The following is an 83355-nucleotide window of genomic DNA, read 5'->3' as shown; positions in this document are numbered from 1 at the left end:
CGCACGACGGCTTCACGCTCCGCGACCTCGTCTCGTACAACGAGAAGCACAACGAGGCCAACGGCGAGGACAACAACGACGGCGAATCGCACAACCGCTCCAGCAACCTGGGTGTGGAGGGGCCGACCGACGACCCCGAGGTGCTGAAGCGCCGCGCGCAGCAGCAGCGCAACTTCATCGCGACGCTGCTGCTCAGCCAGGGCGTGCCGATGCTGCTGCACGGCGACGAGCTGGGCCGCACGCAGGGCGGCAACAACAACGGCTACGCCCAGGACAACGAGATCACCTGGGTGGACTGGTCCAGCGTCGACCACCCGCTCGTGGAGTTCACCGCGGCTCTCGCACGCCTCCGCAAGGAGCACCCCACCTTCCGCCGCAGCCGGTTCTTCGACGGCCGCCCGGTGAAGATGGAAGAGGGGGACAACATCCCCGACGTGGTGTGGCTGCGTCCCGACGGTACGCTCATGCAGCCCGAGGACTGGGACTCCGGCTTCGGCCGCGCGGTCGGCGTGTTCCTCAACGGCCAGGGCATCCGCGAGCGCGACCGTCGCGGCGAGACGATCAGCGACGACCACTTCCTGGTGCTGTTCAACGCCGGCGACGAGCCCGTGGACTTCCACGTGCCCGCAATCCAGTACTCGCCCGAGTGGGACGTGTACGTCGACACCGCGGGCGAGCGCGCCAACACCGAGCCGATCGCGCCGGGTGAGGCGCTCCAGCTCGAGCCGAAGTCGCTCATCGTGCTGCGCGAGCACCACCTGCCCGAGCCCGAGATCGACCACACGGTCGCCGCCTCGCTCACCGCGCAGATCGCCATCACCGCCACCGACGACCTGCCCGGGCAGGCACCCAAACCGGAGCTCTGAATCAGAATGCGGCATCCGCTTTCGACCTACCGCCTGCAGATCCGCGAATCCTTCCCCCTCGACACCGCTGCCGAGGTCACGGGCTATCTCCGTGACCTCGGGGTGTCGTGGGCGTACCTGTCGCCCCTGCTCGAGGCGACGCCCGGGTCGGACCACGGGTACGACGTCGTCGACGTCACGCGGGTCGACCCGGCACGCGGCGGCGCTTCCGGCTTGAAGCGATTCGCGGAGGCCGCGCGGGCCGCGGATCTCGGCATTCTGATCGACATCGTCCCCAACCACATGGGCGTATCCGAACCGCGGACGAACGCCTGGTGGTGGGACGTGCTCCGCCAGGGCCGCGCCTCCGCGCACGCGGACGCCTTCGACATCGACTGGGAGTTCGGTGGCGGCAAGGTCCGCGTGCCCGTGCTCGGCGCCGATCTCGCCGACGTGATCGAAGAGATCTCGTACGACCCGACGCCCGCGACCGATGCACCCGACGGCCTGATCCGCTACTACGACCACGTCTTCCCGGTCGCGCCGGGAACGGGGACGGCGGACGTCCCGATCCTTCTCGCCGCGCAGAACTTCGAGCTGCGGTTCTGGCAGGACGAGGCCGCCGACCTGAACTACCGACGCTTCTTCGCCGTCACGACCCTCGCGGGCGTGCGGGTCGAGCGGCCCGACGTGTTCGACGCGACGCACGCCGAGATCCTGCGCTGGGTGCGCGAGGGCCTCGCCGACGGCCTGCGCGTCGACCATCCGGACGGGCTCGTCGACCCGGGCGGGTACCTCGACCGGCTCGCGGCTGCTCTCGTCGATGCGGGTGGTCCCGAGGCGGGTTACGTCCTCGTGGAGAAGATCCTCGAGCACGGTGAGGCTCTGCCGTCGTGGTGGAAGACCGCTGGCACGACCGGCTACGACGCGCTCGCCGAGGTCGACCGCGTGCTCACCGACCCCGCGGGGGAGGCGGCGCTCGACGCCCTCGACGCGCGGCTGCGTACCGACAGCGGCCTGCCGGCCTCGACCGGCTGGCACGACCTCATCCACGACACGAAGCGACGCATCGCGGACACGATCCAGGTGTCCGAGATCCGCCGCATCGTTCGCGGACTCCCCGCTGCCCTCCGCGAGGAGTTCACCGCCGAAGACCTGCAGGACGCCCTCGCCGAGATCCTCGCGTGCTTCCCCGTCTACCGCTCGTACCTCCCCGCCGGACGCTCCCGCCTGGATGCCGCCGTCGGCGAGGCCGAGGAGCGTCGGCCCGAACTCGGCGACGTCATCGAGGCGCTCGTGCCGGCCCTCACCGACACCGATCTCGAGATCGCGTGGCGCTTCCAGCAGACCACAGGTCCCGTCATGGCCAAGGGCGTCGAGGACACGGCGTTCTACCGCTTCACGCGCCTCGGCTCCCTCACGGAGGTCGGTGGCGACCCGTCGCAGTTCTCGCTCGACGTCGACGGCTTCCACACCGCACAGGTCCAGCGCCAGGCGTCGTGGCCGACGGCCATGACGACGCTGTCGACCCACGACACCAAGCGCGGCGAGGACACCCGCGCCCGCATTGCGGTGCTCGCTGAGATCCCCGCACGGTGGGCCGAGGTGCTGGAGGAGTTCCGGAGCATCGCCTCGACCGGGCACGGGCCCTTCGATGCGCTGCTGTGGCAGGCGATCGTGGGCGCGTGGCCCGCCTCCGCCGAGACCCCCGCGGGCCTCGCGGAGTACCGCGAACGGCTGCACGCGTACGCCGAGAAGGCGGCGCGCGAAGCGTCCGAGGTCACCGGCTGGTGGGAGCAGGACGAGGCGTTCGAGGAGCGCATGCACGCCGTCGTCGACGCCGCGACCGGGCCCGTGGCATCCCGTGTCCGGGCGTTCGTCGACGAGATCGCAGCCGACGGGTGGTCGAACGGCCTGTCCTCGAAGCTGCTGCAGATCACCGGACCCGGTGTGCCCGACGTGTACCAGGGCTCGGAACTGTGGGAGCAGTCGCTCGTCGACCCCGACAACCGCCGACCCGTCGACTTCGCGGAGCGGGCACGCCTGCTGGCCTCGCTGGACGCCGAGGATGCGACGCCTCCGGCGGTGGATGCCACCGGCGCCGCGAAGCTTCTCGTGACCTCGCGCGCCCTGCGCGTGCGGCGCGATTGCCCCGAGCGGTACTCGCTGTACCGTCCGCTGGAGGCCGCCGGTGCGGCATCCGGTCATGTCGTCGCGTTCGACCGCGGCGGGGTGTCGGCCGTGGCGACCCGCCTGCCGCACGGTCTGCGCGAGGCCGGCGGTTGGCGCGACACGGTGCTGCTGCGGCCCCACGTCCCCGCGGTCGACGTGCTGACGGGTCGGCGTTTCCCCGGCGGCCCGGTGCTCCTGTCTGAGCTGCTGCAGGATCTGCCGGTGGCGCTGCTGGTCGACGAACCGGCCTGCTCCTGATTTCCCGGCGCGTGAGGGGTCAAGAACTGTCGCCTCACGGCCTCGCAAGCGACAAATATTGACCCTTCACGCGTGAGACGGAGGGGCGGAAGAGAGGATGCCATGAGCGTGGGACTGTGGGCACCGAAGGCCGACCGCGTGCGGCTGCGGCGGCTCGACGAGAGCGGCTCGAACGTCGTCGAGGACGTCGAACTCGCCGCGGGAGCGGGCGGCTGGTGGGGCGCCGATGTCGCCCTCGCCGACGGGGAGCGCTACGGTTTCGTCCTCGGCGACGGCGACGACCTTCGCCCCGACCCGCGGTCGCGGCGGCAGCCCGCCGGTGTGCACGAGGCATCCGCGTGGTTCGACCCGACGGCCTTCTCCTGGACGGATGCCGCGTGGACCGGGCGCCAGCTCGCGGGCGGCCTCATCTACGAACTGCACCTCGGCACCTTCACGCCGGAAGGCACCCTGGATGCCGCGATCGGACGGTTCGACCACCTCGTCGACCTCGGGGTGACCCACGTCGAGCTGCTGCCCGTCAATGAGTTCAACGGCGTCTGGAACTGGGGCTACGACGGTGTGCTCTGGTACACCGTGCACGAGGCCTACGGTGGGCCCGCCGCCTACCAGCGCTTCGTCGACGCCGCGCACGCGGCCGGGCTCGCGATCGTGCAGGACGTGGTCTACAACCACCTCGGACCGTCGGGCAACTACCTGCCCGAGTTCGGTCCGTACCTGCGCGAGGGCAGCCGGAACACGTGGGGCGACTCGATCAACCTCGACGAGGATGCCGTGCGCTCCTACATCGTCGAGAACGCGCTCATGTGGATGCGCGATTACCACGTCGACGGTCTGCGCCTGGACGCCGTGCACGCTCTGCTCGACGAGCGGCCGGTGCACGTGCTGCAGGAGATCGCCGAGCGCACCGACGCACTGTCGGCACACCGTGGCATCCCGCTCACCACCATCGCCGAGTCGGACATGAACGACCCGAAGCTGATCCTGCCCCGAGAGGCGGGCGGCTACGGCCTCACGGCACAGTGGTCCGACGACTGGCACCACACCGCGCACGTCGCCCTGACCGGCGAGACGATCGGGTACTACGAGGACTTCGCCGCGATCGAGGCGTTCGAGAAGGTGTCGGAGGGCGGGTTCTTCCACGACGGCACGTATTCGTCGTTCCGCGGGAGCGCGCACGGCCACCCGATTCCGGCCCAGGTGCCGAACTGGCGCCTGGTCACGTTCGCGCAGGATCACGACCAGATCGGCAACCGCGCTGCCGGAGACCGCATCTCGCAGAGCCTGCCGTTCGACCGCCTCGCGGCCGCCGCCGTGCTGACGCTCACCGCCCCGGGCACCCCGATGCTCTTCATGGGCGAGGAGTGGGGTGCGAAGACCCCCTGGCAGTTCTTCACGTCGCACCCCGAGCCCGAGCTCGGCGAGGCCACGGCGAAGGGGCGCGTCGCCGAGTTCGAGAAGATGGGCTGGGACGAGTCCGTCGTCCCCGACCCGCAGGACCCCGCGACCTTCCAGCGGTCGAAGCTCGACTGGGCCGAGCCCGCGGCCGACGGTCACGCCGAACTGCTCGCGCTCTACCGCGAGCTGGCGAAGCTCCGCCGGGAGCGCCCCGAACTCACCGACCCGTCACGCCACGGCCTGTCCGCGCGAGCGCTCGAGGCCGCCGGGGGCCGCGTGTACGAGCTGCACCGGGGCGACCTCGTGGTTCTCGTGAACCTGTCGGATGCCGAGGCGGCGGTGCCCGTGGCATCCGGTGCGGGTGTGCTGCTCGCGACCGTCGACGGGACGGTCCTCGAAGACGGACTGCTCACCGTGCCCGCCGGGGGCGCCGCCATCGCGGCTCCCGCCCTCTGAGTCGCCGCGAGCGTCAGTCGATCGACGGGCGGATCAGGCGCAGGCCCGAGACGACGGCCGGCGGAAGCAGCACGACGACGGCGACGATGATCGCCGTGACCGCGATGGGAGTGCTCGCCGGGGATCCGGTGAGGCGTTCCACGGCGAGCCACGACAGCCCCCACGCCAGCGCGAGGGCCGGGGCGATCCGCCACTCGCTGCGCCACGCGATCGCGAGGCCGAGCAGCGCGACGACGACGAGCACGGTCACCCCGATGGCGTCGGCGGCGTTCTCCCACGACGGCGGCACGACGGTGGTCAGCCACGCCGCGGTGTTGGCGACGGTCGCGAGGGTGACCCAGCCGAGGTGGAGTCCCGTGACCCCGTCGATGAGGATCGAGTCCACGACCCCGCCCCGCGGATCGCGCGTGACGACGGCCGTCCGGAACGCCCAGCCCAGCGCCGCGAGCAGCAGCACGATCACGACGACCGTGAGGAACAGCGTGCCGAAGCGCGCCGCGACGAGCCACAGACCGTTCAGCACCATGGTCAGCGCGATCGGCCACCCCAACGCTCGCTGGCGTTCGGAGGACCGCTGGCGGGGGAGCGCCTGCCAGATCGCGTACGCGATGAGGCCGAGATAGATGACGGACCAGATCGAGAAGGCCGGGCCGGCGGGGGCCAGGTAGGAGCCGTCGGTGTCGAGGGCGCCGCCCTGCTGGTCCTCGACGGCGGTGTTGCCGAACGCTCCCGCGCCGATCACCGCCGCGATCAGCATGAACGACACGGCGGACAGGACGACGATCTGCCGGACGAGGTCCGAGCCTCGCGCGGGGGTACGGGCGTGGTCATTCGCGTTCATGTCTAGAACACTAGATAAGCTAGCCACTTCCGCGCCCCGGCTTGACAGGAGCCGACGGTGCCGCGAGCGCGTCTCACGCCGCGAGGGTGGCGAATGTTCGCAGCAGCAGGGTCGGCTGCTCGACCGACGCGGTGCGGACGTGCGCGGCGACCTCGTCGAACGCCTCGGCGTCGAAGTAGCCCGCTGCGCGATAGACCGCCATGCGGGCGACGAACGCGTCCGCCGTGGGCTCGGGGTGGAACTGTGTCGCCCACAGCGCAGCGCCGGCGCGGTACGCCTGTACGGGGCACGCGTCGTTGCGCGCGAGCAGTACCGCCCCGGGGGGCACCCTGACGGCGCCCTCCTTGTGCGCCGTCAAGGCCACGAAGCGGGGGTCCAGGACGCCGAACAGCTCGTCCCGCGTGCCATCGTCGGTCAGCATGATCTCGGCGGGGCCGGTGTCCTCTGGGTGGTCGAGCGAGACGACGCCGCCGAGCAGACGAGTCACGATACCGATCCCGAAGCACGTGAACAGCGTCCGCGTCCGTCCGTCCAGACCCGCGGATGCCAGGGACTCGAGGTCGCGTTCCAGGCGGAGCTGCGACTCGGTCTTGTCCGGGTCGGTGACGTTGAAGGGGCTCCCGCCCACCACGACGCCGGCGTAGCGCTCGAGGTCGCCGGGCAGGGGTTCGCGGACGAGATCGTGGTGCACGAGATCGTCGTCGTCGACGCCGAGCCCGTCGCGGAAGGACGCCCATTCGGCGGCCGCCGCCTCGCGCTGCGGACGCGCGCAGACGTAGAGGAGTCGACCGGTCACCCAGGGATTCTATGCGCGTCGCCCGCCCGACCCGCCGGGGTGTGACCTCCCGCGACAATGGGGGTATGACCACCGCCACCCTGCTCGTCACCGACGTCGAGAACCTCGGCGACATCATCGCCCACTTGCGCGCTGCCGCCGCCGACGTCGGCTGCGGGCTCACCGTCCGCTCGCTGGCCGGCGACGAGGTCGACGAAGCCCGGGCGGCGGAGTCCGCGCGCCGCGATCGCGAGCGCAAGCGGCTGCCCATTCCCGTGCGGGTCGACCTGCACACGCTGGCCGAGGGCGCGACGGTCGACGCCGAGGCGGTGTTGCGCGGAGCGCGTGCACGAGGTCTGCGAGGCGGCGCGACCGTCGACGAGGTGCGGCGCACGACGAAGCGCTGAGGTCGGAGCCGGGGGCGTCCCGTCGCGTCAGCGCGAGGATCGCGCGGTGCGGCCGCGCACGATCCCGACGAACGTCTCCACATCGTCCGTCGTCGCGTCGCGGCGCCACGCCAGCGCGACCGTCGAGACGGGCCCGTCGGCGAGGACGCGGTACTCGACGTCGCGGCGGTGGTGGGCGCGGGCGAGGGACATCGGCACGACCACCACGCCGACACCGGCGGCGACCGTCGCGATCGCCTCCGCCGTGTCCGCCGGAGGCGAGAAGGCGGGGGCGATGGCATCCGGAATCCGCGCTCCGAGCACATCGTCCGCCGGGACGATCACGACTTCCCCGGCGAGATCGCCGATCGAGATCTCGTCCTCGGCGGCGATGAGAGCCGAATCGGTGGACATGACGACGACCGGGAGCTCGTCGTAGAGAGGGATGACGTGCAGGTCATCGGCCTGATCGAGGGGAAGTCGCACCAGCGCGGCATCCACGTCGTGAAGGGCGGCGCGCTGCGTCGCCACCGGGATCTCGCGCAGGTCGAGCGCGACGTGCGGCATGCGATCGCGCCAGAGGCCGATCCACTTGCCCGGGGTCGCGCCGGGGACGGCGCCGAGGGTGAAGATGCGCGGCTCCTCCCGGGGCGTCGGCGCGGGGGTCGGTTTGCGCTGCGGGCGAGCGGGGGCCGGCTTGCGGGCGGGCGCCCCGGCGCGCGGACGTCCCGCGCCGCCACGCGAACCCCGTGACCCGCTCCCGTTCTTCGCCATACCCCCAGGCTAACGTGGGCTCATGGTCGGCATCCTGGCGCTCGTCTTCGCGGGGCTCGCGGCCCTGCTGCACGTCTACATCTTCGTCCTCGAGAGCGTGCGGTGGTCGCATCCCACCGTGTGGCGCATCTTCGGCCTGACCTCTCAGGAGGCCGCCGACACCACGAAGCCCCTCGCGTACAACCAGGGGTTCTACAACCTGTTCCTCGCGATCGGCGCGGCCATCGGTGTCGTGCTCTGGACCGTCAACGGTGTCAGTGACGTCGCCGGCCGAACACTGCTGCTGTTCTCGCTCGGGTCGATGCTCGGCGCCGCGCTCGTGCTCATCACGTCGGGCCGGAAGTACCTCCGGCCCGCCGCGGTACAGGGAACTCTGCCGCTCATCGGCTTCGTGCTGACCCTGCTCGCTTGAGTTCTTCGACGTCGAGAGATCCACGGCGACAATCTCGACATCGAACGAATATCGGTGGTAATTCCGTTCGATATCGAGATATCCCCACGTTCATTTCTTTCGACGTTGAACGAATAAACACGCCCAGAATGCGCGGCCAAAAGAAAACCCGCACGCTCCGTAGAAGCGTGCGGGCAATGGATGCCGAAAGCGTGAGGTTCACGCCGCTAGGCGAAGACCTCGCCGGTCGGTGGCGACGGCCTCGCCGTCGTTGATGACCTCGTCGTCGCCGATGAGCGAGCCGACCGCCACGCGGGCGTTCGACCCCACCTGCGTGCGGACGCCGATGTGCGCGCCCGCGCCGATCACGGCACCCGCGCAGATGTGAGCGTGCGGCTCGATCCGCGCCTCGGGGCCGATGACGGCATCCGACTCGATCCACGCCCCTCTACCGACACGGACACCCGCCGCGATCTGCACTCCGGGTTCGACGTACGCGCCGTTCTCCACCAGTGCCGACGGGTGGACCTTCGCGCCGTGCGCGACGAGTCCACGACCGTTGACGTGCTTGCGGTAGCGCAGCGTCTCGCCGTGGTCGTTCTCGATGTCGATGTAGTTCTTTCCCACGATCCCCTCCGATCGGCTCTCGGGTGAGCCGACTTGTGTGACAACCGATGCGGGCTCGATCTCATTCCCGTGCATGGTTGTTCGGCGCGGACGCCCGGACGGATTCCCGCCGGACCACGGCATTTTCCCGCTGCGCCGGTTTGTCTCTGACCGTTGTCGCACGGACGGCTTCAGAGCGACGGCGGGTTGACAGCGGGCTCGGAAAGGCTTTCATTCCGGCTGACAGGTGGGGCACCAGAACACGTTGCGCTCGCTCGTCGCGGAAGCGCCGAGCGTCGTCGCCTGGATCGGGGTGCCGCACCGACGGCACGGCGCTCCGTCGCGGCCGTAGACCCACATCCGGCGTCCGGGGCGGTTGTCGCCGGTGAAGGTGCGTTCGGCGCGCGGGAGGTTGGCGTGGATCATGCGGTGACCGAGGGCGATCGCGGCGGCGACGTCGATCTCGTTCGCCGGGGCGGTCGGGGCGATGCCGCGGACGAAGAGCAACTCGTTCGCGTAGACGTTGCCGAAGCCGGCGACGTTGCGCTGGTCGAGCAGTGCGACGTGGACGGCGCGAGTGTCGGCGGACACTCGGCGGACGGCCTCGGCGGCGTTCCAGTCGGGACCCAGGAGGTCGGGGCCGAGGTGTCCTACGACCCGATCCTCGTCGGCGGTCGGCAGCACTTCGACCATCGCCAGGTCGAATCCCACCGTGTCGGCACCGGTGACGCCGACGATCGCTCGAGCCTTGAAAACCGGGCGGCGCCACCGTTCCCCCGGGCGGTACACGTCCCACCGGCCCTCCATCTTGAGGTGGGAGTGGAGCGTGTACCCGCCGATGCGTTCGAGGAGGTGCTTGCCCCGGGCGACCACCTCGTGCACGGTTTCGCCCCGCAGGTCGGCGGTGGCGCTGCCGGGGACGCGGATGTCGAACTTCGTCACGGTGCGACCGGCGAGCGCGGCCGACAGCTTCGCGGCGGCACGGTGGACGGTATCGCCCTCAGGCACGGGCGGCCTCGCGCAGCGTGTCGCCCGCGGTGAGGCGACGCAGGGTCAGGCCGCGTGGCGATTCGACGAAGCCGGCCTCGCGCAGGGCCCGGCCCACCGCGGTGCCGAAGACGAACTCGCCGTTGACCTGCTCGACCGTGAGTGTGTCGAGGCGACGGCGCCGCGATGTGTCGGCCAGATCGCGGGCGGCCGCCTGCAGTCGCGCCTCGTCGTCGGTGAAGGCCAGGGCGCTGCGCCCCCCGCGTTCGAGGTAGAGCGTCAGGTCGCCGTCCACGAGGACGATCAGCCCTCCGGCCTTGCGTCCCGGGCGGTGGGTGACGCCCTCGAGCGCGGGCCAGCCGAGCGCGGCTCCGTAGGGGTTGGCCGGGTCGGTCGCGGCCAGGGTCACGGCCCGAAGCGGTGGCGGGTCGGCGACGGCGGCGAACTCCCGGAGACGGTCCACCGTGGCCGAGGCGGCGAACTGGGCGGCCCCGAGCTTCTCGATCACGTAGCCGCGACGGCAGTGCCCGGCCTCTTCGAACCCCGCCAGGATGCGGTACACCTGGGCGAACCCGCCCGGAACGCCCTCGGACTGCACCGCGCCACGCGTCACCACCCCGTACCGGTCGAGGAGCAGGCTCGCGGTCGCGGTCGCCCGGGCGGCGGCATCCGGTTCGCGCTCGGGCAAGAGCGACCAGCGGCCGCCGAGCGACGGTGGACGCGGTGCCGACGTGGGGCGCGGCAGGGTGGCGCCGCGATACATGCGGGCGCGCGGGGCGCGGCGGGCCACACGGTGGGCCTGACCGCCGCCGCCGAGCAGCGCCCGCACCGGCGCGAACGTGTCGTTCGTTACCCGACCGGCCCAGGTCAGCGCCCACAGGGCGTCGTTGACGGACTGCTCGTTCTCGGCGCCGACCAGCTGCTTCAGCTGCGCCGCGAAGTACGCCCCGCCGCCCTCGAGCGCCGACAGCAGCCGGGCTTCGAGCGAGTCCGGTGCCGGATCTTCGGGGTCGTCCGGATCTTGCAGCGTGAACGGAGCAGCCTCGGCGGGGTGCAGCGCGATCCACCCGTCCCGACCCGGGAGCGTTCCGTGTCCGGACCACACCACCTCGCCGGTCGCGGTCAGTTCGTCCAGCAGCCCGGGGGTGTAGTCGGCGACCCGCGAGGGCAGCACGAGAGACTCCCACGCACTCGCCGGGATGGGGACACCGGCGAGCTGCTCGACGACGGCGAGCACGCCATCGACGCCCTCGAGCGGTCGGGTGAGGTGCTGCCACACGGGGAGGAACCGCGCGTACGCGGACGGGGGGACGGGCTCGACGCTGCCGCGGATGGCAGCCAGCGAGCGCATGCGCAACCGGCGCAGGACCTCGGCGTCGCACCACTCGGTGTCGTCGCCGCGTCCGCCCACCGCTTCGGGCAGGAAGAAGCCGCTCGCCAGCCGACCTTGCGACTCGAGCCGCTGCAGGGTCAGCCGCGCCACCGCGACGCCGACACCGAAACGCTCGGCGACGGCATCCGTGGTGAACGGGCCGTGGGTGCGCGAATAGCGGGCGACGAGATCGCCGAGCGGATCGGCGAGGGGTTCGAGGAACGCGTTCGGGATGCCGACCGGCAACGCCGCACCGAGCGCATCGCGCAACCGCCCCGCGTCTTCGATCCCGGCGACGCGGGGGACTCCGGCGATCGTGACCGCGATGGCGCGCCGGTCGTCGACGAGGGTCGCGAGGTGCGAGGCGGCCTCGTCGACCGATTCGCCTTCGAGGCGTGCGGCCACCTCCGTGGCATCCAGGGGTCCGAGGAGTCGGAGAAGGTCGGCCACCCCCTCGACCCCGCGGACACGACGCTCCGGATCGAGGCGCTGCGCTTCGCGCTCGAACTGCGCGATGACGTCGGGGTCGAGCAGCTCGCGCATCTCGACCTTGCCGAGCAGCTCGCTCAGGAGTGCGGGGTCGACGGAGAGCGCGGCGGCGCGACGTTCGGCGAGGGGCGAGTCGCCTTCGTACATGAAGGCCCCGACGTACCCGAAGAGCAGGTCGCGCGCGTACGGGGAGGGCTGGCTGGTGGTGGTCTCGACGAGACGGATGCGACGTTCGCCGATCTGCTGCGCCACGCGGAGGAGGGCGGGGAGGTCGTAGACGTCCTGCAGCACCTCGCGGAGCGTTTCGAGGATGATCGGGAACGACGGATGCCGTCGGGCCACTTCGAGCAGCTGGGCCGAGCGCTGACGCTGCTGCCACAGGGGGGAACGGCGGTTCGGGTTCAGCCGTGGGAGCAGCAGCGCCCGGGCGGCGCACTCGCGGAACCGCGAGGCGAAGAGCGCGGAGCCCCCGACCTCGTCGGTCACGATCTGCTCGAGTTCGTCGGGCTCGAAGACGAAGAGGTCGGCCCCGGGCGGCTCGGCCGCGGCATCCGGGACCCGCGCGATGATGCCGTCGTCGCTCGCGACCGCGGCTCCTTCGACGCCCAGCCGCTCGCGGATCCGCGCATTCACCGCCAGCGCCCACGGCGCGTGCACCTGCATGCCGTAGGGGGAGTGGAGGATGATGCGCCAGTCGCCGACCTCGTCACGGCTGCGCTCGACGGTCAGTGTGCGGTCGGTGGGGAGGCTGCCGGTCGCCTCGCGCTGTTCGGCGAGGTACGCGAGGAGGTTGGTGATGGCGTTGTCGTCGAGACCCGATTCGCGCAGGCGCTCCTCGGCCTTCGCGCGGTCGGCACCGGCGACGTCGCGCGAGAACTTCCCGAGCGCCTCGCCGAGCTCGGCGGGGCGTCCGAGCCCGTCGCCGTGCCAGAACGGGAGCTTCCCGGGCTGCCCGAACGCCGGGAGGACATTGACACGGTCGTGGGTGATCTCGACGATGCGCCAGCTCGTCGTGCCGAGGGTGAAGACGTCGTTGACCCGCGACTCGTAGACCATCTCTTCGTCGAGCTCGCCGACGCGGGCGTTCTGCGACTCACCGGCGACGAAGACACCGAACAGGCCGCGATCCGGAATCGTGCCGCCGCTCGTCACCGCGACGCGCTGTGCGCCGGGGCGTCCGGTGAGGGTGCCCGCGTCGCGGTCCCAGACGAGCCGCGGACGCAGCTCGGCGAACTCGTCGGACGGGTAGCGCCCCGCCAGCAGGTCGAGGGTGGCCTCGTACGCCGAGCGCGGGAGGGAACGGAACGGCGCGCTGCGCTTGACCGTCTCGAACCACTCCTCGACCTCGATCGCCCCGAGGGCGGAGGCCGCGACGGTCTGCTGCGCGAGGATGTCGAGCGGGTTCTGGGGGACGGCGATCGCCTCGATCTTTCCCGACAGCATGCGCTCGGTCACGACCGCGGTGTGCAGCACGTCGCTGCGGTGCTTGGGGAAGAGCGCCGCACGGCTGACCTCGCCGACCTGGTGACCGGCGCGGCCCACGCGCTGGAGACCGGACGCCGCGCTGGGCGGTGCCTCGACCTGTATCACGAGGTCGACGGCGCCCATGTCGATGCCGAGTTCGAGGCTGCTGGTCGCGACGACGCACCGCAGGACACCGGACTTCAGCTCGTCTTCGACCTGGGCGCGCTGTTCCTTCGAAACCGAACCGTGGTGCGCCTTCGCGAGGATCGCCGAGACGCCCGCAGAGGATCCCGCCTGCGCCATCGTGGCGGCGGGCACGGTCGGTTCCGGCACGTCGATCCCGACGCGCTCGGCGTAGATCTCGTTCAGGCGACCGGTCAATCGCTCCGCGAGGCGCCGGGAGTTGGAGAAGACGATCGTCGAGCGCCGTTCCAGGATGCGGTCGACGATGGCCTCCTCGACGTGCGGCCACACCGACCCCGACATCTCGGTGCTCTCGGGTCGCTCGGAGAACCACTCGCCGTCCGTCGGGTCGTCCGGCGCCGGGCTGCCGGGCGGGGGCGGCGGGTTGAGCATGTCGTCGACCGGCACCACGACCGACAGGTCGAAGGCCTTGGTCGCTTTCGGGGCCACGATATCGACCGGCTGCGCGCCCCCGAGGAACCGGGCCACTTCGTCGATCGGCCGTACCGTCGCCGAGAGACCGATGCGCTGCGCGGGGGCGTCGAGGAGGGCGTCGAGACGTTCGAGGCTCACCGCGAGGTGGGCGCCGCGCTTGGTCGCCGCGACCGCGTGGACCTCGTCGATGATGACGGTGTGCACCCCCCGCAGGGTCTCTGCGGCCTGGCTCGTCAACATGAGGTACAGCGACTCGGGCGTGGTGATGAGGATGTCGGGCGGGTCGGTGACGAGCTTGCGGCGGTCGCTCGAACTCGTGTCGCCCGAGCGCACGCCGACTGTCACGGCAGGCACCTCGATGCCCAGCCGCCGCGCGGACTGACCGATGCCGACGAGAGGGGAGCGGAGGTTGCGCTCGACGTCGACGCCGAGCGCCTTCAGGGGCGAGATGTAGAGGATGCGGGTGCGCGCGGGGTTCGCGGCCTTCTTCGCGCCGCGGCGTGGGGGCGTGGCATCCACGATCTCGGGCGACTTCTCGCGGAACACGCGGTCGATCGCGAAGAGGAAGGCCGAGAGCGTCTTACCCGATCCGGTGGGCGCCACCACGAGAGCATGGCGACCGGATGCCACGGACTCCCACGCGCCCTTCTGCGCCGTGGTGGGCGCCGCGAACGCACCGCGGAACCAGTCCTGCGTGGCAGGACAGAATCTGTCGAGGACGTCGGCCATGCCGACATCTTCTCCCGGACCTCCGACATCGGGCCGGGGTTGACGTTCGCTGGCCGCGGAACGGTCAGCTGCGCGCGGCCAGCCGCGCGTCGAGGAACGCGCGCACGTCGGCGAGCTCCTCCTCGGACACCGAGTGCGTCAGTCCCGGGTACACCCGGCCCGTCAGGTCGCTGTGGGCGGGCAGCCACTGCGCCGTCATGTCGACGAGGTGCGGCGGGATCACGTCATCGCGGGACCCGCGGCCCCAGAACACCGGGGGCCGTCGTTCGGCCAGTGCGGCATCGCCGGGGAGCTCGCCACCCGCCGCGTACCCGGCCAGGACGACGGCGAACTCGACGGCGTCGGGGGCGACGCGAAGCGTCTGAATCGCGACGGCCCCGCCCTGCGAGAAGCCGAGGAGTCCGACCGGACGCCCACCGAGATGCTCGGCGATCCAGGCGATGAGTGCCTCCGCCGCGACGGTGACGTCGGCGGGATCACGCCCGTTCAGCCCCTCGATCGGGTACCACGACGCCCCGGGAGTCGGCCACGGCGGCGTGAGCGGAGCGCGCACGCTCGCGACCGCGAGCTCGTCGGGCAGATAGGGCACGAGACCGAACAGATCGTGCTCGTCGGCCGCATATCCGTGCAACAGCACCAGCACGGGGCGGTCGCCGACCGCGGCCGGCGACACCGACCAGCGGACGACGGACGGGTCGAGGATCGGACTCTCGCTCATGCGCCCATTGTGGCAAAGGCCTCCGACACGGCGTCGGGGCGTGGCATCCCGGCACTTCCTCCCCAGCCCCCGTATCGCGGAGACCGTCCCCACCTCGTAGGCATCGGCGCGGACGGTTGATATACAGGGAGCATGCCCGTGCGCACCCCCGACCCCGAACCCGGCGACAACGGCGACGAGCGCGAACCGCTCGCGGCCTCGTTCTCGGGCACGCCCACCGGCTCCGGCCCGAACACGAACCCCGCGTGGCTGAGCGAGGTCGAGCTCGCCGAGGCGCGCCGGCGGCTTCCGATGCTGTACGTCGAGGCGCTGCCCGTGCGCACAGACGGGATGGGCGCCGTGACGCAGGTCGGCATCCTGCTGCGGGCCACTCCGCTGGGCGAAATGACGCGCACCCTCGTGTCGGGCCGCGTGCGTTACGGCGAGACCGTGCGCGATGCGCTGTTCCGTCACGTCGAGAACGATCTCGGGCCCATGGCCTTCCCGCTCCTCCCGCCGCAGCCCGCGCCGTTCACGGTCGCCGAGTACTTCCCCCTGCCGGGGATGAGCGCCTTCCACGACGACCGCCAGCACGCGGTCTCCTTGGCATTCGTGGTACCGGTCACCGGCACGTGCGAACCACGTCAGGACGCGCTGGAGGTCACCTGGCTCTCGCCCGAGGAAGCGGCATCCGACGCCCTCTCCGCGGAGATGGAGGGCGGGCGCGGAACGCTGATCCGGCTGGGTCTCGCCTCGGTGGGCGCGCTGCGCTGACCCCCGCGGAAACCGGATGCCGATGGACACCTCGCTCGTCGATCTCGCGATCGCGCTCCCGGTGGTCCTGGCGCTGGCCGGTCTCATCGCGCTGCTGCTGCGGCGTGTGTTCGGACCCGCGCGGTCGCTGAGCATGCCGACCATGACGGTCATCGGCGTGCTCGGGGTGAGCGTCGGGCTGCTGCTGTCGGCATGGGTCGGCGGTGCGGCGCGGCTGTGGGTGCCGACGACGATCCTGTTCTCGGTCGGCGCGAGCCTCGGGCTGTCGGCCGTCATCGCCGCCGCGGTCGCGGCCGCGCGGCGGGACGGCGGCGACATCGATGTGGCGGCACTGCTGCGGGCGGGGGAGTCCGACCGCGTCGAGTTCAAGGAGACCGCGCGGTGGAACGTGCGGGAGAGCCGCAAGGACACGCGCATGGAGATCGCGGTCGCGAAATCGGTCGCGGCATTCCTCAACTCCCGCGGCGGCACGCTGGTGATCGGCGCGGACGACACCGGCGCGGCCGTCGGGCTCGAGCGCGACATGGCGACCATGCGCACGCCCGACCACGACCGGTTCGAGCTGTGGCTGCGCGACATGCTCTCGAAGGCGATCGGCCGCAACGCCGCCGCCCAGCCGCGCATCGTGTTCGCCTCGCCCGGGGACGGGACTCCGATCGTGTGCGTCGTGGTGTGTCGTCCGGCTCCGCGCCCGGTGTACCTGACGCAGCCCAAGGACGGCGGATCGATCACCGACCTGTGGGTGCGCGTCGGCAACTCCAGTCGCGCGCTCGGCGTCGACGAAGCCGTCGAATACGTGGCGCGGCACTGGCGTCCATCGCCCTCGACGCTCGTGCTCGGGCGTCCGTCCGCGCGCTGACCGCGGCCGGGTGGCGCGCCGCGCGTTGCATCCGGTCACGGCTCGACGTTCGCTTCCCTCACGCCGGGCGACGTGCGGCGAGAACAGGGGATCTCCCGGGAACAGGCGTATTCGGCGCGAATCGACCTGTTCTCGGTGCAACGCCTGTTCTGGCGGCACCGAAAGTTCGTGGCATCCATCGGCGAGCTCGAGTCCGGCTCGTCGTCTCGACCCAGAACAGGGGATACCACGAGAACAGGTCTCCTCCGCGCGGAACGGCCTGTTCTCGATGCCGCGGCCTGTTCTGGCGACCCGGCGTCCGCGCGTGAGATGCCGGACGGGCCTCGTCAGCGGGTGGTCTCGCGGGAGATCGCGGCGACGAACGCGTCGATGTCGGCCTCGGTCGTGTCGAACGAACACATCCAGCGCACCTCGCGGCGCAGCTCGTCCCAGTCGTAGAACCGGAAGCTGGTCCGCAGCCGGTCGGCGACGCCCGCGGGCAGCGTCGCGAACACGCCGTTCGCCTGCGTCGGCTGGGTGAACTCCACGCCCTGGATCGAGCCGTCGGCGAGTCCCGCTTCCACCCCGGCGCGCAGACGCTGCGCCATGGCGTTGGAGTGGCGGGCGTTGCGCAACCATAGGTCGTTCTCGAGAAGGGCGACCAGCTGCGCCGAGACGAAGCGCATCTTGCTCGAGAGCTGCATGTCGAGCTTGCGCAGGTACGTGAGTCCGGTGGATGCCGCCGGGTCGAGGACGACGATCGCCTCGCCGATCATCGCGCCGTTCTTCGTGCCGCCGAAGCTGAGCACGTCGACACCGGCGTCACGGGTGAAGTCCCGCAGCGGCACGTCGAGGGCCGCCGCGGCGTTGGAGATGCGCGCGCCGTCCATGTGCAGGCGCATCCCGCGGGCGTGCGCGTGGTCGGCGAGGGCGCGGACCTCGTCGACCGTGTACAGCGTGCCGAGCTCGGTCGATTGCGTGATCGAGACGACGAGCGGCTGAGCGCGGTGCTCGTCGCCCCAGCCCCACGCCTCGCGGTCGACGAGCTCGGGCGTGAGCTTGCCGTCGTCGGTGGGGACCGTCAGCAGTTTGATGCCGCCGACGCGCTCGGGGGCTCCGCCCTCGTCGACATTGATGTGAGCGGTGGATGCCGAGATCACGGCGCCCCAGCGGGGGAGCATGGACTGCAGGCCGACGACGTTCGCGCCCGTGCCGTTGAAGACGGGGTACGCCTCGACGCCCTCGCCGAGCAGACCCGTGAAGAGCTCCTGCAGACGGGCCGTGTAGACGTCTTCCCCGTAGGCGACCTGGTGGCCCTCGTTGGCCGCGGCGATGGCCGCCAGGACGTCGGGGTGGATGCCGGAATAGTTGTCGGACGCGAAGCCGCGGACGGCGGTGTCATGCAGGGGGGTCACCCCTCCAGCGTAGTCATCGGGGATGCCGCAGACGCCGGCCCTCTGGCCCATGTCGGAGGGGGTGGCTAACGTGAGCGGCATGTCCGAGACGCCTCAGCCCGCTGACTCCGCCGTGGCACCGATCGTGGATCCCGCCACCGGTCGTCGGGCGTTCCTCGGCGTTCTGGTCAACACCGCCGCCGCCAACGTCACAACGAGCTACCTGTGGTTCGCGCTGACGTTCTGGGTGTACCTCGAGACACGGTCGGTGCTCGCGACAGGCATCATCGGCGGCGCGTACATGCTGCTGCTGGCGGTGTTCGCGATGCTCTTCGGCACGATCGTGGATCGCCACCGCAAGCACCGGGTGATGGTGGTGTCGGGGGTCGTCACGCTCGCGGCGTTCCTCATCGCCGGTGCGCTCTGGCTCCTGTTCCCCGAGCGTGTGTTGCTCGACCTCGGCGGGCCGTGGTTCTGGGTCTTCTCCGGCGTCGTCCTGGGCGGCGCTGTCATCGAGAACATGCGCAACATCGCGCTGTCGACGACGGTCACTCTGCTGGTCCCCGAAGAACGCCGGGCCAACGCGAACGGTCTGGTCGGTACGGTGCAGGGCCTGTCGTTCGTCGTGACGAGCGTGTTCAGTGGGCTCTCGGTCGGGCAGTTGGGCATGGGGTGGACGCTGGCTATCGCCATCGTCCTGACGCTCGCCGCCCTCCTTCACCTCCTGACCATCCGCATCCCCGAGAAGCGCCCCGAGCCCACCGGTGAACGCGCGCCGGCGGTCGACGTCCGGGGCGCCGTCCGGGCCGTTCGGGCGTCGCCGGGCCTGTTCGCGCTCCTCATCTTCTCGACGTTCAACAACCTCATCGGCGGCGTGTACCTCGCGCTCATGGACCCCTACGGGCTTCAGCTCTTCAGCGTCGAGGCCTGGGGCCTCGTGCTCGGGATCACCGCGACCGGCTTCATCATCGGCGGCGGCCTTGTGGCGAAGTTCGGACTCGGGCGCAATCCGATCCGGACCATGTTGCTGATCGTCATCGGCATGGGCGTCCTCGGGGCCACGTTCACTCTGCGCGACTGGTGGTGGCTGTACATCGCCGGTATCTGGGTCTACATGGCACTCATCCCGGCGGTCGAGGCGGCCGAGCAGACCGTGATCCAGAAGGTCGTGCCCTTCGAGACGCAGGGACGCGTCTTCGGTTTCGCTGCGGCCTTCGAGTCCGCGTCGGCGCCGGTCACCGCGTTCCTCATCGCACCGATCGCCGAGTTCGCGATCATCCCGTACATGGACGGCGCCGACGGTCGGGCGACCTGGGGGTGGCTGCTCGGCGACGGGATCGGGCGCGGCATCGCGCTCGTGTTCCTCTTCGGCGGCCTCGTCATGGTGGTGGCGGGGGCGGCCGCTTTCCTCACGCGCTCCTACCGTGTGCTGTCCCGGCAGTACCAGACCGCGTCCCCCGCGAGCGAGCCCGACGAGGCGGGCGATCCGGCCCCGTCCGCCGATCCGCCCCGACCCGCCGATGAGGCATCCGCGCTCGCCGCGCGCGCTGGAGGAAGCCCGGATGCCGAGGCACCCCCACCCCGCGAGCGCACGGGCCCGCCGCCGACCGGTGACTGAACCGGGGTGCGTCAGGCGCCGAGCTCGATCGTCACGTCGTTGATGTCGGCCGCGGGGTCCTCCCACAGTCCGAGGAACGCGAGCGCGAGGGCGTCTTCGAGTCCCGCGAGGCTCTTCACCCGGAACACCACCGCGGCGGCCGACTGCTCCCGTCCGGCATCGCGCGCCGCCTTGGCGAAGCCCTGGGCCACCGCCCGCGTCCACGCCTCGCTGGCGGCCTTGACCGCGGCGTAGTTCGCGCCGCCCGCCAGGGGTCGTGCGACGACGGTCGACGACACGATCGCGAGGCGACCGGCATCCGAGGCTCGAAGGTCGGCGTCGAAGGTCCTCGTCACGTTGCGCAGTGCGGTGAATGACCGAAGCAGGAAGGCGAAGTCGTCGTCGCTCTGCCCCGCGAGCCCACCGCCTCCGCGCCATCCCCCGACGAGGTGCAGGACGCCGTCGATCCCGCCGTGCGCGGTGCGCACTCGGTCGCGGAGCGCGTCCACGGCATCCGGGTCGGTGAGATCGCACTGCGCGGTGACGACACCGTCGATCTCTTCGGCGACGGATGCCAGGCGACCGGCGTCGGAGCCCACGACGACCGGCGTGGCCCCCGCTGCCCGGAGCGCGCGGGCGACGCTGCGCCCGGCCGCGCTCGTTCCGCCGGCGAGCAGGACCGCCCGCCCCTCGATCCCCGTGCCCATGCGGCCTCCTCCGTGGTTCGGTTCGGCGGTCGCCCAGCGACGTACCGTCGTGCGGACATCGTGTCCGACACACCGCCGCGCCCGCCACCCCCTGTGGAGTGTCGGCCACGGACTCCGCGCGACGGCCCGGATTCGGGCCGCAGCCCGACGGTCCGGGCCCGGCCGCGGCTCGGACCCTCAGTCGCGGCCCGTGATCCCCTCGGTCGAGGCGATCACGGGACGCATCTTCTTCTCCAGCGCCTCGAAGAACATCGACAGGGGGAACTCGTCGTCCAGCACCGCGTCGGTGTACCCCTTGGGAAGCCCGGCGAGTACGTCGTCCGACAGTCCGCGCGCCCACGCCGAGGCGGGGTGCGGCGTCACGACGGAGCGCACGAGATCGTACGCGGCGAGCCAGTGCGCGGTCTTCGGGCGGTCGATCGAGCGCCAGTACAGCTCGTCGATCGCGTCCGCGAGCGCGACCACCGCGGCGGGGACCTCGTCCCAGTCGAACGCGAGCGACGTGTCGGTCCAGTGCAGCACGCGGCGCTGGTGCAGCCAGGCGAAGAGCAGCTGCCCGCCGAGTCCGTCGTAGTTGCGTACGCGCGAGCCTGTGATGGCGAAGCGGAAGATGCGGTCGAAGATCACCGCGTACTGCACGAGCTCGGCGTGCTCGAGCATCGCCTGCTCCGCGGCATCCAGGTCGTCCCGCACGGACAGTCGCGCCTGCAGCGACACGCATTCCCGGAACGCGGTCAGGTCGCAGCGCAGCTCCTCAAGCGAGTAGAGGAAGAACGGCATCCGCTGCTTGATCATGAACGGGTCGAAGGGCAGGTCGCCGCGCATGTGCGTGCGGTCGTGGATGAGGTCCCACATGACGAAGGTCTGCTCGGTGAGCGCCTGGTCGTCGAGCATTTGCGCGGCGGCGGCCGGCAGCTCGAGCTTGGTGATCTCGGCGGCGGCGCGGGTCACGCGGCGGTACCGGGCGGCCTCGCGGTCCTGGAAGATCGCGCCCCACGTGAACGTCGGCACCGCGCGCATCGCGACGGTCTCGGGGAAGAGCACCGCCGAGTTCGTGTCGTACCCGGGCGTGAAGTCGACCAGGCGCAGCGAGACGAACAGGCCGTTGGTGTATTCGGTCTCCAGGCGCGCGATGAACTCGGGCCAGATGACCTCGACGAGGACGGCCTCGACGTGCCGGTCGCGCGACCCGTTCTGCGTGTACATCGGGAACACGACGAGATGACGGATGCCATCGACGCGGTGCTCCTGCGGCTGGAAGGCGACGAGCGAGTCGAGGAAGTCGGGCACGCCGAAGCCGCCGTCCCGCCAGCGCGCGAAGTCGACGACGGACGCGCGGAGATAGGCGTCGTCGTGGGGGAAGAGGGGAATGAGGGCCGAGATCGCATCGACGATGTCGGCGATGAGCGCGGCGGCTCGGGGGTGGTCGGTGCCCTCGGGGACCGAGCCGTCAGCGGCCTGCAGCGACTGCAGTTCGACAGCGGCATCCTTCAGCAGGTTCCACGCGGGCGTGTCCTCCGCGGTGGCCGCGGTGTGCCCGTCGAGCAGGTCGTGCGCGGAACGCGCGGGCGTTGCGAGGGTCATCGAAGCCTCCGATCGGTTAGGGCGGGAAATATTCCTGTTGAAGCGTCATGCTAACGGAAAATGCACGCACCCCGCCACGGCGGGCGCGCGGCATCCTGCTACTCTCGGCCCATGTCCGACGGTTCCGTTCGCCCCGCGCGGCTCGACGACACCGTCGACGCGGCCATCGTGCGCGAGATCTCCCTCGACGCGCGCGCCACCCTCGCCCACCTGTCCGAGAGGGTCGGCCTATCGGTGTCGGCCGTGCAGTCGCGCCTGCGGCGACTGGAGGCCCGTGGGATCGTCCGCGGCTACCGCCCCGTGCTCGACGCCGAGGCCCTCGGCCGTCCGCTCGCCGCCTTCGTCGAGATCACGCCGCTCGATCCCGCGCAACCCGACAACGCTCCCGAGCTCCTCGCCCACCTCGCCGCGATCGAGGCGTGCCACTCCATCGCGGGCGATGCCGCGTACATGCTCTTCGTGCGCGTGCCCACGCCGCGCGACCTCGAGACGCTGATCCGCGACATCCGCGCGGCCGCGCAGGTCAACACGCGGACGACGATCGTGCTGCAGACCTTTTTCGAGGCTCGCCCCATCGAACCGGCCGATTTCCCGGCCTGAGGCGCCGCACCGTCGTTCGGTGTCCAAGACACGCCGATGCGGCTTGTGGCCGTCCGCGTGTCTTGGACACTCAACGGGGTGGGGGCTCCGCAACGGCGCGAGGGGAGCCCCGGCCCCAGGGCGGCTCGGGGGCCGCTCGCGAATACATCCACCGACGGATGCCACGACCCCCACGCCCGCGTAGCGTGGCGGGAATGCGCATCGCCCTGCGTCCCCTGCTCCGGTACCAGCTGATCGTCGACCTCGTCGCGGCCGGTCTCTTCGGGTTGCTCGCGTTCGTCATCGAGATCACGCCCGGTGATGTCACGGGCAATCTCGGCGCGGCGGTCGTCACCGTCCTGTTCGCTGCCGCGTTCGCCTTCCGGCGTCTGCAGCCGGGGGTGGCCCTGGTTCTGGCGTGGGTCGCCGCGATCGTGCAGATGTCGCTCCTGCGCTCGCCGAGTCCGACCGACGTGGCGGTGTTCGTGGTGCTGTATGCCGCGGCCGCCTACGGCAGCCGCCGCGTGTACTGGGCGGGCTTCGTGTCGACGTTCCTCGGCGCGGCCACGGCAACGGGCTATCTGATCCTGCGCGGCGGGCTGCAGCTGTTCTCGACCGAGAGCGCCTTCGCCGTCCTCGCGGTGCTCCTGACCTCTGGCTTCGCCTTTCTGCTGTCGTGGGGGGCCGGTGCGCTGGTACGCACAACCCGTCGTGCCGCCGAGAACGCGGCCGCGCAGCGTGCGGCCGAGGAGGCCACGATCGCCGAGCAGGAGCGGGTGCGCATCGCCCGTGACATGCACGACGTCGTCGCCCATTCGCTCGCCGTGGTGATCGCGCAGGCGGACGGTGCCCGGTACGCCGCCGCGCAGAACCCGGCAGCCGCGACGGCGGCGCTCACGACGATCTCGTCGACGGCACGCGCGGCGCTCGCCGACGTGCGTCTCCTTCTCCAGCAGTTGCGCCACAGTCAGGCGGAAGGACCGCAGCCCACCCTCGCCGACCTCGAGTCGCTCTACGCGCAGGTGCGCGCCGCGGGCGTCGACCTCGACGCCGCCGTCGACCCCCATCCCGACGCGGACCCGCCCGCCGCGGTTCAGCTCGCGCTGTACCGCATCCTGCAGGAGGCGCTCACGAACGCCCTTCGCCACGGATCCGACGCTCGCGTGACGGTGCGCTTCGCGTGGCATCCGGATCGGGTCGACCTCACCGTGCGCAACCGACGGGTCGTCGGCACCCCACCGGCCGTCGGAGGGCACGGCGTCATCGGGATGCGCGAGCGCGCGCAACTCGCCGGTGGGACGCTCTCGGCTCAGCCCGAGTCCGACGAGTTCGTCGTCCGCGCGATCCTGCCGATCGGCGCCGCCGCGTGACCGGGTCGGAGAGCACCCGGCAGAGTGGATGCCGACCCGCCCCCGCCCCTCGAAAGGACCTGTGCCGATGACCTCGCCGATCCGCGTCGTGCTCGTCGACGACCAGGCGCTGTTCCGCGCCGGCATCCGGATGGTGCTGGATTCGCAGCCCGACCTGGAGGTCGTCGGCGAGGCGTCCGACGGTCGAGAGGGCGTCGAGGTGGTGCGGGCGACGCGTCCCGACATCGTGCTGATGGACGTGCGGATGCCGGTGATGGACGGGCTCACCGCGACCGCCGAGATCCTCCGGGATACCGGCGCCCCGCGGGTGGTCGTGCTCACGACGTTCGATCTCGACGAGGCGGCGGCGCGGGCGATCCAGCACGGCGCGAGCGGGTTCCTCCTGAAGGACTCGGATCCGGAGTTCCTCCTCTCCGCCGTGCGGACGGTGCACGCCGGGTCGGCCGTGATCGCGGCGCAGGCGACGCGCGACCTGTTCGCGCATATCGCGCAGGGGGGCGCGACCGACCCGCTGCCGCCGAGCTACGCCGCTCTCACGGACCGGGAGCGCGAGATCTTCGCCCTGGCCGCGGCGGGTCTGAGCAACGCCGAGATCGCCGCGCGCGAGTTCCTCTCGGAGGCCACGGTGAAGACGCACGTCAGCCGCATCCTCGCCAAGCTCGCGCTGCGCGACCGGGTGCAGCTCGTGGTGTTCGCCTACCGCCACGGGCTGGTCTGAGCTCCGACTACCCTCCCGCGGACTCCGGCGCGGGCTCGGGGTCGTGCGCCCAGGTGGGTGCGAGGGCGCGGATGCGTGTCGCGCGCCACTGCCACATCGCCCAGAGGCCGGGCCATAGGGCGGGCGCGGCGGCGCCGCCGATCGTCAGCCTCTCGCGCCACAGCGTGCGGTTCGGATCTCCGGGGACCGCCGAGACCGCCATCTGGTGATCCCAGACGTCCAGCACGGCGAGGGCGCCGGTCAGGGGGACGCCCCAGTCGCGGAACACCCGCACGGGGCCGTTGCCGTCGCTCGTCTCGCGGTCGGCGACGGAGATCAGCTGTCTGCCGACGGGGAGGATCCCCGCGACCCGCATCTGCACCGGCACATCGTCGCCCGACGCGAACGACGTCGGGGCCTCCTCGAGAGGCTCCACGTTCAGCAGGGGCCCGTAGAGCTCCGCGACCGCACGCGGCGAGTGCAGGGCTCGCCAGGCGGCATCCGGATCGCAGTCGATCTCGAACTTCAGCAGTATGCGCATGCTCGCATCGTGCCATCTCCGCGAGGCATCGCGCGCGGGTTGACGGGCCGCGGATCCTCCGGTGCCCGTCGTAGGCTCGAAGGATGCCGAACACCCCCGACGCGTTCTCGCAGTCCGAGTACCAGGTGCGCATTGAGTGGGGCGAGGCGGGGCTCCATCGGGTAGCCCCGGCTCACGTCGTGGTCGTGGTGCAGACGCTCGGATCGACCGCCCGGGTGCTGGCGGCTGTCGAGCGCGGGGAGGTCTCTCCCGTGCAGGCCGACGCCGCCGACCGCATCGCGCTCGCCGCGGAACGGGCCGGTGCGCACGTCGTCGTCGGCGGGATCCGCAACGCGGCCGCCGTGGCCGCCCATGCACTCGAGGTGCAGCGCTCACGCGGCGACCGCACGAGCATCGCCGTCATCGCCGTGGGCGACTCCGACGCGGGAGACACGCGATTCGCCGTGGAAGACCTCCTCGGCGCGGGCGCCGTCGTCGCCGCGCTGGGCGACCTCGGCATCGACCACGCCTCGCCCGACGCCGCGGTCGCGGGCGAAGGCTTCCGCGCGCTGCGCGGGGCCGTGCGGCACCTGCTCACCGCGAGCGGCACGGGGCGGCTGCGCGCGGACGCGGGCGCAGCCGACCTCGTCCTCGCCGCGGCCGCGCGCGATGCGGCATCCGTGGTCCCCGTGCTGCGCGACGGGGTCTTCACCGCCGCCTGAGGTCGGCTCAGCGCGGCGTCGCTGCGGCGAGCCGCGTCGCGGGTGTGATCTCGCGGCGCACCCACGTCAGCGCGAACCGCGGGTCGAAGGACGGCGCGCACCTCGCGCACGACGTGGGACGGGTCGCCCGGCGGTGGCGATAGGCGATGTGTCCGGCCGGGCAGGTGCCGACCCACGGCGCCAGTTCGACCGCGGTCTCACCGGCGTGGGTCGTGCCGCCGACGTAACCGAGCTCGCGGGCCGCGCGCTTCCACGACGGCCCGTGACCCGCCGCGGCACCGGCCACCGCGTGGGCGACCTCGTGCAGGAGGGTCTGATGGTTCGTGTCGTCGTCGTAGCGGGCGGCGAGGTAGCGCGAGACGCTGATGCGGCGTCGGCCGTAGTCGCACAGCCCGGCGCGGCGCTTGGCGTTGTCGAAGGCGAACGACCATGACTCATCGAGGTGCAGGGCGATCAGTGCCTCTGCCCACACGCGCACACGCTGCAGATCGGACATGACGGAAAGCGTAGAGAGGGGCTCCGACGTCAGCTCGCGACGACCGCGCGGGTTCGCCGGCGATCGGCGGCGTCGATCGCCAGGAGCGTCGACTCGAGTTCGGCGTCGCTGGCACCGGCGTTCTGGCGGAGGAAGAGCGCGCGCTTGAAGTCGCGGCGGGCGGATTCGTAATCGCCCTCGTCGTAGTGCACCTTGCCGCGGTGCTGCAGGGCGAACGCGGCGATACCGGCCCAGCCCTGGCCCTCGGCCTCCTCGGCGCACGCGGTGAGCTCGTGCTCGGCGGCGGCGAACGCCCCCCGGCATTGCTGGATCGTGGCGTGCAGGATGCGGGCCCGCAGCAGATCGCGGCGCGTTCCGGCCATGCGGGCGACGCGCACGGACTGTTCCGACACCGTCAGTGCCTCGTCGAACCGGTCGAGCACCTTCAGCAGCCAGGTGCGCTCGAGCAGGGCGGGGAGGCTGCGCTGCGAACCGATCTCCTCGAGCCGTTCCGCGCACTCGCGAGAGTCGGTGATCTCGCGCAACGTGTCGGGGTCGTACCCGTGGATGTAGCTCACCGTCGCTCCTCTCGAATGGCCGATGTCTCCCAGTCTGCGGTGCCGGTGGCGGATGGTCCGCCGCGCCACACCGACGGGTCGCGAACCCGCGTGGGCGCGCGTCGGGACGCCGCGCGTCAGCGGTCGAAGATGGATGCCGACGGCTTCGGCGACGGCGTCGCATCGGCGTCCGTGGCCGGGCGCGCATCGCGGATGAACTCGTTGATCTCGGCGCCCTGGGCGACTTTCGCGGGGTGGGGGCCGGCGGCCATGAGACGCGGCAACCACTCCACGGGCAGGGGAGCGGACGATGCGGCGACGACGAGGTTGCCGAACCGGCGTCCTTTCAGCACCTGGACCTCGGCGAGCACGATGACCTCGGGCAGCACCGCGCGCACGGTCGCGACCTGGCGCCGTGCGAAGGCCAGCCCCGGGCCGTCCGAGACGTTGACGAGCAGGACGCCGTCGGGGGCGAGGAGCGTGGCCGCTTCGCGGTAGAACTCCACGGTGGTCAGGTGCGCCGGCGTCTGGGCGCCGGAGTAGACGTCGCTCACGAGCAGATCGACCGCGCCGTGGAGTCCGGTGGGCAGGCGCCCCAGGCCCGCGCGGGCGTCGCCGATGCGCACGCGGATCGCGGCGCCGCGGGGGAGGGGGAGGTTCTCCCGCACGAGGTCCCAGAGCGCCGGCTCGAGCTCGATGACCTGCTGCCGCGATCCGGGTCGCGTGGCCTCGACGTAGCGGGGGAGCGTCAAGGCACCCGCGCCCAGGTGCACCGCGGTGAGGGGTTGTCCCGGCATCCGGAGCCTGTCGATGACCGCGCCCATGCGCGCGACGTACTCGAAGTGCAGGTGCGTCGGATCATCGAGGTCGACGTGCGACTGGGGCGTGCCGTCGACGACGAGTTCCGACCCCGAGACGAAGGTCGAGGCCGTCACCCGCGCGGTCGACCCGTCCGACAATCGGGCCGTCGGCGCGTCGTCCGGTTCCACCCGCATCCGTGCCATACGTCCACGCTAGTCCGCGCGGCACCTCACACGTTCGCGCGGAGGGGGATCGGGGAGGATGCCACGGACTCGGGGGTCAGGAGGGAGACCGTGTCGTCGGGGAGCGGGGTCCAGCCGGCGAGGGGGATGCCGGTCGTCGCGACGACGCGCGCGCCGCTGGCGGTGCGGCGGGTGACGAGGACGTTGTAGTCGTCGCCGTGGCCGGGCGGCAGGTCGGCGAGGTCGAGTCCGCGCGCCGCGAAGGCGGCGAGGGGGGCGGGACGTCGGGCGGACGAGTGCACGACCGCCAGGGCGGTCGGGGTCAGGAGGAACGCGTTCAGGCAGGCGTCGGGATACGACGCGCGCACCGAGGCCACGGCATCCGCGATCCGGGCCGGGTCGACCGCGGCGCCGGGGTCGATGGCGCGTCGAAGGCGGGCGAAGTACAGCTCGCTGTCGTTGCTCCCGCCCAGCGACGCGCGCTCCTCGCCGGTGAGTTCGGCGCGCAGTCGATCGGCGGGGGCGAGGGCGCCGTTGTGCTGGAACGCGCCGTCGCCGAACAGGAACGGCTGCGCCTCGGCCTCACCGGTGCCCGTCCCCGCGCTGCCGAAGCGCAGGTAGAGCACGGCGGCGGTCGAGGGAACGGGGACCGCTCGCCTCAGATCGCCCCGGGTGGCGGGTCGGCCTGCCGCGACACGGGCCGCGACGCCGGCGCGGGTGCGCCATCCCGCTCCCCACCCGTCGGAGTGGACGCGGGAAAGGGCGGCGAAGGATGCCAGGACGTCCTCGCCGAGGGCCGCGGAGGCGGCCAGCGGCTCGGGGCCGACATAGGCGAGCATGCGGGACACGGCACCTCCCAGATCGTCCAACACAGATTGGATCCACATGTAGTATGTTTGGATCCTACTCGGAGGTATCCCGTCGCCCATGAACCCGCTCCCCCTCGCAGACGCCGCACCGGCCTCGGCGTCCGCGTCGCCCGCGGACGGGCCCACCATCGACGTCGCCGCCGAGCGTGACCGCACGACGGGTTCGACGCTCGCGAGTCACTTCAACGCAGCCGGCGCGGCCCTGCCGTCGCGGGGTGTGGTGGCCGCGGTCGTCGACCACCTCCGTCTGGAAGAGGCGAAGGGCGGGTACGAGGCGGCGGCCGAGCAGCGCGGCCGCCTCGACGCGGTCTACTCCTCCGCGGCCGGACTGATCGGCGCCGAGCCGGGCGAGATCGCGCTGTTCGACAGCGCCTCGAGCGGGCTCCGCGTCATGCTCGACGCTCTGCGGCCGACGCGCGGGCAGCGCATCGTCGCCTCGAGCAGCACGTACGTCAGCCACGCGCTGCACCTCATGAGCGTGGCCCGCGAGCACGGCATCGACCTTGTGATCGCCCCGTACGACGAGCGCCGCCGCGTCGACGTCGCAGCCCTCGAGGCGATCCTCTCGGACGGGGTACCGTCGATCGTGACGGTCGCCCACGTGCCCACGTCGTCCGGACTCGTCGAGCCGGCCGCGCAGATCGGAGAGGTCGTGCAGCGCTACGGCGGGACCTACATCCTCGACGCCACCCAGTCGGTGGGCCATCTCTCGGTCGATGTCCGCGAGATCGGGTGCGACGTCCTGGTCACTACCGGTCGGAAGTTCCTCCGCGCCCCGCGCGGTACCGGGTTCGCCTACGTGCGCGACGGCCTGCGCGAGCGCCTTCTGCCGGCCGCGCCGGACGTGCGCGGTGCCCGGTGGGTGTCCAGCGCGTCCTGGGAACTGGATGCCACGGCCCGCCGCTACGAGACGTGGGAAGGCGCGATCGCCGCGCGTCTCGGTCTCGGGGCCGCACTGGACGAGGCCGCCGCGCGCGGCCTGGCCGCGACCGAGCGGTGGCTCGTGTCCGCGGGGGATCGGCTGCGCACCGCGCTCGCCGGAATCGACGGCGTCACCGTCGCCGACCCGGCGGGGACCCGCTCGGCGATCGTGACCTTCGTCGTCGAGGGGGTGGCATCCCCGGACGCCGTCGTCGAGCTGGCGCGCCGCGGCGTGCGGGTCGTGTCGGTTCCGGCGACCCACGGACAGTGGGACCTCGGCGACCGGGGCGTCCCCGGCGTCGTGCGTGCCTCGCCCCACGTGTACAACGACGACACGGACGTGTCGGCCCTCGTCGACGGGGTCGCGGCGATCGCCACGGGGATCATGCGATGACCGCGGTCGCCTCGGCGGACGTCGTCGTGCTCGGACTTGGCATCCACGGGATGTCCACCGTCGCCAGCCTCGCCCGACGCGGCGCGCGGGTGATCGGAATCGATCGCTTCGTCGCGGGGCACTCCCGCGGATCCTCGCACGGGCGTACCCGCATGATCCGTCGCGCCTACCCGAACCCGGTCTGGAACCCGCTCGTCGAGAAGGCCGTCGACGCGTGGGGCGAGCTCGAGCGTGCATCGGGCGAGACGCTCCTCCACCGCACGGGCGGCCTGTACGCGCACGAGGGGTCGTCGCAGCTCCAGGGTCCCGACTGCGTCCTCGTCGAGGACCGGGCCGAGATGGCGGCCCTCATGCCGTCGTTCGCGGTGCCCGACGGCTACCGCGCCGTGTACGACCCGTCGGCGGGCGTGCTCGAGGCCGAACGGTCGCTGGCGGCGCTCCGCCGCCTCGCGGAAGGCGCCGGAGCCGAGCTGCGCGACGGCGAGCGGGTGCTCGGCTGGGACTCGATCGCCGACGGCGTCGAAGTCCGCACCGATCGCGGGATCGTGCGCGCGCGTCGTCTCGTCGTCGCGGGCGGTGCGTTCGCCGCCCGCCTCCTGCCCTCGGTGGCCGACCTGCTCGAGGTCTGGCGCATCCTCACCGTCACCGTCCGTGCCGGCCAGCCCGCGGGCCTGCCGCCCGCCCTCGGGGCCTTCTCCGTCGATCGTCCCGAGGGGCTCGTGTTCGGCATCCCTGATGCCGATGGGAACGGCGTGAAACTGGGAGTGGATGCCGGCGAGGTCTGGGACCCCGAGACGCCCGTCGCCCCGCCGACCCCCGCCGAGGCGGAGGCGCTGCGCGACCTGCTGCACGCGTACGTTCCCGCGCTCGACACGGCGCCCGTCGAACTCGCCGCGTGCCTGTACACGATGACCGAGGACAAGCGCTTCGTCATCGGGCCGCTCGCCGACGCCCCCGAGGTCATCGCGGTGTCGGCCTGCTCGGGGCACGGGTTCAAGTTCGGGCCGGCGATCGGCGACGCGGTCGCCGACCTCGCCACCGGGATCGAGCGCCCCGACCTCGCCTTCGTCTCGACCGCGCGACGGGGGATCTGACGTGACCATCGCCCTCGCCGCCCCCCACGCCGCCGCCGTCGACGCGGGACGTTCCGCGATCGCCGCGGGAGGAAATGCGCTGGATGCCGCGCTCGCCGCGGCCGCGATGCTGACCGTGGTCTATCCGCACCAGTGCGCGCTCGGCGGGGACGTCATCGCGCTGGTCCGTCGCCCGGACGGCTCGACGACCGCGGTCGTCGCCGCGGGCACCGCGCCGGCCGCCGTCGCCGACGCCGCGGCGGCCTGGAGGGAGGTGCCGCGCGCCGGTGCGGGCTCGGTGACCGTGCCGGGCATGGTCGCCGGGTGGACCGCGATCGCCGAACTCGGCGCGGTTCTGCCGGTGTCGCGGGCACTGGCGTCGGCGGCGGAGGTCGCCGACGGCGGAACGCCGGTGAGCGCGGGGCTCGCGCGGGCCCTGGTCGCGCGCGCCGACGCGATCCAGGCGGACACGGGGCTGCGCGAGGTCTTCACCCGTGACGGTGAGCTGCTCGCCGAGGGCGATGCGCTCCTCCAGCCGGCGCTGGCGGCGTCGCTTCGCCGCCTCGCGGTCGACCCGCGCGACTTCTACGACGGCGAGATCTCCGGCTCTCTCGTGCGGACGCTGCGCGCCCACGGCGGCACGCACACGGACGCCGACTTCGCCGACTACCGCCCCGAGGTCACCGCGGCACTGACCCGCACCATCGGCGACGCCGCGTACAGCGTCGCCCCGCCGCCGTCGGTCGGCGCGATCCTCGTCGGCGTCGCGGCCGCCGGAGGGCGGCATCCCGGCGCGGGCGACCTGCTCGAGGCGAGCGTCCGCGGTGCGCAGGCGCGCGGCGCCCACCTCGGCGACCCCGCCGCGGGCCCGGTCGACCTCGAGGCGCTGCTCGCGCTGGACGCCCCGGCGCTCACCGGCCCGGGCGAGCCGCGTCCGCAGGGCGACACCGCCGCCGTGGTGGCGATCGACGACGAAGGCTACGCCGTGACGATCGTGCAGAGCGTCTACCAGACGTTCGGTTCCGGACTGCTCGACCCCGCGACCGGCATCCTGCTCCACAACCGCGGCGGCGCGTTCTCGATCGACCCCGCCTCACCCGCGGCGATCCGCCCCGGCGCCCGCCCGCCGCACACGCTCGCGCCCGCGATCGTCGACCGCGGTGACCTGACGGTGGTCGCCGGATGCCAGGGCGGCCGGGCGCAGCCGTGGATCCTCGCGCAAGTGCTGCCCGACGCCACCGTCCCGGACATCGACCTGGCCGAGCTTCTCGGCCGCCCGCGCTGGGTGATCGGGGATCGCGACCTCGGTCACGACCGGCTGACGCTCGTGACCGAACCCGGTGTCGCGCCGGAGGTCGTCGCGCGGGCCGAGTACCTGGGGCTCGGGATCGCCGCCTTCCCCGGACCCGCCGACGAAGCCGGCCACGTGCAACTCGTCCGCCGGTCGCGCACCGCCGGCGTGCGCGACGCCGCGAGCGATCCCCGCGCCGACGGGGTCGCCGTCCTCGTCCCGGCATCCTGACCCCACCCGTTCCCTCGCACCGCCCGCCCCACCGCACCGCCCGCCCCACCGCACCAAGGAGACCCGATGACCGCCGACCGGCACTGGAGCGACCCCCTCACCCCGAGCGAGATCGTCGAGGTCGCCGCGCTCGTGCGCGCGGACGAGCGCATCGGCTCCGAGCCGCGCTTCTGGGGCATCGCCGTCGAGGAGGGCCTGGCCCGCAGCCTCGCGCCCGGTCAGGGGCGCCCCGTGCGTCTGGTGGTCATGAACCCGGCGGCGCACGCCGCGTGGGAGGTCACCGGCTGGACCTCGGGCACCGACCGCGCCGAGGCCTCGCTGGCATCCTGGAGCCCCGTGGATGCCAAGCGCCCCGGCGTCTCGAGCGACGAGGCGCGGGCGATCGCCCGCGCCGCCCGCGAGCACCCGCTCCTGAAGGAAGCCCTCGCCAAGCGCGGGATCACCGACACCACGCACGTGTGGGTCGACCCCGAGTCGATCACCGGCTTCGAGCCCGAGGACCTCGCCGACCGTCGCTTGTCGTGGGGCACCGTCTGGTACCGCGAGAGCGCGGACGACAACGGCTACGCGCGTCCGGTCGCCGGGCTCGTGCCGATCCTCGACCTCGAGACGCTCGACATCATCCGCATCGAGGACCACGGCGTCATCCCGATGGCGAGCGAGGGCGGCAACTACCGCTCGGGCACCTGGGGTCCCGACCGGCACGTCGCGCCGCTGGAGATCACGCAGCCCGAGGGCCCCGGCTTCACCGTCGAGGGCCACAAGGTCTCGTGGCAGAACTGGTCGTTCCGCATCGGCTTCACGCACCGCGAAGGGCTCGTGCTGCACGACATCGCGTACCGCGACGGCGACGTCGAGCGTCCCATCCTCCGCCGCGCGGCGGTCAACGAGATGTACGTGCCGTACCTCGACGCCGACCCGACGGCGTACCGCAAGAACTTCTTCGACTGGGGCGAGTACGGGGCCGGGCCCCTGACGGCATCCCTCGAACTCGGATGCGACTGCCTCGGCGAGATCCACTACTTCGACGCCCACGTGCTCGACGGGCTCGGCGAGGCGCAGACGATCACCAACGGCGTGTGCCTGCACGAGGAGGACTCCTCCATCCTCTGGAAGCACGTCAACACCCGCACCGGTGAGGCCGACGTCCGCCGCTCGCGCCGCCTCGTCATCTCGTTCTTCGCCACCGTCGCGAACTACGACTACGGCTTCTACTGGTCGCTGTACCAGGACGGCTCGATCGAGCTGGAGATCAAGCTCACCGGCATCCTGTCGGTCTCGGGAATCGACGACGGCAAGATGCCCGCCTTCGGGCGGATGGTGAGCCCGAACGTCCAGGCGCCCACGCACCAGCACTACTTCGCCGTGCGCATGGACACCGCGATCGACGGCCCGAAGAACCGCCTGGTCGAGGTGCACGCCGAGGTCGAGGAGGACGAAGACCTCAACCCCTGGGGCAACGCGGTCAAGATGGTGTCGGAGGTCATCGCGTCCGAGAAGGATGCCGGGCGCATGGCGGATGCCTCCCGCGCGGTGCACTGGCGAGTGGAGAACACCGAGCGCACGAACCGCTTCGGTGAGAACACCGCCTACCGCCTGTCGGCGATGCACACGACGCGTTTGTTCGCCAAATCCGGCAGCGTCGTCGCCCGCAAGGCCCCGTTCGTCTCGAAGCACCTCTGGGCCACCGCGTACGACCCGAACGAGCGCTTCATCACCGGCGACTATCCGAACCAGGCCCCGCTCGAGGCCGAGGGCATCACGGCGTGGCAGCAGGCGGACCGTCCGCTCGACGGGGCCGAGCTCGTGCTGTGGCCGATCGTCGGGGTGCACCACTACCCGAAGCCCGAGGAGTGGCCGATCATGCCGGTGCACCGCATCGGTCTGCGCTTCGAGCCGGACGGGTTCTTCACGCGGAACCCCTCGCTCGACCTGCCGCCGTCGTCGGGCGGCGACCACTGCCACGCGCCTTCGCCGGGCGCCGGTGGGGCCGTGGCCGAGGGACACGCGCTCCACGGCCACGACGCGGGCGGTCACGACCACCACGACCACTCCGCGCACGGGCACCACGGGCACGACCACCACGGTCACTGATGGGGGAGGTCCTCCACGCCGGAGCGCTCGTGACGACGGCGGCGGGCGCGTGCTGCGTCGCCGCCGATCGCCCCGCCGTGCGCGTGCGTGAACTCCTGATCGCCGCGCTCATGCTCCTCGCGATGGGCGACATGGTGCTCGGCGGTGGGAGCGTGCCGGCGGTGTTCTGGGCGGCGGCGCTGCTTCTCGCGGCGCTGGTGGCCGTGGCGCCGGGGCCGGCGCGGCGGATCGCTGACCGGCGGATGCGGGCGTTCGACGCGCTCGGCGCCGTGCTCATGGCGGCGCTCCTGCTCGCGGCTCACGTCCCGGCATCCGCGGGCTCGTCCCATCACGGGGCGGGGGCTGTGCCGCTCGTGGTCCTCACCCTCGTCGGGGTGGCCGCGTACGCCGTCGGGGGCGTGGCGCTGTTCGTGACGGCGCACCGCGACCGGCCGCTCGTCACGCGGCTGCCGCCGCTGGCAATGGGCGCGTCGGCGGTGCTGATGGCGGCGCCGCTGGTGGTCGGCTGACGGCGCACCGAGTGCGTCGCAGGCCCCTGGCCCCGCTGTCTCCCTCGTGCGACGATGGAGAACATGGACATCCTCGTCGTCGCCATCGTTTGCGCCTTGGGGATCCTTGTTCCCATCGGCCTCGGGTTCCTTCCGAGCCAGCGCCGGCGCCACGTCTCCCGCCGCTGAGGCAGAGAGCGAGAGGCTCCACGTAGCTGCGTCAGCCGGTGAACACGGTCGCGGAGCGCCGCTCGTGCCAGCGGGCGAGCTGCTCTCCGGCCTTCAGCACGTGCTCGCGCATCCGCGGGCGATGGGCGCGTCGGCCGTTTTGATGGCGGCGCCCCTGGTGGTCGGTTGAGGTGCACCGCGCGAGGGTCGGGCGCGGGCTTAGGCGCGCTCGTTGCGGCTGCGGAACAGACTCACTGAGACTGACGTGACGCCAGCTGTCACGCTAGTCTCAGTAAGAGAGGTGAATCCGATGGTCAGCGACGTGGACGCGCTGCGTGCGATCGAGCGTGCGCCGCTCCGGACGGTGCGCCCCCAAGACCTGGAACCGGATCTCTCCCATGCGCGGCGTACGATCGCTCGACTCGTCGACCGCGGGGCGCTGGTCCGTCTCGCAAAAGGCGTCTACGCGGCACCTCCTGAGGGTCGCGATGGTCGGCAATGGCGCCCCACCCTGGAAGCGGCGGGGCTGGCCGTGGCCACTGCACGGTTCGGCAACCGCAATGCCATCCTCATGGGGCTCGGTGCCGCGCGCCATTGGGCAGCGATTCCTCGCGCTATCGGTGTAACGACCGTTGCCATCCCGGAGGCGGGACGACCTCCCGTGACCCTGGACACCGGGGGCATTGTCCACCTCGTCCCGCGCGATGTCGATCGTCTCGACGCCGTACTCGAACAGAACGAGCTCGGACGTGCTCTGGTGACCACGCGGGCGCAGACGCTGTACGACCTCTTGATGAAGCCGGGACAGGGAGGCCTGCCCGATGAGGTCATGGACGCGGCGCGTCACCTGCGCGGGCAGGTCGGGCCCGCGGATCTGCGGCGTGTCGTCGACACGTTCGGTCGCGCGAACGCTGCTGTGCGTGGGGCTCTCGACGAGATGGAAGCGGGCAGGCAGTGATGGCGGAAAGGCAGGACGGCCGCAAGCCGAGAAGCCGCGCGAGTCGTGTCACGCCGGGCGTCCTCGACGAGCACGAGCGCGCGGTGGTCGAGGCGCAATTCGGTGTTGCTGCGGAGCAGGTCGTCCGCGATCACGTCATCTCCCACGCCCTCGCCGCGATCGCTACGGTGTCCACGGATGATGTGGTGTTCTTCGGGGGTACCGCGCTCGCGCGTACACATCTGACGAATCTCCGTCTCTCGGAGGACATCGACCTCATCGCCTCCGGGTCGCGCGCCGAGATCGGCGACCGAATAGAGGCGGCCATTGTGCGCGGGCTCGGGCGTGCGTTCGGAACGCCGACGTTTACTCCACGCCTCCGCGACACCGTTGACTCCGAGTCGTCAGTGGTGGAGGCCGGCGGGGTCCGTATTCGTCTCCAACTCCTCTCAGCGCAGGGGTATCCCGCGTGGCCGGCGGAAGTCGTACAGATCGAGCAGCGTTACAGTGACGCACCACCCGCACGCTTACGTGTGCTGACGGCAGCGGCGTTCGCCGCCGCGAAGCTGGCGGCCTGGAGCGACCGTCGGGCGCCACGCGACCTCTACGACCTGTGGGCGCTGGCGGATGCCGGCAAGATCGACCGCGAAGCCGTCGAGATGTTTGGAAAGCTCGGGCCGTACACGAGCGCGGCAAGGGTGTCCTTCGCCCGGCTGCCCACGAAGGAGGAGTGGACTGCCGCGCTCGGTCATCAATGTGTGCCGCAGGTGGAGCCGGAAGAAGCGGCCCGCGTTGTGCGCGCGGCCCTCACCCCGTTCCTCTGACGGAAGGCCCCCGCGTCAGCCGGTGAACACCGTCGCGGAGCGCCGCTCGTACCACCGCGCCAGCTGCTCGCCGGCCTTCAGGACGTGTTCGCGCATCTCGCGGCGGGCGGCTTCGGCGTCGCCGCGCTCGATCGCTTCGATGATGCGGACGTGCTCCTGAAAGTTCTCCTCGCGGTGGCGGTCGTCGCCGACCAGCAGCTGAGCCGACACGTTGCGGGGGAAGGTCTCGTTGATCTCCTCGATCGCGCGGGCGAGACGCGCGTTGGCGGAGACCTCCGCGATCGTGTTGTGGAAGACGTCGTTCTCGCGACGGCTCGCGAGCGCCGGGTCGCCCTGCCCCCGCTCGCGTTCGACCGAGCGGTCGTACATGTCCTGGTTCGCTGCGCGCAAGCGCGTCACGTCGCTCCGCGAGATGCGTTCGACCGCGCGGGCCGCGGCGAGGGCCTCGAGCTCGGCGCGGACCTCGTACGCCTCGCGCACCTCCCACGGCGCGGGCACGCGCACGACGGCGCCGCGGTTGGGGAGGACCTCGATGAGGCCGCCCGTCTGCAGCTGCCGGAGGGCCTCGCGAACGGGCGTCCGGCTGACGCCGAAGTCGTTCGCGAGCTCCGCCTGCCGCAGCTGCGAACCGATGGGGATGTCGCCCGACATGATCCGTTCCCGGATCTTGGCAGCGATCTCATCGACGAGGGCGTGCCCCCCGGCCGCCGAGATCTCGGTGTCGCCCCCTGCGGCCATGATGCCCCTCTCGGTCGGTCGTGGTCGCGATCCCACGAGGTGTGAACCTAGCAGACCGCATTCGCGATGCCACGCAATTCACGAGTATGTGGCTCCCAGACCAAGCATTCGGGATCCAATCTGTATCTGTTAGGATCCAAACATGACGAGTCGAGAGGATGCCACCGAGCGCCGCGCCCGAGTGCGCTCCTTGACGCTCGAGACCGCCGACGTGATTTCGGTGGAACTCGAGGGCGTCGATGGTCCGCTTCCCGAGTGGACGCCCGGTGCCCACATCGACCTGGCGCTCGCCGGTGCTCCGGTCCGCCAGTACTCGCTGTGCGGCGAGCCGGGCTCGGCGCGGTACCGCATCGCGGTCCTCCGCGAGGAGCAGAGCCGCGGCGGTTCCCGCGCCGTGCACGAGCGGCTGCGCCCGGGCGACGTCGTGACGCTCCGCGGACCGCGCAACCACTTCGGTCTCGACCCCGCCGACGAGTACCTGTTCCTCGCGGGCGGCATCGGCATCACGCCGGTTCTGCCCATGGTGCGCGCCGCCGCCGCGGCGGGCGTGCCGTGGCGGGTGCTGTACCTCGGTGCCTCCCGCACCCGCATGGCATTCCTCGACGACCTCGCCGCGATCCCCGGGGGAGCCGTCGACGTCGTCGCCCGCGACGAGGGCGTGCGTGCCGACCTCGAGGCCGAGTTCGCGGCGCACCCGAGTGCCGCGGTGTACGCGTGCGGTCCCGCGCGGATGCTCGAAGAGGTCACGCGCCTGGTGCCCGAGGCATCCGGTCGTCTGCACCTGGAGTACTTCACCGCGCCCGTCGTGGAGTACGAGCCGGGCGGGCCGTTCTCGGTGCGCCTCGCGCTCACGGGCGTCGAGCTGACCGTCGAACCCGAGCAGAGCGTGCTCGAGGTCATCCGCGAAGCGGGTGTCGACGTGCTCTCCGACTGCGAAGAGGGCATCTGCGGCAGCTGCGAGACGGGCGTGCTCGAGGGCGAGGTCGAGCACCGCGACTTCGTCTTGACGGCCCAGGAGCGTGCCGCGAACGACTGCATGATGGTGTGCGTCTCGCGCTCGGCGTGCCCCGTCCTGGTTCTTCAGGCCTGAGGGCCTCACACACCCACCGACGACGAGAGGCAACGGCGATGCTGAAGCAGGAAGACAACGAGAAGATCACCCGGTCCGGTCCCGGCACTCCGCTCGGGAACCTCCTGCGCTCGTACTGGCAGCCCGCCGCGCTCGTGTCGGAGATGCCGGGGGAGCGGCCGGTGAAGGCCGTCCGCATCATGAGCGAAGACCTCGTGCTGTTCAAGAAGCGCGAGGGGTGGGGTCTCATCAGCCGGTACTGCGCCCACCGCGGCGTCGACCTGTCGTACGGCCGCCTCGAGGAGGACGGCATCCGGTGCCTCTATCACGGGTGGCTCTACAACGGCGAGGGCAAGTGCGTCGAGCAGCCGGCCGAGCCCGAGCACAGCCAGTTCCTCGGCAAGATCCGTATCGCCAACTACCCGTGCGTGGAGAAGAACGGCATCATCTTCACCTACATGGGCGCGGGCGACCCGCCGCCGTTCCCCGACTACGACTGCTTCGTCGCACCCGAGGAGTACACGTTCGCCTTCAAGGGCCTGTGGGACTGCAACTGGCTGCAGGGCCTGGAGGGCGGCATCGACCCGAGCCACGTGTCGTTCCTTCACCGCTTCATCCAGGAAGACCCCCGCGAGATGTACGGGCAGCAGTTCGCCGAGGAGGTCGAGGGCACCGGCAAGAAGCTCTCGATGCTCGTGGGCGAGAGCTACCGCCCCGACATCGAGGTCGAGAGCGCCGAGCACGGTCTCCGCGTCTTCGCGCTGCGCCAGCTCACCGACGACATCAAGCACGTGCGCGTCACGAACCTCATGTTCCCCAACGCCTTCGTCGTGCCCTTCGGCAACACCAAGGTGTTCACGCAGTGGCACGTGCCGATCGATGACGAGCATCACTACTGGTACATGATCTGGTACGACTTCGCCGAGGTCACCGACAAAGACACCCTGCTGCAGCAGCGGCTCGAGGGCGTCACGCTGCCCGACTATCGGCCGATCCGCAACCGCGACAACAACTGGGGGTTCGACCCGCAGGAGCAGAAAGACCTCACCTACACGGGCATGGGGCTCGACATCAACGTCCACGACCAGTGGGCCGTCGAGAGCATGGGCCCGATCCAGGATCGGACGGTCGAGCGCCTCGGCGTCTCGGATCGCGCCGTCACGGCCAACCGGCGCCTGCTGCTCCGCGCGATCGACTCCTTCGCGGCGGGCGGGCAGACGCCCTCGCACCCCGTGAGTGCCGAGGAGGCCGCGAAGCTGACCGGCCCCCTCGCGATGGACACGATCTCGGCCAACGACGCGTGGCAGGAGCGCTGGGTGCAGCGCGAGCAGGAGCGTCGCTCCGCTTCGCCGTGGGCCGCCCCGAAGGCGACCGCCGAGGAGACCGTCGATGCGTGAGCGCAACGTCGACGAGCGCCCCGTCTCGGAGAGCGGTGGCGGCATCTCCGCCCGCCCGATGCTCGCGGCCGACCGCGAGGGTTTCGTTCACCGCCACGGGCTGTGGAGCGAGGCGAAGTACGCCGCGGCCGGTCAGATGCGCCGCGTCGTGGACGAGCTCGGCATCGACATGGTGCGCTTCTCGTTCGTCGACCAGCACGGCATCCTGCGCGGGAAGACCATCGCGCGCGGGGGTCTCGCGGCGGCGCTGCGGTCGGGCGTCACCGCGCCGAGTTCGCTGCTGCTGAAGGACACGTCGGGCCAGTCGGTCTTCTCGGTGTTCAGCGCCGAGACGGGCGTCGGAATCACCGGGTTCAGCGGCGCGGGCGACATCGTGCTCGTGCCCGACCCCACCACGTTCCGCGTGCTGCCGTGGGCGCCGGGGACCGCCTGGCTCCTGTGCGACCTGCACTTCCCCGACGGCAGCCCCGTGCCGTTCTGCACCCGGACGATTCTCCGCAACGAGCTGACCACGCTCGCCTCGCGCGGCTACGACATGACCGTCGGCGCCGAGCTGGAGTTCCACGTCTTCCGTGCCGAGGATGCCGCCCTCGGCACCGAGCATGTCGGTGCGCCCGGTCGTCCGGGCGCCGCATCTCTCACCGCCCCGACCACGCGCGGATCGCAGCTGCTCCTCGAGGAGGGGCTCGACCGCATGCAGCCCCTCGTCGACGCGCTGTACCGCGGGCTCACGCTCCTCGACCTGCCGCTGCGCTCGATCGAGCTGGAGTTCGGCCCCAGCCAGTTCGAGATCACGATGGAGGCAGGTTCCGCCGCCGAGATCGCGGATGCCATCGTCCTGTGCCGCACAGCGGTCCGACGCATCGCCGCGGGCCTCGGCTACCACGCGACCTTCATGTCGCGCCCCCAGGGGGCCGAGGGCGCGTCCACCGGGTGGCACCTGCACCAATCGCTCACCGAGCGGGCGACCGGACGCGGCGCGTTCATGCCTGACGCTCCCGGCACGACGCTGTCGCTGCTCGGCTCGGCGTACCTCGGCGGCCTGCTCGCGCACGCCGGTGCCGCGGCGGTCTTCACGACCCCGACGGTCAACGGATACAAGCGCTACCAGCCGAACTCCCTCGCGCCCGACCGCATCGCGTGGGGCATCGACAACAAGGGGGCGATGGTGCGCGCGGTCGGTGGCGTCGGCGACCCGGCGACGCGCCTCGAGAACCGCTCGGGCGAGCCCGCGGCCAACCCGTACCTCTACATCGCGTCGCAGCTGATCAGCGGCGTCGACGGCATCGACCAGGGTCTCATCCCGCCCGCGCCGACCACCGACCCGTACCGCACGGACGCGCCGTCGCTGCCGGCATCCCTCGGCGCCGCCGTCGACGCGTTCGAGGCCGACGCCGTCTTCCGGGCCGCGCTCGGCGACGTCGTGGTCGACTGGTACGCGACCATCAAGAGGGCGGAGTTCGCCCGCTACCTTCGCCACGTCTCCGATTGGGAGCAGCGCGAGTACTTCGAGATCTTCTGAGGACCCCATGAGCCTTCGCACCACCGTCACCGCCCTGCCGGAGTACGAACCGTTCCTCCTCGGGGGAGAGCGGATGCCACGCGGCGAGCGCCCCGCGCGCGCGGTGATCGACCCCGCCACCGGTGAGGTGCTCACCACCGTGGCCGACGCCACGGCCGCGGATGTCGACGCCGCGGTCGCGCTCGCCGTCGAAGCCCACGCCGACCGGCGCTGGCGCGGCCTCGCCCCGCTCGAGCGCGCGCGCATCCTCAACCGCGTCGCCGACCTCATCGAGGAGCGTCTCGAAGAGCTCGCGGTGCTCGAGACGCGCGACAACGGTAAGCCGATCGAGCGGTCGCGGGCTGACACGGCGATGGCCGCGCGGACATTCCGGCACTTCGCCGGCGCGCCCTCGCGCCTCGGCGGCACGGTCGTCGCGGTCGACGGCGGCGGGCACCACGTCTACACGGTGCAGGAACCGGTCGGCCCGGTGGCGATCATCCTGCCGTGGAACTTCCCGATCATGACCGCGGCGTTCAAGCTCGCCCCGGCGCTCGCCGCGGGCTGCCCCGTGGTCGCCAAGCCCGCGGAGGACACCCCTCTCACGCTGCTGCGGCTCGGTGGCATCCTGGCGGAGGCGGGCGTTCCCGCCGGCACGGTGAGCATCCTCACCGGCGACGGCTCGGTCGGGGCGGCCCTGACTGCGCACCCCGGCATCGCGAAGATCACCTTCACCGGTTCGACCGAGGTCGGTCGGCTCGTCGCGCACGCGGCCGCCGACGACTTCACGCGCGTGACGCTGGAGCTCGGCGGCAAGAGCCCGAACATCGTGTTCGAGGACGCCGACCTGGATGCCGCGGTCCTCACCGCGATGCGCGCCTCCTTCGGCCACTCGGGGCAGATGTGCACCGCGGGGAGCCGCCTCCTCGTGCAGCGGTCGATCCTCGCCGAGATGACGGAGCGGATGACGGCGGCCGTGGGTCGCGTGCCGGTCGGCGACGGCCTGGACGGAGGGATCACGGTCGGGCCGCTCGTCTCCGAAGAGCAACGCGAGCGTGTTCTCGGGTACATCCGCGCGGGCGTCGACGAGGGCGCGACGCTGCTCGCCGGTGGCGGGGTGCGCGAGCCGGGGTACTACGTCGAGCCGACCCTGTTCGCCGGCGTCACCAATGACATGCGCATCGCCCGCGAGGAGATCTTCGGTCCGGTCGTCGGCATCATCCCCTTCGACGACGAGGCGGATGCCATCCGCATCGCGAACGACACCGCGTACGGCCTCGCGGCGGGCGTGTGGACGCGCGACCTCGGCCGGGCGCACCGGATGGCGGCCGCACTGGACGCCGGGACGGTGTGGATCAACACGTACAACCTCTTCGACCCGGCGCTGTCGTTCGGCGGCACGGGGGAGTCGGGACTCGGAAGAGATCTCGGCGAGGAGGGCCTGCGCGGGTTCCTCGAGACCAAGAGCGTCGTCATCGCGATCCCGGAGGCGTGACGATGGATGCCGTGCTCTACCGCGCCGATCGGGTGGTCACCATGACCCCCGACGAGCCGGAAGCCGACGCGTTCGTCGTCGCCGGTGGGCGGGTTCGAGACGTCGGGGTCGCGGCGGAACTGCGTTCCCGGTGGGGCGGTTGCGTGCGCGAGGAAGACCTGCGCGGCGTCGTCACGCCCGGGCTCATCGACGCCCACATGCATATGCAGCGCGCCGGGCTCAAGGCTCTCGACTACCTGCAGCCGGAAGACGACGTCGACCGCTTCATCGTCGCGATGCGGGAGAGCTTCGACGACGACGGCCCCGAGCATCCCCCGTTCGGCGACCGTATCCGGGCGCTGGAGCGGGTGCAGCCGCTCCTGCACGCGCTCGGCATGACGACCGTCGTGGACCCCGCGGTGACGCCCGACGAGATGCGCGGCTATCGGGAGGCGCGGCGGCGCGGGCTGCTGACCATGCGCACGGTCGCGATGCCCTATCTCGAACTCGCGACCGGGGATACCGCCGAGATCGACGACGTGATCTCCCGTCTCGCCGGCATCGGCGTCGCGACCGGATTCGGCGACGACGTCCTGTCGCTCGGGGGCATCAAGGTGTACCTCGACGGGGAGGCGCTGAAGGGTCAGGCGTGGCTGGACCGTCCGTGGGACGCCTCGGGGTACACGGGCCTGCGTCGGATCCCCGAGGCCGAGTACCGCCGACTCGTCGCCTGGTGCGCCGCGCACGGGTGGGGCGTCGGCACCCACGCGGTGGGCTCGGCGGCGGTCGCCCTGGCGGTGGATGCCGCCGTCACCGCGGGCACACCCGTGGCGGATCTGCGGTTCCAGATCATCCACGGCTATCTCGAAACCCCGGCGGTGGCGATGGCTCAGGCCGCGGGCGCCGGCGTGATCGCGTCGCTCCAGCCCTCGATCATCTGGCACAACGGGGCGGGCCTGCGCGCCGCCCTCGGCGACCGCGCGGAACGGGCGAATCCCGTCCGCAGCTGGCTGGACCACGGCGCGACCGTCGCGTTCGGGTCCGACGGGCCGTTCTTCGCCTTTGACCCCCGGCACCTCATCTGGCAGGCCGTCACCCGGCGGATCGCGGGAGAAGAACGCCCCCTCGACGCCGCGGAGGCCATCACCCTTCCCGAGGCGTTCGCCGCCTACACGACCGGCGCGGCCCGGGCGGCGTACGCCGAAGCCGATCGCGGTGTGCTCGCCCCGGGCTCGTGCGCCGATTGGGTGCTGTGGTCCGACGATCCGACCGCCGTGGCGATCGACGACCTGCGCAGCCTCCCGGTCCTCCGCACGGAGGTCTCCGGTCGAACCGTTTACCGAAAGGACCCCGCATGAGCGAGATTCCGCTCTATCGATGGAGCGCGACGGCGCTGGCCGAAGGCATCGCCGGGGGCGAGATCTCTGCGGAGGAGGTCATGCGGGTGCACCTCGACCGCATCGCCGAGGTGGAGGGCGACGTGGCCGCCTTCGTCTCTCTCGTCTCCGAGCGCGACGCGCTGGAGATGGCCCGTGAGGCCGATCGGGCCGTCGCTCGCGGCGACCGGCTCGGTCCGCTGCACGGCCTTCCGACCGGGGTGAAGGATCTCATCGACGTCGCGGGGCTCCCCACCTCGCACGGGTCGGAAGCGTACCGCGACGCGGGTCCCGCATCGCAGGACAGTCTGCTGGCGGCGAATCTGCGCCGCGCGGGCGCCCTCATCATCGGCAAGACCAACACCCCTGAGGCGGGGCTCGGGACCTTGACGTTCAACCCCGTCCGCGGCGTGTGTCGCAACCCGTGGGACCTCAGCCGCCACGCCGGCGGATCCAGCGGAGGTGCGGGCGCGGCTCTCGCCGCCGGCATGCTGCCGATCGCCGACGGGTCGGACAGCGGCGGGAGCATCCGCTACCCGGCTTCGCTCTGCAACATCGTGGGCCTGCGCCCCACCCCCGGAACCGTGCCCAGTGCGCGAACCGGGAACGGATGGGACCCGCACGGGGTGCTCGGTCCGATGGCGCGCGACTCGCGCGACGCGGCGCGTCTGCTCAGCGGGATCACCGGCCGCGACGACCGAGCCCCGCTGTCGTGGGTCGACGACCCCGCGGTGTTCCTGGAGCTGCCCGAGCGCGACCCGAGCTCGCTCCGCCTCGGGTGGAGCGACGACGTCGGGGGACTCCCGATCGATCCGGAGGTCCGCGCCGTTCTCCGCGAGGCGCGGCGGGTGCTCGAGTCCGCCGGTGTCGAATTCGTCGATATCGAACCCGACTTCGAGGGTGCCGACGAGTGCTGGCAGGCCATCGAGATGTTCAACTTCGGGGCGGACGGCAAGGCTCGCTTCGACGAGGGACGGGCCGGATTCCGCGACGACTACCTCCGCAACGTGGCCGAGGGGCGCGCCCTGACCGCCGACGTCTACGCGGCGGCACTGGCGCACCGCACCGTGATCTTCCGCCGCACCGCCGCGGCGTTGCAGGGACTGGACGGCATCGTCTTCCCCGCGGCCCCGGTCGCCGCGCCACCCGCCGAGGTGGAGTGGGTCGCCGAGGTCGATGGCACGGTCTTCGAGCGCTACTTCCTCTGGCAGCGGGCCGCGTGCCGCCTGACGGTGACGGGGCACCCCGTCCTGGCCACCCCGGCCGGCTTCACCGGCGCCGGCCTCCCCGTGGGAATGCAGATCGTCGGGCCTTCACGCGGCGACGCGGGGCTGCTCGCCCTGGGGGCGGCGCTCGAAGACGTGCTGGGACACGTCGGCGCGGTCCCCACGTCTCTCCCCGCCTGACAGGCTCCGGGCGTTCTCCCGCCGGGAGGACGCCCGGAGGAGCGCAGATCGAAACAGTCCCGCAACACAGGCGGGCGAGCATGGGCACGTGCTCCAGCTCCACCCCGTTCCGCCGCCGTGTCCGCGGATGCCGGGAAGCCGGGGCGGTGCCTCAGCCGCGGTCGAGCAGCTCGGCGGGTTCGGTCACGAGCATGCGCTCGAGACGGGACGAGGGCACACCGGCTCGCTCGAGAACGGGCACGACGCGTCGCACGACGTGGCCGTAGCCCATCCCGCCGTGACGGGCGAGCTGTCCCTTGGTCCACACCGAGGACGACAGGGTGATGCGCGCCTCCGGCCGCGCCTCGCACAGCGCGAGGAGGAATGCGATGCGCTCGCCGTCGGTGGCATCCCGCGCCCCGTCGGCGAAGTAGTTCTCGCTCCCGAAGGCGAACTCGACGACCGCGCCGGTGTCGACGATGTCGTGCACGTAGGCGGCATCCATCACCTTGTCGATGTTGCAGAACAGGATGCGGCGCGGGTCCAGCCCCTCGGATGCCAACAACGCCGCCACCTCCGGCCCGCGGCGGGCTGCCGCGTCGAGGCGGATCGAGACGGCGCACCCGGCTTCGGCGGCGGCGGATCCGGCGGCCCGCAGCGCGCGTTCCTCCGCGAGCGTGATGTCGGCGCTCGTTCCCATCAGTCCCAGAAGACCCGCACGCACCGTGCTGCCCGGGATCGACTCCGACAGCGCGCGCGAGAAGACCGCCCGCATGTCGTCGTCGCTCTGCTGTTTCCAGCTCTCGGGCAGCGTCTTGTCGATGTAGCTGCCGAAGGCCGCGACGACGTGCATTCCGGCCCGCCGCGCGATGTCGGGCAGCCGCGAGGGGTCGGGTCCCATCCCGACCGACGTGGCTTCGACGACCGCCCGGAGCCCGTCGGCGTGAGCCCGGGCGAGTTCGTCGACGGCGACGTCGGCGGAATCCAGGTGGAGGTTGTCGGCCGAGGCCAGCCAGTTCCAGCGCAGGTCGCCGAGGTTCTCGGGTCGGACGTCGCCGTCCCACCACTCGCCGCCGCGCAGCGGTCGCCGCAGGTGCCGCGAGTCGGCGAGCAGATGCTCGTTCGTCGATGTGCGCCCGAGCTGGGCCGGCTCGACGGGGCCGAGAACGGTCTGAATCATGACGGGGTCCCCGGGTTTCGGTTTGGATCCAGTTTGGTGTCAAATGGATCCTATCAATGGTACGTCCATCAAGGAGGCGCGCGATGAAGATCCTCGACGCATACAACACCACCCAGAACGTCCGCGGGCGTTCCGACTATCTGACGGGTGCGCGCCCCGGCGAGGAGCCGCCCGCGCACGTCCCGTTCGATCCGAAGCGCATCCTCGACCGGATGGATGCCGCCGGGGTCGACATGGCCATGGTCTGCTCGCTGGCCCAGCGCATCGAGAACGACTTCATCATCGGTCTGCAGGATGCCCACCCCGACCGTTTCATCGGATTCGGCCAGGTCATGCCGCAGGCCGACGACGCGATCGAGGAGATCACCCGGCTGGCGGAAGCCGGCATCCGGGGTCTCAAGCTCCACCCGAGCATGCACGGCTACCACGTCGCCGATCACGGACTGCTCGACCCGGTCTTCCGCGAGTGCGCTCGGCACGGGATGACGGTGATCATCAACGCGCTCGACGACGCGTTCTGTGCTCCGTTCGCGATCGAGGAGATCGTGAAGGACCACCCCGACGTGCCGACGGTCATCGCCCACATGGGAGCGGTGTGGAACGTGCCCGAGGCGATCATCGTCGCGGAGCGACGCGAGAACGTCTACCTCGAGACGTCGGCGACGCTGATGGCCGACGTCAAGCGCGCCTACGCTCGCCTCGGCGCGGAGAAGATCCTCATGGGCACCGAGTGGCCCGGCTCCGATTTCGATATAGAGCGGCTGAAGATCTCCAAGGTCGTGACCGACCCCGCCGACCGTGCCCTGGTCGAGGGTGGGAACCTCGCCCGTCTGCTCGGCATCGACGCGTCATGACGGTCTCGCCCTCCCGTCCCGTCCTGGGCGGCACCCCCGACGGCATGGACGAGGCGGATGCCGAGCTCCTCGCTCTCGCGCGGGATCTGCTGCACACCCGCTATGCCGTCGGCCGGCACGAGGTCGCCAGCGCCTTCCGTCTCGCTGACGGCTCGGTCGTCACCGGGCTCCACGTCGAGTCGAGTTCGGGGCGGGCGTCGGTGTGCGCCGAAACCGCTGCGATCAGCGCCGCGGCGATCGCGGGAGAGTCGGTGTGCTCCGTCGTGTCGGTGTTGCGCCGGCCGGTGGGCACCGAGCACCTCATCGAACCGTGCGGGGTGTGTGCCGAACTGCTGCTCGAGCACGCGTCCGAGGCCCGGGTGTGGGTCGCCGCGGGGGAGGGGCATCGGGCCATCGCGGTCACCGAGCTGCTGCCGTTCGCGCACGTGCGCACCGGGCGCCGCGGAGCCGTGGCATGACGGCGGTGTGGGAGGGGGTCGAACGCCCCGTCCTCGTCGTGGTGGACATCCAGGGGGGAGCCGGAACCGAACCGACCGCCGGAATCCCGGTCATGGATGGTCGGGCCGAGCGTGCTCCACGTGTGCGCGATCTCATCGCCACGTGCCGCGAGAACGGCGTTCCGGTCGTGTTCATCCAGGAGGTGCACAAGGCGAGCCTCGTCGACATCGGACGTGAGCTGGACGGCGCCGAGGGAGTCCATTGCATCGAGGGGGACCCCGGAACCGAACTCGCCTCGTGGCTGCAGCCGCGTCCCGAGGAGTTCGTCATCCGCAAGCGCCGCTACTCCGCGTTCTTCGCGACAGAGCTCGAGCTCGTCCTGAAGTCGTATCGTGCGGACACGGTGCTGCTCGTGGGCGGCCTCACCGACGTCTGCATCCACTACACGGCCATCGATGCGCATCAGCACGACTATCGCGTACGGGTGCTGACGGATTGCGTGGCCGGGTCGAGCCGACCGGCGCACGACGCCGCGCTGACGGCGATCCAATACGTGCAGCGCGACGCGCTCGTGCTCGCCTCCGACGTCACGGAGTGGCTGCGACGTCGATCGTAACGACTTGTAACCGGCGCGAAACAAAATTGGATGCGTAATTAAACATTTTGGATCCAAACTTGACCTGCGCGCCGAAGTGGCGATGCGACCCCACGCTTTACCCGAACCCATGGGAGAACCCCTCATGACGAGAACACGGATGCTCGCCGGCGTCGCCCTCGCGGCCGCAGCGGCTCTGACCGTCACCGGCTGCGCCGCCTCCACCGCCCCCGAAGCGAGCGGCGCACCGGCGACCGACACCATCAACACCGAGATCTGGTACGCCCCGGCGACGTTCGATCCCGCTAAGGCTTCAGCGACCTCCGACGCCTACATCGCGCGTCTGGGGTTCGACACCCTCCTGCGGCAAGGTGACTCGGAGCCCCTGACCGGCGGTCTCGCCACCGAGTGGGACGTCGCATCGGCGTCGGACTACACCTTCACCATCCGCGACGGCGCGACGTGTGCCGACGGGACCGCCATCACCCCCAGCGTGGTCGCGGCATCGTTCGAGTACCTCGTCGGCCTCGAGGACAGCGGCGCCAAGACGTGGAAGGCTCAGGCGTTCGGCCAGGGCGCCCCGACCTTCGTCGCGGACGACGCCGCCGGAACGGTGCAGATCACCCTGAGCCAGCCCTACTCGCAGATGCTCAGCGGCCTCACCCGCCCCGGAACCGGGATCATCTGCCCCGCCGGCATCGCCGACCCCGAGGGCCTCGCAGCCGGAACCGTCGCCGGGGCCTTCTCCGGCCCCTACACCCTCGCGGAATCCGTGGCCGGCAAGAGCGCCACCTACACCCTCCGGGACGACTACGACGCGTGGCCCGCCTGGACGACGGTGGAGGGCGAACCCGCCAAGACCATCAACCTCACCGTGCAGTCCGACCTCAACACCAGCGCCAACCTGCTCGAGGCCGGTGGCGTCGACATCGCGCGCTTCTACGACTCGAACTACACGCGCTTCGAGGGTGTGGACGGCTTCAGCGACGTCACCTTCTCGAGCTCGGCCTACAACCTCGTCTTCAACCAGGACCCGGCTTCGGGCTCCGTCTTCGCGGGCGACAAGGCCCTGCGCACCGCGGTGACGCAGGCGATCGACCCGGAGGCGTTCAACCAGGCGTCCCTCGACGGGCTGGGCGAGGCGCAGTACACGGTGAACAGCGCGAACTACTCTTGCGCGCTCGAGGAGCCGTCGCTCCTGGGCAGCTACGACCCCGCCGCAGCGGCCCCCGTGCTCGCGGGCAAGACCATTCGCCTCCTGATCATGTCGAACTGGGACCCCGCCGCCGACTACCTGGCCGAGTCGCTCCGCGCCGCCGGTGCGACGGTCGAGGTCAGCGCTCCGGACCCGGCCGACTGGTCGAAGCAGATGCGCACCCAGCCCGAGACGTGGGACCTCGCGGTCGCCGCCGAGAACGCCGAGGCGGGCCTCATCCACCTGTCCATCGCGCGCTACCTGGGCCCGACCTACGCCGAGGGCGGAACCAACGTGGCCTACACCGACAACCCGGAGGGGCTGGCCGCCTACGAGGCCGGCATGACCGCGACGGACCAGGCGACGCAGTGCGCGGAGTTCGAAGAGGCGCAGCGCACGATCCTCGAACGCGTCGACATGATGCCGCTCATCACCGACACCCACCGCTATGTCTCGCGTGCCGGCTTCGCCAGCTACGTGCTGTCGGGCTACTGGGACCCGTCGGCGATGCGCATCACCGGCTGACGCCCGCCCCGTTCCACCACCCCCATCCCGCCCGGACCGGACCTTCGAGAAGAGGACGCGATGACCCACGCGATCGCCGACACTGCCGAGACCTCCGGTCCGGGCACCCCCACGACGGATGATCCGCCACGCGCGGCCGGCCTCGGCCGCGCGTGGCGGGCATTCCTCCTCCGCCGCGGCGTCGGTCTCGTCGTCAACCTCGTGCTCCTCGTGGTCGTCACCTTCCTCATCGTGCAGCTCATCCCGGGCGACCCGGCCACGGCGATCGCGGGGGAGAGCGCGTCGCTCGCCCAGGTCGAACTGGTCCGGACACAGCTCGGGCTCGATCAATCGCTCCCGGTGCAGCTGTGGACGTACGTCACCGCCGTCGCCCAGTTCGACTTCGGCGACTCCTTCAAATACCGCATCCCGGCCATGGACGTCGTCATGGCGGCGGCGCCGAACACGCTCGCTCTGACGATCCCCGCCGTCGTTCTGCTGCTCGTGCTGGGCCTCGCGCTGGGCATGACCGTAGGGGTCCTCACCCGTAACGGCCGGCACCGCGTTCTGGATCACGCCTTCAACGGCGTCACCGGGCTCGTGTCATCCATCCCCACCTATGTGCAGGCGACGGCGTTCGTCGTCGTCTTCGCGGTGTGGTTGCGCGTCCTGCCGCCGGCGTATTCGCCCGCGTACACGCTCGGGACCGCCGCGATCCTTCCCATCGCCTCCCTGACCCTCGGCGGACTGTGCTCCGTTGCGCGCATCGTCCGGCGAGAGACCGCCGTGATCCTCGAACAGGACTACATGAGGTCGGCCCGCGGCTGGCGTCTCCCGTCGCTCACCATCTACGGGCGGCACATGCTCCCCAACCTCCTGACCACGGCCCTCACGCTCTCGGGCATCATCCTCACCGCCCTTCTCGGTTCCGCGCTGATCACGGAGGCGGTGTTCGCCTGGCCGGGGCTCGGGAGCGTCATCGTGCAGGCGATCGCCATCGACAAGGACTACCCCGTCATCCGCGCCGCCGTCTTCGTCATCGGAGTCATCTCGCTCCTGACGACGCTCGTCATCGACATCGTGCTCGGCGTCATCGACCCCCGAACCCTGGGAGAGCAGCGTGGCTGACACCCTTCCCGCCGCCCTGCTCGCCGACGTTCCGTCGCGCCCGCGCACGTTCCGGTGGAACCTGCCGCTGGTCACGGGCCTCGTGCTCCTCGGTGCCGTCGCCGTTGTCGCCGTCTTCGCGCCCGTCGTGTTCGGGACTGCGGCGACGCAGCTCGGCGGGCCCCCGAACCTGTCCTCGACGCCGGAGCACCCGCTCGGTACCGACACGCTCGGCCGGGACATGCTCGCCCGCACCCTCGTGGCGACCCAGCCGACCGTCCTCATGGCGGCGGCGGCCACCGCCCTCTCCGCGCTCGTCGGCATCGCGCTCGGTGTGGCGACGTGGCTCGCGCCGCGGCGTCTGCGCGAACTGAGCCTGCGCGGCATCGAGTTCGCGATCAGCTACCCCACCATGCTGGTCGCCATCATCATCGCGGCCATCCTCGGCCAAGGCGTGGTGCAGCTGGTGGTCGCCATCGCGATCGCCAACATCGCCGGTTTCGCGCGTCTGACGGCGAACCTCGCGGCGAAGGTCGCGTCGAGCGAGTACGTGCAGACCGCGCGCCTGCTGGGGGTCTCGCCCTTCCGTCTCGCGGTGCGGCACATTCTGCCGAACATGGCCGAGCCGACTCTCATCCTCATCGCCGGAGCCTTCTCGGGCGCGCTCGTCGAGATCTCCGGCCTGTCCTTCCTGGGTCTCGGCGCCCCGTCGCCGGCATTCGACTGGGGACGTCTGCTCAGCGAGGGACTCAGCAAGATCGTCGTCAACCCGATCGTCATCGTGGGTCCGGCCGTCGCCCTGACGATCACCTCTCTCGCGGCCCTGCTTGTGGGAGACGGCCTCGCGGCGGCCGCCAACCCGCGATCGAACACCGGCCGGGCGCGTCTGGTCTCGGCGGCCGGCGGGCGGTCCGTCGTGGGCGATGCGGAGGACCTCGTCGTGGTCGACGGCCTCGACGTCCAGCACGCGGACTCCGGCCGCGCCCTGGTCTCCGACGTGTCGTTCACGATCCGCCGCGGCGAGATCCTGGGCATCGTGGGCGAAAGCGGGTCGGGCAAGTCCGTCACCGCCTCCGTCGTCGGCCGCCTCCTGGGCGAGGGGCTGCACGCGCGTGCGCGCACGCTGACGCTCGACGGAACGGATCTCACCGGCCGCGTGAGCGACCGCTACCTGGCCGAGCGCATCGCCTTCGTCTATCAGGACCCCGGCACCGCCCTCAATCCTGCTCTCATCCTCGGCATCCAGCTCACGGACGTCCTCCGCGTGCGGCTGCGGCACACGAGACGTGCGGCGCTGTCCATGCTGGTCGGCGGCTTCAGATCGGTCATGCTCACCGATCCCGAGGGGCGGCTGCGGCAGTATCCGCATCAGCTGTCCGGTGGGATGAAGCAGCGGGCCATGATCGCCTCGGCGATGAGCACCCGACCTGCGCTCCTCATCGCGGACGAACCGACGACCGCCCTGGACGTCACGGTGCAGCGCGAGGTCCTGACCCTCCTCAAGCGTCTGAACACGGAATCGAGGACGTCGATGCTGTTCATCTCCCACGACCTCAGCGTCGTCCGGGCGCTGTGCGATCGCGTGCTCGTGATGAAGGACGGGGAGATCGTGGAGCGCATCGACGACGTCCGCGGCATGTCCGAGGAGTCGGTCCACCACCCGTACACGCGGAGGCTCTTGGCCTCGTCGCCGGTCGTACAGACGCGCGTCGGCGCTACCGGAGAGGAAGGACCCCGATGAGTTCATCGATGGTGTCCATCGACGACCTGCGGGTCGCGTACGGCACCGTGACGGTGCTCGACGGTGTTTCCTTCGCCGTCCCCCGCGGTCGGACGCTCGGCGTGGTGGGGGAATCGGGCTCCGGGAAGTCGACGTTGGCGAAGGTGCTCGTGGGTGTCGCGGCTCCCACGAGCGGCCGGGTCGAGGTCGACGGGACCGACCTGTCGCGCGTGCACCGCGGCCGGGCGCTCTATGCGCATCGCCGGCGCGTGCAGATGATCCCGCAGGACCCCTACTCGTCGTTGTCGCCGCGGCGCACGATCGGGCAGACGCTCGCGGAGGCCCTCGACCCGCGGCGCGGAAGCGTGGCGCGGTTCGAGGAGCGGATCGCGTCGGAGCTGCGGCGGGTGGGTCTGACCGCCGACATGATGCACCGGTATCCGCACGAGTTCTCGGGTGGTCAGCGTCAGCGCGTCGCCATCGCCCGCAGCCTCGTCATCGACCCCGCGTTCGTCATCGCCGACGAGATCACCTCGGCCCTGGACGTATCGGTCCAGGCGCAGATCCTCGAGTTGCTCGCCGCGATCAAGGCCGAGCAGAACCTCACGATGATGTTCATCTCGCACAACCTCGCCGTCGTCCAGCGGGTCAGCGACGACGTCGCGGTGATGCATCGCGGTCGCATCGTCGAGAGCGGGCCGGTCGAGCAGGTGTACGCCGATCCGCAGCACTGGTACACGCGACGTCTCCTCGAGGCCGATCCGGGGTCACCGGGATTCCGGTTGGTGGCATGACGGCTCGACTCCCCGACGTCCCCAGCGGAACGGAAGAACTGCGTCTGGTCGGAGGCACTCTCATCGACGGCACGGGTACGGCCCCCGTCGACGACGCCGAGGTCGGCGTCAGCGGCGACCGGATCGTCTACGTCGGTCCCCGTCGCGCCGGCGCACCCGGGCGTGAGATCGACGTCCGGGGCCGCTGGGTTCTCCCCGGTTTCATCGACGCGCATGTGCACCTCGTGATGAGTACGAGTGTGGATGCCGAGCGCCAGCGCCTCTGGTTCCCGGAAGAGGCCGTGATCGCCGCCGTCGGCAACCTGCGGGCGACCCTCGACGCCGGCGTGACGACGGCGCGCGACCTCAGCGGACTGACGCCGGGTTATCGCTCCGCGATCGCGTCCGGGGAGATCCTCGGCCCGCGCCTGCACCTGGCGATCGCGATGCTCTCGCCGACGGGCGGGCACGCCGACCCGGTCCATGCCAACGGAACACTGCCGGTGTGGGCGGAGAGGGGCCTGGCATCCGGGGCGGCCGTCGTGGACACTCTCGACGAGGTCGTGCGCACCGTCCGCGCGCTCGTGCGCACCGGGGCGGATGTCATCAAGGTGTGCACGTCGGGTGGGGTGAGCACGCCCCACGATTCCCCGAGCGATGCCGGGGTCCCGCGCGAACACGTCGCCGCGATCGTCGCCGAGATGGCCGGCCGCGCGGGGCAGCCCGTGACAGCTCACGCGCAGAGCGACGCCTCCGTTCGAGCGGCCGTCGAGGGCGGGGCCGCCAGCATCGAGCACGGGTACGACCTCACGGCCGACACCATCGCTCTGATGCGGGAGCGGGGAGTCGTGCTCGTCCCGACCCTCAGCACGCTGTTGCGGACGCCGCCCGGGCCCGCGGATGCCGCTCGGCTCGCGCGTCAAGAGCGCGGTCTCGCCTCCATCTCGGCGGCGGTCGCCGCGGGGGTCCCCGTCGCGCTGGGAACGGATGCCGGCATCCACGCGCAGGGGCGCAATCTCACCGAGCTCGCCCACCTCGTGCGGGTCGGCCTGTCGCCGCTGGAGGCGGTGCGCGCCGGGACACTGGTCGGCGCGCGCCTGCTGCGACTCGAGCACGCGCTGGGCTCGGTCGAGCAGGGCAAGCTCGCCGACCTCGTGGTCACCGACGTCGATCCGCTCCGCGACATCGGGGCCTTGGCCGATCCGTCGCGAGTCCGCACGGTCGTCCAGGGCGGCCGTCTCGTGAAGGACCTCGACGGCCTCGCCCAGTGAGTCGCTCCGACCCGTTCAGTTCGAGACGGCGGAGAGGGCCTCGGTGATCGTGCGGACGACCGCCTCGGGCGCCGCGTGCGGCACCGCGTGGCTCGTGGGAACCGTCACGATCTCTGCTCCGGCGCGAGTGGCCATGTACGTCTGCGCCTCGGGGTGGATGTGCTTGTCGCTCGTCGCCAGGAGGTACCACGACGGGCGGTCGCGCCACGCCGGAACATCGCTGCGCTCGGTGAAGATGGCGTCCGCCGACGTGCGCCGGTCCTGCACTTTGCGCTCCCACACCTCGGCGGGGACGTCCCAGGAGAGCGCCTCTCGCGCTGCGGGCGAATCATCCGGAATCCAGCTCCCGTCCTCGCCGCGGCTGAACCACCGGCCCACCTCGGCCTCGGGGAACTCCCCGACGAGCTGGTTGACGCTCTCGCCCTCGTCCGGCACCCAGGCCGCGACGTACACGAGACCCCGCACGCGCGGGTGGGTGCCTGCTCCGGTGATGACGGCACCGCCGTACGAGTGTCCGACGAGGAGCACGTCGTCGTCGGCGGCGTCGACGAGGTGGCGTACCGTCGCGACGTCGTCGTGCAGAGACTGCGATGGGCCGTCGAACGTGGTGGAGGAGATCCCCGCCTCCTGCAGGAGCGGGACGACGGACGACCAGGATCCTGCACTGCCACCGGAACCGTGGACGAGGACGATGTGCATGAGGGCTCCCGGGTGTCAGGGGGTGGGGCGGGCTTCGAAGCTCAGCCAGAGTTCGAAGCTGTTGCGACGGGTCAGGCTCGTCGCGCCGATGCTCGCGCGGCCGACGGCGCCGATCTCCGGGCCGAAGACGTCGAGGAAGAGATCGGTGGCGCCGTTGGACACGTCGTTGAGGCGGTCGAACTCCGGCCCGCACAGGACGAAGCACAGCGCCCGCGAGAGTCCGGCGACCGCGTCGAGCGAGCCGACGGCGAGGCGGATGAGGCCGAGACTGTTGATCGCGGTCTGTCGCGCGGCCTCCTGCGCCTGTTCGAGCGTCACTTCGCTTCCGACGAGGCCGGGGTGGACCTGGACACCCGCGCGCGATTCGGGCGTGATGCCGCTGAGCTCGACGAAATCGCCGGTCCGGTGGAACGCCTTGAGGCTTTGACCGTAACGGCCGCCGTATGGCGGATTCGTGTAGTCGGGGATCTCGAGCCCGAGTTCGAGGGCGCGTCGTTCGGCCGAGAGGGCAGCCGTCACGGGAGGTCCTGCATGAGGATCGTCGGCGCGGGAGCCGCCTCTCGCCCCTCGAAGGGCACCGGCTGGCAGACGAGGTAGTAGTCGCCCGGCTCCGCCTCGGCGAGGTTGGCGTTCTCGAGGATCACGACGCCGGCCTTGCACAGGATGACGTGCGTCGGCCACTCGACGGTGTGGTCGGGCGCCTCCATGGTCATGTAGTCGTTCGCGGCGAACACGACGCCGTGGTCGACCAGCCATTGCGCGCCCGAGGGGCCGAGCCCCACCCACGTGGAGCTCTTCTCGGTTCGCGTGAGCGCGTCCGTCGAGTTCCGGGTCTTGAACAGGACCCGCTTCGCTCCCTCGGCTCCGGCGGCGATCAGATCGTCGGCGGTGATCTCCTTCTCGACGTGGCGGAGGTCCAGGACCCGCGCCTCGCCGACGGTGTGGTCGATGGGAAGGGAATCGACCGTCGTACCGCCCTTGACGAAGTGGCTCGGCGCGTCGACGTGCGTCCCGGTGTGGGCGCCGATGAGCCACCGAGAGACTTCGCTGGGACTGGTCTCGGTGATCTCCTCGACCATCTCGTAGGTCGGACGGCGTCCCCAGTGGAGCATCTCGGGATGGACGGGGATGCTCAGATCGATGATGCGTCGCATGTCGCGATCACGCCTCCGGCTTGTAGACGACGTAGAGCTTGCGGACGGGCTCGACGACGCTCCAGACCCCGGTCCACCCGATCGGGAAGTACGCGGCACTGCCGGCGGTGAGCTCGACAGCCTCCTCACCGTCGCGCTGTACCGTCATGCGGCCGGCCAGGATGTGGACGATCTCGCCCCGGGTCAGGAACTCCCACCGCGACGTCCCGGGATCGCTCTCCCACACGCCGGAGATGATCGTGCGGTCGTCGTTCACGAACTGCACCTTGCCGCGGACGATGATCTCGCCCGACAGCGGTTCGGCGTTCGGTGGGGCGAGGGGCTTGGCCTCGAGCTCGGCGGCATCCAGCTCGGCGGGACGGATCACGTGGGTCACGATTGGATCCTAAACGTACAGTAATGGATCCGCAACCGCACCGACACGCCCATGACGACCGCGAAAGGGCCGGGCTCGCCGCTCGGCGTCGCCCGGCCCCGCGAGGTCGGCGTGCGGGTCAGGACGGCGCCCCCACCTCGACCTTCTCGGATGCCTCCCGCTCGGCTTCGAGGTCGGCCAGCACGGCCAGTTCGTGGTCGAGTTCGGAGGACCGGCGGGGAATCGCGAGGCCCAACGCGACGTACGTTCCGAATCCGACGAGGGCCGAGACGAGCGTCGCCCAGCCGTCGAAGTCCGCGCCGATGACGTCGTTCGGGATGTACAGGATGTCGTTCGGCACGCCGTACAGCGTCGGGGTGAGCGCCAGCAGCGTCATGCGCACGACGAACCCGACGGCCATCGCGCCGAGGGCGGCGACCGCCCCGGGCCGCTTCCAGAACACCCCGATCAGGAACGGTGCGGCGAGGCACGCGAGCATCAGGTCGAACGCGAGGGTGAGCAGGATGCCGGTCTGGCTGACGCGGATGGCGAGGAAGGCGCCCATGATCACGAACGGGATCATCGCGATGCGCGTCCAGCGCAGGAGCGGGTCGGGGCCCGTGCCCGTGTGGCGACGGACCGTGAAGACGTTGCGCACCGCGATCGCCGAGGTCGCCAGCATCGCGCCGGATGCCGTCGAGAACGACGCCGCGACGATGCCGGAGAGCACGAGGATCGCGATGATGGGCGGGGCGTAGTCGCCGAGCAGCGTGTACAGCACGGGGCCGTTCTCGACCGAGATGCCCAGCGTCGACGAGACGCTCAGGGCGACGATGGCGAAGACGGTGCCGATCGCGGCGGTGAGTCCCGCGGCGATGAAGCACGAGCGCTGCGCGACCGTGGGGCTCTTCGCCCCGAAGATGCGCTGCATGAAGTCGATCGCGACGATGTCGCCGATGGCGAGCGAGATCAGCGTGGCCCAGTTGATCGGGGCGCCTGCGGCGGGGTCGCTGAGCTGCTGGAGGTCGAACGGGCCCATCCCCTCGGGGATCACGATGCCGTAGGACGCCGCGACCCAGGCGAGCAGCACGATCGCGGCCACGATGGTGATCGCCGTCTGGATCGCTGCGGTGTAAGCGTCGGAGAACAGCCCGCCGGCGACGGTGTAGGTGAGCACGAGCAGCACGGCCAGCACGACGCCCCAGGCGTACGGGATCCCGGCGAAGTGCTCGAGCAGGAAGCCGCACGCCACGAGGTTGCCCGCGAGGAGCACGGTGAACGACACGATCATGAGCACGGATGCCAGCACCTCGACGGGGCGTCCGTAGCGCAGTCGGAAGAAGTCGCCGAGGGTGAACAGCTTCATGGCGTTCATGCGCTTGGCGAGGAAGAGCCCGGTCAGCAGGAGGCACAGGGCGAGGCCGATGGCGAGGGAGGCCCCCGACCAGAAGCCGAACTGCGACGTGAGGTCGGTGTTTCCGACCGTGGCGTTGGCGTCGACCGCGGCCGCGGTGAGCGAGACCGCGACGAGCGGCACACCCAGGCGCCGCCCGGCGACGAGGTAGTTCGCGCTGTCGCCGTCGACCTTGCGGGCCACGGCGACGCCGACGACGAGAATGAGGACGACGCTGACGGCGACTCCGAGGATGATCATGGCGGGCTCCCGGCGATGAGGGCGGTTCGGGTTTCTATTGCTTGACAGAAACGATCCGCTCGCCGAGGTCCGCCGTGGTTTCGGCCGTGTAAAAGGCGCGTGAAATCGCCCGCGGCGCGGGGGTCCGGCGCCTCGACCCGCGAGACTGCGCGCCGCTGACATCTCGGCTGGAGGCTGCGGGGGGCTTGTCGGTCGGTTGCAGTCTCGTGGGGGAGGCGGCCCGCGCAAATCGTGCAAGATGTACATCTCGACGCAATTAGGTGAGAATAGACGCATGAGCCGTGTAGCCATCAGCGACGCCCGAGGGCGTCTCGCCGCGATCGTCGACGATGCGCGCACGGAACCCGTCTACCTCACTCGGCGCGACCGACCAGTCGCCGCGGTGGTGGACGCCGCGCAGTTCGAACGGCTGCTCGAGGATGCCGAGGAGCTCGCGGACATCCGTGCGGTCGACGAAGCGTGGGAAGAAACCGATCGGTTGGGCGAGACGCCCGTCCCCTGGGACGACGTCAAGCGCGACCTCGGTCTGATTCCGTGACGTATCGGATCCAGGTCCTCCCGTCAGGTCCTCCCGTCGGCGGTCCGCGCCATCAAGAAATTGCCCCCGGAGGCGAAGCGTCGCATCCAGGCCGTGATCGAGCTACTCGCGGACGAACCGCGCCCGCCCGCAGCCAAGAAGCTGACGGCCCGGCCCGAGTGGCGGGTGCGTACCGGCGACTACCGCGTGCTCTATCGCATCCAGGACGACGTGCTCACCGTGGTGGTCGTTCACGCCGGCCATCGCCGCGAGGTCTACGAGAAGTAGGCCGGACTCAGCCCAGCGCCGACAGCACCGCCGGACCCGCGGCGGCCGCACGCTCGCGCGTCGCGGCGTCGAGGTCGAGAACGCGCAACGCGGCGGCGGCGATGGTCGTGGCATCCAGGGTCGCCGTCTGGCCCCCCTTGCGCTGCAGGATCACGCTCTCCACTAGCGCCAGCACGAGCGCCGCGCCGGCGGCCGCGCGGGCGGCGTCGAGCCCGCACGCGGCCACGAGCGTGCGGTAGGTCGTCTCGAGCTCGCTGCGGCGTTCACGGAACGGCTCGAACGCCGCGTCCGACACCTCCGGCAGCAGATACAGCCCGCCGGTGTTGTGCGGGGCATCAGCCAGCAGCGTGACGTCTGCGACGCACAGCGCCCACAGGCGTGCGGCCGGTTCCTCGTCGCGGGCGAGCAGCTGCGCGGCGACGTCGAGCGAGGGCTGCACGGTGTCGAGCAACAGCGCGAGCAGGATGTCCTGCTTACGGGCGAAGTGGTGGTAGAGCGTCGCCTGACGGATGCCGGCGGCCTCGGCGATCGCGTGGGTGCTGGCCGAGGCGTACCCGCGCGTGCCGAAGAGGGCGGCCGCGGCGGCGAGGACGTCGGCGCGCGTCCCAAGTCCGGTGGGGGAGGAGCCGGATGCCCGGGGTCGTCCGGTTCTCGTCGGCGCCATGCCCCCACCGTACCCGGGAGCCCTCGTAACGCCGCCGAAACGCGGGCCTGTTCTAATACCTGTCAATCGACAGAAAGAGGTGGCGCATGGACGGTCGTGTCGACGCACTGGGAGACGTGGGGCGGGCCCGCGAGGACGCACGGGCCCGCGCCGCGCGATCCGAATGGATGCCATATCTTCCGCCCTACACCGCCCCCTTCCGGCCGGAGGGCGTCGCGGACGACGACCTGCGCTGGGCCGAGACGGTGGCCCCCGGCGGCTACACGCATCTGCGCGTCGCCCGCGGGACGCGACTGCGCTTCACGGATCCCACCGGCGACGCGTGCGCCACCGTGCTGCTCTTCAACGCCGTCGAACCCGGCGAGCGCCTCAACGTCGCCGACACCCAGAAGATCCCGTGGCAGGCGTACCTGGGCGAGGGGCATCCGCTGCTCTCCGGCGACGGGCGTGTGCTCGCGACGATCGCCGCCGACACCTCGGGCCACCACGACGCCTTCTGCGGCACCTCGAGCGACGCGTACGCGATCGAACGGTACGGCGACGCCGCGCCCGAGGGGCCGTCGCCATCGGGCCACGGCCTGCTGCGGCTCGCCGCGAGCAAGCACGGGCTGACCGTGCGCGACCTGCCGCCGGCGGTGTCGTTCTTCCAGGGGGTGCGCGCGAACCCCGAGGGCGACCTCGAGTGGCTCGGTTCGGCTGGCCCCGGGGCCTTCGTGGAGCTCGTCGCGGAACTGCCGCTGATCGTGCTGGTCGCCAACGTCCCGCATCCGCTCGACCCGCGCGAGGACTACGTCGTCGGTCCGCTGCAGGTCACCGCGTGGGCGTCGCAGCCGACGGGCGAGGAGGATGCCGTGTTCTCCCTCACCCCCGAGCGCGAACGCGCGTATCGCAACAGCATCACGTACGCCGCCCTGGCGGGGATCTGACGAGGAGCAGCACCATGATCACCACCGTTCCCGACCGTCCCGTCCACGCCGACGACGTCCCCCTCGACTGGTCAGAGCCCCTCGCTCCCGGCGAGGTCGTGCTCGACGAGCGCGTCGCGCCGCGCGCGCCATGGTCGGGCATCGTCCGCGCCGGCGATGTCCTCACGATCGTCGACGTGGGCGGCAACCAGTCCGCCGACTTCCTCGTCTACGCGGCCGACGACACCGACGAGCGCTACAGCGCCGCCGACACGATCGCGTGGCAGCGCAACGTCTACGTCCGCACCGGCACGGTGCTGCGCAGCAACGTCGGTCTTCCGCTCATGACCGTGGTCGGCAACGAGGTCGACCGGCAGGACACGATCGGCGGCGCGTGCTCGAAGGAGTCGAACACCCTCCGCTACGGCCACCACACGCTGTACCAGCACGGCTGTCGCGAGAACTTCCTCGCCGAGGCCGCGCGCTACGGCCTTGGGGCCCGCGACCTCGTCTCGAACCTCAACTGGTTCATGAACGTGCCGGTCGAGGAGGACGGGTCGCTCGGCATCGTCGACGGGATGTCGGCGCCGGGCAAGCGCGTGGCCCTCCGCGCCGAGCGCGATGTGCTGGTGATCGTGTCCAACTGCCCGCAGATGAACAACCCGTGCAACGACTTCAGCTGCACGCCGCTGCGCATGGTGGTGACGCGCCCGTGACCGGTTTCGACACGCTTCTCGTCGCCAACCGCGGCGAGATCGCCCGCCGCATCCTGCGCTCCGCGCGCGAGCGGGGCCTGCGCACCGTCGCGGTGTTCTCGGACGCGGACCGCGCCGCCCCCCACGTCCGCGAGGCCGACGAGGCCGTGCGCCTCGGCCCCGCTCCGGCGGCCGAGTCGTACCTGCGCATCGAGGCAATCCTCGACGCCGCCCGCGCCACGGGTGCCGGGGCGATCCACCCGGGGTACGGGTTCCTCGCCGAGAACGCCGACGCGGCACGCGCCGTCGAGGCGGCGGGGCTCGCCTGGGTCGGTCCGACGCCCGAGCAGCTCGAGGCTTTCGGCCTGAAGCACCGCGCGCGGGCGCTCGCCGAGGCCGCGGGTGTGCCGCTCCTCCCCGGCACCGGTGTGCTGGCATCCGTCGACGAGGCCGAGGCCGCGGCATCCGTCATCGGATACCCCGTGATGCTCAAGGCCACGGGCGGGGGCGGCGGCATCGGCATGCGCGTGTGCGCGGATGCCGACGAGCTCCGCGCCGCGTACGACGCGGTGGTCCGCCAGGCGGCGGCGAGCTTCGGGACGCCCGGGGTGTTCCTGGAGAAGTTCGTGCGCCCCGCGCGCCACGTCGAGGTGCAGCTCTTCGGCGACGGCGCGGGCCGCGTCGCGGTCCTCGGCGACCGCGACTGCTCGCTGCAGCGCCGCAACCAGAAGGTCGTCGAGGAGGCGCCGGCGCCCGGACTCCCCGACGCGGTGCGCGCGGAACTGCACCGCACCGCCGCGGCGCTGGCATCCGGCATCCGCTACCGCTCCGCGGGCACCGCCGAGTTCGTCTACGATCCCGTAGCGGAGCGTGCCTACTTCCTCGAGGTCAACGCGCGCCTGCAGGTCGAGCACCCCGTCACCGAGGCGGTGTTCGGCGTCGACCTCGTCGGCCTCATGCTCGACCTCGCCGGCGGCGGTCCCACCGCGGTGCCCGACGCGCTGTTCGACGAGGCCCGCGAACCCCGCGGGCACGCGGTCGAGGCCCGCATCTACGCCGAAGACCCCGATCGCGGCAACACCCCGTCCACCGGACTCGTCACCGCCGTGCAGCTGCCCGAGGGCGACGGCATCCGGGTCGACGCCTGGGTCGAGGCGGGCAGCGAGGTGTCGCCGTTCTACGACCCGCTGCTCGGCAAGGTCATCGCGTACGGCGCCGATCGCGACGCGGCCCTCGACCGGCTGTCCGCCGCGCTCGCCGACACGCGGATCGACGGCATCGTCACCGGCGCCGGCATGATCCGCGAGATCGTGGACGACCCGCGCGTCCGCGCCGTGGCGCACGACACCGGCACCCTCGACGACGCGCGCGACCCCGACCCCCGCATCGACGTGATGGATGCCGGCATGCTCACCACCGTGCAGGACCTCCCCGGACGCGTCGGGTATTGGCAGGTCGGCGTTCCGCCGTCGGGGCCCATGGATGCCGTGTCCTTCCGCGAGGCCAACCTCGCCGTCGGCAACCCCGAGGGTGCGCCGGGCCTGGAGATCACGCTCACCGGCCCGACCCTGCGCTTCAGCGTGGCCTCGGTCGTCGCGGTGACCGGAGCGCCGGTCGCGGTCGAGGTCGACGGGGTCGCCGCCGCGCAGTGGGAGCCGATCGAGGTTCCCGCGGGCGGCGTGCTGCGCATCGGCACCGCCGAGGGCCCGGGCATGCGCGTTTTCCTCGCGGTGCGCGGCGGCATCGACGTGCCTCAGTACCTCGGCAGCGCGTCGACCTTCACGCTCGGCGGCTTCGGCGGGCACGGCGGCCGGGCGCTCGTGACCGGAGACGTGCTCCGTCCCGGCGCCGCCGCGGTCGCCGACCCGGCGCCGACGCCTCTCGATCGGCGTCCCCACATCGCCGACTGGTGGGTGATCGCCGTGACCGAGGGTCCGCACGGCGCTCCCGAGTTCTTCACCCGCGACGACATCGACGCGCTGTACCGCGCGGAGTACCGGGTGCAGGTCAATTCCGCCCGCACCGGTGTGCGCCTCACCGGTCCGAAGCCCACCTGGGCGCGCATCGACGGCGGCGAAGCGGGGCTGCACCCCTCCAACATCCACGACACGCCGTACGCCGTCGGCGCGCTCGACTTCACCGGCGACACCCCCGTGCTCCTCGGCCCCGACGGGCCGAGCCTGGGCGGGTTCGTGTGTCCGGTGGTCGTGGCATCCGCGGATCTCTGGAAGCTCGGGCAGTTGCGGCCGGGAGACGTCGTGCGGTTCGCGCCGGTGCGCGAGGCCGACGCGGCGTCGCTCGACCCGGCGGTCGCCGCTCCGCCCCTCGTGGGAGCCGGCGACGGCGACGACGGCGTCATCGCCTCGCGCGAGGCCGAGGTCGAGGGGGAGCGCGTGCTGCGCCCGCGGACCACCTACCGCCGCGACGGCGACGACAACGTCCTCGTCGAGTTCGGCGACCAGGTGCTCGACCTGGGCCTGCGGATGCGCGTGCACGCGCTGCAGGAACGCCTCGCGCAAGAAGCGCCGCGAGGCATCCTCGACGTCACCCCCGGCATCCGGTCGCTCCAGGTGCACACGGATGCCTCGGTGCTGCGCGCGTCGCAACTCGTGGGGCTGCTGCGCGAGCTCGACGACGATCTGCCGCCCACGTCCGAGCTCGTCGTGCCGTCGCGCGAGGTGCGCCTGCCGCTGTCGTGGGACGACCCCGCGACGCGGCTGGCGATCGAGCGGTACATGGCGGGTGTGCGCGACGACGCCCCGTGGACGCCGTGGAACATCGAGTTCATTCGCCGCATCAACGGTCTCGACAGCGTCGACGACGTCTACCGCACCGTGTTCGACGCGCAGTACCTCGTGATGGGCCTCGGCGACGTGTACCTCGGCGCACCGGTGGCGACACCGCTCGACCCGCGCCACCGCCTCGTCACGACGAAGTACAACCCGGCGCGGACGTGGACGGCCGAGAACTCCGTCGGCATCGGCGGCGCGTACATGTGCATCTACGGCATGGAGGGCCCCGGCGGCTACCAATTCGTCGGCCGCACGGTCCAGATCTGGAATCGCTTCCGCCGCGGCGGGCTGTTCACCGAGAACCCGTGGGCGCTGCGGTTCTTCGACCGCATCCGGTGGTATCCCGTCTCGGCCGAGGAACTCCTCGACCTGCGGGCGGACGTGGATGCCGGGCGCGGGAACTTCGAGACCGTCGAGGGCGAATTCGCCCTGGCCGAGTACGAGCGCTTCCTCGCCGACGAGGCACCGGGGATCGAGCAGTTCCGTGAGCGCCAGCGCCGCGCCTTCGACGAGGAGCGCGAACGGTGGCGGGCCAGCGGCGAGTTCGACCGCGTCGACGAGGCGCCGGCGGCTGCCCCGACCGCGGGCGGCGAGCTGCCGCCTGGCACGGTGGGGGTGACCGCGCCGTTCGCGGCCGCGGTGTGGAGAGTGGATGCCGCGCAGGGCGCGGCCGTGGAGAAGGAGCAGAAGATGATCGTGCTGGAGGCGATGAAGATGGAGACCCCGATCGGGTCGCCGGTGACGGGGACCGTCGCCGAGGTGTTCGTGCGGCCGGGCGAGACGGTCGCCGCCGGTCAGCTGCTCGCGGCCGTGGCGGTGGACGCGTGAGCGCCGTCGAGCGGGTCCGGGCCGCCTACGCCCGGATGCGCGAGGTGGACCGCCCCGAGGTGTGGATCTCGGTCCGCGACGAGGACGACGCGCTCGCCGAGGCGGCCGAGGTCGACCTCGGAGTCGCGGCCGGGGAGCGCCTGCCGCTGGCCAGCACGGTCGCCGCCGTCAAGGACAATATCGACGTCGAGGGGATGCCGACGACGGCCGGGAGCCGCGCGTACGCGTACCGTCCGGAGCGCGACGCGACCTCGGTGGCGCGGCTCCGCGCCGCCGGGGCCGTGGTGATCGGCAAGACGAACCTCGACCAGTTCGCCACCGGCCTCGTCGGGACCCGCAGCCCGTTCGGCGCCGTCCGCAACGCGTGGGACCCGACTCGCATCTCGGGCGGCTCCAGCTCCGGCTCGGCCGTGGCCGTGGCCCTCGGCATCGTCGACCTGGCGCTCGGCACCGACACCGCGGGGTCGGGCCGCGTCCCCGCCGCGCTCAACGGCATCGTGGGCGTCAAGCCCACGGTCGGGCTCGTGCCCGCCACCGGGGTCGTGCCCGCGTGCCGCACGCTCGACTGCGTCACGGTGTTCGCGCGCGACCTGGCCGCCGCCCGTGCCGCCGCCGAGCTCATGGCCGGCCCCGACGGGATCGACCCGCTCGGTCGCGAGGACCGCCCCGCCCCACCGCTGGACGCGCGCCCGCGCGTGGCCGTCCCGACGGCGGAGCATCTCGAGGGTCTCGCCGACGGCTGGGCCGAGGCGTTCGCCGGCGTGGTTGCGGCGCTCGCCGCCTCCGGCGTCGAGATCGTGGAGGTCGACATCGCGCCGCTCCTCGAAGCCGCGTCGCTGCTCTACGGCGGCGCGTTCGTGGCCGAGCGCACGGCGGCGGTGGGCGACTTCATCGCCGCCCACCCCGAGCTCGTCGGCACCGACCTCGACCCGACGGTGGCCGGCATCGTGCTCGCCGGGGCCGAGGCGCGGGCCGCGGACTACTTCCGCGACCGCGAGCGTCTCGACCGCCTCGGGGCCGAGGGACTGCGCCGACTCGACGGAACCGTGGCACTGCTCACGCCGACGACCACGTGGCATCCGACCCTCGACGAAGTCGCCGCCGACCCGGTCGGCGCGAACAGCCGCATGGGCCGATACACGAACTTCGCGAACCTGCTCGACCGGAGCGCCCTCGCCGTGCCCGCGGGGGTCGTGGGCGGCCGGGCCTTCGGCGTGATGCTCACCGGTGCGCCCTTCGCCGACCGCACGCTCGCGCAGCTCGCCGAGCGTATCCAGGCGCCGTCCGTCGACCTGCTGGTCGTGGGCGCGCACCTGCGCGGACAGCCGCTGAACCACCAGCTCGTCGCCGCGGGCGGAACGTTCCTCGCCGAGGTGGAGACCGGCGCGCAGTACCGGCTGTACGCGCTCGACACGGTTCCCCCGAAGCCGGGCCTCGCCCGGGTGGCCGAGGGCGGGGCCGCGATCGCGGGGGAGGTGTGGCGGCTTCCGGCCGCGGGGTTCGGACGCTTCGTCGCGGATCTGCCCGCGCCCATGGGGATCGGTTCCGCGGTGCTCGCGGACGGGTCGAACGTCGCTGGATTCCTGTGCGAGGCCGTCGCCCTGGAGGGGGCGAGCGATATCACCGCGCACGGCGGCTGGCGCGCGTACCGGGCGGCGACGGCGTGAGTTCGACGGTCGTCGACTTCACGTCGCTTCCGTCGCTGCGGTTGAGCGGGCGGCCCCGCCGTCTCGTGCCCATGGTCGTGGCGTACGAGCCGATCCCCGAGGCCGTCTCGCTGGAGGGCGGCAGCAGCTTCCGGTTCCTCATGGAGCCGGTGACGGCGGTAGCGGTCGTGTTCGACGAGGGGTGGGTGCTCGTGGACGGCGGGTTCGACCCGGCGCGCATCCGCGACCGCGCCACGCGCACGGCATCCTTCGACTACGAGAACTACGCCCCGATCGTGCCGCCCGGCGACCCGCTGGTCGATCAGATCAGCGAGGCCGGGCTCGACCTCGCCGATCTCGCGGCGGCACTGCTCACGCACTCCCACTTCGACCACACCGGCGCCGCCCGCCTGCTCGCCTCCGACCAGCCGTTGCTCGTGCAGCGACGGGAGTGGCAGCACGTGCGCGAGACGACGGACCCGCGGGGCGACTTCCTGTTCCGCGCCGACCTCGATCGCGACGGCCTCACGCTGGGCCTCCTCGACGGCGATACGCCGCTGGCCGCGGGTCTGGCCGCGATCGACACGTCCGGCCACACCCCGGGGCACCAGTCGTTCGTCGTGGAGCTGCCCGAGCGCACCGTCGTCCTGGCGGGAGACGCCGCGGACCTGCTCGACAACATCGAGCGCGAGGTCCGCTGCGGTTCGACGGTGGGACCCGACGGCCCCGCGCTCGCCGACCACGCGATCTCGCGCCTGGCATCCCTTCACCGCGCCCCGTCGTCCGAGGTGTGGCCCGCCCACGACCCGGATTTCCCGGTGTGGTCCGCGATCGTCCGCTCCCGGTGACTCCCGCGTGAGGGGTCGATAAGTGTCGCCTGGGAGCCCGTGAAGCGACACTTCTTGACCCCTCACGCGGCCCGTCGGCCGAAACACGATCGATACGCGCGGGCAATGGGCGCGACGCGCGTCTGCATGTACGGTCGGGGGAACAGCAAAACGGAGCGCGGCACGACGTTGTGGACAGCGCCGTCGACCTGCTCCTTTCTCCCCCCCGGAAGGCAACAGAAAATGCAAGGTTCTCTTCGACGACGCCTGCTCATCGGCGGCTCGGTGCTCGCGATCGGTGCTCTCGCCCTCTCGGCGTGCACGAGCCAGCGCGACGACGACGGCGGCGGCGCCACCGGAGACGTCGACTCGACGTTCGTCTTCGGCGCGTCCGGCGACCCGTCCAGCCTCGACCCGGCGTTCGCGAGCGACGGGGAGTCGTTCCGCATCTCCCGCCAGATCTTCGAGGGTCTCGTCGGTGTCGAGTCCGGAACGGCCGACCCCGCCCCGATGCTCGCCGAGAGCTGGGAGCAGTCCGACGACGGCCTCTCGTACACGTTCCAGCTCAAAGAGGGCGTGACCTTCCACGACGGCACCGAGTTCGACGCCGATGCGGTGTGCTTCAACTTCGACCGCCAGAACAACTTCACCGGTATCGCGCAGTCCGAGAGCCTGTCGTACTACTGGGGCAAGATCATGCGCGGCTACGCCGACACCGGCACCTCGATCTACGGCGGGTGCGAGGCCGCGAGCCCGAGCGAGGTGACCATCACCCTGACCGAGCCGTTCGCGGGGTTCATTCCGGCGCTGTCGCTTCCCGCGTTCGCGATTCAGAGCCCGACGGCCCTCGAGGAGTACGCGGCCGACGAGGTGGGCGGCACCTCCGAGGCGCCGACGCTCAGCGAGTACGCGCAGGCGCACCCGACCGGCACCGGCCCGTTCCGTTTCGACTCGTGGGAGCCCGGCGCCGACGCGACCGTCAGCGCGTACGACGGTTACTGGGGCGAGCAGGGCCAGGTCCAGCAGGTCATCTTCCGCGTCATCGGCGACACCACGGCTCGCCGTCAGGCGCTCGAATCGGGCTCGATCGACGGCTACGACCTCGTCGCCCCCGCCGACCTCGGCGCTCTCGAGAGCGCGGGCTACATGCTCGTCAACCGCGATCCGTTCAACATCCTCTACCTCGGCATGAACCAGGCCGATCCGGCGCTGGCCGATCCTCGCGTGCGCGAGGCCATCGCCCGGGCGATCGACAAGGAGCAGCTGGTCACCCAGGTGCTGCCCGAGGGCACCACCGTGGCATCCCAGTTCATGCCCGACAGCGTCATCGGGTTCAACCCCGACGTCACCACGTACGACTTCGACCAGGCGGCCGCCACGGCTCTGCTGGCCGAGGCGGGCTTCACCGAGGCCAACCCGCTGACCCTGACGTTCAACTACCCCGTCAACATCTCGCGGCCGTATATGCCCAACCCCGAGCAGATCTTCACCAACCTCCAGTCGCAGCTGCAGGCCGTGGGCATCGTCGTGAACCCGGTGTCGAACGAATGGGGCGAGTACCTCGATCTCATCCAGGGCGGCGCCGACCACGGCATCCACCTCCTCGGCTGGACCGGCGACTACAACGACCCCGACAACTTCGTGGGCACGTTCTTCGGCGGTCCCTCGAACGAGTGGGGCTTCGACAACGCGGAGCTGTTCTCGGCCCTCACCTCGGCCCGCGGCCTCGCGACCGAGGACGAACAGGAGCCGGCCTACCAGGCGGTCAACGAGCAGATCGCGCAGTTCCTGCCGGGTGTGCCGCTGGCCAACCCCGTCCCGACGCTGGCCTTCGCCTCGCGCGTGACGTCGTACCCGGCCAGCCCCGTGCAGGACGAGGTCTACAACGAGATCACCCTCTCAGAGTGATCCGGATGCCGCGGCCCGGCGCCCCCGTGGCGCCGGGCCCGCGGCATCCCGCGTCCCCCCGCCCCCGAGCCCTGTGAGAACCCGTGCTCCGCACCATCGGCAGGCGTCTGCTCCTGCTCGTCCCGACGCTGTTCGGGCTTTCCGTCCTTCTGTTCCTCTGGGTCCGCGCGCTGCCGGGCGGACCCGCCGTCGCGCTGCTCGGCGAACGGGCTACCCCCGAGGCCGTCGCCCGGATCAACGAGCTGTACGGCTTCACCGAGCCGCTCTACGTGCAGTACTTCACGTGGCTCGGCCGCCTGCTCTCGGGTGACTTCGGTTCCTCCATCCAGACCGGACGCCCGGTGCTCGAGGAGTTCTGGCGTCGCTTCCCCGCCACTCTCGAACTGTCGATCGGTGCGCTGATCGTGGCGGTGGGGATCGGCATCCCGCTCGGATACTGGGCCGCACGTCGCCACGGCAAGGCGTGGGACCACATCGCGGTCGTGCTGAGCCTCATCGGCATCACGATCCCGGTGTTCTTCCTCGCCTTCATCCTGAAGTACGTCTTCGCGGTGCAGCTGGGATGGCTGCCCTCCGACGGTCGCCAGAACCCCCGCATCGACGCGACGCACTACACGAACCTCTACGTGCTCGACGGCATCATGACCGGGGAGTTCGACGCGGCCTGGGATGCCGTGCTCCACCTGGTGCTTCCGGCCGTCGCGCTCGGCACGATCCCTCTCGCGATCATCGTGCGCATCACGCGCGCGTCGGTGCTCGAGGTCCAGAACGCCGACTACGTGCGGACCGGGCGGGCGAAGGGCATCGCCGCCTCGACGCTGCGCAACCGCTTCATCCTGCGGAACGCGATGCTGCCGGTCATCACGACGGTGGGCCTGCAGGCGGGGCTCCTCATCGCCGGGGCGGTGCTCACCGAGACGGTGTTCGCCTTCCCGGGCATCGGGCAGTTCCTGGCGCGCGCGATCTTCACGCGCGACTTCCCGGTCCTGCAGGGCTTCATCATCTTCATCGCGATCGCTTACGCCCTGATCAACCTGCTCGTCGACCTGTCGTACAGCGTCATCGACCCGAGAGTGAGAGTCAGTTGAGTTCCGGCATCCTCCCTCCCGCCCCCAGCGGCGGCCCCGTCGACGACAACGCCGTGGTCGACGCCCAGCTCCTGTCGGCGCAGGCCCGCGGCGGCTTCTGGCGCGACGTCTTCCAGCGGTTGCGCCGCAGCCCCGTGGCGTGGATAGGGGCGATCATCGTCGTGGCGTTCCTGCTCGTCGCGGCGCTGGCCCCTCTGCTCGCGCCGTACCCGGCCGAGTCGCTGCCCGGTCAGCGCTTCATCACCCCGACCGACATCCCGGGGCCCGGCGAGTTGGCGGAGTTCCCGCTCGGCCTCGACCGCTTCGGCGGCGACGTTCTGTCAAAGCTCATCTGGGGTGCGCAGGCGTCGTTGCAGATCGGCGTGATCTCGACGGCGATGGGTCTTCTCGGCGGCATGGCGCTGGGTCTTCTCGCCGGGATGTTCGGCGGCTGGGTCGACGTGCTCGTCATGCGCTTCGTCGAAATCCTGCTGTCGGTGCCGAACCTGCTGCTCGCGGTGTCGATCGCCGCGATCCTCGGTCAGAGCCAGTTGGCGATCATGATCGCGATCGGAGCCTCGCAGGTGCCGGTGTTCGCGCGCCTGCTCCGCGCATCGATGCTCCAACAGCGCGGCGCCGACTACGTGCTCTCCGCACAGACCCTCGGCCTCAGTCGGCGCACGATCACGATGACGCACGTCCTGCCCAACAGCGTCGGCCCCGTCATCGTGCAGGGCACCCTGACGCTCGCCACGGCCGTCATCGACGCGGCGGCGCTGTCGTTCCTCGGGCTCGGCGGCGGGCTTCCGCAGACCGCCGAGTGGGGCCGCATGCTGACTTACGCCCAGGCCGAACTCGCGATCGCGCCGTGGCTGGCGTTCCTCCCCGGCATCTGCATCGCCGTGACGGCGCTGGGCTTCACGCTGCTGGGCGAGTCGCTGCGCGAGGCGATGGACCCCCGCACCCGCGCGCGGTAGCCCCTCCCGTCCCGCCTNGGATCGGCCTGTTTCCGTGGCATCCCCTGTTCTCGCGACGCCCCCGCGCCGCCCGCCACCCGGCGGAGGCGACGACCTCGCGTCAGCCCGCGAGCCCGAGCTCGTTGCCGGGGATGGATGCCAGCAGCCGCCGCGTGTACGGATCGCGGGGGTTCGTGAAGACCTCTTCGCTGGATGCCGCTTCGACGAGGCGCCCGTCCTTCATCACGCACACGTAGTCGCTGATGAGGCGCACGACGGCGAGGTCGTGCGAGATGAAGAGGTAGCTGAGGCCGTACTCGCGCTGGAGGTCGCCGAGCAGTTCCAGGATCTGAGCCTGCACGAGGACGTCCAGCGCCGACACCGGCTCGTCGCACACGATGAGCTCGGGCGAGAGCGCGAGGGCCCGAGCGATCGCGACGCGCTGCCGCTGTCCGCCCGACAGCTCCGACGGGTAGCGGCGGAGCATGGATGCCGGCAGGGCCACGTCGTCCAGGAGCTTGCGCACCCGCGTGCTCCGGTCGGCACGTGAGCCGCGCTTGTAGAAGGACAGCGGCTCCTCGATGATCCGCTCGACGGTGAACATAGGGTTCAGGCTCGAGTACGGATCCTGGAAGATCGGCTGCACCTTCTGGCGGAACTGCCGCAGCGCGTCGCCCTTCAGGGCTCCGACGTCCTGGCCGTCGAAGAGGATCGATCCGCTCGTGGGTTCGACGACCTTCAGCAGCATGCGCGCGGTCGTGGTCTTGCCCGATCCCGACTCCCCGACGATCGCGACGGTCTCGCCGCGCGGGATCGACAGCGACACGTCATCCACGGCGCGGAAGTCCTCGGCCTTGCCCCGGGCCGGGTACACCTTGGTCAGGTTCGAGATCTCGACGATGTGGTCGCGCCCGACGGTGGCGTCGCGCTCGCCGCGGAAGTCCTCGGGGCGCAGACGCACGGCGGCGACCGACGGTGCGGCCGTGACGAGCGCCTTCGTGTAGGCGTGCTGCGGGTTCTCGAGGATCTGACGGGCCGGACCCTGCTCGACCACACGCCCCCGGTGCATGACGACCACGCGGGACGCGCGTTCGGCCGCGAGTCCGAGATCGTGGGTGATGAGGAGCACGGCCGCGCCGAGCTCCTTCGACTGCTTGTCGATCTGATCGAGGATCGTCTGCTGCACGGTCACGTCCAGCGCGCTCGTGGGCTCATCGGCGATGAGGAGACGAGGACGGCACGCGAGACCGATCGCGATGAGGGCCCGCTGGCGCATGCCGCCGGAGAACTCGTGGGGGTACTGTTTCGCCCGCTTCTCGGCATCCGGGAGCCCGGCGGCCTCGAGCGCCTCGACGACACGGTCCTTCACATTGCCGCGGTCGGCGAGCCCGTGCGCGAGCAGCGTTTCGGCCACCTGGGTGCCGATCTTCGCAACCGGGTTGAGGTTCGACATCGGGTCCTGCGGCACGAGACCGATCTGCCGCCCGCGCACCTGGCGCATACGCGCCTCCCCGAACGTCGTCAGGTCGTCGCCGTCGAGGTGGATCTGGCCGCGCGCGACACGGCCACCGGATGCCAGGAGGCCGATGATCGCCATCGCGGTCGTGGACTTGCCCGAACCGGACTCGCCGACGATCGCGATCGTCTCACCCGCGTGGATGTCGAGGTCGACGCCGTCCACGGCGCGCACGGGACCGTCCATCGTGGAGAAGTCGACCGCGAGGTCGCGAACGGAGAGGAGGGGATGGGGGGATGCCGGAGCGGGGGGACCGGCGACATCGGAGGTCATCCCCCCATCCTCTCCCGGGCCTGCCCCCGTTCCCACCCCTCCGGCGTTTTCGTCACACCCCCGTAACGTCGCGCGAGGGGTCAAGAAGTGTCGCCTGCGAGCGCCGGAAGCGACACTTCTTGACCCCTCACGCGCGAGTACCGTGGGGCGGGTGGACCTCAACGCCGACCTGGGAGAGACGCGCGACGGGATGCCGACCGCCGACGACGAGGCGATGTTCGCCCTCGTCAGCAGCGCCTCCGTCGCGTGCGGGGGGCACGCGGGGGACGACTCCTCGATGCGGGCCTCGGTCGAGCGCGCAGCCCGCTTCGGCGTCGCGGTCGGAGCGCACCCGTCGTACGAGGATCGGGCCAACTTCGGTCGTGTCCGCCGCGATCCGCCCGCGGCGGAGCTGCGCGAAAGCGTCGCCCGACAGCTCGACGCTCTCGAGGCCGCCGGCGCCGATCTGCGGTACGTGAAGCCCCACGGGGCGCTCTACCACGCGGTCTCCGCCGATCCGGCGCAGGCCGCCGCGGTCGTCGCCGCGATCGCCGACCACTCCGCCCGCCTCGGCCGGCCCCTGCCCGTGCTCGGTCTCCCGGGTGCGATCGTCGAGGCCGCGGCATCCGCGGGGCTCCCGTTCGTGCCCGAGGCGTTTCTCGATCGCGGGTACACCGCGGATGGTCGGCTGGTGCCCCGCGACCAGCCGGGAGCGCTGATCGAGGATCCGGCCCGCGTCGCCGACCGCGCGCTGCGTCTCGCCCTGGAGGGAACGGTCGACGCCGTCGACGGCACGTCCCTGGCGGTGGATGCCGCGTCCCTGTGCCTGCACGGCGACACTCCCGCCGCGGTCGCGATGGCGCGTGCGGTCCGTGCCGCACTCGACGATGCATATATAGAGGTACGCGCGCCGTGGTGACACTGCGGCCGATGGGGGAGCGAGCGATCCTGGCGGAGGTCGACGACCTCACGCGGGTCCTGGGGCTCCACGCCGCGCTCGCCGCGGACCCACCGGCGGGCGTCGACGACCTCGTCCCCGCCGCCCGCACCGTGCTGGTCGCCTTCGACCCGGCCCGCATCACCCCGGCCGCGGTGCGCACGTGGGTGCACTCCGCCGCCGATGCGGCCCCGGATGCCGTGACGCCCGGGCCCCTCGTGGAGATTCCGACGCGGTACGACGGCGCCGATCTGGAGGACACGGCCGCCGTGCTCGGCATCCCCGTCGCGGAGCTCGTCGCTCGGCATACCGCTGCACGCTGGCGCGTGGCGTTCACGGGCTTCGCTCCCGGCTTCGCCTACCTCGTGAGCGACGACTGGCCCTGGGACGTCCCCCGGCTTCCGCAGCCGCGGACCCGCGTCCCCGCCGGGTCGGTCGGGCTCGCGGGCGAGTTCACCGGGGCGTATCCGCGCGAGACCCCCGGCGGCTGGCGCCTCATCGGGACGACCGACGCCCCGCTCTTCGTCCCGGATGCCACCGACCCGGTGCTCCTCACCCCCGGCGCCCGCGTACGGTTCGTGCCGCAGCGCTCCCGCATATCGGCGGCTCCGGGAGGAGATTCGGCCGGCGGAGGATCGGATGCCGCTGCCGAGTCCTCCCGTCCCGAACCCTCCTCCCCTCCGCGCACGTCACCCTCGCCCGGCGTCGCCGCGCTCAAGGTCCTCGCCCCCGGCGCCCTCGCGACGGTGCAGGATCTCGGACGCCCCGGCCGCGCCGCGCTCGGCGTCGCCCGCTCCGGCGCGCTCGACCGTGCGGCCCTCCGCGTCGCCAACCGCCTCGTCGGCAACGACGAGACGGCCGCGGGCGTCGAGATCGCCCTCGGCGGCCTCCGCGCCGTCGCCGAGCGCGACACGTGGGTCGCCGTCACGGGGGCGCTCGCCGACCTGCACCTCGACGGGCGGGCGGTGGATGCCTACACCCCGCTGCTCCTCCCCGCCGGGGCCGAACTGTCGATCGGGGTCGCCCGGGCGGGCGCGCGGCTCGTGCTCGCGGTGCGCGGCGGTGTCGCCGTGACGGAATCCCTGGGGTCGCGGTCGACCGACGTGCTCGCGTCGCTCGGACCGCCCGCGCTGAGCGCCGGAGACGTCCTGCGCACCGGGGAGCCGCGGCGCCCGATCCCCGTCGTGGTCTCCTTCCCCTGGTCGGTGCCCGCCGCCACCGTGGAGGTGGATCTCTGTCCCGGCCCGCGCGCCGACTGGTTCACCCTCGCCGCGCTGCGCACCCTGCGGGACGCGACCTGGACCGTCTCGAGCGACGCCGACCGGGTCGGCATCCGCCTCGACGGCCCGGCGCTGGAGCGGGTGCGGCACGACGAACTCCCCAGCGAGGGCATGCGGCCCGGGGCTCTGCAGGTGCCGCCGCACGGACGGCCCGTCGTGCTGCTCGCCGACGGGCCCGTCACCGGCGGGTACCCCGTGATCGCGGTGGTGACGGATGCCACGCTCGACCGTCTCGCCCAGGCGCGCCCCGGTGATCGCGTGCGGTTCCGAGGGGTGTGAGACCCTCGAGTCGGGGGAATCCCGGGGGAGCGCTCGCGGTTATACCGCAGGTACGCAAAGTCGTCAAGAATCCGACTGGACACGGCGCGTCCTCCCGCGTATGCTTGGACTTTGCGCTCCTCGATTCCCCCTGCCCTCATATGGTGGTCGGCTGAGCCTGCCCGTCCCCGCTTCACCGCGGTGTGCGACGTGCAGGTTATCGGGGCAGGAACGCACTCCACCTGACGACAAGGAATCACGAGCCCCTCGCCCGGGCTTCTGGAGGTTATTCCCTTGGCTGCTGCGAGCAACGCATCCACCACCACCCCGAAGAGCGGACGCGGCGCATCCCGCCTCTCGTTCGCGAAGATCTCCGACAAGCTGACCGTTCCCGATCTGCTCGCGCTGCAGACCGAGTCGTTCGACTGGCTGGTCGGTAACGAAGCCTGGAAGGCCCGGGTCGCCGAGGCTCAGGCCGCCGGTCGTACCGACGTGCCCGAGATCAGCGGTCTCGAGGAGATCTTCGAGGAGATCTCTCCGATCGAGGACCTGAGCGAGACGATGCAGCTCTCGTTCACGAACCCGTACCTCGAGCCCGAGAAGTACTCGATCGAAGAGTGCAAGGAGCGCGGCAAGACCTACGCCGCCCCGCTGTACGTCGAGGCCGAGTTCATGAATCACCAGACCGGTGAGATCAAGACGCAGACGGTCTTCATGGGCGACTTCCCGCTCCAGACCGACAAGGGCACGTTCATCATCAACGGCACCGAGCGCGTCGTCGTGTCGCAGCTCGTCCGTTCGCCCGGTGTCTACTTCGACAAGACGCCCGACAAGACCTCCGACAAGGACATCGTCTCGGCGCGCGTCATCCCCTCGCGCGGTGCCTGGCTCGAGTTCGAGATCGACAAGCGCGACCAGGTCGGCGTGCGCATCGACCGCAAGCGCAAGCAGTCGGTCACCGTCTTCCTCAAGGCCCTCGGCCTGACCAGCGAGGACATCCTCGCCGAGTTCGCCGGCTTCGACTCCATCGAAGAGACGCTGTCCAAGGACACGATCCTCACGAAGGAAGACGCGCTGCGCGACATCTACCGCAAGCTCCGTCCGGGTGAGCAGGTCGCCGCCGAGGCCGCCCGCGCGCTGCTGGACAACTTCTACTTCAACCCGAAGCGGTACGACCTCGCCAAGGTGGGGCGCTACAAGATCAACCAGAAGCTCGGTCTCGACAAGCCGCTGAGCGACTCGGTGCTGACCGTCGACGACATCGTCGCCACGATCAAGTACCTCGTGCGCCTGCACCGCGGCGACTCGGCGTTCGACGGCGTGCGTCACGGCCAGGCGGCCGAGATCCGTCTCGACGTCGACGACATCGACAACTTCGGCAACCGCCGCATCCGCGCCGTCGGCGAGCTCATCCAGAACCAGGTCCGCACCGGTCTGTCGCGCATGGAGCGCGTCGTCCGCGAGCGCATGACCACGCAGGACATCGAGGCGATCACGCCGCAGACCCTGATCAACGTGCGCCCCGTCGTGGCCGCGATCAAGGAGTTCTTCGGCACGTCGCAGCTCTCGCAGTTCATGGACCAGAACAACCCGCTCGCGGGTCTGACCCACAAGCGCCGCCTGTCGGCGCTGGGCCCCGGCGGTCTGTCCCGTGAGCGTGCCGGCGTCGAGGTCCGTGACGTCCACCCCTCGCACTACGGCCGCATGTGCCCGATCGAGACGCCGGAAGGCCCGAACATCGGTCTGATCGGTTCGCTCGCCTCGTTCGCGCGCATCAACGCGTTCGGGTTCATCGAGACCCCGTACCGTCGCGTCGTCGACGGTCGCGTGACCGACCAGATCGACTACCTCACCGCGAGCGAGGAGAGCGACCACATCGTCGCCCAGGCCGGTGTCGCCCTCAAGGCCGACGGCCACTTCGTCGAGGACCGCATCCTGGCCCGCCGCGGCCAGGGTGGCGAGGTCGACCTGTTCCCCGTCGACGAGATCGGCTACATGGACGTCTCGCCGCGCCAGATGGTGTCGGTGGCGACCTCGCTCATCCCGTTCCTCGAGCACGACGACGCCAACCGCGCCCTCATGGGTGCGAACATGCAGCGCCAGGCCGTGCCGCTCGTGCGCAGCGAGTCGCCCGTGGTCGGCACCGGTATGGAGGGCTTCGCCGCCATCGACGCCGGTGACGTCGTCACCGCCGAGAAGGCCGGCGTCGTCCTGGAGGTCTCGGCCGACGTCGTGACCGTCCAGCTCGACGAGGGCGGCACGCAGGACTACTTCCTGCGCAAGTTCGACCGCTCGAACCAGGGCACGTCCTACAACCAGCGCGTGGTCGTCTCCGCCGGTGAGCGCGTCGAGGTCGGCGAGGTCATCGCCGACGGTCCCGCGACCGAGAACGGCGAGCTCGCCCTCGGCAAGAACCTCCTCGTGGCGTTCATGACGTGGGAGGGCCACAACTTCGAGGACGCGATCATCCTCAGCCAGGACCTCGTGAAGGACGACACGCTGTCGTCGATCCACATCGAGGAGTACGAGGTCGACGCGCGCGACACCAAGCTCGGCAAGGAGGAGATCACCCGTGACCTCCCCAACGTCAGCCCCGACCTGCTGAAGGACCTCGACGAGCGCGGCATCGTCCGCATCGGTGCCGAGGTGCGTCCCGGCGACATCCTGGTCGGCAAGGTCACGCCCAAGGGCGAGACCGAGCTCTCGGCCGAGGAGCGCCTGCTCCGCGCGATCTTCAACGAGAAGAGCCGCGAAGTCCGTGACACCTCGCTGAAGGTCCCCCACGGCGAGCAGGGCACGATCATCGCCGTCAAGGAGTTCAACGCCGAGGACGGCGACGACGAGCTCGGCTCGGGCGTGAACCGCCGCGTCGTGGTCTACATCGCCCAGAAGCGCAAGATCACCGAGGGCGACAAGCTCGCCGGCCGCCACGGCAACAAGGGTGTCATCGCCAAGATCCTGCCGATCGAGGACATGCCCTTCCTCGCCGACGGCACCCCCGTCGACGTCGTGCTCAACCCGCTCGGCATCCCCGGTCGAATGAACTTCGGTCAGGTCCTGGAGCTCCACCTCGGCTGGATCGCCCAGCAGGGCTGGAAGGTCGAGGGCACCCCCGAGTGGGCCGCGAAGCTGCCCGAGGTGGCCCGCGAGGCCGCCCCCGGCACGAAGGTCGCGACCCCGGTGTTCGACGGCGCCTTCGAGGACGAGATCGCGGGTCTGCTCGACTCGACGATCCCGAACCGCGACGGCGAGCGACTGATCGACTCCACCGGAAAGACGATCCTCTTCGACGGTCGTCACGGAGAACCGTTCCCGGCGCCCATCTCGGTCGGCTACATGTACATCCTGAAGCTGCACCACCTCGTCGACGACAAGATCCACGCTCGTTCGACGGGTCCCTACTCGATGATCACCCAGCAGCCGCTCGGCGGTAAGGCCCAGTTCGGTGGCCAGCGCTTCGGTGAGATGGAGGTGTGGGCGCTCGAGGCCTACGGTGCCGCGTACGCGCTGCAGGAGCTCCTCACGATCAAGTCCGACGACATCCTCGGCCGCGTCAAGGTGTACGAGGCGATCGTCAAGGGCGAGAACATCCAGGAGCCCGGCATCCCCGAGTCCTTCAAGGTGCTCATGAAGGAGATGCAGTCGCTCTGCCTGAACGTCGAGGTCCTCTCGGCCGACGGCACGGCGGTCAACCTCCGTGACACCGACGACGACGCCTTCCGCGCCGCCGAAGAGCTCGGTATCAACATCTCCAGCCGCTTCGAGTCCTCGTCCATCGACGAGATCTGACCCGGCCAGGCAACGAACAGAATTCCGACACAGGAGAACCAGTGCTCGAATCAACCACTTTCGATCAGCTTCGTATCGGCCTGGCCACCGCCGACGACATCCGTCGTTGGTCTTTCGGTGAGGTCAAGAAGCCCGAAACCATCAACTACCGCACCCTGAAGCCCGAGAAGGACGGTCTGTTCGGCGAGCAGATCTTCGGGCCCTCCCGCGACTGGGAGTGCGCGTGCGGCAAGTACAAGCGCGTCCGCTTCAAGGGCATCGTCTGCGAGCGCTGCGGCGTCGAGGTCACCAAGTCCTCGGTCCGTCGTGAGCGCATGGGCCACATCGAGCTCGCCGCTCCCGTGACCCACATCTGGTACTTCAAGGGCGTGCCCTCGCGCCTCGGCTACCTGCTGGACATGGCGCCGAAGGACCTCGAGAAGGTCATCTACTTCGCGGCCTACATGGTCATCTCGGTCGACGAGGATGCTCGTCACCGCGACCTGGCGACGCAGGAGAACAACATCCGCCTCGAGCTGAAGACGCTCGGCGACCGGCGCGACTCGCGCATCGCCGCCCGTCTGGCGAAGCTGGAGGAGGAGCTCGCGGCTCTCGAAGCCGAGGGTGCCAAGGCCGACCAGAAGAAGAAGGTCAAGGACGCCGCCGAGAAGGACATGACCTCGATCCGCAAGAACGCGGACGAGCAGATCGCCAAGCTCGAGCGCGTGTGGGAGGACTTCCGCACGCTCGAGGTCGGTGCCCTGAAGCCCGAGGACGACGTCTTCCACGAGCTGCAGGACCGGTTCGGTCAGTACTTCGAGGCCCACATGGGCGCGGAGTCGATCAAGCGCCGCCTCGAGACGTTCGACCTGGCCGCTGAGAGCGAGAGCCTGCACCTGCAGATCTCCGAGGGCAAGGGCCAGCGCAAGATCCGCGCGATCAAGCGTCTGAAGGTCGTCAACTCGTTCCTGCAGACCGGCATGTCGCCGGCTTCGATGGTGCTGGACGTCGTTCCGGTGATCCCGCCGGAGCTGCGCCCGATGGTCCAGCTCGACGGTGGCCGCTTCGCCACCTCCGACCTGAACGACCTCTACCGTCGCGTGATCAACCGCAACAACCGCCTCCGTCGCCTGATCGACCTCGGTGCCCCCGAGATCATCGTCAACAACGAGAAGCGCATGCTGCAGGAGGCCGTCGACGCGCTGTTCGACAACGGCCGCCGCGGTCGTCCCGTCACCGGTACCGGCAACCGCGCCCTGAAGTCCCTGAGCGACATGCTCAAGGGAAAGCAGGGTCGCTTCCGCCAGAACCTGCTCGGCAAGCGCGTGGACTACTCGGGCCGTTCGGTCATCATCGTCGGACCCCAGCTGAAGCTGCACCAGTGCGGTCTGCCCAAGCAGATGGCGCTCGAGCTGTTCAAGCCGTTCGTGATCAAGCGCCTCATCGACCTCGGTCACTCGCAGAACATCAAGGCCGCCAAGCGTGCCGTCGAGCGCTACCGTCCCGAGGTCTGGGACGTGCTGGAAGAGATCATCCGCGAGCGCCCCGTGCTGCTGAACCGTGCACCCACGCTGCACCGTCTCGGCATCCAGGCGTTCGAGCCCCAGCTCGTCGAGGGCAAGGCGATCCAGCTGCACCCGCTCGTCTGTGCGGCGTTCAACGCCGACTTCGACGGTGACCAGATGGCCGTCCACCTGCCGCTGTCGGTCGAGGCCCAGGCCGAGGCGCGCGTGCTCATGCTCGCGTCGAACAACATCCTGAAGCCGTCCGACGGCCGTCCGGTGACCCTGCCCTCGCAGGACATGATCATCGGCCTCCACCACCTCACCACCCTCAAGGAGGGTGCCGTGGGCGAGGGTCGTGCGTTCGGTTCGGTGGGCGAGGCGATCCTGGCCAAGGACGAGGGAACCCTCGACCTGCAGGCGAAGGCGCGCATCCGCATCCCCGGCCTCACGTTCCTCGAGGGCCAGGCGCCCGAGGGGTACGAGAAGCACGGTCTCGTGGATGCCTCGCTCGGCCAGGCGATCTTCAACGACACGCTCCCCAAGGGCTACCCGTTCGTGCGCGAGCAGGCCGACAAGGGCAAGCTGTCGCAGATCGTCAACAAGCTGGCCGAGGAGTACCCCAAGGTCGAGGTCGCGGCATCGCTCGACCGGATCAAGGATGCCGGTTTCTACTGGGCCACGCGTTCGGGTGTGACGGTCGCGCTGAGCGACATCCTCACGCCCCCGAACAAGGGCGAGATCGTCGCGGGCTACGAGAAGCAGGCCGCGAAGGTCCAGGCGCAGTACGAGAAGGGTCTCACCACCGACGCCGAGCGTCGCCAGGAGCTCATCAAGATCTGGACCGAGGCCACGGATGCCGTCCAGAAGGCGATGCGCGACAACTTCCCTGCCGACAACACCATCAACCGCATGGTCTCGTCGGGTGCGCGTGGTAACTGGCTGCAGATCCGCAACATCGCGGG

70 protein-coding genes and 1 pseudogene are annotated in these 83355 nt (G+C 71.1%); 47 read left to right on the top strand and 24 right to left on the bottom strand.

Going from position 1 to position 83355, the window contains the following annotated elements; genetic code table 11:
* The 3 genes and pseudogenes from D8Y23_RS03150 to treZ form a co-directional block, all read left to right on the top strand.
* A pseudogene (locus D8Y23_RS03150) lies at positions 1-866 on the top strand (glycogen debranching protein GlgX); the annotation flags it as partial.
* Positions 867-872: 6 nt separating this feature from the next.
* The gene (gene treY / locus D8Y23_RS03145) at positions 873-3275 is read left to right on the top strand and encodes a malto-oligosyltrehalose synthase (protein ID WP_128216722.1); all 2403 of its coding nucleotides are present in this window, start codon (positions 873-875) and stop codon (positions 3273-3275) included.
* A gap of 102 nt (positions 3276-3377) precedes the next feature.
* Complete coding sequence (treZ, locus tag D8Y23_RS03140; protein WP_128216721.1) at positions 3378-5129, top strand: malto-oligosyltrehalose trehalohydrolase; 1752 nt, start codon at positions 3378-3380, stop codon at positions 5127-5129.
* A gap of 13 nt (positions 5130-5142) precedes the next feature.
* Here the strand turns inward: treZ and D8Y23_RS03135 are convergent, their stop codons facing one another.
* Positions 5143-5970, bottom strand: coding sequence for a tryptophan-rich sensory protein (locus D8Y23_RS03135; RefSeq protein ID WP_128216720.1), 828 nt, complete (start codon positions 5968-5970; stop codon positions 5143-5145).
* A 73-nt stretch (positions 5971-6043) separates the two neighbouring features.
* The gene (locus D8Y23_RS03130) at positions 6044-6766 is read right to left on the bottom strand and encodes a GMP synthase (RefSeq protein ID WP_128216719.1); all 723 of its coding nucleotides are present in this window, start codon (positions 6764-6766) and stop codon (positions 6044-6046) included.
* Positions 6767-6831: 65 nt separating this feature from the next.
* Between D8Y23_RS03130 and D8Y23_RS03125 the strand changes: the two genes are divergently transcribed.
* The gene (locus D8Y23_RS03125) at positions 6832-7152 is read left to right on the top strand and encodes a hypothetical protein (protein ID WP_128216718.1); all 321 of its coding nucleotides are present in this window, start codon (positions 6832-6834) and stop codon (positions 7150-7152) included.
* Between the two features lie 27 nt (positions 7153-7179).
* Here the strand turns inward: D8Y23_RS03125 and D8Y23_RS03120 are convergent, their stop codons facing one another.
* Entirely contained in the window at positions 7180-7905 is a 726-nt protein-coding gene (locus tag D8Y23_RS03120; RefSeq protein ID WP_128216717.1) for a LysR substrate-binding domain-containing protein, read from the bottom strand.
* Positions 7906-7927: 22 nt separating this feature from the next.
* Here D8Y23_RS03120 and D8Y23_RS03115 point away from each other — a divergent pair, with 22 nt between their 5' ends.
* Positions 7928-8317 carry a DUF1304 domain-containing protein gene (locus D8Y23_RS03115; protein WP_128216716.1) on the top strand — a complete coding sequence of 130 codons (390 nt, stop codon included), beginning with the start codon at positions 7928-7930 and terminating at the stop codon, positions 8315-8317.
* Positions 8318-8515: 198 nt separating this feature from the next.
* On the opposite strand, the gene D8Y23_RS03110 is transcribed toward D8Y23_RS03115, so the two are convergent.
* The 4 genes from D8Y23_RS03110 to D8Y23_RS03095 form a co-directional block, all read right to left on the bottom strand.
* On the bottom strand, positions 8516-8923 hold the full coding sequence (locus tag D8Y23_RS03110; RefSeq protein ID WP_128216715.1) for a transferase: 408 nt from the start codon (positions 8921-8923) through the stop codon (positions 8516-8518).
* Between the two features lie 210 nt (positions 8924-9133).
* Positions 9134-9910, bottom strand: coding sequence for a DNA-formamidopyrimidine glycosylase family protein (locus D8Y23_RS03105; RefSeq protein ID WP_128216714.1), 777 nt, complete (start codon positions 9908-9910; stop codon positions 9134-9136).
* On the bottom strand, positions 9903-14561 hold the full coding sequence (locus tag D8Y23_RS03100; RefSeq protein ID WP_128216713.1) for an ATP-dependent helicase: 4659 nt from the start codon (positions 14559-14561) through the stop codon (positions 9903-9905). The genes D8Y23_RS03105 and D8Y23_RS03100 overlap by 8 nt, the downstream gene beginning before the upstream one ends.
* A 64-nt stretch (positions 14562-14625) precedes the next feature.
* Complete coding sequence (locus D8Y23_RS03095; RefSeq protein ID WP_128216712.1) at positions 14626-15279, bottom strand: alpha/beta hydrolase; 654 nt, start codon at positions 15277-15279, stop codon at positions 14626-14628.
* A 132-nt stretch (positions 15280-15411) separates the two neighbouring features.
* Here D8Y23_RS03095 and D8Y23_RS03090 point away from each other — a divergent pair, with 132 nt between their 5' ends.
* Together D8Y23_RS03090 and D8Y23_RS03085 are read left to right on the top strand one after the other, a co-directional pair.
* The gene (locus D8Y23_RS03090; RefSeq protein ID WP_128216711.1) at positions 15412-16032 is read left to right on the top strand and encodes an NUDIX hydrolase family protein; all 621 of its coding nucleotides are present in this window, start codon (positions 15412-15414) and stop codon (positions 16030-16032) included.
* 22 nt (positions 16033-16054) lie between these two features.
* Positions 16055-16891, top strand: a complete 837-nt coding sequence (locus D8Y23_RS03085) for an AlbA family DNA-binding domain-containing protein (RefSeq protein ID WP_128216724.1) — start codon at positions 16055-16057, stop codon at positions 16889-16891.
* Positions 16892-17217: 326 nt separating this feature from the next.
* Here D8Y23_RS03085 and D8Y23_RS03080 read toward each other — a convergent pair whose 3' ends face one another.
* The gene (locus tag D8Y23_RS03080; RefSeq protein ID WP_128216710.1) at positions 17218-18285 is read right to left on the bottom strand and encodes a threonine aldolase family protein; all 1068 of its coding nucleotides are present in this window, start codon (positions 18283-18285) and stop codon (positions 17218-17220) included.
* Positions 18286-18364: 79 nt separating this feature from the next.
* Here D8Y23_RS03080 and D8Y23_RS03075 point away from each other — a divergent pair, with 79 nt between their 5' ends.
* On the top strand, positions 18365-19882 hold the full coding sequence (locus D8Y23_RS03075) for an MFS transporter (RefSeq protein WP_128216709.1): 1518 nt from the start codon (positions 18365-18367) through the stop codon (positions 19880-19882).
* 11 nt (positions 19883-19893) lie between these two features.
* On the opposite strand, the gene D8Y23_RS03070 is transcribed toward D8Y23_RS03075, so the two are convergent.
* On the bottom strand, positions 19894-20568 hold the full coding sequence (locus D8Y23_RS03070; protein ID WP_128216708.1) for an SDR family NAD(P)-dependent oxidoreductase: 675 nt from the start codon (positions 20566-20568) through the stop codon (positions 19894-19896).
* A gap of 177 nt (positions 20569-20745) precedes the next feature.
* On the bottom strand, positions 20746-22152 hold the full coding sequence (locus D8Y23_RS03065) for a DUF6421 family protein (protein ID WP_128216707.1): 1407 nt from the start codon (positions 22150-22152) through the stop codon (positions 20746-20748).
* A 111-nt stretch (positions 22153-22263) separates the two neighbouring features.
* Between D8Y23_RS03065 and D8Y23_RS03060 the strand changes: the two genes are divergently transcribed.
* The 3 genes from D8Y23_RS03060 to D8Y23_RS03050 all read left to right on the top strand — a co-directional run bounded on the left by D8Y23_RS03060 (position 22264) and on the right by D8Y23_RS03050 (position 24819).
* Positions 22264-22752 carry an Lrp/AsnC family transcriptional regulator gene (locus D8Y23_RS03060; protein WP_128216706.1) on the top strand — a complete coding sequence of 163 codons (489 nt, stop codon included), beginning with the start codon at positions 22264-22266 and terminating at the stop codon, positions 22750-22752.
* 194 nt (positions 22753-22946) lie between these two features.
* A complete protein-coding gene (locus D8Y23_RS03055; RefSeq protein WP_240663744.1) occupies positions 22947-24101 on the top strand; it encodes a sensor histidine kinase in 1155 nt (384 codons plus the stop codon).
* Between the two features lie 67 nt (positions 24102-24168).
* Positions 24169-24819 (top strand): response regulator, encoded by a 651-nt coding sequence (locus D8Y23_RS03050; protein ID WP_128216704.1) that lies wholly within the window; start codon positions 24169-24171, stop codon positions 24817-24819.
* Between the two features lie 7 nt (positions 24820-24826).
* Here D8Y23_RS03050 and D8Y23_RS03045 read toward each other — a convergent pair whose 3' ends face one another.
* The gene (locus tag D8Y23_RS03045) at positions 24827-25339 is read right to left on the bottom strand and encodes a hypothetical protein (RefSeq protein ID WP_128216703.1); all 513 of its coding nucleotides are present in this window, start codon (positions 25337-25339) and stop codon (positions 24827-24829) included.
* An 83-nt stretch (positions 25340-25422) separates the two neighbouring features.
* Here D8Y23_RS03045 and D8Y23_RS03040 point away from each other — a divergent pair, with 83 nt between their 5' ends.
* Positions 25423-26040 carry a 2-phosphosulfolactate phosphatase gene (locus D8Y23_RS03040; protein WP_128216702.1) on the top strand — a complete coding sequence of 206 codons (618 nt, stop codon included), beginning with the start codon at positions 25423-25425 and terminating at the stop codon, positions 26038-26040.
* A gap of 7 nt (positions 26041-26047) precedes the next feature.
* On the opposite strand, the gene D8Y23_RS03035 is transcribed toward D8Y23_RS03040, so the two are convergent.
* The 4 genes from D8Y23_RS03035 to D8Y23_RS03020 all read right to left on the bottom strand — a co-directional run bounded on the left by D8Y23_RS03035 (position 26048) and on the right by D8Y23_RS03020 (position 28903).
* Positions 26048-26536, bottom strand: coding sequence for a SprT-like domain-containing protein (locus D8Y23_RS03035; protein ID WP_128216701.1), 489 nt, complete (start codon positions 26534-26536; stop codon positions 26048-26050).
* Positions 26537-26565: 29 nt separating this feature from the next.
* Positions 26566-27093 carry a tetratricopeptide repeat protein gene (locus D8Y23_RS03030; protein WP_128216700.1) on the bottom strand — a complete coding sequence of 176 codons (528 nt, stop codon included), beginning with the start codon at positions 27091-27093 and terminating at the stop codon, positions 26566-26568.
* A 116-nt stretch (positions 27094-27209) separates the two neighbouring features.
* On the bottom strand, positions 27210-28076 hold the full coding sequence (locus tag D8Y23_RS03025) for a spermidine synthase (RefSeq protein WP_128216699.1): 867 nt from the start codon (positions 28074-28076) through the stop codon (positions 27210-27212).
* Between the two features lie 26 nt (positions 28077-28102).
* A complete protein-coding gene (locus D8Y23_RS03020) occupies positions 28103-28903 on the bottom strand; it encodes a class II glutamine amidotransferase (protein WP_164878119.1) in 801 nt (266 codons plus the stop codon).
* A 79-nt stretch (positions 28904-28982) separates the two neighbouring features.
* Here D8Y23_RS03020 and D8Y23_RS16935 point away from each other — a divergent pair, with 79 nt between their 5' ends.
* From D8Y23_RS16935 to D8Y23_RS02985, 7 genes are all read left to right on the top strand, one after another.
* Positions 28983-30239: an aminotransferase class V-fold PLP-dependent enzyme gene (locus D8Y23_RS16935; RefSeq protein ID WP_205796766.1), complete on the top strand. Its 1257-nt coding sequence runs from the start codon at positions 28983-28985 to the stop codon at positions 30237-30239.
* On the top strand, positions 30236-31333 hold the full coding sequence (gene solA, locus D8Y23_RS16930; RefSeq protein WP_205796763.1) for an N-methyl-L-tryptophan oxidase: 1098 nt from the start codon (positions 30236-30238) through the stop codon (positions 31331-31333). The genes D8Y23_RS16935 and solA overlap by 4 nt, the downstream gene beginning before the upstream one ends.
* A 1-nt stretch (position 31334) precedes the next feature.
* Positions 31335-32834, top strand: a complete 1500-nt coding sequence (locus D8Y23_RS03010) for a gamma-glutamyltransferase (RefSeq protein WP_128216697.1) — start codon at positions 31335-31337, stop codon at positions 32832-32834.
* A gap of 66 nt (positions 32835-32900) precedes the next feature.
* Positions 32901-34928 carry a primary-amine oxidase gene (locus tag D8Y23_RS03005; protein WP_128216696.1) on the top strand — a complete coding sequence of 676 codons (2028 nt, stop codon included), beginning with the start codon at positions 32901-32903 and terminating at the stop codon, positions 34926-34928.
* Positions 34928-35437, top strand: coding sequence for a hypothetical protein (locus D8Y23_RS03000; RefSeq protein ID WP_128216695.1), 510 nt, complete (start codon positions 34928-34930; stop codon positions 35435-35437). The genes D8Y23_RS03005 and D8Y23_RS03000 overlap by 1 nt, the downstream gene beginning before the upstream one ends.
* A gap of 412 nt (positions 35438-35849) precedes the next feature.
* Positions 35850-36542 carry a type IV toxin-antitoxin system AbiEi family antitoxin domain-containing protein gene (locus D8Y23_RS02990; protein ID WP_205796759.1) on the top strand — a complete coding sequence of 231 codons (693 nt, stop codon included), beginning with the start codon at positions 35850-35852 and terminating at the stop codon, positions 36540-36542.
* Entirely contained in the window at positions 36542-37345 is an 804-nt protein-coding gene (locus tag D8Y23_RS02985) for a nucleotidyl transferase AbiEii/AbiGii toxin family protein (protein WP_128216693.1), read from the top strand. Before D8Y23_RS02990 ends, D8Y23_RS02985 begins: the two co-directional genes overlap by 1 nt.
* 15 nt (positions 37346-37360) lie before the next feature.
* Here the strand turns inward: D8Y23_RS02985 and D8Y23_RS02980 are convergent, their stop codons facing one another.
* A complete protein-coding gene (locus D8Y23_RS02980; RefSeq protein WP_128216692.1) occupies positions 37361-38083 on the bottom strand; it encodes a GntR family transcriptional regulator in 723 nt (240 codons plus the stop codon).
* A gap of 142 nt (positions 38084-38225) precedes the next feature.
* Here D8Y23_RS02980 and D8Y23_RS02975 point away from each other — a divergent pair, with 142 nt between their 5' ends.
* From D8Y23_RS02975 to D8Y23_RS02950, 6 genes are read left to right on the top strand one after another with little or no spacing between them, the layout of a single operon-like run.
* A complete protein-coding gene (locus tag D8Y23_RS02975) occupies positions 38226-39173 on the top strand; it encodes a PDR/VanB family oxidoreductase (RefSeq protein WP_128216691.1) in 948 nt (315 codons plus the stop codon).
* 38 nt (positions 39174-39211) lie between these two features.
* Positions 39212-40549: a Rieske 2Fe-2S domain-containing protein gene (locus D8Y23_RS02970; protein ID WP_128216690.1), complete on the top strand. Its 1338-nt coding sequence runs from the start codon at positions 39212-39214 to the stop codon at positions 40547-40549.
* Positions 40542-42071 carry a glutamine synthetase family protein gene (locus D8Y23_RS02965; RefSeq protein WP_128216689.1) on the top strand — a complete coding sequence of 510 codons (1530 nt, stop codon included), beginning with the start codon at positions 40542-40544 and terminating at the stop codon, positions 42069-42071. Before D8Y23_RS02970 ends, D8Y23_RS02965 begins: the two co-directional genes overlap by 8 nt.
* Positions 42072-42078: 7 nt before the next feature.
* Positions 42079-43545 (top strand): aldehyde dehydrogenase family protein, encoded by a 1467-nt coding sequence (locus tag D8Y23_RS02960; protein WP_128216688.1) that lies wholly within the window; start codon positions 42079-42081, stop codon positions 43543-43545.
* Positions 43546-43547: 2 nt separating this feature from the next.
* Positions 43548-44882 carry an amidohydrolase gene (locus tag D8Y23_RS02955; RefSeq protein ID WP_128216687.1) on the top strand — a complete coding sequence of 445 codons (1335 nt, stop codon included), beginning with the start codon at positions 43548-43550 and terminating at the stop codon, positions 44880-44882.
* Positions 44879-46306 carry an amidase gene (locus tag D8Y23_RS02950; protein ID WP_128216686.1) on the top strand — a complete coding sequence of 476 codons (1428 nt, stop codon included), beginning with the start codon at positions 44879-44881 and terminating at the stop codon, positions 46304-46306. Before D8Y23_RS02955 ends, D8Y23_RS02950 begins: the two co-directional genes overlap by 4 nt.
* Positions 46307-46457: 151 nt before the next feature.
* On the opposite strand, the gene D8Y23_RS02945 is transcribed toward D8Y23_RS02950, so the two are convergent.
* On the bottom strand, positions 46458-47465 hold the full coding sequence (locus D8Y23_RS02945; RefSeq protein ID WP_128216685.1) for a phosphotriesterase: 1008 nt from the start codon (positions 47463-47465) through the stop codon (positions 46458-46460).
* A gap of 83 nt (positions 47466-47548) precedes the next feature.
* Between D8Y23_RS02945 and D8Y23_RS02940 the strand changes: the two genes are divergently transcribed.
* The 8 genes from D8Y23_RS02940 to D8Y23_RS02905 all read left to right on the top strand — a co-directional run bounded on the left by D8Y23_RS02940 (position 47549) and on the right by D8Y23_RS02905 (position 55922).
* Positions 47549-48319, top strand: a complete 771-nt coding sequence (locus tag D8Y23_RS02940) for an amidohydrolase family protein (protein WP_128216684.1) — start codon at positions 47549-47551, stop codon at positions 48317-48319.
* Positions 48316-48777, top strand: coding sequence for a cytidine deaminase (locus D8Y23_RS02935; RefSeq protein WP_128216683.1), 462 nt, complete (start codon positions 48316-48318; stop codon positions 48775-48777). The genes D8Y23_RS02940 and D8Y23_RS02935 overlap by 4 nt, the downstream gene beginning before the upstream one ends.
* On the top strand, positions 48774-49373 hold the full coding sequence (locus D8Y23_RS02930; RefSeq protein WP_128216682.1) for a cysteine hydrolase family protein: 600 nt from the start codon (positions 48774-48776) through the stop codon (positions 49371-49373). The genes D8Y23_RS02935 and D8Y23_RS02930 overlap by 4 nt, the downstream gene beginning before the upstream one ends.
* Positions 49374-49497: 124 nt before the next feature.
* Positions 49498-51072, top strand: a complete 1575-nt coding sequence (locus D8Y23_RS02925; protein WP_164878118.1) for an ABC transporter substrate-binding protein — start codon at positions 49498-49500, stop codon at positions 51070-51072.
* Between the two features lie 60 nt (positions 51073-51132).
* The gene (locus D8Y23_RS02920; RefSeq protein WP_128216680.1) at positions 51133-52179 is read left to right on the top strand and encodes an ABC transporter permease; all 1047 of its coding nucleotides are present in this window, start codon (positions 51133-51135) and stop codon (positions 52177-52179) included.
* Positions 52172-53899 (top strand): dipeptide/oligopeptide/nickel ABC transporter permease/ATP-binding protein, encoded by a 1728-nt coding sequence (locus tag D8Y23_RS02915; protein ID WP_240663743.1) that lies wholly within the window; start codon positions 52172-52174, stop codon positions 53897-53899. The genes D8Y23_RS02920 and D8Y23_RS02915 overlap by 8 nt, the downstream gene beginning before the upstream one ends.
* Positions 53896-54672 carry an ABC transporter ATP-binding protein gene (locus tag D8Y23_RS02910; RefSeq protein WP_128216679.1) on the top strand — a complete coding sequence of 259 codons (777 nt, stop codon included), beginning with the start codon at positions 53896-53898 and terminating at the stop codon, positions 54670-54672. Before D8Y23_RS02915 ends, D8Y23_RS02910 begins: the two co-directional genes overlap by 4 nt.
* Positions 54669-55922 carry a metal-dependent hydrolase family protein gene (locus D8Y23_RS02905; RefSeq protein ID WP_128216678.1) on the top strand — a complete coding sequence of 418 codons (1254 nt, stop codon included), beginning with the start codon at positions 54669-54671 and terminating at the stop codon, positions 55920-55922. The genes D8Y23_RS02910 and D8Y23_RS02905 overlap by 4 nt, the downstream gene beginning before the upstream one ends.
* A 15-nt stretch (positions 55923-55937) precedes the next feature.
* Here D8Y23_RS02905 and D8Y23_RS02900 read toward each other — a convergent pair whose 3' ends face one another.
* From D8Y23_RS02900 to D8Y23_RS02880, 5 genes are all read right to left on the bottom strand, one after another.
* Positions 55938-56621 (bottom strand): alpha/beta hydrolase, encoded by a 684-nt coding sequence (locus D8Y23_RS02900; protein ID WP_128216677.1) that lies wholly within the window; start codon positions 56619-56621, stop codon positions 55938-55940.
* Positions 56622-56636: 15 nt separating this feature from the next.
* Complete coding sequence (locus D8Y23_RS02895) at positions 56637-57140, bottom strand: RidA family protein (RefSeq protein WP_128216676.1); 504 nt, start codon at positions 57138-57140, stop codon at positions 56637-56639.
* Entirely contained in the window at positions 57137-57775 is a 639-nt protein-coding gene (locus D8Y23_RS02890) for a cyclase family protein (RefSeq protein WP_128216675.1), read from the bottom strand. Before D8Y23_RS02890 ends, D8Y23_RS02895 begins: the two co-directional genes overlap by 4 nt.
* Before the next feature lie 7 nt (positions 57776-57782).
* Positions 57783-58151 (bottom strand): cupin domain-containing protein, encoded by a 369-nt coding sequence (locus tag D8Y23_RS02885; RefSeq protein ID WP_128216674.1) that lies wholly within the window; start codon positions 58149-58151, stop codon positions 57783-57785.
* A 118-nt stretch (positions 58152-58269) separates the two neighbouring features.
* A complete protein-coding gene (locus tag D8Y23_RS02880; RefSeq protein WP_128216673.1) occupies positions 58270-59784 on the bottom strand; it encodes a sodium:solute symporter family protein in 1515 nt (504 codons plus the stop codon).
* A gap of 274 nt (positions 59785-60058) precedes the next feature.
* On the opposite strand from D8Y23_RS02880, the gene D8Y23_RS02875 reads away from it, so the two are divergent.
* Together D8Y23_RS02875 and D8Y23_RS02870 are read left to right on the top strand one after the other, a co-directional pair.
* The gene (locus D8Y23_RS02875; protein WP_128216672.1) at positions 60059-60322 is read left to right on the top strand and encodes a type II toxin-antitoxin system Phd/YefM family antitoxin; all 264 of its coding nucleotides are present in this window, start codon (positions 60059-60061) and stop codon (positions 60320-60322) included.
* A 3-nt stretch (positions 60323-60325) separates the two neighbouring features.
* Positions 60326-60589, top strand: coding sequence for a type II toxin-antitoxin system RelE family toxin (locus tag D8Y23_RS02870; RefSeq protein ID WP_128216671.1), 264 nt, complete (start codon positions 60326-60328; stop codon positions 60587-60589).
* Positions 60590-60596: 7 nt separating this feature from the next.
* On the opposite strand, the gene D8Y23_RS02865 is transcribed toward D8Y23_RS02870, so the two are convergent.
* Entirely contained in the window at positions 60597-61253 is a 657-nt protein-coding gene (locus tag D8Y23_RS02865) for a TetR/AcrR family transcriptional regulator (RefSeq protein ID WP_128216670.1), read from the bottom strand.
* A gap of 86 nt (positions 61254-61339) precedes the next feature.
* Between D8Y23_RS02865 and D8Y23_RS02860 the strand changes: the two genes are divergently transcribed.
* The 8 genes from D8Y23_RS02860 to D8Y23_RS02825 all read left to right on the top strand — a co-directional run bounded on the left by D8Y23_RS02860 (position 61340) and on the right by D8Y23_RS02825 (position 72898).
* On the top strand, positions 61340-62179 hold the full coding sequence (locus tag D8Y23_RS02860; protein WP_128216669.1) for an urea amidolyase associated protein UAAP1: 840 nt from the start codon (positions 61340-61342) through the stop codon (positions 62177-62179).
* 14 nt (positions 62180-62193) lie between these two features.
* Positions 62194-62874 (top strand): urea amidolyase associated protein UAAP2, encoded by a 681-nt coding sequence (locus D8Y23_RS02855; RefSeq protein ID WP_128216668.1) that lies wholly within the window; start codon positions 62194-62196, stop codon positions 62872-62874.
* Complete coding sequence (uca, locus tag D8Y23_RS02850; protein ID WP_428844462.1) at positions 62823-66473, top strand: urea carboxylase; 3651 nt, start codon at positions 62823-62825, stop codon at positions 66471-66473. The genes D8Y23_RS02855 and uca overlap by 52 nt, the downstream gene beginning before the upstream one ends.
* Complete coding sequence (locus tag D8Y23_RS02845; RefSeq protein ID WP_128216666.1) at positions 66470-68140, top strand: allophanate hydrolase; 1671 nt, start codon at positions 66470-66472, stop codon at positions 68138-68140. Before uca ends, D8Y23_RS02845 begins: the two co-directional genes overlap by 4 nt.
* Complete coding sequence (locus D8Y23_RS02840; protein WP_128216665.1) at positions 68137-68967, top strand: MBL fold metallo-hydrolase; 831 nt, start codon at positions 68137-68139, stop codon at positions 68965-68967. Before D8Y23_RS02845 ends, D8Y23_RS02840 begins: the two co-directional genes overlap by 4 nt.
* A 222-nt stretch (positions 68968-69189) precedes the next feature.
* Positions 69190-70854 (top strand): ABC transporter substrate-binding protein, encoded by a 1665-nt coding sequence (locus D8Y23_RS02835; RefSeq protein ID WP_128216664.1) that lies wholly within the window; start codon positions 69190-69192, stop codon positions 70852-70854.
* Positions 70855-70937: 83 nt separating this feature from the next.
* Positions 70938-71942, top strand: a complete 1005-nt coding sequence (locus D8Y23_RS02830; protein ID WP_128216663.1) for an ABC transporter permease — start codon at positions 70938-70940, stop codon at positions 71940-71942.
* Positions 71939-72898 carry an ABC transporter permease gene (locus tag D8Y23_RS02825; RefSeq protein ID WP_128216662.1) on the top strand — a complete coding sequence of 320 codons (960 nt, stop codon included), beginning with the start codon at positions 71939-71941 and terminating at the stop codon, positions 72896-72898. Before D8Y23_RS02830 ends, D8Y23_RS02825 begins: the two co-directional genes overlap by 4 nt.
* A gap of 100 nt (positions 72899-72998) precedes the next feature.
* Here the strand turns inward: D8Y23_RS02825 and D8Y23_RS02820 are convergent, their stop codons facing one another.
* Positions 72999-74666, bottom strand: a complete 1668-nt coding sequence (locus D8Y23_RS02820; protein ID WP_128216661.1) for an ABC transporter ATP-binding protein — start codon at positions 74664-74666, stop codon at positions 72999-73001.
* A gap of 142 nt (positions 74667-74808) precedes the next feature.
* Here D8Y23_RS02820 and D8Y23_RS02815 point away from each other — a divergent pair, with 142 nt between their 5' ends.
* From D8Y23_RS02815 to rpoC, 4 genes are all read left to right on the top strand, one after another.
* Positions 74809-75564, top strand: a complete 756-nt coding sequence (locus tag D8Y23_RS02815) for a 5-oxoprolinase subunit PxpA (RefSeq protein WP_128216660.1) — start codon at positions 74809-74811, stop codon at positions 75562-75564.
* Between the two features lie 11 nt (positions 75565-75575).
* Positions 75576-77141, top strand: coding sequence for an urea amidolyase family protein (locus tag D8Y23_RS17195; protein ID WP_128216659.1), 1566 nt, complete (start codon positions 75576-75578; stop codon positions 77139-77141).
* Between the two features lie 273 nt (positions 77142-77414).
* Positions 77415-80909, top strand: coding sequence for a DNA-directed RNA polymerase subunit beta (locus D8Y23_RS02805; protein ID WP_128216658.1), 3495 nt, complete (start codon positions 77415-77417; stop codon positions 80907-80909).
* Between the two features lie 41 nt (positions 80910-80950).
* A partial coding sequence (gene rpoC / locus D8Y23_RS02800; protein WP_128216657.1) for a DNA-directed RNA polymerase subunit beta' occupies positions 80951-83355 on the top strand: 2405 nt, incomplete at its 3' end.

The organism is Microbacterium enclense, assembly GCF_004022425.1.
GTDB classification, from domain to species: domain Bacteria; phylum Actinomycetota; class Actinomycetes; order Actinomycetales; family Microbacteriaceae; genus Microbacterium; species Microbacterium enclense_A.
This window is presented reverse-complemented; position numbering and strand designations above follow the sequence as displayed.

Excerpts from the sequence above, each read along its gene's own strand:
- D8Y23_RS02935 (WP_128216683.1), top strand. The coding sequence starts at position 48,316 with ATGACGGTCTCGCCCTCCCGTCCCGTCCTGGGCGGCACCCCCGACGGC.
- D8Y23_RS03005 (WP_128216696.1), top strand. The coding sequence starts at position 32,901 with ATGACCGCCGACCGGCACTGGAGCGACCCCCTCACCCCGAGCGAGATC.
- D8Y23_RS02940 (WP_128216684.1), top strand. The coding sequence starts at position 47,549 with ATGAAGATCCTCGACGCATACAACACCACCCAGAACGTCCGCGGGCGT.
- D8Y23_RS02860 (WP_128216669.1), top strand. The coding sequence starts at position 61,340 with ATGGACGGTCGTGTCGACGCACTGGGAGACGTGGGGCGGGCCCGCGAG.
- D8Y23_RS02865 (WP_128216670.1), bottom strand. The coding sequence starts at position 61,253 with ATGGCGCCGACGAGAACCGGACGACCCCGGGCATCCGGCTCCTCCCCC.
- treZ (WP_128216721.1), top strand. The coding sequence starts at position 3,378 with ATGAGCGTGGGACTGTGGGCACCGAAGGCCGACCGCGTGCGGCTGCGG.
- D8Y23_RS02950 (WP_128216686.1), top strand. The coding sequence starts at position 44,879 with ATGAGCGAGATTCCGCTCTATCGATGGAGCGCGACGGCGCTGGCCGAA.
- D8Y23_RS02960 (WP_128216688.1), top strand. The coding sequence starts at position 42,079 with ATGAGCCTTCGCACCACCGTCACCGCCCTGCCGGAGTACGAACCGTTC.
- D8Y23_RS02955 (WP_128216687.1), top strand. The coding sequence starts at position 43,548 with ATGGATGCCGTGCTCTACCGCGCCGATCGGGTGGTCACCATGACCCCC.
- D8Y23_RS03125 (WP_128216718.1), top strand. The coding sequence starts at position 6,832 with ATGACCACCGCCACCCTGCTCGTCACCGACGTCGAGAACCTCGGCGAC.
- D8Y23_RS03085 (WP_128216724.1), top strand. The coding sequence starts at position 16,055 with ATGGACACCTCGCTCGTCGATCTCGCGATCGCGCTCCCGGTGGTCCTG.
- D8Y23_RS02905 (WP_128216678.1), top strand. The coding sequence starts at position 54,669 with ATGACGGCTCGACTCCCCGACGTCCCCAGCGGAACGGAAGAACTGCGT.
- D8Y23_RS02835 (WP_128216664.1), top strand. The coding sequence starts at position 69,190 with ATGCAAGGTTCTCTTCGACGACGCCTGCTCATCGGCGGCTCGGTGCTC.
- D8Y23_RS03065 (WP_128216707.1), bottom strand. The coding sequence starts at position 22,152 with ATGACCCTCGCAACGCCCGCGCGTTCCGCGCACGACCTGCTCGACGGG.
- D8Y23_RS03045 (WP_128216703.1), bottom strand. The coding sequence starts at position 25,339 with ATGCGCATACTGCTGAAGTTCGAGATCGACTGCGATCCGGATGCCGCC.
- D8Y23_RS03055 (WP_240663744.1), top strand. The coding sequence starts at position 22,947 with ATGCGCATCGCCCTGCGTCCCCTGCTCCGGTACCAGCTGATCGTCGAC.
- D8Y23_RS03095 (WP_128216712.1), bottom strand. The coding sequence starts at position 15,279 with ATGAGCGAGAGTCCGATCCTCGACCCGTCCGTCGTCCGCTGGTCGGTG.
- D8Y23_RS03135 (WP_128216720.1), bottom strand. The coding sequence starts at position 5,970 with ATGAACGCGAATGACCACGCCCGTACCCCCGCGCGAGGCTCGGACCTC.
- D8Y23_RS03050 (WP_128216704.1), top strand. The coding sequence starts at position 24,169 with ATGACCTCGCCGATCCGCGTCGTGCTCGTCGACGACCAGGCGCTGTTC.
- D8Y23_RS03070 (WP_128216708.1), bottom strand. The coding sequence starts at position 20,568 with ATGGGCACGGGGATCGAGGGGCGGGCGGTCCTGCTCGCCGGCGGAACG.
- D8Y23_RS02880 (WP_128216673.1), bottom strand. The coding sequence starts at position 59,784 with ATGATCATCCTCGGAGTCGCCGTCAGCGTCGTCCTCATTCTCGTCGTC.
- D8Y23_RS03000 (WP_128216695.1), top strand. The coding sequence starts at position 34,928 with ATGGGGGAGGTCCTCCACGCCGGAGCGCTCGTGACGACGGCGGCGGGC.
- D8Y23_RS03060 (WP_128216706.1), top strand. The coding sequence starts at position 22,264 with ATGTCCGACGGTTCCGTTCGCCCCGCGCGGCTCGACGACACCGTCGAC.
- D8Y23_RS02975 (WP_128216691.1), top strand. The coding sequence starts at position 38,226 with ATGACGAGTCGAGAGGATGCCACCGAGCGCCGCGCCCGAGTGCGCTCC.
- D8Y23_RS03100 (WP_128216713.1), bottom strand. The coding sequence starts at position 14,561 with ATGGCCGACGTCCTCGACAGATTCTGTCCTGCCACGCAGGACTGGTTC.
- D8Y23_RS02890 (WP_128216675.1), bottom strand. The coding sequence starts at position 57,775 with ATGCGACGCATCATCGATCTGAGCATCCCCGTCCATCCCGAGATGCTC.
- D8Y23_RS03075 (WP_128216709.1), top strand. The coding sequence starts at position 18,365 with ATGTCCGAGACGCCTCAGCCCGCTGACTCCGCCGTGGCACCGATCGTG.
- D8Y23_RS03115 (WP_128216716.1), top strand. The coding sequence starts at position 7,928 with ATGGTCGGCATCCTGGCGCTCGTCTTCGCGGGGCTCGCGGCCCTGCTG.
- D8Y23_RS03120 (WP_128216717.1), bottom strand. The coding sequence starts at position 7,905 with ATGGCGAAGAACGGGAGCGGGTCACGGGGTTCGCGTGGCGGCGCGGGA.
- D8Y23_RS02965 (WP_128216689.1), top strand. The coding sequence starts at position 40,542 with ATGCGTGAGCGCAACGTCGACGAGCGCCCCGTCTCGGAGAGCGGTGGC.
- D8Y23_RS02900 (WP_128216677.1), bottom strand. The coding sequence starts at position 56,621 with ATGCACATCGTCCTCGTCCACGGTTCCGGTGGCAGTGCAGGATCCTGG.
- D8Y23_RS02875 (WP_128216672.1), top strand. The coding sequence starts at position 60,059 with ATGAGCCGTGTAGCCATCAGCGACGCCCGAGGGCGTCTCGCCGCGATC.
- D8Y23_RS03090 (WP_128216711.1), top strand. The coding sequence starts at position 15,412 with ATGCCCGTGCGCACCCCCGACCCCGAACCCGGCGACAACGGCGACGAG.
- D8Y23_RS03035 (WP_128216701.1), bottom strand. The coding sequence starts at position 26,536 with ATGTCCGATCTGCAGCGTGTGCGCGTGTGGGCAGAGGCACTGATCGCC.
- D8Y23_RS02855 (WP_128216668.1), top strand. The coding sequence starts at position 62,194 with ATGATCACCACCGTTCCCGACCGTCCCGTCCACGCCGACGACGTCCCC.
- treY (WP_128216722.1), top strand. The coding sequence starts at position 873 with ATGCGGCATCCGCTTTCGACCTACCGCCTGCAGATCCGCGAATCCTTC.
- D8Y23_RS16935 (WP_205796766.1), top strand. The coding sequence starts at position 28,983 with ATGAACCCGCTCCCCCTCGCAGACGCCGCACCGGCCTCGGCGTCCGCG.
- D8Y23_RS02945 (WP_128216685.1), bottom strand. The coding sequence starts at position 47,465 with ATGATTCAGACCGTTCTCGGCCCCGTCGAGCCGGCCCAGCTCGGGCGC.
- solA (WP_205796763.1), top strand. The coding sequence starts at position 30,236 with ATGACCGCGGTCGCCTCGGCGGACGTCGTCGTGCTCGGACTTGGCATC.
- D8Y23_RS03040 (WP_128216702.1), top strand. The coding sequence starts at position 25,423 with ATGCCGAACACCCCCGACGCGTTCTCGCAGTCCGAGTACCAGGTGCGC.
- D8Y23_RS02930 (WP_128216682.1), top strand. The coding sequence starts at position 48,774 with ATGACGGCGGTGTGGGAGGGGGTCGAACGCCCCGTCCTCGTCGTGGTG.
- D8Y23_RS17195 (WP_128216659.1), top strand. The coding sequence starts at position 75,576 with ATGGGGGAGCGAGCGATCCTGGCGGAGGTCGACGACCTCACGCGGGTC.
- D8Y23_RS02985 (WP_128216693.1), top strand. The coding sequence starts at position 36,542 with ATGGCGGAAAGGCAGGACGGCCGCAAGCCGAGAAGCCGCGCGAGTCGT.
- D8Y23_RS02970 (WP_128216690.1), top strand. The coding sequence starts at position 39,212 with ATGCTGAAGCAGGAAGACAACGAGAAGATCACCCGGTCCGGTCCCGGC.
- D8Y23_RS02925 (WP_164878118.1), top strand. The coding sequence starts at position 49,498 with ATGACGAGAACACGGATGCTCGCCGGCGTCGCCCTCGCGGCCGCAGCG.
- D8Y23_RS02820 (WP_128216661.1), bottom strand. The coding sequence starts at position 74,666 with ATGACCTCCGATGTCGCCGGTCCCCCCGCTCCGGCATCCCCCCATCCC.
- D8Y23_RS02980 (WP_128216692.1), bottom strand. The coding sequence starts at position 38,083 with ATGGCCGCAGGGGGCGACACCGAGATCTCGGCGGCCGGGGGGCACGCC.
- D8Y23_RS03025 (WP_128216699.1), bottom strand. The coding sequence starts at position 28,076 with ATGGCACGGATGCGGGTGGAACCGGACGACGCGCCGACGGCCCGATTG.
- D8Y23_RS02910 (WP_128216679.1), top strand. The coding sequence starts at position 53,896 with ATGAGTTCATCGATGGTGTCCATCGACGACCTGCGGGTCGCGTACGGC.
- D8Y23_RS02920 (WP_128216680.1), top strand. The coding sequence starts at position 51,133 with ATGACCCACGCGATCGCCGACACTGCCGAGACCTCCGGTCCGGGCACC.